Here is a 112,677-nt window from a genome sequence, read left to right on the forward strand (position 1 = left end):
CTATGTAGGAATCTCTCGATCCGACAAAGATTATTATATACAGGTTTTACTCATTTGTAAAGGCTATATTAAAAAAATTTTATTTCATTTTTCATAACGTATTTCTTTTAACAGATGATGTTGATGTTACCAGTCAAAACGGCTTCAATTCAACGATTAACAGCTGTATTTCTCTTCTCTATATTCTCTCTAAAAACGAGTAAATCCTTTAAAAATATCAGCAGCCTTTCAATTTTTATACTTTAATGATATAGATATTTCTTTATTTCAACTGTTAAACGCAATGAATGTTTTGACTTCAATAAAATAGACTTATACAACTCCATTTAAATGAATGAATTTGTATCAGGCATCTATACACCTGCTATTCTTTCTATCTATTACTTTTCTCCATACTTAAAAGTGAACATGCTTCACAGACTTTCACGTTGATTTAGAGCATCTCCACGCTTATAGTGAATTAAAACAACCTGATTTATACCACATATGTATCAAGGTGATCTTCTTTCAAACAGCACAAAAAAGACCAGTTCCATACATATCACACATGCGTTGCTACACGATGTAGCGAACTTAGCATGTGATCATTTCCTGCCTCATCAGTCTGACTGACTACCTATGATGTATCATAGGATTTTTTATAAAAACTCGAATTAACAGGTGCGTTTTGTCTTGTTTAGTTTTCAAAGATCATTTTCGTTATCGCTCAGAAGCGACTTTATTAATATAACATTCTATCAAGATGAAGTCAACAACTTTTTTCTTGAATGTTATTTCTCAACCGCGCTGTTTCAGCGGCGAATACAAATATAACATCTTTTAAAAGAAGAAACAAGTATTTTTTCTAAATAATTTATTTTCCCTGATCTCTTCCTATACATTCGTACAAAAAGGGCTTAACTCCATAATTCACTATTGTTGATCCTGTAGGTCTTTAGTATATTTATAATAGATTGAAATTTAATAACCGCAGGGGGAGCCTCGTGCTGAGAGTGAACAATTCGTTGTTCTGACCCTTTGAACCTGTCAGTTAATACTGAAGTAGGAATGTGGAATCACTTGCATACATGCATGTATGCAAGCCGATATGTTTTTCTATGAATCACATACTCATCCTGACATGGTCTCTCCTTGCACAATTCGTGAAAAGGGGATTTTTTTATGCAGCAATCAAATCAATTAGTACGACTGATGGAGATCGCCATCATGACTTCTCTTGCACTTGTTTTAGATTATTTATCAGGTCTCTTTTTAAGAATGCCAAACGGCGGGTCAATTGCACTGATCATGATTCCTGTCATTCTCATGTCCATTAGATGGGGCGTGTCTGCTGGATTTATCATCGGTGTGTTAATCGCAGGACTGCAGCTGATGAACAATCCTATTATTGCTACACCTGTACAAGGATTTCTCGATTACTTTGTCGCATCTGTTGTGATTTGTTTAAGCGGGCTATTCTCAGGATCAATTAAAAAAGCCATTCAGGATAAAAAGCGAAAGAAACAATTCTTCTATATTATCCTAGCTGTATTTGTCGCCAGTTTCTTCAGACTGCTGACGTTCTTTATTTCAGGTGTAGTCTTCTTTTCTCATTATGCACCAAAAGGAACACCAGGTTGGGTGTATTCATTAGTTTATAACAGCACATATATGATTCCTTCATTTATCATTTGTAGTATTGTTCTTTGTTTACTCATCCCTAGTGCGTCTCGTTTGGTTTTTCCTCGACAAAAATAACCCAGCTGTTTCAGCGGGTTATTTTTTTATGCATAATTTGCTGCTCTATTGAATCTATTAATAGTAGAAGATTTCATGCTGGAGGTACGACAATGAATCCTTACTCCATTATGCTGTGCTGTTACATCCTCAGTCTCGCCTACTTTTTGGCCAGTTTCTATGAGGCATTAAAAATAGCAGGTGTGAAAGGAAAAGTAGAGGCTTCTCCTTTTATATCTTATATTTTACTCGCCACCCTTTTTACTTTTTTCTCTCATTATTACTGGAAGCTGACGATATAATCTGTTGAACATGAGCACTTAGTACAGATAGTTCCCATCCATACCCTATTTCTTCATGGTTCTCACCAGCCAGCTCGAACTGGCTGGTGACGGCAAAACTAGGTTGAAGTTTTTGATAAAATTGCTTAGCTGAATTTTGCTCAAATACCCAGAGCAGCATATTCTGATAGCCTTTCTCTATTAAATAATCCACACCTTTTGCAATCAAAGCCATACCCGCTCCTGATTTCTGTTTTCTCTGCAACAAATAGATGGCATAAAGCTCACCATCATATATTGAATATCTCTCATCACGCTGTTTTCCGAAGGAAGCAAAACCAAATACTCCGTCAGCATCCTCTGCGACAAACGTGCCTTCAAGCGACCTGCTTCTCCAGCTCTCTTCCCGCTCCCCTACATTCAAAGCATCTAAATACTCTTGTGAAATAATGCCGTGATAAGTCGTTTGCCAGCTCTTCACATGAATTTCGGCAATTTTAGGAATATCATTATGTACTGCATGTCTAACCTTCATCTGCACACCCCTTTTAGCCATTTCTTACTCTATGTTTCATATGATAAGTTTCTATTTTATAAAATTCAATCCCTAATGGATATTCGTTGACATTTTGTCAACACCCCTATATATTGGGTACGACTTCTTCTATTGAAGAGTTGAACTTTATGAAAAGGGGAAAGAAGAGATGGAATTTAAAACAACTGAGCTTCGGCAGTTTTTAAAAGAACAACTGCAAATACGTTCTCTTTCATTAAGAGAACTCAGTACACAAACAGAAATTGATAAAGCGACACTGTCTAGAATCATGAACGGAAAAAGAAAACCGACTTTGAACCATTTACAGCGGCTATCAGATGCTCTACACATTTCTTTAGATCATCTATTGGCCACGGCCGGATTTTCAATTAAAAACGAAAGAGTTCACGGTAATACGTTCATTCAAGCAGTAGAAGAGATTGAGCGAACGCTGAAAGATCATGATGTCTATGACGGGACGTTCAACGAGAATGAATTGAAACAGAAGTTAAATGAATATGAAACCTATAGTCAATCAGATGAGGGAAAAGAAACAATCTCAGCAAATTTTGAAAAAAAGATAGATACGATAAGCGGTGTTGGACCATTTCTTGATCAATTGAAAAGCATGTACTACTCGTTCATGAGCGGACGGGGGACTTCTCGAGAATTGATGTTGATGGGAGGCGCATTACTTTACTTCATTATGCCCGTTGATTTAATACCAGATTATATTTTTCCGATCGGCTATATTGATGACGCTGCAGCGGTGCAGGTCGTATTAAACCAGCTGACAAATAGGTCATAGCAGGTGACGGAGACATGAAAAAACAGAACAGCATTGACTTCGCATTATTATTCACTGTCATTTGCTTCTTTGTGATCAGCCTACTGGCTGTGTATAGCGGATCGGGACAGTATGAAACGCAAGATATGTTTTATTTCGTCAAAAGGCAAGTTTTCTGGTATATTGTCGGCTTTGGCCTTATGGCGGCAGTTGCTTACTTTGATTATGAACTGCTTGAGCGGTTATCTTTTCGATTATTTGCAGGTGGTCTCTTTCTCATCATTCTCGTTCATTTTTTTGGCACGAATCAAAATGGCTCTCAAAGGTGGATCAGCTTGGGACCCATGAAAGTACAACCATCAGAATTTATGAAAATTTTTGTCATTCTTCTGTTAGCGGCTATTTTAAATCGATACAAACATCAGCGCTTTGCATTTAAAGAAAGCATGATTCCCACAATGAAAATTATATGCTGGACCGCTGTTCCTTTTTTCCTGATTTTAATTCAGCCAGATTTGGGGACGGCACTTGTGATCTTGTCTATCGCTTTTACACTGATGCTTGTGTCAGGCATTTCAAGTAAAATGATCGCTGCATTAATCGCTTCTTTTCTCGCGCTTCTTGCATTTTTGACCTACTTGCACAATGAACATTTTGAGCACTTTACAAAAGTGATTAAACCTCATCAGCTTGATCGCATTTATGGATGGCTCTCTCCTGATGAATTTGATTCGACATATGGGTATCAACTGAAACAAGCAATGCTTGGCATTGGGTCAGGGCAATTATCAGGAAGCGGGTATACAAAAGGAAATCAAGTACAAGGGGGAAATATCCCTGAAGCCCATACAGATTTTATATTTGCAGTCATTGGCGAGGAGTTTGGTTTTATCGGCGCCTCCCTATTGATCTGTTTATATCTTATGATGGTCTATCGAATGATTCATGTGGCTATGCATGCGAATACCCTTTATGGGCTTTATATATGTGCTGGGGTGGTTGGGCTGATCGTCTTTCAAGTCTTCCAAAACGTTGGGATGACAGTAGGGCTAATGCCTGTGACTGGTCTTGCCCTTCCTTTTATCAGCTATGGGGGCAGTGCGCTTTTAACCAATATGATCGCCATTGGCCTTGTCTTTAGTGTCAATTTGAGGTCCTCATCCTACATGTTTGGACGTAACTGGGATTGAAGGTGATGTCATTGATTCTTTCTCACCTAAAAAAAATCGACTACATTCTTGCTGGGACGATTGTTTGTCTTTGTTTCTTTGGATTGCTGATGGTGTACAGTGCGAGTTATCCTTTAGGCGAAATAAAATATGGACAGGGCAGCTACTTCTTCATGAAACAGTGGCAATGGCTTTTGATTGGGTTCTTCTTTTTCATCGCTGCAGCTCTGGTTCCATATCAAGCTTACCGTAAATGGATTCGGTGGCTTGTGATGCTGTCACTGCTATGTCTTCTCCTTGTCCTGCTTCCAGGAATCGGTGTTGTCAAAAACAATTCACAGCGATGGATTCATTTGGGCTCTCTGATCATCCAGCCGTCTGAGGCTGTGAAATTAGTGATGATCATCTATTTTGCCTATGTATATGCAAGGAAACAAGCGTATATTACATCCTTTAAAAAAGGAGTACTGCCTCCACTTCTTCTTCTAAGTCTAGCTTTTTTATTGATTTTAAAACAGCCAGATTTAGGTACAGCAGTTTCTATTTTATTGAGTTGCGGTATCGTCTTATTATGTGCTGGACTTAAAACACGCCACCTCATTCTACTAGGTTCGACGGCTGCGGCAGGGATCACTTTTTTTGCTGTGACCGCTCCTTATCGCTTGAAACGAATCACTTCTTTTCGTGATCCTTTCATGTATGAGGATGGAGATGGTTATCAGCTGATCCATTCTTATCTCGCCATGAATTCAGGAGGGCTTACCGGGAATGGTTTAGGTGGAAGCATTCAAAAACTAGGATTTCTTCCTGAAGCCCATACAGATTTTATTATGGCCATCATTAGTGAAGAGCTGGGAATCATGGGGCTGTTGTTTGTGATGGGTGCCTACCTACTCATCATGTATCGCGCCGTTCGAATCGTTCAAGGTTTACAAGATCCATTTGGAAAGCTATTAACGATCGGGTTTACTTTTCAAATTATGATTCAAGCAGCCTTTAATCTAGGAGCTGTCTTTGGGCTTCTCCCCATTACAGGCATTCCTCTTCCCTTTATTAGCTACGGCGGATCTTCATTGGTGTTCATGATGATATCTGCAGGCATTCTTGTGAATCTTTCTTCATCTATCAAAAGACACCGGCATGTGCCCCAAGTAAAATAGACACCCTCTATCAGAAGGTGTCTTTTGATTTTTATTCTTCTATTTGACGATCAGCGATTTCTTTTTTTCTTGGCTGTTTGATTTCATTCGTCAGTTCTTGGATGCTTTGTTTCACATTGCCTTTGCCAGAGAAATTCTCAATAATTTCTTTGACATCAATTCCAGAGGAAGCTTTCAGACTTTCTTGAAGACTGGACATAAGGTTTGTCGCATAGCCGGTCACTTTGTTGGCGCCGCTGCCTTCCCCGTTACCACCTGTATCAACAACTGTAATTTTATCAATGTTAGAAAGTGGAGCAGATACTTGTTTCGCATATTCAGGTAGCATTTTCACAATCATATCAAGAATCGCCGCTTGACCATACTGTTCGAATGCTTCTGCAATTTTCTCTTTCGCTTCTGCTTCCGCAAGTCCTTTCAACCTAATGACTTCTGCTTCTGTTTCCCCTTTTGCACGATCGGCTTCTGCTTTGGCAAGCCCGTCAATCCGAACTTTCTCTGCTTCTGCTTTTGCCATTGCTTCAATGCTGTATTTCTTCGCATCTGCTTCTGCAAGACGCTTCGCTTTTTCCGCCGCAGCCGACTGCTCAACAGCATAACGGTCCGCATCTGCTTTCTTTTTCACTTCAGAATCGTATTGACGCTCACGACGCTGGATCTCTTTTTCTTCTAATTCAATTTGCTTCTGACGTTCAATGATTTTGACTTGCATTTCTTGTTCAGTTACGTGCTGACGATTACGAGCTGTTTCAAGATCGTACGCTTGGTCAGCGCTTGCTTTTGCTGTATCTTGTTCACGTCTGAATTCTGCTCTTTTCAACTCATTGATTTTTTCTGCTTCAGCGATTTCAGTGGCACGCTCAAGCTCAGATTTCTTCGCATCTTTATCTGCTTCTGCACGTTTGATACGTGTTTCTTTATCTGCTTCTGCTGTCGCAATATCTGCATCGCGTTTCACTTGAGCAATTCTAGGTTTACCTAGTGATTCTAAATAGCCATTTTTATCACGGACATCTTTGATTGTAAACGATACAATGACAAGACCCATTTTCGCTAGATCTTGAGAAGCGACACGCTGTACTTCTTGAGAAAATTTCTCTCTGTTTTTATAAATCTCTTCAACTGTCATTGACCCTAAAATGGAGCGAAGGTGTCCTTCTAGTACTTCTCTTGCTTCATTTTCACGATCTTCTTTTGTTTTCCCTAAAAATTGCTCTGCCGCAGTGGCGATTTCTTCAATTGATCCGCCGATTTTAATGATGGCCGTTCCATCCGCCATGACCGGTACACCTTGTTCAGTATAGACTTCAGGCGTTGAAACATCTAGCTTGCTAGATAGTAAGCTGAGCGGCTCTGCTTGTTGAAAAACAGGGAGTACAAAGGTACCTCCACCTCTTACAATCTTAATCTTGTTTCCACCTTCATCCACGTGGACATTTTTACTTCCGAGGTAACTTCCTGTGACGATTAATGCTTCATCTGGACCAGCTGTCCGGTATTTCGAAACAAATACACCAATAAGTGCAATGAGAATCACAAGCACAATTCCAATAATAATTAATATGGTTGTTCCTGGCATAGCATTCCCTCCTAGATTTCTTCATTTGGTATAACAGATAACACGCCTTTGTTCACTTCGACGACCAGCACCCGGGTTCCATATGGAATCTCCTCTTCGTCGAAACTGACGGCAGGCTTTGAGATTTTCCCGCTGTTACTAATTAACAGCACTTCTCCAAACCCATCTTTTGGTACAGATACAATGATCTCCCCAGTTCTTCCTTTTAGGTCGGCCTCCGTATATGAAAGGGATTCTTCAGCAGAGGAAAGCGGGACTAAGACAAATACATGTAAACAAGTAACTAGAACCACTGCGAGGATGGCAGATAATACGGCGCCAAGTCCACTTCCTACAATTGCTGTTTTTTCAGAGATAAATCCTCCAGCCGAGAAAAAGGTAAGAAATGCGAGGATCAATGTTGGTTGAAGGAACGGGACAGGAATCGCTTCAAACAATCCATCAAATACATCGCCAAAAAAGACGAAAACAAGCGTCAGGATTCCTGATACCATCAATATGTATAAGTACAGCGTCTGAAGAGGCAGCCCAAACACATCCATCTTCCTCACCCTTTCTTTATGAAATGAGCAGCCTTTCATTCATTTAGACCATGCTCACATCCAAGTGTATTCCTTCTAACAGGTAATACGAACCACTTTTGTAAAGGTTTCATTTTTCATCACAATTCATTAAAGGATTTCTCGGATAGCTAAAGAATGATTGTCTTGTACCAGTATGATAAAATTTGATCTTGAGGTGAGAGAAATGAGTTTATTACATGAAGCAAGACAAGAATTATGGCAAGAGCTGCAAGGATTAAGTGAAGAACAATTAAACAAAAAATTATCTGATGATACTTGGAGCATTCAAGAGGTTGCAGATCATTTAAAGAAAATGGACCTAATTTCAGCAAAACATCTAGCTGCCGAGGGTAAAAAAGCACCAATCAAAGAATATAAGCCAAAACCAGTTGAAATGGCAGAGGATCGTTCAAAAAAAGCCACCGCGCCTAGTATTGTTGAACCAGAGCGCAAGCATGTGACACCTACACATTTAAAAGATGAGCTTGATACAGCTCGTGAGAAATTAAATCAAATTTTATCAACGTTTACAGAGGAAGATTTCAAACGCGTGATTCCACATCCTGTGTTTGAAGAGCTTTCATTAAAGCAATACCTTGATTTTATCGGCGCACACGAAAAACGCCATATTTATCAAATTAAAGAAATTAAAGAACAGCTATAAGATGTAAAAAAGACTCCCTTCTGGGAGCCTTTTTTCATTGTTACACTGTTTTAGGTGTTAAATCAAAGCAGCGAGCGTAAATCCAGTTGTATGCTTTTTCGTTCAGGTCTCTTGGATTTCCAACTGTTTGCGGATCTTTCATTGCTTCTTTAGATAAGCGATCGATCATATCTTTTGGTACACCTTGTTCTTCTAATGAAGGAACTTCTAGGTCTTCCACTAAATCATACATCCAATTCACTGCTGCTTTTGCAGCTTCCTCTGTTGTCATTCTGCTTGTATCAATACCGAATGCTTGCGCAATTCGAGCGAATTTCTCTGGGTACCCTTTCCAGTTATATTCCATGACAGGTCCCATCATTGCCGCTACACATTGACCATGTGCGACTGGAATAATGCCCCCAAGCGTTTGGCTCATCGCATGGGCTGCGCCAGCTGATTCACTGCCATAGGAAAGTCCGGCAAGCATCGCAGCTTGTGCCATGCCATATCTTGCTTCCAAATCCTCTCCATCGGCAAAGGCACGGCGAATATAATGAGCAGCATATTCAATGGCCATGAGCGCTACCGCATCTGTAATTGGCTGAGCAAACTTCATCGTATAGCATTCGATCGCGTGCGCAAGCGCATCAATCCCCGTCATTGCCGTCACATGCGGCGGCATAGATACATGAAGCTCTGGGTCAATCACTGTTAGGTGAGCTGCAATAAGTGGTCCACCTGTGTTGAATTTGAATTCCCTTTCTTCGTCAGTGATCACTGCCCACTGCGTGACCTCTGAACCTGTACCAGCCGTTGTCGGAATTGTGGTTAACGGAGGGATTCTATTTTCAAGCGGTTTTTTCCCCTCAGCCGCTTCGTAATCAAGAACTGATCCTTCATGAGTCGCTTCCACACCGATAGCCTTCGCTGTATCCATTGAGCTTCCGCCGCCTACTGCGACTAAACCATTACAGCCTTCTTTTTCATATAACGCAGATCCTTCATTCACTAAACGGACTGGCGGATTTGGTTCTACTTTATTAAATAGAACCACATCAACTTGCGCTTCTTTTAATGAAGCAATCACTGGATCTACAACACCTGCTTGATAAATACCAGGATCTGTGACAAGCAATACCTTTGAAACGCCGTATGCTTTCACTTCTTCCCCAACATGTTTCACTGCCCCAATGCCATGCTTGATGACAGTCGGAATTTCAAACGTATGGAATTTTTGCATACTTTCAATTTTCATATTTAAAGTCATATAGAATCTCCTCCAGATAAGTGATATTTATTTAAACCAATGAACCGCTTCTGGTTTTGTATTTCGATATAAATGTTTTAGTTCCGTATATTCTTCAAGGCCCGTACGTCCTAATTCACGTCCAAGACCTGATTGTTTATATCCGCCCCACGGTGCTTGAGCAAAATAAGGGTGGAAGTCGTTGATCCATACCGTGCCTAATCTTAATTGACGAGCCACTCGTTCGGCTTTGCCGATATCAGAAGACCACACCGCTCCTGCTAAACCATAAATCGTGTCATTTGCCAGCTCGATGACTTCTTCCTCTGATCGGAAGGATTCGACAGTGAGAACTGGTCCAAACACTTCTTCCTGTACAATTCGCATCTCTGATGTACAGCCTGAGAAAATCGTCGGCAAGTAGAAGAAGCCTTTTTGAAGCTCCTCTGCATCAGGTCGTTTCCCACCTGTTTCTAAGGTTGCTCCTTCTTCTAGACCGATGCTGACGTATTTTTCTACTTTTTCTCGATGCTCAGCTGAGATGAGCGGTCCGCTCTGGGTTCCTTCATCAAAGCCGTTGCCTAGCTTGATTTTTTTCGTACGCTTCACCAGTTCTTCTAAAAATTCATCATGAATAGATTCTTCCACTAACAAGCGTGAACCTGCTGAACACACTTGCCCTGCATGGAAAAACACAGCATTCATTGCCTGGTCAACCGCTACGTCTAAATCAGCATCTTGAAAGACGATATTCGGGTTTTTCCCGCCGAGCTCAAGGGCGATTTTCTTCACATTCCCGCTGGCTCCCTGCATGATTTTCTTACCTGTTTCAATACCACCTGTGAATGAAATTAAATCGACTTGGTCATTGACAGCCAGCTCATCTCCAACAGTTGCTCCAGGTCCAAGCACTAAGTTGGCAACGCCTGCTGGAACACCCGCTTCTTCCATAAGTTTGAAAACTTTGATCGTGGTTAATGGTGTAATTTCACTTGGCTTTAGTACGATTGTATTTCCAGCTGCAAGGGCAGGAGCGATTTTCCAGCTCGCTTGAAGCAATGGATAGTTCCAAGGAGTGATTTGACCGCATACACCGACAGGTTCTCGGACTAATTCGCTTTTTGAGTTTGGAATAGGCGATGCAATGATTTCCCCGCCATCCTTATCAGCAAGCCCCGCATAATATTGGAATACGTTCGCAATATCGTCCATATCAGCTTTGCTTTCTTCTAATGTTTTGCCCGTATCAAGTGATTCTAATTTGGCTAATTCATCAAGGTCTCGTCTAATCAATTCCGCAATTTTAAACACAATATTTCCTCTTTCAAGTCCAGGCATGTTTGCCCAATCACCTTGATCAAAGGTTTTTCTTGCTGCCTTAATGGCTAACTGCGCGTCATTTCTTGATCCTTCACTGACTGTCGCGATCACTTCTTGATTAAATGGATTGATGATATCTCTTGTGTCGCCACTCTTAGCGCCAACCCATTGTCCATCGATAAATAGAGTTTGACTCATAGAAGGAACCTCCTCTGATTCTCTTTGGTAAGTTTGTTAAATAAAAATTTAACGTTTTGAACATAATTAACTTAACATGTTCAAATTTTTCTGTCAAAGGGGGATATGCTTATTTTATTTTGACATTTTGCATTCTTTCGTTAACATATAGTCCATAAAGATTTTTTTGAACGTATTGAATTCACTTAATAGAAAGCAGGGACAAGATGAAAAAGCAGGAACAGCCACAAGCAGAAGAACGCATTTTAGCTGCTAAAGATCTCGTCATTGATTCCATCGCTGAAACAATGGATCTCTATGGCATTACTAGAAGTGCGGGTATTTTATATGGAACGATGTATTTAAATGAGGAAATGACGCTGGATGAAATGCGTGAAGAGCTACAAATGAGTAAGCCTAGTATGAGTACGGGTGTGAAAAAACTGCAAGACATGAATATTGTCAAAAAGACCTTTCACCGTGGCCGAAGAAAACACAGCTTTGTTGCTGAGAAAGACTTTTTTAAGTTTTTCATGAACTTCTTCCCGCAAAAATGGGAACGAGAGGTTGAGGTCAATCTAGCAGCGATAGAAGAAGCGCAAGAACGCCTTCAAGATGTAGCTCGTGATGATCAGGCAGAGGAACATGAAAGAGAAGAAGCGAAACAGCTCATTGAACAGCTTGAAAGCTCAAAAGCCTATTATGACTGGCTTAGACGATTAGCCCACTCGGTTCATTCGGGAGACATCTTTGACTATATTCCGATTGATCAGAAAGAAAAATAGCCGGGGTGTTTGTGTTTTACAGCTTGAATTTTACAGGAGGATTGATTATAATAAGTTATGTCGTAATACTTCGGGGCATTAGCTCAGCTGGGAGAGCGCTACGCTGGCAGCGTAGAGGTCAGCGGTTCGATCCCGCTATGCTCCATTATCAAAAGCCTATCCAATGATGGATAGGCTTTTTCATTTGATTTTACTCATAAAAGATTATTTGTCTGGTTCTTGAATTTGATAACCAAAGACTCCTTTTATCTCAACATCCCCACAGCCTTCTTTTTTGGTCAGTTTAATACCATGGGGTCTATAAATGTAGCGCCCACTTGATAAAATTCGGTCTGTTGCACTTAGATCATATTGGTTACCTGTATACTCTTTGACTGATGACGGAAAATCCGTTCCTGATAAGGATGTTCTGTAGAGTGTCACCTCTAAAGTACAACCCTCTGCATTTAGTATTGAAAATTGGTAGCCGTGAGTAGATGGATATTGTTCAGGATTATTTTGACCTCCTGGTACCCACAGATATTTTTCCTGTTCCGTCATGATGAAATCAACTTCTACTTCTCGATAAATGGTCTTAGCTGCAACCTTTTCCATATTAAAATGGAACATGACAATGAAACAAAGAGACATCATTACACTTATCCGCTTCATACAACCCCTCCATTCATTTTTACCATTATACAACAAATAACACCAAAAATGGTTTTATTTTACTTTTTTTATAATAAATAAGGGTTGATCCATTCCATATGTGTTAACTTTCTATGACCTTTCTTAATGTTTCTTTGGTCTTTGGACCATATATGCCATCTGGGGTTAACCCATGCATCATTTGAAATCGAGACACTGCATTCGCAGTCTTGGGTCCGTAGTACCCATCGATTCCATTGTTGATCGCTCCCTTATCAGGATAAAAATAAATCGATGCTAGGGCTTGTTGTACGGCTTTTACAGCTGACCCTTTTGTAAGAGGCTTCGTCACTTTTAAAATACCTGCGGGCAAACTGTATGTTTTTTTGACCTTGTTGATTTTAGATGTTGATCTCGTTGATATGGTTTTGATAGATGTTTCTTTCACAGGTTTAGCTGTTGTCATTTGACTTGATGCTGATGCAATACCAGCCTTGAAGCCATCCCAACGATTTAACAGCTTACGCGGACACTCTTTCCCGCTCCAATGCTTATGTGGCACCACGTTTGATAAAGGAATTCCTAAATCCCCCATCAGTTTCCGAATAAGCCATTGGGCGTTTTTAACGGCTTGTTCAAAGTCACCGCCTGCATTTTCACAAATTTCAATTCCAATTGATTTCATATTGCCGGTTCCCCTGCCATCTCCTGCGTGCCAGCCATTTTCGTTTAAAGGTAAATGCTGATAAATGACCTGATCATCGACCGTGTAGTGCCAGCTAACCCCGGTACTTGCCCGAGCAACAAATGCTGCATGATTTGCCGCATCAGCCCCCCGTCCAGTGTTCGATGTATTATGCACCGTAATATAGAGCGGCTTCATCCTGTTTCCTGGTCTGTTGCGATTTTGTTTTGGGATGAGTGCTTGAATGATCTTCACCATATTGTTTCTCCTTCAAAAATTATTTTGTTAACCCTCTTTGTTTCAGGGCATCTTTTTGCAATTGACCTTTATAGGTCACATAATTATTTTTAAACCAAGTGATCACGGCAGTGACCATAGTGAAAATTGTGGAACCTGCCACATATAGTGCCTCTCCTACGGTTTGCACTTGCTCCTCGCTAATCGGCAGCACTGTTTGTCCAAACATGACAAGCGTTTGGTTGATAAGCGCAATAAAAAGAAGCACTGTGCGAATCACAGTGCCTTTGTCGAATGTTTTCATGATGTTTTCCTCCTATTTTAAATTCCGTTCAATTTTATCGAGCTTGTCGATCACGACGTCATACTTCTCACTAAACTTTGCTAACACATCATTTTGCGCCTCGATTTGCTCATTGAGTTTGTTTTCTCGTTCTTTTGTTGTATTGAGAACATAAAACAGAATCCAGCAAAAGAGAACAGCAAACGGACCTTGTGTCATTAAGTTTTGAACGACATCAACTTCCATTGGAATCACCTACTTTCCGGCAAAAAAATAAAGCCATTAGGCTTTGTATATTTCTCCAGTTATATTTTGATAGTCTTCTTCCGAGATCCAGCCAATGCTTACATAAAATGCAATGTCCTCTGGGCCGTAACACTGCCAGTCCCAGAATTGTTTGATATCCGCTACAGTTGGAAACATCAATCTGAAGCACCTACTTTTTGCATAGCTAATAGCTGCGTTAGTTGTTTTGATAACAAAGCATTTTGTTTCTTTAAAAGTTCTATATCACTTGGCGGGAGAGGGGCCGGTTTTAAGCTGTCTATATACTCTTGGGTCGCTGATTCATACCATTGTTGTTTTTTCACATCAAATGCAGCCTTATAAAAAGAAGGATTATTGGGTGGTGCAATTGTTGTGCATTGCTCTGGAATAATATAATTTCCTTCATCATCCCTTTCGAACACTTCGATAGGTCTGATCAATTCATTTTGCTGATTGTATTCATAGGCTTGTATCATTTGTATCACTTCCTTAATTTAATGGAACAGCCATGTCTAAATAGTAGCCAGTTACTGCACTGTTATTCACTGCATGTAAACCAGTTAGTTTTAGCTCTCCTGTATTATAGATATATAATTTACTATGACCCGTTGTACCTGATACCGGAACTGATACTACTATTCCTTTATCTGGTAAACGATCAGCTGGAATCCATCCAAAAATAACTTCTCTATTTGCTTTTAGGTGGCCTCTCATCAATAACAAATTTCCCCATTTCACATATTCAACTGGTCTATCCCCTATAGAAGAGCTTTTGTCTAAGGTTACATTTAGCCACTTAACATTTTCAAAATCAGCATCAGTCACTAGTTTTTTCCACCCTTTAAAAACACCATCAGTATGGACCGTTCCGAACCAATGAGTGTTGTCGTAACTTCTGCAGACATGAATGGTCTTTCTACCATTTACAGTTTCTAAGATATCGATATTAAACCAAGAAGAATCATTATCGACAGGCATATTTACAATATTAGATCCTACAGCAAAGTAAAAGCCGGATGGCAGCGTTAAAATATCAGTTCCTATTGACATTGAAAGTCTTAATCCCTTTGAATTTAATAGGTTATGGTCATTGAGACGTTTCCAACCGCTCCACTCTTGTTGTGTACCCGTTACATCAGTTGTTGAACGGTTAATATAGACATCTCCTGTATTGTTTGCACCAATGACCCATCCATAGGTATTTTCACTAAAAACAGACAAAGCCCTCATGGAACTTCTTGTCGGAAGATCTGGATGTGCTTCATGAATGTACCATGAATGAACTCCCGGCAATTTTATCAGCTTATCTAAAATACTAGGATCATCCGCATTAATTCTTTCAAAAGCTTTTCCATCGTCAGCAGTAATTTTAGATAATTGTCCTGCATCCCATTTCTTTTTTTCGTTTTGAGTAGGCATTTGCAGCCAATTGATCGCAATGTCATTCACATGATAGTAAAAACAAAATGCATTGCCTGAAGTGTCGATTGCGATTCCTACACCGATATTATTTTGACCTACTAGCTGAAAACCTCTTAATGCAGCATTGCCTATAGCTGGAGAATCGACTACTCCAGAACCACCTGGCGCATAAAATGAGCAAGCCCCTAGCGCTTTAATTCCCTCGTAGATACTGCCACCAGCAGGGATATTAATCAATTGGGACCCGTTATCATTTGTCAGTTTATATAGCTGTGATTCATTCCATTTTTTCTTTTCTGAACCAGATACGTGAGGAATTGGATCTCCCTTATGAAGGTCGAATTGTTCTAGTAGTTCCTGATCATTTTCAATCAAAATTTTCACTAAATCGTTAAAGAGATCTGCATGAGCTTTATCACTCGTCTTAAAAGGTTGAGGTGTTTTTATGATTGTTTCTCCTTTCAAAAAAACTATATTATTTAAGACAGATATTATGGTAAAAGCAGCTAGTTCACTTCGTTCTAAATCGGAAACCAAACGTGATAAATTCATTAGGATTCAGATCATTAGAACAATATTGGACACAAACTTTCCCATCTGTCCCGATTGATGTCCTATGAATTTGTGGTGTACTACTCTTACCTATGCTTGACGCTACTCCAATAAAGTGAGTCGATTGCATTGGTCTAAATCCTTCTTTTAAGGTAAAAGCAACAGAGTCAAAACCAACCTTACCACCGGTAATTGACCCAATAATTTCAACCACACCTAATGCATCTTTACTATATTGCACGGTGTGGGGAATACCATCGACAGAATTATATATTTTCCAACCATTATCGAGCTGCGGAAGTTCTACCTTGTTCCACTTCACCTCATCATCCGCATCAGACAGTAATCTACGCCAGCCCTGCCAGCCTAAATTTAAATCAAGATAATTCGTAAAGACGTTATTGCGATAATCTACAGCAATCACCCATCCAAACGTCCCCTTGTTATTACTGTCCGCAGATGTAAAGTGATAAAAACCGCGTGCAGATAAAGCTGAAGGATTGTCCTGTACACCAGCTGGAGAATAAAATGTGCCAAATGTTTTTCCCGCCTGTGTAATTTTATCGAGTAAACTCTCTGCAGTTCCTACAGATACACGTACGCCACCCGTGTCATTTGTAATTTTAATTAATTGGCTGCCATTCCATTTATCTTTATCAACTGTTCTCGGCAGCTGCGTCCAAGTGATAGATACATGGGTAGAATTATAGAAGAAGTAATATGCATAACCCGACGTGTCTACCGCAAATCCAGTACCAATGTTATTTTGTCCAACAGTCTGTATTCCTCTTAAATAAGCATTGCTGGGTGCTGGGGAATCTTCTACCCCTGGGGATGCAATGAAAGTACAGGTCCCCTTATCTTTTATCTCATCATAAATATTTTTGTCAGCTGAAACAGAGATCAAGTGTTTGCCGTCATCACCTGTGATCTTATATAACTGCGATTCATTCCATTTCTTCTTCTCTTCTTCAGATGCATGTGGCTTGGTGTCATCAATATGGCCAATGAGTTGTTCTAACAGTCCCTGATCATTCTCAAGTAAAACCTTTACCATGTCATTGAATAAATCAGCATGGGCTTTGTCGCTAACTTCAAATGACTTTGGTTTTTTTATTTCCATTTCGATCTACTCCTTCTTTCAGAAAGTTTGGGTCAATTTCTTTTAATTGCTCTAAAGTCAGTATGTGCTGGTGATATCCCTCTTTCATCTCTTCCATTGAACAATCCCCTAATTCAATGGCTTGTTTGACCAACCCAGGTGTGACCCATTGAAAATATGATGCCATGACCCAATAATTCATGTTTCACTCCCTCCTTTAATGAAGAGGATCTCATTTTTTAGCGCCTTTAGTTCGTTTGTTAGAAGATCACATTGGTGTTCAAGTTGTTTTCTCATCAGCTTTTCTTTGGCTACTTCTTGTGCTAGATAATCAAGTGGAAGAGGTGGTTGATACCTCGGGTTGGCTTTGGATTCCTCCCACCATTTTTTTAATTCTTCTGTCGTTGGCTTTTTCACATCTAAATGCCACTCGTTTATATACGAACCGTCACCATCATTTCTTAGTTCAAAATCCTTTTGCGGGTCCGCAGCGGGGTATTTATACTTAATGGCTTCATATAAAATCATCTGAATCCTCCTACACTCTTGGGAAATTTCGTCCCCCTATTTCCATAATATCGAAATAGTTGAACCAACCTGATTTATCTGATACATAACGACTAACGTCTCCCTCATAATTTGCATAAATATAGATTTCTAAATAATCCCCTTTATTAGCCGGTACATTCGCAGCACCATAAAGACCCGTATTTAAAATCCCTGTATCAGAGGGGCTTTCAGGTCGTTGTCTGTGATGTGCAATGTTTTTATACCTTATTCCATTCAAATAGATCGATAATTCAAAGTTCGCGTATCGTTGAAAGCTTTCAATATAAACACCTGCATTCACTGAATACATTCCGTTTTCAGGGCAGATGAACCGATTATTTTTGATATCAAAATTGTTATGACTGTCTTTAATTTTTCGATTAAAAAGGACTTTTTGATACTCTGCTTTGGTTAATAACTGCTTTCCAGTTGTACCAATATTGGTATGAAGGAACCCAGAGAGTTTATGCCAGTCGGTCCAACCCGAACCAGTCCACCAGTGACGGCACCATGTACCTGTACTATCAAAATAGCTGCCTGCTTCGTTTCCAGTGCCATAATAGTATTGTACAAATCGAAAATTACTGATCTTCTCATTCTTCACAAAGCCATATCTCGTCGGATATCCCGTATCATTGGCTTGGCCAATATCCATAAACGTAATGCCAATTGGATATTCCTCACCACTGACTGATGCATCTTGAATGGCTTGATCACCTTTTAAAATGAACAAGGTTTCATTCGTGATCCCTGCTATTTGTTGACTGAGCGCATTGTCATTCTCCACAAGTGTATCGACCATCCGGTTAAATAAATTGGCATGGGCTTTGTCAGAGGTTTCAAACGGTAAAGGTGATTTTATGTCCACTTCTTTTCCCCTCCATTAATAAATATCATCAATCTCAAAAACAAATTCGATGTCGCCGTCTTTTTGTTTGTCTGTCATGGTGCGGATGGCGGTGAATTTGCCGGCTTCGTCGACAAGGGCTAGTTCATTGATGACTTCGCCTGCGAGTTCTCCTTCAGCGATGGTGCAGGTGTAGCGGATTTTTGCCGGTTCCATGATGGTAAATGAATCAATATTTTTTTGAACCAGTTCTTTTTTGAGTGCTTGTTCGGTTCCGTCAAGAGAGATCGGTTTTCCATCCTTTGTTCCTCCATTTCCGAATGCCATTTTGACGACTTTTGTGAGTTTTGTTCCTTCTGCTCGTGCCTTTGCCATTTGTTGACGTGCATATAGTGTGGTTACGGTTAATTGATCAGCCATTGTGATCCTCCTTATAGGTCTATTTTTTTAGAAGTTGCTGCTAGCATTTTTGATCCATCAAGTGGAACGGATCCATCGAGAATCCAGTAATGTTCCTTGATCAGTAAACTGCCGCCTTGTTCATTTTGAACATGTACCGGTAAGCGGAACGTCATCCTCTTTTTTGTTTGATGTAAAAGCTGGTTCTTTGCGCGCAAAGTCAGCGTAGCTGCTTGCTTCGTTTCATGCGATGCTCCAGTCATGACATAATTCATACGATATGCTGTTTCTTTCTCTTGTTGAAGCGGCATTCTCATCTTTAATGAATGCCGAAAACGAGCAGGGACTTCTGTAGTACCTCGTATCCCGCTGAGATAGAACGTTCCATTTAATACGAATTCACCATTGAGTAAAATTGGAATATGATCGAAAAAGCCCACTCTGCTTCGCAGTGTGAGCCGCTGGTGATGATCATTTGTTTCATGAACATCAGTATGATGACTGGCGGTGAACGTATACGCCAAATGTGCTGGCTTTAACGTTTCGAGTATTTCGACGATATATCTTGTGTTTTGCAGGTCATCTAGGTTGACACGCAATGCAAAATGATAACGGTTGACTGTAAGACGGATGATCGCACTTGGATTTTTAAGAAATCGATTCACAGATTTCTCTAATGACAGATACGTAATTGGTGGAATGTTCGACATCATATTGATTAATCGTGCCCTGCGCAGCTCAATCGAATCATCTGACTCTCGCTGCACCTTGAGCATTCTTTCCCACCGATTCAATCCCCACGTCGCTGTTAAAGGGAAAAACTGTTCCGTTAGATCAAAAATGGATTCGTCCAATTGTTCAAACTCTGGTGCCTCTGTTTTTAGTAAATGATCCACATCATAAATCTCTGTGAAATAAGGCGGCAAGTAGTTTTTCATTTCATTAAGTTTGCTCAATAACCTTCACCTGCCTCAGACGTGGTATCTCAATGTCTTGTAATACTAAGTTTTTTGACTCCCCATTCAATAAGACGTTTGCATAATCGGACACACTCTCTGAATGGTACAAAATATCATTTAAGGCGGACATTCGAATCGTACTTTTTTCAAATGCGATTGATTTTAACAGTGCTTTGACCTTTTCTTCTATTTCTTTTTGCGCACCTTCAAGTGTCCAGTCCATCTGAAGTTCGACGGACACTTCTACGTCAATATCCAGCCACTTGGCGCTTTCCACGGTTGCTTTTGAACCAATAGGAGCTTGCCCTTCTCCTTCTCCCGGTACAGGATCGATATACTCCTGGACCCTTTTGACAAGAAGCTCAGAGGCTACATCTAGATTGCCATCGGTGATGACAATTTTGACCGTTCCCTCTCCATTCCATAGCGGGAATACTTTCGCTCTGCCGACACCAACCACTTCCTCGGCCCACTTTTTGTAATGTGCTCTGTTGGCACTGACAGCCTCTCGCCTTGCGCGTATTAAATACCGATCGTATAATGACGCATCATCTTCTTCCTCTTGCCCTGGTATCACCAATTCCTTCATGATCATCGACTCTAGACCCGGAATGGTATCAAGCGATAGCAGCGGCTGACCTGTTAATTGCCCATTGCCGGCTGTACCTGTTGTCTCGCATTCTAGTGTACCGTCCTTTGAAAATTGAAAATAAACGTCTTCAATAAAGAATCTTGATCCTGCTGGAATGTTTACGTTCTCTGGTTGAATGGTTACGGACCAGACCGCTTTGGTGGCTGGCTTTCGTTCAATCCCCACTTCTGCTGCTCGTCTATCTAAAAATTCCCCCTGTGCTGTATCAGCAAAGACAAGCTCAAATACTTGATCAAGCCAAATATACGACTGAGCCAGTTCAGCAGCAGCAGGTGCCAAGGCATTCCAAATGACGCTATTTTCTCTTTTGTCTATATCATCTGGCAGCCTGTCCAGCATTCTTTCCATCAACGCCTCATACGTTTGCTCCTCAAACATCTCCCTCCATCACCTCCTCTATTTCTAATGTGCCTTCATCTGTGACAATGGCTAGTTTGACTTGAAAGGCATCATTTTGTTTCGTGACTTCTATCTCTTCAATATGATCAATCCGCTCATCAACGACCAATGCTTCTTCTAGCAATCTTGGAATCTCCATTTCTTTGTATTCATCTGTTGCTTCTGTATCGGTCAATAGCTCCTGAATTTCAGTGCCAATGTCGTGACTGTAAATGGGATGTGCATAGCGCTCTGTTCGCAATGTCATATAAATAAATTGTCGGATCGCTTCAATGCCTGTAATGGCTTCATTTGTCAGCCTACCATTTTCAAAATCTATGCGATACGTCGTCGAGGTTTCTACCTCTTCGTCTTCTTCTGTTTCCTCGATTTCTTCCTCTGGTGAAAGTGCCACATTCATCACCTCCCTTACAATTTGTCGATGATGTAAAAGGACTGCCCTCCTGCCATTGCAAGTACCATAATGCTGTCTCCCCTTTTCAACTCATCATCCTCACCCTTATTTAAGCGTTTAGGCCAAATAAGCAGTTCTTCTGGAATGATCAGCTTACTGTTTTCATTTAATCGGATGTGAAGAGGAGAAACCATTGTGACCTCTCCAATCACCAGATCAATTGGAGAAGCTGCATCTACTGCATTGACAGCGAGTCGTTTAATTGCTTCACTTAATCTCATGCTTGATCACCCTTTGGCATGGAATTTTTCTCAACGACGTCAATTGTCATGGTGTGCTTCACTCCATTGAATTCATGCTTGTCTTGATCGATCCAGTAGGTTTTTTTGATGTTGATTTCAGGGATTTTCAAATAGATTGGCAGACCGCTTTGCAGTTCAGGGATTCCGAGTGCTTGTATGCTTTTCACTTCTTGTTTGACGCCTTTTTTTTCAGCTAGGCGTACTTTCGCTCTTTTTTGAAGCTGCGGCTGGTTGATTTGACCTGTGACCGTCTCTACATGCTGTAAAATGCCGTACTGACTCTGACCCGCTTTGTCCTGTTCGATCACCACAATATCTGATTTGCTACCTTTTTTCTTATTCTTCCCCTGTTCGTCTACAGACGTGCGCATCTTCACACGTGTTGCTGTCTCTTCAATGGAGGTGCTGTACTGATAACCGATGAGGTTGACGCCTGATTCAATGACCCACACGTCCTCTGGATCGGGCCAAGCTCTCAGCCCCATCTTGCCTTTAGCAGAATAAATTTGATAATTTCTACCGGTTTGCCGCTTCGTTTCCTTCAATGCTTTTAAAATGATGTCATATAAACTCGTGTCATTTTTAAAGACGAGAGACTTCATGACATGTCCTGTATTTGCGATGGATGTCATAGGAATTTGAAAGTCTGCCCCGATCCGCCTCAAAATTTGATCTGCCCGTTGATTTGAAAAAACATATACATCTTGGTTTTTCACTAAATATTGGAGCATATCGTATGCGGTAAAGGTCAGCTTTCCTTCAACAGGCGTCCTAGAAAACACGATGCCTCTGAACAGCTCTTTTCCTTTCCATTTAAAAAGAACCGTGTCTCCTTCTGAGACACGGTAATATGTTTGACTGCCTTGCTTTGTGATAATGTTCGCCTGAATAGAGCGAGGGGCCTGATACCTTTGCCCCTGAAGTGTCACACTCTCTGTGACAAGCTCATACATCGTGCCGCTTCTGATGGCAAAAAGCTCAATCAATGTCAGCCCCCCCTATTGTGGTATTTTCAATTTTTGCCCTGGAAAAATCCAATGTCCCGGCTGTTTAATATTCCGTTTACTTCGTTTGATCATCGCTGCTTTATTGGCATTCCAAATACGCCGCCATTTTGTACTATCGCCATAAAAACGGCCTGAAATGGCCCACAGAGTATCTCCTTTTTTGACAGTGTACAATTTTGGTGGTGTTTTTGAGGGTCTTTTCTTTTTCGTTTGTTTCGCTTTTTTCTTTCGTTTGATTTTCCTAGGCGATGCGGTTTTATATTCCTTTAGTGCGATCGTAAATTCACGATCGCCTATGTCATAAGACCCTTCCTTGTGTGTGAAGCTCTCAATGCTGCACGTCATATTGATTTTAGTCCCTGTCACAATCAGTCGCACAGACTTCTTTGAACGCATCATTCGTTCAATTTTCGCTATTGCATTCTCTGGTGATGGAATGCTTTTATATTCTGCAATTGGCGAATATTTCTTAGGAAATAATGAGGTGAATGATACTTGTTTAGCTGATGGTACATCAATAAAAGTCAGTTCTCCAAAGGAGGAGACCTTCACTGTTTCATTTTGTACATTATTTGTGATCTCAAGTTCGGATGGAAGCACAGGGAATCGCAGCTTCTCCTTGCCTTGGGAAATCCACAATTGATACACTGATTTACCCATCGATCACGACCCCTTTCGTTCCTGTCTGAAGCTCTACTTCCAGTTCGTCTATAAGCATTTGTCTAATTTTTTCGACAAGCGATTGCTGATCCTGTCCATTATGGAAATGCTGATCACCATTGAACTGGATGGTGATTTGTTTATTACCAGACGTTGTTGTATTCCCAACTGACTGTGCTGAGGTGACTTGCTGCATCTGTGATTCTGGTAAAGGAGCAGATGCATTTGATGGATCATAGACTTGCATCCCAAGTGCCTTGGCTGCCTGCGTCAATAAATACCTCCCGCGAATGCCTCTTTCTTCTGGAATAATCCATTCGCGTTTGTTTCCTTCACCGACTCTAGCTACCTGCTCCTGAGTGATCAGTCCGCCATTGGCGTAGCCTTTATAAGGACCGCCTCTTCTCATACTCCGTAATCCCGGTGTATTGAAGACTGTTCCATATCTGCCCTTAATGTAGTTAATGGCTGCTACGGCATTATGAATTGGGTTCCAAATATCATTCATGCCCTTGCCTTTATTGGAATGGAAGGTCGGACCAATGGTTTGCATTAACCCTTTAGAAGGCGTTCCCTTCTTGGCGTTGGAATCCCACAAGTTGATGGCTTTCGGGTTACCATTTGATTCGTGCTGAGCGATTGTCATAAGACCTGGAAGCCAGCTCATCGATGTGCCAGTCGCCATCAGAGCTGCCATAAGCCATTGCTGAACACTAAGACCTGAAGCACCCATACCGCTGAACGCTCCGATTAATGAACCCGCTTGATTTTCAGCAAACTTTTTCACATCAACTGAATCGAGCCCTTTGACGACACCAATCGATGCGAATTTCCCTAGACTCATCATGACACGTGAAGGAGAATGAATGTCTAGTTCTTCTCTAAACGCCTGTTCCACTTTCTTCGCCATTTCTTTGGCAGCTTGTGTGACTTCACTTGCTTTTGAACGCATGCCGCTATTGAAGGCGTCGATCATTCCTGAACCCCATCCTGGTGATTCTTGTTTGGCTTGCAGGAATGGTTGTTTGACGTGTTGGTCTACATATTGGCTTGTGCCAATTGATGTGGCATTTTGACCTGTTGCAAAGCCACTAACAGTTCCAGAACCCCAAGTTGGTGATGCTGTCATCACTTGTTGGTATGGTGCTTTTATACGACTTTGCAAAAAGCTATCAGTTCCTGTTGGTGTCATTTGCTGGCTAGTAGCAAATGCCGATACCGTTTGTTGTCCGTACTTTCCTGAATCTGATGTCATTTGATTAAATGGCTGCTGAATGTTTTTTTGCTTCCATTGATCAAGTGAAACCACCTTTTGATTCAGCCCTTGTTCAAAATCATGATTAAATTGCTCGCCTATGCTGGCAGCTTGGATGTTTCCATTCATTGAAACCGCTCCACCAATCGAACCGGCAGAAGCATTTGGAGCTGCTGGAGCATTTGGCGTTATTGGAGCTGGAGAGCTAGAAACTGGACTTGCTGCTCCGCTGCTGCTTGACACAACAGACATTCCAAGATGAGAAGCAGCCTGTGCAAGCAGCATCTTCCCACGTCCCCGGTTATTTTGAGTTGGAATGACAAATTCGTTACCTGCTTCACCAATCCATGATAAGGTAGGTTGGGTGATATAGCCGCCTGTTGCATTATTATCAGGTTTTTTCTTTCCAACGATCCAATTTATTACAACATCTACAATACCGCCTGCTTTTTCAAAAATCTTTTGAACCCAACCAAATGCTGCAGAAAAACCATCACTTATGGCACCAGCCACTTTTACGATCGGTGTCTGAATATTATCTTTAAACCATTTGGATAATCCATTCCATATATCTGTCACCACTTTATACGCTTCTTCAAACTTCTTACCAATGCTATCTTTGATGGTTCCAACCGTTTCTACAAGCGGATTCCATACATTGTTCATAAACCAAGAGGATACTGCTCCAAAAATTGATTGAATGGTTTTCCACGCATTTGATAATGCTGTCCAAATCCCAGTAGCGACTGTAACAACTGTGCTGCTTAGCGGTGTCCACACATTCTCAATAAACCAGCCTGCTACTGCACTGAATGTTTCTTGTATCCACGTCCAGGCATTGACTAGACTTGACCAGATCGTGGTTGCTACTGTAACGACTGTGTCGCTTAGCGGTGTCCAGACGTTTTCGATAAACCAGCCTGCTACTGCACTGAATGTTTCTTGTATCCATGTCCAGGCATTGACTAGACTTGTCCAAATCGTGGTTGCTACTGTAACGACTGTACCACTTAGTGGTGTCCAGACGTTTTCGATAAACCAGCCTGCTACTGCACTGAATGTTTCTTGTATCCATGTCCAGGCATTGACTAGACTTGTCCAGATCGTGGTTGCTACGGTTCCAACCGTGCTGCTTAATGGTGTCCACACATTTTGGATAAACCAGTCTGCGACTGTAGACCACACTTCAACAATTTGATCTTTGATTTCAATGGCTTTTTGGCCAATCTTCTCAAATCCGCCGCCATCAAACCATTTTCCAATTGTTTCACCGATAGATTCTCCGCCCATACTGCCAGCGATGCCGCCTACTAGGCCGCCGATGGCTGTGCCTACTCCTGGTACTACACTTCCAATAGCTGCACCTGCTGCTGCACCTGCCATCCCTCCGGCGATGCCGCCTCCAGTCGCACCGATCTTTTCACCAGCATTCTCTTTTTTCATACCAATTAGGTTTGTTGCACTAAGTACACTGCCTAGAATAGGTACTTTTTTTAATAATTTGCCGCTCCCTTTACCGATATTTTTCAACGCATCCCCTAATTTACTTGGAGGTCTTCTATTCATTTCGGTTCTTGTTGTGGCATTTGGATTTCTAGGTTGTCTTGGTGATTGACCATTTCTATTTTTGGTTTTAGTAGATCCTCCCCTGCTTAAACCTCTTGCACAACAGGAACAACAACTATTGCGAAACAAACCTTTACCACCTCGCGGCTTAGATTTCTTATTGGGAGCTGAATTTGATGGTGTGGATGTTGGTGCTGTTGTTGGTGCCGTTGTTGGCGCCGTTGTTGGCGCTGTTGTCGGCGCTGTTGTCGGCGCTGTTGTTGGCGCTGTTGTTGGTGTTGGAGTGCTACTTCCATTCGATTGATCACCTGCACCAAAGAGACGATCTAATACATTGGTCACCAATTCATCTAGTTTTTTTTCAGGATTAAATTTAATCTTCTCTTTTATTCTTCCAATTACATCTTGCTTGTACTCTTCCATTTTATTTTCAACCCAAGGAAGTGCCTTTTCGTCCCAAAACTTTCTAGGACTTAATTTTTCTTTCACCTTGTCTGCAACATCACCTGCATATTTTTCAATTTCACTTAATCCTTTATTAGCAAGACTCTGGAGCCAACCCTGCTTAGGTTCATCCGTTTTAACCGACGGACTAACAGCCTCAGGTTCTTTTTTTATGTTTTGTTCTTTCACAACTGACTCTGCCTGATCTCGTTTTTTCAACTTACTCTTTGCATTGTCTTGAACAGATACTCTGATTTCGTGTTTAGCCATTGTCAAGCTTTTGAGTGTCTTTTTGATTCGTTGAATGGCAGCGGTAGCTTGGTCAACCATGTTTAATCTCATATAGTATGTTCTGTTCATGAGTTGAAGGATTGATTTTTTGATTGAAGACATTTTTCCTGACAACTGATCATTCAGTTTGAACGTCAGCAGGATTGGACTTGATTGTGATTGTTTCAGCCGATCTATACTTGATTTAATGACATCTAGTCCTTTTGCTTGAATTGATATGATCATCTGTTTCGGTATCATGTTCAGCTGGTTTGTTAATGATTTGAGATCACGATAGATTCCTTGATCTAGCTTCATGGATAATACAGAAAACCTTCTCATCGATAAATTGAGGTTCCTTAGCTTCTTTTCATCCATTTCCAGGCTTATTTTCACCGGTTTTCTAAATGGTTTGAGCTGCTTCTCAAACGTTTGAAAACGTTTTTGAATGCGCAACAGCTTCTTTGATACTTTGTCTTCTAATTCAAATCGTGCAGTGAGCTTCGCCAGTTTATTTCCCTCCTTTCTTTGCTTCTTTTTCTAGCATGTCGAGTTTGTAACTGATGAGTCCGAATAAGAATGCCTTAAATTGTCTTGGTGCTTCGTATAAATCGAGAAGTTCTGATGGGGAATAGTGAAGCTCATGCATGGCGTAATATAAAAACACCGCTTCCTTATCCCCATCTTTTATTAGTTTTTTGCTGCGTCTTCTAAATCTTCAATTTCGTCTTCAAATCCGTTGATTTCAATGGCTTTGTTTAACCAGTTTGCGTATTCACCGCCGACAGATAAAACACGTTTTGCAACTTCAACTGGATCTTGTGTGCTGTAGGCTTCTCTTAATTCCTTTGAGCGGAAATCTGGATAAATCGTCGATTCAATGGCAATTCGTGCGTAGAAGCGCTGGCTGTCTAAGTCTTTCACACGGCCTCTGCCTTTGACATTTTTGAACGTGGTGTTTTCTTTTTCCAGTTCATCAATACGTTCCGTAGTAATCGCTTTGAAGACAAAAGGAATGACATTCCCTTTTTTATCAACAAAACGCTTAGAAATTGGTACTTTGACCTCTTCTGCTTCTACTGTTTGTCCTGGCATAAAAAATGAAAGATCAAATGTTTGTTTTTCGCTCATGTTTAAAAACTCCCTTTTGTTTGTTTTTTGAATGCAAAAAAGCACATCCATTTTTTGAATGTGCTTTCCAATCTTTTCATGTATAATATAACTCGTACAATTGAACGGCTTGCTCAAGGGTGTCTGGCTCATCCCCGATAGGAAGGGGGTGATGCTCATGTCAACGTTCCAAGCGATTTCCCTAATGCTTTTATTCGGGATGTTTATCCTTGCTTTGTTGACGTATATAAACAAAAAATAGACTCCCCTTGAGCTTTGGTAGGTGAAAGGGAAAGTCTATCCTTAAAACTATCTAATTGATAAGCCAGCCCCTTGAAGGGCCTCATTGTACATTGCCGGGATGTTAGCGCATCCTGGCTTCTTTTTATTGTATGCAAATCGCTTTGCATGTAAACATAATTTTGTGTGTTATTGAATGCAATGTGCATTACAAATGCATTCACTTTTCATTACATTTGCATTATAGCATATTTGGTTTTTATTTAGCTAATTTCCTCCACATTTCTTAGAAAGAATTCTTCAGCTTTTCAGGCAGATCAAAGTCTTCAAATGTAAATGGAACTTCTTCTTCAAGTGCCTCTGAATCGACATCTAGTCCAGCAATTTTAGCTGAATCAAAGTTGACATCGAATAATGTCACACGCTCTGTGCCTCGGCCTGATGATTTATCATCAATTACCGCTTGAAGAGTGAAATAAGGATCTTCCCCTTTTTTCACATAGTTGAGCATGAGTTGAACGAAACGTGACGTAACTTTATAGAATGTTGCCGTTCCTGTTCCATTTGCCCCAGTTGTTTTATGGCCAGTCATTCGGCGGCCCATTACGTTCACTTCTGATTTATTTTTCTCCACGTTTGCTTCAAACGTTTTGATAAAGGCAAGTTCCTCACCTTCTAAGAAAAGACGACCTTCTTTACCTGAGATTGTATTTTGCGCTTTAAAAGCCATCTTACTTCACCTCCACATTGAAATAGAATTTTTCTGCTGCGTCTACTGGCTGTACTGCTAAATCGATGATAAATCCATCACGATCTTCATTGAGGCCAATGACGATGTCTGTTTCTGAGTTAAAGCCTGTAATGCCGCTTCCATCTTGAAGTTGTGTGAGATACTGTGTAATCAGTGTTTTCACAAGCTGCACACCATCATCAGATGCTGGAATGTCATTGCCATTGGCTTTGCGTAATTTAATCAAATTTTTCAGTTCAAATGTTAAATCATTGTTGATTGCATCTAGCACACGGATGATTTTGTTTTTCGCCATTTGCTGGTTCTTTTCAACCGTGAAGCTTGTCAAAGAGTTAATATCTTTTTCAACGCTCACCGTGCGGTCTCTTGCATCGAAAGTGAAAAGAAACTCTCCTTGTGATAAACGGTATTCTACTTGATCATTATCAAGACGCTCTAATGTATCGACTGCGCCTTCGTATTCAACAAAGGTCAGTGACTGATTAAAATTCGCTCCTGCACTTGCTCCTGCGACCCAAGCTGTTGTTTGAGCAGGCGTGAGTTCTGTTCCGTCTTCTAACACAACACCGCTTGTGACATTGATGATACCTTCTTGATCAGCTGCATAGTTAGCCACAACACCTTGTACCTTACGTCCTTGCTTATCACGTAAACGCTCAATAAATGACGCGAATGTTGCTTTTAATTGCTCACTATTATCGACTGGCAGTGCAATGACATCAAAGTATTCCGTTTCAGCTGCTTCTAGGAAAGCTGTATAATCTGCGACACTTGCCACACCGTTTTTCCCGCCGCTTAAAGCCGCTCCAGCAGTAATGACCGCTTCGCCTTCACCAGAAAATTGAACGTATTTGTTTTTCACAAGATCTTTGACATCTTTGACCACCTGTTTATCGACAATATCTGTTCCAAGATAGGTGATGACGTCACGTTTTGTGCTGTCGAGTACATTTTCTGCCACTTGAATGGTGATCTCATTTCCTTTTTGACCACCATAATTGGCTGTGACCACAAAGTTTTCTGCGATTTCCGCTTTGGCTGGCTCTCCTTCATTTAAACGATAAAGCAAGACCGTTTGCGCTTTTTTCTTCGCTTCACGGAAAAGAAGAAGTGACTTATCATCAATGTTGAGCCCGACCTTTTTATTTAAGTCTTCCATATCGGAAACGGAAATAAAAGTTTTTGGTTCTCCCCAGCTCATGACAAGAGGAAGTGCAACTGTTCCTCGCTCGCCTAAAGTAATTCGCTGCTCTGCTGTTGTTTTAAAATTAAAGTAAATGCCAGGACGCTTTTTCTCTGTACCTGGTGTAAAAGTGCCTCCGTTCATCCTTTAAACCTCCTTAGACAAAAAAGCATCGATGTGCTTCTTTGCTTCTGTTTTTGTAATTGGTTGATGTTTGATATAAAAAAGAGCACCTTCAAGGATTTCTGGTTTTACCCCAAAAAGATCCTTGCTGTGCTCTTTTAAGGCTTCAAATGAAAAGCCAAATTCTTTTTCTTCGCCCGCTGTTTGATCGAGCTGTGTTTTTTTAGTCTTGCTCACGTTTGATCACCCCATCTGAAAAATTGATATCTTCTAGGCTTGGCTGTTTATCTCGGTTGTACCAATAGCTGCTATCCCACGTCAGGACAATCGCTGCTACACCTTGATCTATGATTCTTGTTTCCACTCTTTTTATGCGGACATAATCATCAAGCACCTCTCCATCTTCACTAATCATCTGAATGATTTGACGATCAGCAAGCAATGCATCGACGATTGTTTCCGCCGCATCATGCGCTTTTTCTGTATCCATATGAAACACTTTCACTTGCAGCGAATAAGATTTCATAAAAGTAGACACTGTATCTGGACCACTAATGACAGTCACTGGCGGCACATAAACAGATGGCACTTGGAAACGCTCTGGCAGAAGACGATCATACATTTTCACAGGAAAGTGTGTGTATATATAATGCATGATTGCCCCGACTTCTTGATTCATTCCATCACCTCCCAAAATGTCGATCGATCCAGCTTTGAAGCTTTCGATCCAGCGAGTGTTCAAACATTTGTTCATACAGCATGACGGCATGATCCCAGTACCCATTTCCTTCAATCCATTGAGATGAAAGCATCATGCCAGTACTGGCATTCGGATCATATTCAAAGTGGCTGCCGTTCCATCTGCCAGGCACCCATCTTCGTTCTCCATTTGAAGAAATGGCATGTCCATCATTCACGTAAGAGGCATAATCAAGCTGTGTCCCTACTTCTAGCGTGAGCCCGCCTCGGGAAGTGAGAAAGTGATTCTCCTTGTCACCTTTTTGAAAGGAATTGAGGAGACGGCCTGTATCAACAGCCTTTTCTTTGATGATTTCATCTTGAATGATGTCTAAAAACTGTAAGCCCATTTCCTGTAACCACTCTTGATATTGCGCCGTTAAGCCGCCACTATTTGCCTGTTGGAGCTGGGATAGCAGCCGGTCAAGTCCATCAATTTTCATAAGTTTTCCTTTCTGACGGCCATCACTTCCATGTGATGATTTTTCACTCTTTTTGGCTGCTGCAACTTGAGTGAGATGCCGTTCCACACCATTTTGTCATGCAAACGAATGTCGCTTGCTAAAGGGAAATGGACGAGATAGGACTGATAGATGACTGTATTCGGTTCTTCTTGCACGAGTGACTGGCTTTTTTCTACAACATAGCAAGCCACATCTCTCATACTTGGTGTATCAGGATAAGTGAGATCCGTCTGCAGATCTCCTGCTGGTATACCAAATTTGCCGCGGACTGCCTCCTCATTCTCCAAGTGAAAAAGATCACAGCGATCCGTTAATAGAGAATCATAGCTCATAATGATCTCACCTTTAAATTGGCGCTGCCGCCAGTTAATGAAGGTTCAATATAATCAACAAGAAGGGCATACACATAAGGTCTGCCTTTCACTTTGTCCGCTGCCTTTGCATATGAATAATCACCCATTTTTTCTGAAGTCAAGCCTTTCATCATGGATTCATCATCATTCAGCATGGCAAAATACTGGGCCATTTTTAATAAGGCGATCCTTGCTTTTTCAGGAATGGGCTGATATTTTTCATGTGTAAAATCGTGCCCGACCATTTGAAATACCGCTGCTTCTGCTTCAATAATATCTGCCGCTAGTCTCTCTACAGAACGATTTTTCACGCGATCAAATACAGAATAGGCTTGTAGTTCCTCAGCAGAAATGATCATAGCCTGCTGTCACCTACTCTTTCACTTTCATTACTTTGGCTACAGCATCCTCTTCCTCAAATTTGCTGTCGAGCTTCGCTGTCAGAACAATGATAAACTTACGGCTGCGAATATCTTTTTCTACTTCAATACGAATATTGCGAGAAAACCCTACGATAATGTTTTTCGGGTGTGTCAGTAAAATATCTGATACGTCTGTTCCTTCTTCATCATATGGCTGCATATTGGCAAGACCTTTGACCGGAACACCGAATGCAGAAGAAAGTCCGCCTTGAATCGCCGCATCTCCGAGACCTGTCTGACGGTTTGCTACTTGGTCTTTCCACTCGACCTCTAAACTTGGGGATGTATAAAAACGGAAATCCTGAGGTACACGTAAATATTTTGATGGCATCGCTTTATAGGCTTGTTTGAACATTTGACGGCTAATTTCCGCTCCATTCGCATCGACAATATGAGAAACTGCCTGTTTTCGTACGCCATCCATTTGAGCTAAAAATGGATCTTGTGATGTTGTATCACCGTTGACGATCAGTTCTTCAATATCGACTGCCGCTCGTTCCGCCAGCATTTGCATAATAGTTTGCTGAATCCCGTCTTTTTCAATGTTGTTTTCAATGCTGTCGTACGTCATATGGATCTCAGCAATGACTTCTTTTGCATTGAGCTGGACAGTGCTTGTCGCTGGGACAACACGGTCTTTTGCATCAAGCGCTTTGCCTTCTTCTGCTGGGCGTAAAATGCGCTGACCGAAGCCGATTTTTTCGATTTTTTGTGAATCACTTTCCATTGGAATGATACGTGCATCATTTAAAACGGTTGGTGTATTTTGCATCATTCTAATGAATGTGTTGGATTGGGCTGCGTTCATGAGACCGCCTGTTTTTAAGCTGGCAAGTGTCATTTCAGCCTTGCGAATCAACTCTTGATTTCTCACACTTTTTCCTCCTTATTTAGGCTTATAGTAAGCCATCCCATATGGGCTTTGTCATATCATTTTGTGTATCGTGATTTGTTTGTTTAGAAATGCCCCGCGCTTTTTCAAGCATGTGTATCCGCTCTGAAATAGGCAGTAGCTGTTGCTGAAGCACTTCCTGAATCGCTGCTTTTTCTCTACCTGCTGATTTCTCTAAGGAAGAGAGCTGATGACGAATTGGCGCAACCACTTGCTCCAGCACTTTTTGTACAGGTTCTTCTTCACCTGCTTGATCTGTCCCTTGTTTATCCGCTTGTTGTAAAACGTTGTCGATGGCCATTTTTGCTTTTTCTAGTTCGCGTACTTGATCAGTCGTTAATCCGGCATCTTGCTTTTGAACGGATGCTGGTCTTTCGCCAATCGTTTGGAGGACATCATTTGTTTTCAACACATCCTGCACAATTGGAATCAATTGTTCAAGTGCCGCTCTTACGCTAGACTCATCACCATCACTTGACTGCAACGTTTCCAGCAGATGATCTAAAACGCTCCAAAATTGTTGTGGCATATTTGCACCTTCCTCTTTCAAAAAGAAATTTTTCAGCAAAGAAAAAAGCCCTCTCTCGTTCGTTTCTTGAGACAGGAGCTGATCGTGTTCCTCTATTGCGATGATGTCTGCTGTTCCAGCCATTGAGTAGCCTGTAATATGGCCTTGCTGAATTTGGTCCCAAATATCTTGTGATGCCTTTGTCACAAGTACCCAAGATCCTTTTTGAATCAGCTCCCCGCCTACTTCAAAATCCGCTGGGGCAATGTATGATTCGACGACTTCGCCAACACCGTCTTGAAAATCATGCTGTTTATCAATGTGACGGGCATCTTTCATAAAACCGTGTGCTGCTCTTTCAATTTCTTTGGCCGACATAAAGTCTTGATGTGCATCAGGTGTATTGGGTTCATACACGACGCCATATACGAGGCGATGGGCATCCTCTGCCTTCGTCAGGACACTGACTTCTTTTTGAAAGTCAGGCTGCTTTTTCTTTGCTTTCATCAAGAAAAATTTCTTTTGGTTGGCGGCCTTGTCCACATAGGAAACATGTGTAATTTTTGCGTTTTTTAATTCCCTTGGCATATGTTCACCCCCTTTCAAAAAAGCTCACGTCCTTTTATTTCTCCAGCTGGTTTGACTCAGATGGAGACAGCCCATCAGCTATTTTTATGCGGCTTTCTAAAGGTCGGTGGTAGAATTCTTCCGGCCATTCCTCTAACGTCTTGCCAAGAATACGCCCCGCAAGATCTCGTAAATCATTTGGCGATACTGCCCCAGCCTGAATAAATGGTGTCAGAACCTTTGCTATCTCTAATGGATCTCTAAAGTCAGGACCATTTAATAGAAAGCGGACATGCCATATATCTAAATCCGGGAGAAAAAGAGTATTGAGCTTCCCTGTAATAAGATGCCGCTCTGGCTGAAACACTTGCTCCTCCGTTGTTTTTCGTGCGGTATCTGCTGTAGCCTTGTTATAATCTTGTGACTCTCCTGTGTAAATAGGCGGCAGACGAAAAGCGGAGCGAATTTTGTTTCTCGTCTTTTCATCGTATTCTAAAAAGAGCGCATCCTCTTGCAGGATTTCCGCCAAGGATTTAAAGTTCACTTTGACATTTGATACATCTTCTTCACCTGTTAATCCTTTTTCTGTCGGAAGCCCTTCTACTTCAAGCAATAAAAACTTATGCGCATGGTCAGACCCTTCAATATCATCCATATAATCTTGTAGCTGCTGATAAGAAGTCTCTGACAGCATGCCGTTTTCGACAATGATGGCACCAGGTACATGCCGTCCTTGCTTAAAATAAAGATAATTCAGCTCTTCTGCTTTTCGTGCGCCATACATATTGACGATGTTGCCAATCCAGCGGGGAATCCCATACGTCCCACTGCCAATTTTAAAATGAATGACTTCTGTTGCTTGAAGCGGTTCTGGTGTAGCATCATCGTACTTGCCTGTTTCACAATTTAATATGCGCGGGTCACCATACTCCTTGAAAAAGACTTTCTTCTCATTGATGACCTGCACATATTTTCGGAATCGTTTCTTGCGATTCATCGTCTTTAATTCGCCGTTTTCTGTGTAGCGGAATTCGACGTCGACTGGCTCACTCAGCTTGCAAATGCGAATATGGAGTGCATCCAAATACTCGATTCCTGCCGGCTTTCCTTGTCCATCCCGCAACACCTCTAAAAAGCCATTTCCTGTTTTCTCCCGGTCTTCTAGGACATAACCAAGAATTACGTCAGCAGACTCATCATAGTTCATGTATTTCGTAAACTCTTCGAGTCTTGTCCATTCCTTCTCGGCTGTCTTCTTTTTGACCGGTTTCACATCTTCCGCATTAAAATCAAAGGCGTATTCCACCCCAAAGCCAAAGCCTAAAATGTTTGTTCGATACGCATCTATACATTGCTGAAGAATCGTTGAGTATTCTGCCATGCTTTTTAATTCATTGATATGGTAGGGCGGGGGGACAATGTCGTCTTTTTCGTATGAAAATTCATCCTCATACATTTGTTTTGTATGATCAGACATGTTGGCCTTCATAATCGTTGCTTTTAATTGTTTCATTGTATGGACCTCCTCTCTCGGTTTGGACGGACCCGCTCTGAAGCAGTCTGTTTCAAATCGGTCACTTCATAATCATCTAGCGCATACCAAATGGCGGATAATGTGTGGGGATCGATTTGAAATTCATCTTCCTCTAAGCGGCCGTTCTTATCTGCCTTATAGGTTAGTGATTGAAGTTCATAGATGGTATAAGGGCAAGCATCAGAACAAATGATTTTCTTAAATCGTTTGATTTTCTTTGTATATTGCAAACGTGACCCTTGGAACTTATGCGCAGCGACCATTTGAAATCCGCGCTGCCGAAAATAGTGAATCGTTTTAGGCTCTGCTGCATCTGCCTTAATGAGTTCCTTTGATTCAACAAATTCTTTCAAATCAACAGCTGTTTCATCATCCGTTTTCCCGCGATCGTAATATTCCCAATAAATATATAAGTACTTTTTTTCATGATCGACAGCTAACCGAATGAGCGCATTGTAGGATTCGACAAATCCAAAATCCATCCCCGCTCGTTTCAGCGGTCTTTTAATTTGCCCGATCGCTTCTAATACGTCGGCATGCTGTCTGACCTCAAATTGTGGAAACACTTTTGTGCCATTGATACCGAAGTATCCTTTCCTTGCAATTCGATAAAGATCTGGATCGTATTCTTTTAGCTCATCCAGCTGCTTGACATAGCTTTTAGGAAGAAATAGATTGTCTTCTGCTGTTGAGTGGTGATAGTACGTATCTTTTATCACGATGGTTCGCTGTTTGTATAAGGTTTCGTCATCAAGGACAAAACGTTTCAGCTGTTCATCTCGAAAGAAATGTCTGTACGTCCAATTATCCTGACCAACGGGATTCGTCGATAACATCATATAAAGAGGTAAAACCGGATGTCTCAGCCTTCCAAGCAGTTCTTTAAACCCTTCATAAGAAACCTCGGAACACTCCTCAATCCAAATAATTGAGATGTTGTTGATCGACTTCAATTTCTCAGGCTTGTCCAGTCCTTTAAATAAAATGCTGCTCCCATTGCGAAAAGTGAGTGCAAGCGGTGAACTGCGGCACTTTACTAGATGATCGATGCCAAGATCGCTGACGATTTCTTGTAAAAGAGAGTAGGTCGACTCCCGGTGCGTATCATACACTTCTCGAATGACAAGTGCTGTCCGTTTTTCCTCAAGCAGTTTTAAAATCAGCTTTAAAGCAATGTGATAGCTTTTGGAGGAGCCATAACCGCCTACTAAAAACTGAAACTTTTGGTTCCAATCGAACAAAAAGTGTTCAAAGTGAGGATTGACTTCTTTTTCAATCAACGGCGTCATGAATCGTCCTCTTTTCTTTTGATCATGATATGAAGATCTTCTTCTTTTTCCTCACGAACTGCTTTTTTTGTTTTTTCGATTGTCAGCTCAATTTGCTTCAGCTTTAATCTTCGTTCATCTTTTGCGTGAGCGAGCTCTTCAAACTGTTTAATCAGCCGTCTTAGCTCTCCCATTGCACGAGATTGGGCATTTAAAAAAGTAGCATGCCGATCCCATGAAAATTGAAACGAAAATTCCTCTGCCGTGATCTCTGGCTCTGGATGAATGCCTTCGCCTGTTTCTTCCTCTAATGAAGAAGGCAAGTACGTCGCCTTTTTCAGTTCTTTGATCATGTCATCTTGATCTGCTACATGCATGATGCGCTGCGCTCGAATAATGGCTGCGTATTGAATTTGAATTTGATCCCAGATGATATCAAGAGATGTGCGCCCATCCATTTTTTCCATGATTTCAATCGTTTCATCTGAAAGAAATTGATGAAAGATCGAGTGCGCCTGCTTTGACGGTGTTTTTTGTCTTTGCCAGCCGTATCGTCTTTTCCATGATTTGACGGTATGGATGGAGACGTTGTATTGATCCGCTAGCTGCTGGTACGTCATCCCTTTCATATAATCCTGCTTAGCCTCTATCCGTTTATCTTTCATTTACATTCACCTGCCGCCTCCTTTTAGTTCGAATGATTCCCTGAAGAGAAATCATTTGTGCCGGGCTAGCAAACATTCGTTTGGTCTTTCTAACTATAGGTGGCAACTGTAAGACAAGCTTTTGAAGATTGATGTGATGAAAGAAAAAACGCCTATTCAGCTGCTTTGAATAGGCGTTCTTGTACTTTTTTGGACATTTTGGTCCGAGCTCTTTCCATATGTTTTTGGACTGTTCCTTTTTTTACATCTAGCATGATCGCAATCTCGCTAAATGACAGACCCTGCGTTGTGTGCATAAAAAATACGTCTTTCTCTCGATCTGTCAAAACGGATAAGGCTTCGTCAATTCGCCTTTTGTCCCGCTCACTTACCTCTCTTTCTTTCTCTTGAATGAGGGTGTATTCATGTGATAAAGCCTCTAACACCTCTTGATTAGCAAGAATGGTGCGCTGGTACACAGACCGTCTATCTAATCCTCTGCGTGCGCCTGGCTCTCTACCGATTTGAAGCCATTCCACCACATATTCTAAATCACTGACCATACTGGCGATCATTTTTTGATCATGTTTGTCCTGATCTGACATCTGTTTCTCTTCTTTGTCTTTCAATTGTTCATATCGTTTTCTGGCATCTTTTAAACTTCTTTTATATTCGATCAGTAAATCTTGCATCTGTGCTCTCTCCCTTTTTTAAGAAAATAAAAAACGGACACCAATCAGCCCCTTTTTATAGGGTCTTGATCAGTGTCCGCAGGCTTTCCGTCTTGGACTTATTCAGTTGTTCTTGTTCATCAGACTAGCTGATTTTAAAACCAATCTCATGATCGACTCTTGCAAAATGCCCTTTTGCTGTTTGAATAATCGTTTTTCCATGCTCAGGTACATCCATCATATAAGCCGTTCCTACGTTTCCATCTAACACAATGACTTGAATCTTTCCTTTTTCCATTTCACCGACAAATGTCTGGTTTTCTTGAATCATGAGTTGTTTTGGCTCGTTCATATGCTTGTCTCCTTATTTGATGGTGAGGATCTCATATCGTCACCCATCGTATTTAAAATGATTTCCATTCGAGGACGCATGCTATAAAACTGTGAAACTCTTAATTCTACAATCTGTAAAGAGGCGTCATCGGTAAAGGCATGAAGTGCTTCTTTTATATACTGCAAATTTGGTTGAAGAATGCTGATGTGTACCGGGCGTATCAAGCCTTTTTCAGCAGATGTACGCGTGTCTTGGCTGTTCGCTAGATCAATGGGCATATTGTAAAATGAGCGAATGTCGAGTGATAATGCGCCTTTTATTTTGCTTTTGCATTGCGCTTTAGCGGCTGTTTGAATTCTGTTTATCAATGTCTCTTTTGTGCATAAATGTTCTTTTTCAATGATAAAATGAAGGACCATGCTACGATCTCCCGTCATCCTTCGCCCACTGCCGAATGTCTTGTTCGTTTTGACCCGCATTGAGCAAACATTTCAGGAATGTCATGATTTGCTTCAATCGATTCATGTCGCATTCTTCCTTTCCTTCTTCTTGTCATCAACGGCTTTTTCTGCCATGAGGGTCATGTATGTGCGTTTTTCTTCTGCTGTGGGGAAAGCAAAAATCGGCTCTTTTTGATGAAAAGTGATCCAGCCGCCAGCTTGTACTAGGCAATGCTGTGCTTCTTTTCGGGCATCAAATGTCATCTGATGTCTCATCATTATCAAATCCTTTCTCACGGTCCTCGTCCTCTAATCGATAACCACTTCGGGACATTTCATATGGCCAGTAACGTTTTGGATAGCCGAAATCATTCATTTGCGTCACCATCGGATGTTCGATATTCATTCTGTTTGTCTCCCCTTTTTAAGAACGGTCTTCCTCAAGACTATTACTCTTTTTGTGTAACTTTTGACCAAAAAAAAGCTCTTGAACACCGATATTTAGCAAATCTGCAATATGCTTGGCTATTTCTAAGCTGGGCTTTGTTCGGCCCATTTCTATATTTGCATAGCCACTCGTGTACTTATATCCAAGTTTTTTCGCCATATACGTTTGTGTTTTTCCTTGTAATATTCGTTCTTCTCGTAAATTTTCAAGTTTCATGTTTCCACCTCTTACTCATTATGTGTAAGTTATATTCATTATGATAATATACACAAAACGAGTAAGTCAATCATATTTTTATTCTTTTTGTGTATTTATTTATCTTTTCCGTGTAATTCATGATAAAATTTACACATAATATGAAAAAAGGTGTTTCCGATGGATAATTTGACTGGAAAGATTCTAACTGAATTAAGAGAGAAGCATGGATGGAGTAAGTCTACCGTTGCCAAAAAACTCGGATTAAAGGCGATGTCAACCTATGCTAACTGGGAATATGGATTGAGAAAGCCAGATGGTGAAATGATTGTGAAAATCGCCGAGTTATACGGGGTCTCAACAGATTATCTTCTCACAGGTAAAGACAAAAACGCCTCTGATGACGATCTTGCAGATGATCCTGATTTGCAAATTGCGTTTAAAGCTGCCTCCGATTTTTCTGAAGAAGCACGAAGACAAACCATCGACTTTATTAACTACATTAGAGAGAAAGAGAAACAAAAAGGCCGTCAGCCAAAACAGACAGACGACAAATAAAAGATCTCTTTTCATAAAGCATCACATAGCTGGGTAGATACCCAGCTTTTTTTATGTCTCTTTTTCCCCCTAAAAAAGAATGACATATGAATAAAAAATCATGTTTTTTGGGATAAAATCGTCTTCCTCTACATAATATGTGACAATTTTCACCAAAAATACTCATTTTTCCACTTATTTTGATTGACATATAATTCTATTATTATTAATATATGTATATACCAAAAAAAGGAGTGTTACCGATGAAAAAATTAATGAAAGCTTGTACATTGTCTTTAGCTGCTTTAGGTGCTCTTACGTTCTTCCAAACAGAAGGTGCTCATGCAGCTGCACAGCCTAAAGAACCAGTTATAGCAAAAGCTCCTATTATGAATAAAGTGATTACAGTGAACCGCACACTTACTGTAGGTTCTTCAATCGCTGTTTCACTTCCAGCAAGTCAAATTTCTGTCTCAGGCGCAACGTATGCCATTCAATTAGACCAAACTGCTCCAAACTTCACTTGGATCCGTGCTGTACAACGCGGTTCTGTTACAGTGTCTTACTATAATTCACTAGGTGAGCTTGTTATTAACTATATTACTGTTCGTTAAGCGATTTTTTTCATATGAAAAGGCGATGACTACATGTTCATCGCCTTTTTGTGTTTTTACTTTTAAGCTGCTTACCAGTGCTTGCCAATCTCTATCTATTATGTTAACTTTTAATAAAAATAAGTTTACATATTGAGAGGGGCTTATGATGGGAAAAATAACGTCTTTGTCTTGGGAAACGATCGTGAAGAAAGCCATCAATGATGAACCAATTACGATGGAAGAAGGTCTAAAAATTCTTGGAGCAGACGACGCAGAGTTGCTGCCTATTATGCATGCAGCTTATCAGGTGAGATTTCATTTTTTTCAAAAAAAGGTGAAGTTAAATATGATCTTTAACGCCAAAAGCGGATATTGTCCTGAAAACTGCGGGTATTGTTCACAATCGGTGATTTCAACAGCTCTGCTTGAGAAATATACAATGCTTGACCAAAAAACCATTGTGGCCGGTGCGCGTGAGGCGTTAAAAAGAAAAGCAGGGACTTATTGTATTGTAGCAAGCGGGAGAGCACCTTCGCACCGTGAATTAGATGAAGTCACCGCAGCAGTAAAGGAAATTACCGAGACGATGCCTTTGAAGGTGTGTGCATGCCTTGGGTTATTAAATGAAGAAAAAGCAAAGCGGCTGAAGGAAGCGGGTGTTCATCGGTATAATCATAATCTCAATACACATCAAGATCATCATGCTCAAATTACAACGACCCATACGTATGATGACCGCGTATCGACCCTTGAGAAGGTCAAACAGTCAGGGATGTCACCATGTTCAGGAGTTATTATTGGGATGGGCGAAACCAATCAGCAAATTGTCGAAATGGCTTTTGCGCTTAGAGCCCTTGATGCGGATTCGATTCCCGTCAACTTTCTCCATGCAATTGAAGGAACGCCTCTTGAACATCAAGAACGCACACATCCGATCAAAGCGTTGAAGGTTTTGGCACTGATGCGATTTATCAACCCGGCTAAGGAAATTCGAGTATCTGGGGGAAGAGAGTTTAATTTACGAACGCTTCAGCCTCTAGCATTATATGCAGCGAACTCTATTTTTGTAGGCGATTATTTAACGACAAAAGGACAGCAAGTTCAAACCGATCATCACATCATTGAAGATTTAGGTTTTGAAATAGAAGAATGTGCGCTTTAAAAAAGTCTGCCGATGAATCGGCAGACTTTTGACGTTGAGATTAGAATCTTTTATGGAAATCGACAGTACCGCTTCCTTCTTCGCGGTCAAAGCTGCCAACAAAAGTCCAGTTAATATAGCCGCCGTCACCATTGTTGACAAACGTACCATCTTCAAATACCCAAATACCAAACGTAATGCCGTCATATTCAACACTATCATAATAGACAACATTGTTCAGTCCGCTAAAATCATGATCTTGGCTTAAGTTTTGAACAACTACGTTGTAATTTTGACCTGCTTCATAAAATGCACTGTATGCCGCATTTTTTACAAATCCATCACGATTTTGAGATGATTTTACTGCTTGTTCAATTTTATCGGCAATGGCTACTGGATCAATCGAGACACTTCCATCGACACCTGTTGTCGTAGCAGCTTCAGCCTTTTGACCAAAAGTCGTAAGAGATAAAGGGACAGCAACCATTGACGTAGCAATCATAGAGCTAACAAAAAATTTACTTGTTTTCCTCATTATTTCTAACTCCTCCTTTAATTGGTATGTTTATGTACTACCCTTTTCTTTGTCACTTAAACACTAATTTAAGAAAAAACTTCTTTTTCTACCAATTAAGAGGCTGTTTTTACTGTTTAAAAGGGCAAAAAAAACAAAAAAACTACTCTTTTAAAAGAGTAGTTTTCCATCATTACATAAACAGGATAAATAAAATCAGACCGAGGATGATTCGGTAGATCGCAAAAGGCACAAGTTTGATTTTATTAATCAGTTTTAGGAAGAATCGAACAACAAAGAGAGCCACAATAAACGCACTCACAAAGCCGACAATAAAGAATGGAAGCATGTCTGTTGTTAAATATTCGGCATTTTTAACAAGTGTTAAGAGGCTTGCTCCCGCCATAATCGGCATGGCCATAATAAACGTAAAGTCAGCCGCCGCTCGGTGATTCAGTCCAAGAATAACACCACCTGCTATTGTAGAACCTGAACGCGAGAAGCCTGGCCATAGTGCTAAACATTGAAATAGCCCGATATACAGCGCTTGTCTGTACGTCATATTATCCACAGAGCTTGTTTCTGTTTTACGTTTATTGATCCAATCAGCGACAAGCATCAGCACAGCCCCTAAAATCAAACCGACAGCGACCGTTCTCACATCAAACAAATATTTATCAATATAATCTTCAAATAAGAATCCTAAAATGACGGCTGGGACGAGTCCAACAGCAATTTGAGCAATGGTCAGCTTATGTCCGCTGCGTTTTTGTTCTTCTGTGATATTTTTCTTTAAGCCTAACAAGTTCAAAATACGATCTTTAAACACGATCATGACAGCTAAAATTGAACCTAACTGAATCACGACTTTAAATGTGTTTGCAGCCTCTGGCGTAATGATGTCTTTTGATTTTAGCCAAAGATCATCAACAATGATCATATGCCCTGTAGACGAGACAGGTGCATACTCTGTTAATCCCTCGACAATTCCTAAAACCAGTGCCACGAATAAATCCCATAGATTCATGATTTTCTTTCCTTTCAATTCTGATCTTTTGAAGGCAAACATCTATGTCCACATAAAGACAAGCTTTCTTTTTCGAAAGCTCGTCTTTATGATACTATATTTTTTTCTAAAAAAGATTATGACATCAAACCTTTTCTTCTTTATACAAATTGGATCGCATTTTGAACCAATCAAACAGGTGGGTCGTGATCACTTTCAGAACGGCATACGTCGGAATCGCAACAATGATGCCAACGACGCTGAACAATTTACCTGCTGTTAATAGAACAAAAATAATCGTAATCGGATGGATATGAAGGTTTTTCCCCATGACCTGAGGAGAAATGAATTTCCCTTCAATAAGTTGAACCACTGTCCAGACAATGATGAGTTTTAAAAGCATCACTGGTGATGTCACAAGCGCAATCACAATCGCTGGTGTAATCGCAATGGTTGGACCAAGGTATGGCACTACACTTGTACATGCCGCAATAATCGCCAGCAGCAGCGCATAGTCAAGTCCAATAATCATATAGCCAATTAAAAGAAGAATACCGATACAGAAGCTGACAATGATCTGCCCGCGTATATAAGAACTTAGACGATGGTTCATTTCGTGAAGCACGATATGAGTATGGTCTCTAAACTTATTCGGGATAAATTTCAAGAAATAGTCAGGCAGTTTTTTGCCGTCTTTTAATAGATAAAACAGAATGAACGGAACCGTCACGATCGAGATGATAATTTCAGTAAGCGCCCCTAAGAAAGTGCCGACTCCAGTAAAAGTACTTTCCAAAATCTTCGTCGCTTGACTTGACGCTTTACTCACCAATTCAGAGACGTTAAAGTTCATCGTTTTCTGCACTTGACTAATAAAGTTGCTTCCAGTTAATTGTCTAATCTGTTCTTCTACCGTATCAACGTATTTTGGCAGATTATGAAACAGACTCATCGTTTGTGCTTGTAAAAAAGGAATAATAGATACAATGGTCACTGTAATGATCCCAATAATGACGATATATAAAAGCAAAATCGAAAAGATCCGTTTGACCTTAAATCTCTCTAATAAATTCACAATTGGATTTAATAAATAATACACAACCCCCGTTAAAATAATCGGCAAGGCAATGGTTTTGATGAGTACAATGAGCGGTGTGAAAATAAAAGATGCTTTCATGAAAACAAGGATATTCAACCCTATTAATAGCAGGATGAGTAAAAAGAGAACAAACTTGTTATCAAGAAAAAATTTTCTAAATCGACTGCTCCACATTTGCATAGAATTCATATCTTTCCTCCAAACACGGGCTATTTTATTAGTAAATTGTACACTACTTGATCATCATTTTGTGATCATTGTTTTAGCTTTTTTTCACGTTTCGCAATGGACATGGCCCATCCAATCAAAATCGGTTGTCCGATTAACCTCATCCATAACAAGGCTTGTTCTGTGCTCTCTTGCCCTGGAAATGGAATCCCTTCTCTCGCAGCAAATAGGTTCGCAGGGAAAATGAGCACCAGATAGACAGCGATCATTTTTGCTGCCACAATCCTTACGTTTGGAAGAAGTAGTAATACGGCCAGCAGCCATTCCAAGCATGCGGTGGCATAAATGATGCCATAGGGAAATGGCCATCCAGACATCATGCGGGCAAAGCCGCTTGGCTCTATCACATGAAAAACACCGGCTGCTATAAATAAAAGCGCGAATGCGTATGTACTTCCTATATGTAGGATGCGCTTCATGTTCGTTTCCTCCTCCCTCCTTCTCAAGTATTACCCGAATGAAGGAGGAAACTATCCACTTTTCGTACATTTATATTCTTTATGTAAGACGCATCAGCTAAGGTAAAGGTTTCATCCGCTTTTCAATAAAAAAGAAGATTCTTTCATACAAACGCTTTCAAAGCATGTATAATCAGAGAAAAGCAGAAGGAGGGAATGTGATGATTCGATTTGCTGTCATCGGAACGAATTGGATTACAGATCGATTCTTACAGGCTGGTGAAGGAGTGGCGGATTTTACATGTACGGCCGTCTATTCTCGGTCTGCTGAAAAAGGACAGGCATTTGCAGACAAGTATGGCATTGATACCGTCTTTACTAATTTACAACAAATGGCGGCAAGTGATGCGTTTGATGCTGTGTATATCGCAAGTCCAAACGCCCTTCACAAAGAGCAAGCGATGCTGATGATGGCGCATCAAAAACATGTATTATGTGAAAAACCATTGGCCTCTCACCGGAAAGAGGCTGAAGAAATGATTGCTGCTGCGAAAAAATATCAGGTGTGCTTAATGGAAGCGATGAAGACCACCTTTCTGCCGAATTTTCTTCAAATCAAACAGCATCTTGATCAACTAGGCCCCATTCGGCAAGTGATCGCTCATTACTGTAAATATTCCTCAAGATACGATGCCTACCGAAACGGTGAGATTCCAAATGCTTTTAAGCCGGAATTATCCAATGGCTCCTTAATGGACATCGGCGTGTATCTTGTCTTTCCCATCATTTATTTATTCGGGCTGCCACATCAAATCACCGCGAGAGGCTATACACTTTCTTCTGGAGTAGATGGGAGCGGTTCATTACTTTTACAATATGAAGGACATCAAGCACTTCTTTTCCATTCAAAAATCTCAACATCTCATGTATCTGCTGAAATTCAAGGGGAGGATGCCACGATGGTGATTGATCAATTCCATCGCCCTTCTCGTATCATCATCCATGATCGGAATGGACAGCAAACCGATATTTCTATCAAAGATGATCAACCCGCTATGTATTATGAAATCGATCATTTCATTCAATGCATCAAGCAAAAAAAGGGACAGTCGCCAGTCAATACATTTGCCTTATCCGTTCAAACCATGTCCGTCATGGACGAGGCGAGAAGACAAATGGGCATTATCTATCCAGCCGACAGACAAATGTAATGAGGCATTAATGAACAAAGGGCGTTTTACAGCCCTTTGTTTGTTCGTGTGAAACTAGTTTGCCGCTAATACATCGGCAAATGCTTTCACATATGGCGGAAGGTCCGGCGGGCGTCTGCTTGATACAATATGACCATCTGTCACAACGGCTTCATCAAACCATTCCGCTCCAGCATTTGTCATATCATCTTTAATACCAGGTGTACTCGTTACTTTTTTACCTTTCAGGATACCAGCTGAAATGAGCACCCAGCCGGCATGACAGATTTGTCCGATCGGTTTGCCCTTTGCATCAAACGTACGAACGATGTCTAATACTTCTGGATATCGGCGAAGTTTATCGGGCGCCCATCCCCCAGGAACGAGAACCGCATCATAATCATCTGCTTGAATGGAATAGAAGTCTGCATCTGATACAGCTGGCACTCCGTACTTCCCGATATATTCATGATCTGCTTTTTCGCCTACGAGATGGACAGTTGCCCCCTCTTCTCTTAATCGCAAAACGGGATACCATAGCTCTAAATCTTCAAAATCATCACTGACTAACGCAATGACCTTCTTATTTGATAAACGCATAACATCTCTCCTTTTCTTCGGATTTCCTCTATTGTACGAGATCATCTCTTAAAAAGAAAAGCGGTTCCCCTTGAGGAGAACCACTTTCCATTATTCACTGATCTTGAATTTTTTAATTAAGTCACGCAATTCTTCCGCCATTTGGGAAAGCGTCGTCGAAGAAGAACTAATCTCTTCCATTGATGCCAGCTGTTCTTCTGCCGATGCTGCGATATCTTGAATACTTGCTGAACTCTCTCTCGATACATCTGCAATTTCATTCACTGCTTTAGAAATTTGCTCAGATCCTTTTGAAAGCTCACGAACTGTCGTATTCATTTCATTGATTATTGTCGCAATTTCTGCCGTTTGCTGATTGATTTGTGAGAAGCTTTCTTTTGTTTGGTCTGTAATTGATAGACCATTTTTTACTTCTTCATTCACAGATTTGAACATATTTTGAGACGTTTCAATTTCAGAGACAATTTCTTTGACGAGTTTTTCAATCTCTTTTGCAGAATCTGATGATTGAACTGCCAGTTTACGGACTTCTTCTGCTACAACCGAGAAGCCTCTGCCTGACTCACCCGCACGTGCTGCTTCAATGGCTGCATTCAGAGCCAGTAAATTCGTTTGATCTGCTATACCGTTAATGACACCTAAAATGTTGGTGATATCTTTTGATTTATGCTCTAATCCGTTGATCACACTTTCAGCTTCTTTCACTGAATGATCAATCGTTTTCATTTGGCCAACTGTCTGTTCAACAAGCTGTCCGCCTGTTTCTGCGACTGTTTTTGATTGAACCGATGATTCTGTAATGACATCAGATGTTTGTGCAACTTCATTTAGCCCTTCGTTCATTTGTTTCAAGTGGGCTGCACTTTGTTCCACCATTTCGCTTTGATTTTCGTTTCCATTCGAGAATGTTTCAATGGATGATGTAATATGTTCGGTTGCTTTTGTCGTTTGACCTGCACTTGCCGTCAGTTCTTCAGACGATGACGCCACGTTTTCAACAGATGTCTGTACAGCTTGGATGACGCCTCTGAGTGACTCACTCATTTCATTAAAACTTGTACCGAGCTGACCAATTTCATCCTTTGATTTAACATCAATTTTTTCTGTTAAATCTCCTTCGCTAATCTTCTTAGAAGAGGAGACAAGCATGGAAAGCGGTTTTGTAATAGAACGGATGATAAAGAAGATGAGAATCCCGCCAATGATGAGCGCACCAGCTAATATAATGGCCGCCATGTTGAAGACTGGCTGCGCCGCTTCTTCTACTTCATTGACAAACATTGTACCGGCAATTTTCCAACCAGTCGCTTTGTTTGTTGTGAACTCCATTTGCTTTTCTTTTCCTTCAAACATATAACTCATTGAACCTTTGTCTTGTGTATAAAGCTTGTCTACCCAATCACCTGTTAATTTTGTTCCTGCTTTTTTCGTTGGATGTGCCACGTATGTCCGATCTGGGCTTCCGATAAAAGCATGACCTTCTTTACCAATATTGATACTATTAGACTCTTTTACTAGATTCGCAATGTCCAGGTTCATCGCAATAACACCAGAACCATCCTCTAGTTTTTTAGAAATCGTCACAACAAGTGTACCAGTTGATGCGGTTGGATATGGAGCGGAAACAGACAGCTCACCGTTTTTCGCCCAGCCATCTTTGTACCAATCCCGCTCAGTTGCGACATAATCAGCAGGCATTTTTTGATTTGGATATCTTGAGAATACTTTTCCATCACTTGAAGCAACAAAGATGCCTTCTGTGTCATCATTCATGCTCATGAATTGCTCAAAGCGCCCTTGAATATCAGTCGTTCCTTTTTGCCCCAACTTTTTCTTCGTAATCCATTTGCTAAAGAAATCGGCTGCGTCTGTTTTTACTTTCACAACCTTCGTAATGTTTTTGTCCAGCTGTTCTACATTTTCCTTTGCACTTTGCATGATTTGATCATTTAAAGAGGTGCTCGCCGTATGATATGAAGAGAATGCCAATACGATAATTGGGCATAAAAGAATAAATAAGAAAGAGAAAACGAGCTTTTTTGATATCGATGGTTTTTTGAAATACTGTATGAAATTCATAAAAAAGAAAACTCCTTTTAGTAAGATAGTATATATATCGGAAGTACTACTAGGTTCTTTACTTTTTTAATTTATTAAAGTCTAGATAAGTCCAAAATACCCAAATTATGTGCAAAGAACGGAAAAACACCTGGCGTCAAAACGTCAGGTGTTCCAAATTATTGACAAAGGGCTAAAATGAATTTTATTTTAGCCTTTTGTCTTCTTTTCAGCGTGATAGAAAACCTTTGCAGTCTAGGAAGGACGAGCATCGGCGCGGAGCGAATTTGACATTCGTGAGCACCGAAGCGCAGGACTGACACCGAATGCGAGGGTTTGTCTACACGCTGAAACACCTGACGTCAAAACGTCAGGTGTTACACTATGACTCTTATATTTTAAATTGTTTGATGAGCTCTCTCAGTTCTTCTGCCATTTGAGATAAAGTGGCGGAAGATGAGCTGATCTCTTCCATTGATGCCAGCTGTTCTTCTGCTGAAGCCGCAATATCTTGGAACCCTGCGGAACTTTCACGTGAAAGCTCTTTGATTTGATTGACTGCTTGTGAAATATCGTTTGAGCCATGAGAAAGTTCTTGGGCTGATCCGTTCATTTGTTTCATTTGTTCTGTCATTTCTGATGTCTTATGGGTGATTTTCTCAAAACTCACTTTCGTTTCATCTGTAATGTTTAATCCAGATTGAACCTCACCTGCTACTTGTCTAAACATCTTCTGCGACTTTTCAATTTCATCTACGATTTCGTTCGTTAGGCTTTCAATTTCTTTTGAAGAGCTGCCTGATTGCTCTGCCAATTTGCGGACTTCTTCAGCGACCACAGAGAAGCCTCTTCCTGCCTCACCTGCACGTGCTGCTTCTATCGCTGCATTTAAAGCAAGGAGGTTCGTCTGATCTGCAATGCCGTTGATAACTCCAAGAATGCTTGTAATGTCCTTAGATTTCTGTTCTAGCCCTGCAATCACAAGCTCTGCTTCTTTCACTGCTTGTTCAATCGTTTGCATTTGACCTGCTGTTTTTTGAACGAGCTCTCCACCAGCCTGAGCGGTTTTGCTAGACTCAATAGATGATTCCATCATATGAGAAGTCGTGTTGACCATATGTGATAAGCTTCGATCCATGTCGTTTAACTGGACAGAGCTTTTTTCGATCATCTCATTTTGATGTTCATTGCTGTTTGAGAACTGTTCAATAGATGAGGTAATATGCTCAGTCGCTTGGGCTGTCTGTCCTGCACTAGCCGTTAATTCTTCAGATGAAGCAGCAACATTTTCAATTGAATTCTGGACGGCTTGAATGACTTGTTTCAGCTTTGCCGACATATCGTTAAAGCTCTGTGCAAGCTTTCCGATTTCATCGTGTGTGCGCACCTCGATATGCTGGGTGAGATCCCCCTGACTGATTTTCTCAGCCGATTCAGAGAGCTCTATGAGTGGTTTTCGGATCGATTTAATAATAAAATAAATCGCGATTCCACCGATGACAATCGCAGCAGCTAGGATAATCATGGTTAAGTCAAGCACTGGCTGTGCGGCTTCCTTCACTTCGTTGACATACATTGTTCCCGCAAGCTTCCAGCCTGTCGCTTCATTTGTGTCATAAAACATTTGCTTCGGCTGTCCGTTGAATTCATATTCGAAACTGCCTTTTTTATTGCTATACAACTTCTGAATAAAATCTCCTGTCAATTTTGTCCCGGCCTTTTCCGTTTTATGAGCAATGTAACGTTGGTCTGAGGTAGCGACAAACGCATAACCTTCTTGACCAATTTTGATGCTGTTTGTATCTTTCACAATCGTGTTCAATCGTACATTTATACCAATGACACCTGAACCATCTGCTAATTGTTCTGATATTGTGATGAGCAGGTCATCTGATGACTTGTCTGTAAAAGGATCTGAAATGATGAGTTTGTCATCTCCCATTGATTGTTGAAACCATGGTTCATTTTTTGCGCTTTTGGCACTACCTTTATGAATCTCGGAATATTCAGTTAGTTTACCATTCTGATCTGCAACAAATACTTCTACAACATCGTCGTCTGTTTCCGATAGTTGCTCTAATTTCACCTTAAGTAAATCCTTATTTTTAGAGGCCAGTTCCTTTTTTTTCACCGATTTAGATAAATATGAAACAATATCAATTTTAGGCTGTACATCTTTATTGATCAATTCATTTAATTGATTCACACCATTTGCAGCGCTAGACATAATCTCATCATTGAGAGACTTAGACGCCACTTCATAGGAAAATGCGGCCAACACAAGAATGGGCACTAGGAGAATCGCTAAGAATGCAGTAATTAATTTCTTTGACATCGTAAAGTGCTTAAAAAAGTTGATTTTTTTCATGACTCTACTCCTTTTGGTTTATGATTTGGGATCATCCCCCTCTATTCTTGGGTAATACGGATTATTTTTCAAGGTGTAATGTTCAAAAAACCACCAAAATAAGCATATTTACCTATTTCTTTCGGTTTATTCACTTCAAAAAAGAACCCCCTAGCTGGAGGTTCTTTTCATTTGGTTTATTCGACTTTAAATTTGCTAATCAAATCACGTAATTCTTCTGCCATTGAAGAAAGGGTGGCAGAGGATGAGCTGATCTCTTCCATTGATGCCAGCTGTTCTTCTGCTGAAGCGGCAATGTCTTGGATATTGGCGGAGCTTTCACGTGATACGTCTGCAATCTCACGGACAGCCTCAGAAACATGTGCAGATCCTTTTGACAACTGGACAACTGTTCGATTCATTGTTTGGAGCTGATCTGAGATTTCTTTGGTCATGTCGAAAATATTGTGGAAGCTGACTTTCGTTTGTTCAGTAAAGCTTAAGCCTGATTGAACTTCTTGATTTACTGCTGTGAATACTTCTTGTGATACATCAATATCTTGAACGATTTCTTTGATTAAGTTTTCAATTTCTTTCGCTGAGTTGGCAGATTGAACAGCAAGTTTTCTTACTTCTTCTGCTACAACGGAGAAACCTCGACCAGATTCTCCAGCTCTTGCTGCCTCAATCGCTGCATTCAGCGCAAGTAAATTCGTTTGATCTGCGATGCCATTAATGACACCAAGAATCTGGGTAATATCTTTTGATTTGCTTTCCAGCGCACTGATGACATTCTCTGCTTTTTTCACTGATTGATCAATCACGTTCATTTGAGAAGCGGTTTTTTCTACTAGCTGTCCGCCTTCTCCTGCAATCTCTGTTGATTTGATGGATGAAGCGGTAATCGATTCAGCCGACTCGTTCATGTGCTGAAGGCCTCTGTTCATTTCTTCTAATTCTTCTGAGCTTGATTCCACTTTATCATTCTGGCTTTCGTTACCAGTAGAGAATTGTTCAATGGCTAATGTAATATGCTCTGTTGCTTTACTTGTTTGTCCTGCGCTTGCGGTCAGTTCTTCTGATGAAGAAGCGACATTTTCAACGGAGGTTTGGACGGCACCAATGAGGGATCTTAATGAGTCAATCATCGTATTAAAGCCTTTACCAACTTGTCCTATTTCATCATCTGATTGAATCTGAAGTTTATCACGTAAATCACCTTCGCTGACCTTTTTCGAGAAACGGGCAAGATTGGATAATCTACTTGAAATAGAGCGGACAATAAAGAAGATGAGGGTTCCTGCTACGATCAGTGTCACACTGAACACAATAATGGCTGTATTGAAAACGGGTTTAGCTGCATCCTCTACTTCTGATACAAGCATCGTGCCGCCGATTTTCCAGCCGGTTAGTTCATTTGTGACATACGCCACTTTTTTATCTGTTCCATTGAGTGTATAGCTGCCGTTTCCTTGTTTGTTTTTAAAAATAATGTTCGCCAAATTCTCATTGACTTTGCTTCCTGGCTTTTGGGTTGGATCTGCTAACACAGTTTTATCCTTCTCCATGATGAAAGCATATCCTTTTTGACCTATTTTGATTTCTTTTAGCTTTTGAATGAGGCTGTCAATTTCCATATCAAGACCAATCACCCCTGAGCCATCTTTCGTTTTTTGGGCAATGGTGATGACCATTTTACCTGTAGATGCTGCGACATATGGCTTCGTGATGACTTGTTTACCATCAGCACTCATGGCCTCTTGATACCACGGACGCTCTCGCGGGTCATAGCCATCAGGCATTTTTTGAACTGGGTATTGCATGAACAAGCCCTTTTCTGAACCTGCATAAATGGCTGAGACATCTTTTTCATTAATTTTTCCGTATTGCTGCAATTCTTTAATGGTAGCTTTTCTATTTTTTTCTTGAAGATTAGACGCCTTGAGATCATCTGTAAACAGGGTTACAGCCTCTGCCTTGTTCCCAATATTCTCATCGATTAAGGTATCAAATGCATTGACCTGACTCATCGCACTGCCCATAATCTGTTTGTCTAACTCTGTTTTTGATGTAAAAAATGCACTGATTGTGAGTGCGACGGTTGGCAGTATGAGGACTACCAAAAAGGCAATAACTAATTTTTTAGAAATGGATGGTTTTTTGAACGATTGGATCATTTTTCCCATTTTCTCTTTCCCCCTTTACTTCTCTAAAGTTATTATCGGATGAAAGGTTTATTTTTAGAGGGATGGAAATGATGTTTAAAAATAAAAAAAATACCCAGACAATTCTGGATATTTTTTCATCGTTTTTTAATCAATTTTAAATTGACTTGTCAGTTCTTTTAGTTCCTCAGCCATATTGGCAAGTGTTACAGAAGAGGACGAAATTTCTTCCATAGATGCCAATTGTTCTTCAGCAGATGCCGCAATATCTTGAATGTTCGCCGCACTTTCTCTTGAAACTTGACGCATCTCCTGCATGGCTTGTGACACAATTTTTGAACCGCTTGATAGGTCAACCGCTGTATCATTTAATTGAGTCAGCTTTTTAGACATACCTTCTGCCGCTTCATAAATGTTCTGGAAGCTTTCTTTTGCTTCTTCTGTCATCCCAAGTCCTGCATTTACTTCTCGGTTAACAGCTTTGAACATCTCTTGAGATTTGGAAATTTCTAACACAATTTCTTGGATCAGCTTTTCAATTTCTTTCGCTGAATCTGCGGATTGGACCGCTAGTTTTCTGACTTCCTCTGCTACGACAGAGAAGCCGCGCCCTGATTCACCTGCTCTTGCTGCTTCAATGGCTGCATTGAGTGCAAGTAAATTCGTTTGATCTGCAATGCCATTAATGACATTTAAAATGCTCGTAATATCTTTAGATTTGTATTCTAATTCTTTCATGACTTGTTCTGCTTCTTGTACAGATGTGTCGATATGTTTCATTTGATTGGCTGTGCTTTCAACGATACGTCCGCCTTGTCCGGCCGCTTCTGTCGATTGAATGGAGACAGCAGTCACTTCTGATGAAGTTTGTGACATACCTTGTAATCCTTCATTCATCGCAACAAGCTGATTCGTGCTAGATTCGACTTTCTCATTTTGTGCTTCATTCCCATTTGAGAATTGTTCAATCGACATTGTGATATGCTCTGTCGCCTGACTCGTTTGGCTGGCACTAGCGGTCAGCTCTTCTGAAGCTGAAGCCACATTATCAACAGAATGCTGGACCGCTCGAATGACTTCACGTAAAGATTCACTCATCTTGCTAAAGCTTCTTGTGAGGTCTCCTATTTCATCCTTCGATTTGGTTTCAAGGGTTTCCGTTAGATCCCCTTCACTCACCTTTTCGGAGAAATCAACAAGCCTTCTAAGTCCAATTGTGATGGAGCGAACGATAAAGAAGATCGCAATACCGCCAAGGATAAAAGAAGAAATTAAAAGAATAATGGCAGAATTCCAAACTGGCTGTGCTGCTTCTTCTGTTTCTGATACAAACATCGTTCCAGCAATTTTCCAACCTGTTAAATCATTTGTCACAAAAACGAGACGTTTATGCTCTCCTTTATTCTCATAAGTTGATGTTCCTTCTTTGCCGCTGTAAAGGATTGATGAAATATTTTCAGTCACTGCAGATCCTGATTTTTCTTCTGGATGAGCGACAATCTGTTTGTTTTTATTTGCAATAATTGGATATCCTTCTCGTCCAATTTTAATGTCTTTGATTTTATCGACAATGTCTTGAACTTCAATGTCGATTCCTATTGCTCCAGACCCGTCCTTCAAGCGTTGGGCAATTGTGACAACCATGCTGTCTGTTGTGGCTGAGACGTATGGATTGGTGACAACAGGTTCACCTGTCTCGTCCTGCATCGCCGCTTTGTACCAGTCACGAGTTGTTGGGTCATAGTCCTTTGGCATATCCACTTTAGGATACTGAATAAAGTCACGATTTTTACTTGCTGCATAAAACCCAACCACATCATCTTCATTGATTTTACTGTATATCTCAAAATGCTCATACAGTTCGTCCTGGTTTTTCTTTTTAAAGTCTGCAGCACTGGATGTTTCGGTAAACAGTTTGACTGCGTTCTCCTTATTCAAAAGCTTTTGCTCGATCATGTCATTCAGTTCATTGACTCTTGCGTTGGCTCCGTACATGATTTCATGATCTAATTCTTCTTTGGCAATCTGATATGAAATCGTACTGAGTGTAATGATAGGCAAGACGAGAACAAGTGTGAATGAAATAATCAGCCTTTTAGAAATCGATGGTTTTTTCAACCATTTTATGATACTTTTCATGTTTTTCCTCCTTTTAAACGTTATGTTTTATATCGGACAGCTTCATATTATTTTCATGTTTTTCAAATAAAAAGGATGTCTTTTTGTTTATTTTCACAAATTGATTCCTTGCCCAAGCATCCCGCATACGCTAATACAAAAGGGGGCGCTTTTCATATGATTATCCTTTCAGGACAGCCAGTGACAAATGAGCAGCTGGCATCGTTTCAGCTAGAAGGACAAAAGCGGATCATTTTGATGCAGTTACAAGCCTCAAATGATACGTTCCGTTATAGGCAGGCATCTGATTTGTTATTTGAGGTGACTTTACGATCGAATATCATGAATGCGGCAAGAGATTTGAACAAGAGCGGTGCCTCATTTGCTATCTTTCAAAGGTCCCGTGCGAATGACGCCTATTGGCGTGTATCAGAGGCCGGAGCGTTAGAACTGCGCTATCAAGTCGAGCCATCTACGGGGATTAAAGACATCTTTGAAAATGGCTCAAAATATGCTTTTGAATGTGCCACAGCAATTGTCATTGTGTTTTATATGGGAGTCTTGCAAACGGTAGGAGACGAGAAGTTCAATCGAAGACTTAGAAGTTTAACACTGTATGACTGGCACTATGATACATTGTCTATTTATACAGAGCGCGGAAATGATTTTATTTATGGGGATTGCCTATATTTCGAGAATCCAGAGTTTAGCTATCAACAGTCTCAATGGCGCGGAGAAAATGTGATTTACTTAGGGGAAGATCAATATTATGGGCATGGGCTTGGGATCTTAACAGCTGCAGAGATTATCGATAAATTAAATGCCAGAAGACGGCCAGGGGCGGTTCAGTCCGCTTATTTACTGCCGCAGACTACTAGGATGGATGTTATTTATCTGAGGCAAATGTTTGGCAGCTAAAAAAGGCCTCTTGTCTATAGGTTATGACAAGGGGCCTTTGTATGCCTTGCGTTTGCGGTAATCGTGGAGCGTGCCAAGCATTGTGTTTGCTAGGATTTCCATTTCTTCTAGGTCGTTTCTTGTGACTGGAGGGTCGTGCTGATTCCATTTCACATAACGGACGAAATAGTAATGACGAATGGGGGTAAGGACGGCAGGGGAGTGCGGAAAATCATCAAATAGAAATTCAATTTGTCCTTTTTTCCGATATGAATGTTTTAAGATTTCCATCCTGTCACACCACCCATCATCAAATTATATCTGCGTGAGTTCATGCATGATCTCTTCAACGGTTAAAATCGAGAGAATGCGGCCAACCCCCTGACCTGCCCAAAGAGCCATTTGTTCTCGGTTTCCTGCAGCAGCTGCCACTTTTCGCATCGGTGTTGTCCATACATGCTGTATAGGATAGGGAAGAACCCGGTCTTCATTTCGTCTTTCTTCCTCCATCCACTGATTGACAATACCTCTGGCTTTTTTTCCAGAGAAAAGCCGTGTCATCGCTGTTTCACTGCCTTCTGCCTGTAACAGCGCCTTTTTGTACACATCTGCCGCAGCACTTTCTTGACTCGCTAAAAATCGTGTCCCTATTTGAACCGCATCTGCTCCAAGTGCTAGTGCTGCTTTCATAGTGGTCCTGTCTGTGATACCTCCAGCGGCAATCAATGGGATATGACAGACAGACCTGACATCACTGATCAGGCAGAAAAGTCCCTGCAGAGCATCTCCCTTTGAATGTAAAAAGGTGCCTCGGTGCCCTCCTGCTTCGCTTCCTTGCAGAACAATGGCATCCATTCCTTTTTCTTCTAAAAGCAGTGCTTCTTCTTTTGTTGTAGCTGTTCCAATGAGAAAGATCCCCTTTTGTTTCAGGTGATGAATTGTTTGTTCGTTTGGACAGGCAAATGTAAACGACACAGCTGGGACTTCTTCTTCTTGAAGAATGTTGATTTTTTGTTCATAGTCCTTCCATAATTCTTCCTCGCTAGGAATCATCTGTGCTTCTGGTATGACAGGCAGCCGATCTGTCCAAAATGATACATCTTCTGTTTTCGTTTCTGAAATGGGTTCAGGGACAAACACATTCACTTGAAATGGACGAGATGTCAGCTGTTTGACCTGTCTGATTTGCTGCCTCATCTTTTCAGGCTGTACATAACCACTTGCTAAACTGCCGAGACCGCCATATTGTGAAACAGCGGCGACAAGCTGCGGCGTCACCGCTCCTCCTGCCATTGGTGCTTGAATGATGCCATGTTCAATTTGAAGTAACGCTGTGAATTCTCCCATCTTCTCCCCCGCCCTTACTCGTTAGATGACACCTGTACATAAAAGTGACGATGTCTCGGTCCGTCAAACTCACAAAAATAGATTCCCTGCCACGTTCCAAGCACAAGATCACCATGATGGACAAGAACGTGCTGAGATGCTCCCATATAACTGGCTTTCATATGCGCTGCTGTATTGCCTTCCATATGACGATCTTTTGAATGTTCCCACGGAAAGACTTCATCAAGCCGGCGCAGCATATCTCGTTTGACGTCTGGGTCGGCATTTTCATTAATGGTGATTCCAGCCGTCGTATGTGGACAATAGACCATAACCGTTCCGTTTTGAATCCCAGTTTCCCGGACATATTGCTGAACTTCATGGGTAATGTCTATCATGTCATCGTGTTTGTCTGTTTGTACGTTGATTTTTTTCATTTCACTGGCTCCTTTTGATCATGTCTATAAAACCATACCCTTTTTATGTGAAATCAATCACTGCCGGTTGGCAGAAACAAATCTTCTTACATAAAGTTTACCAAGCAAAAAAACCTCGTCAATAGCTCGGAGGTTTTTAGGAAAAGTGAACCTTTTTTACTTCTATGGTTCGAATATGATGATCTTCTGCATCGACAATTTTAAATTCACAGCCTTCTGCTTCAATGATATCTCCAATGTCAAAATCAATTTTATGCGTCATCATCCACCCTGCAATTGTATCAACATCATCATTTTCAATCGCTAAATCCAATAAATCATTTACTTCATCGATCAAGGCTTTCCCATCCATCACATAATGAAAGTCACCTTTTTTCACAATATGAGGGGTCTCATCTTGATCATATTCATCTCGAATCTCGCCCACAATTTCTTCTAATATGTCTTCAACTGTGACGAGACCTGCTGTTCCGCCGTATTCATCTACAAGCACCGACATATGAATCCGTTCCTTTTGCATCAAAATCAGCAGTTCTTGAACCGGTGTACTTTCAATGACTCGAATAACAGGGCGCATTAAGTCTTCAATGGACACCTCTTGATTGAGAAAACTTGCTTTAAATACGTCTTTGCTATTGATCACACCAATGACATGATCTTTGTCTTCTTTAATGACAGGATAACGTGTATACCTTTCGTTCAGCATATAATGCGTCACGTCTTCCAGGCTCTGTTCAATTTCAATGGCTGAGATTTCTGTGCGCGGGATCATGATCTCTCTCGCCACTCGGTTATCAAATTCAAATATTTTATTGACATATTTGTATTCAGATTGGTTGATCTCGCCCTTCTCGTAGCTTTCAGACAGAATGAGACGCAATTCTTCCTCACTAATCGCCACTTCATGTTCTTTGACAGAATGAAAACCAAATAATTTCACAATGCCTCGTGCAGCCCCATTTAATGCTTTAATAAACGGATACATGACTTTATAGAAAAAAATAAGAGGTTTTGCCGTCACAAGACTGACGGCTTCTGCCTTTTGAATGGCAATCGTTTTGGGAGCAAGTTCCCCAACGACAACATGCAAAAACGTAATGATCACAAAGGCAATGATAAACGATATGATGTCTGTCAAAGCGGAATGAAGCCCTGCCTTTTCAAAAAGCGGATGCAGGAAATGTTCCACTGTCGGCTCCCCTAACCACCCTAAGCCTAATGCCGTGATGGTAATGCCAAGCTGACAGGCAGATAAATATTCATCAAGGTTGGTTGTCAGTTTCTGAACATGAATGGCTCTCTTATCACCGCTTTCAATCAGCTGATTGATTTTTGAGCCTCTAATTTTCACAATCGCAAATTCAGTGACAACAAAAAATGCTGTCGCAGCAATGAGTAATAGGACTAAAAATACGTTTAAAATATACAAAAAAACCCTTACCTAACACGGGTAAGGGCTCACCTCCTCTGGCGTCAATTAATCATTACGGCCATTTAGGAAGATCATTACAAAACGGAGCAATTCAAACAGGGAGACAAGGGCCGCTGCTACGTACGTAAGAGCTGCGGCATTTAACACCTTGTTCACGCCTCTTTCTTCACTGCTTCTAATGATTCCTTCTGAAACAATGATATTCTTTGCACGAGAACTTGCGTTAAACTCAACAGGCAATGTCACTAGCTGAAAGAACACAGCAGCTGAGAACAGAACGATCCCAAGCCCGATTAAGTTAAGGCTGCCGAGCAATAATCCACCTAGGAAAAGAAGCGGGGCAACACCAGATGCAAAGTTCACGACAGGGAAGATCTTATGTCTCAAGACAAGCGCACCATAGGATTCCTGATGCTGCAAGGCATGTCCAACCTCGTGTGATGCGACTGAAATGGCCGAAATGGAATGGCCATAATACACTGGTTCAGATAAACGAACCACACGCTGCGTCGGGTCGTAATGATCAGTCAAAGTTCCTCTTACCGGTTCAACGGGTACATCATATAACCCGTTGCGATCTAAAATATATCGAGCGGTTTCAGCACCTGTTTTCATACTGGCAGCTTCAACCTTTGAATACTTTTCAAAATTATTCTTTACTTTAAATTGTGCCCAAAAAGACAATCCCAATGCGGCAAATGTTAAAAAATAAAAAAACAGCATGCTCATCAGCTTCCTTTTTATTTTATATATTTATTTACAATTTTAATGACTTTTATGTAACGTGTACAGAAAAAAGCACTAGGTCTTTTTAAGGGGAATCACTACACCAATGAAAAAGAAGAACATTCCGATGCATGCTGTATAAAATGTCACCGTTCCATATAGGTCTTGAAAAAAACGAAGCCACGAGAAATCATTCATAAAATGGTTCACCGCATTTAAATCAAACACGAGTAAAATCACCGCAGATGATAAAAAGTGTGCGCCGATAAAAAGAAGTACGGTCTTTTGAACAAACGACATTCGCATTCCCTCCTTCTTCTCTCTTATTTTAAGATATGGGTTCTATTTCAATACATGACGATGATGAAAAATTGTTTCCTAATCGGGCATACTGACATTAGCAGTCTCCCTGAAAGGACGAGTTCGATGAAATCAAACCGTATCTTCATTGCCTGGCTAAGATGGCCTCTTTATGTTCGCATTGCGATCATCATCTGTTTCTTGCTTCTCTTTTTTGGACAATTAATCGTCATACTTGAACCAAAGCAGTATCATACGATCTTTGATGGGATCTGGTGGGCTCTCATTACAGTCGCGACGGTAGGCTATGGTGATTTTGTGCCGCAAACCATGCCCGGACAAATCGCAGGTATGGCGCTGATTCTGATCGGGGCAAGCTTTGTAACGGCTTATTTTGCCACGCTTGCTGCCGCTGTATTTAGCAAACAGCACCATTATGTAGAGGGGAAGGTGGCTTTCAAGGGGAAGGGACATCTCATCATTGTCGGCTGGAATGAGAAAACGAACAAACTGCTTCAATCGTTTCAAACCATTGATCCCGCCATGCCGATTGTACTCATTGATGATTCCTTAAAGGAAGGACCTCTTTTAGAGAATGTCCATTTTATTAAAGGCCATGGTACAGAGGATGCCACACTTCGCAGAGCAAATATTATGAGTGCTCATACATTAATGATTACCGCCGACCAGCATGAAAATGAAGTGACAGCTGATATGCAGAGTGTCTTAACCTTGCTTGCGGCAAAAGGATTAAATCCTTCGTTATATTGTTTAATTGAAATTTTAACCGATCGCTATGTGAAAAATGCTGAGCGGGCTGGAGCCAATCAAGTCATCCATACTTCTGATGCCGTGAATCATTTAATGGTGGAGCATTTTCTTTTAAAAGAACAGCTCATGGCGTTAAAAATAAAAAGAAACATGACCCTCCATAAACAGATCACTATCATTCCAGTACCAGCTTCATTAGCTGGAGAGACATTCTTAACGGCACTTCATCACTTTTTAGAGCATCATGTGATCATTGTAGGCGTACAAAAAAAAGAAGGACCCATGATGAATCCTCCTTTTGGATATGAGCTTCATCCAGAGGATGAGCTGATCAGCTTTTAAAGCAGTACATCTTCTAATTCTTTGACGAGTGAAAAGCCAATTTCGGCATAAGCCTTTGACACATCTCCGTCTTTCTCTTTCGGTTCTTGGAATTGGTTAAAAGATGCCCCTACATTTCCAACCATCGCATGGTCATCTAATTTATCTTGATAGACATGCTTTAAGAGAAATGGATGTCCCATTTTCACCACAACGCCTGGCTGATCCAGCTGTCCTTTCTCGGCTGTAAACGGAACTCTGAGAAAGGTATAGCCGTCACGGTTGTCAATTTTATAATCAAAATATCCATGATCATAATCCCAATTCCCATTAATGACATATCCGAGCGGCTTCATGTTTTCTTCTAAATGGTACAGTGAAAAGCTTTCACCAGTTAGCCTAGATGGTACATGAATCATACAGAACCCTCCTTTTTGTATAGGGTTCGTTAAAGAGAGGAATTCATACATTTGCCTTTCGTGATTTGCACATTGTTTGTAAAAGCAGCATCAAATAAGCTTTGGCTGGATGATGCATTTGTCTCGTTCGCACTGCCCGCTCCTGATGTTTCTTTCGTAGCACTCATTGGACAAATCCGCCCAACATTCCCAAAATTAACGATGGCCTGCCCGGAAATGTCATGGATATAAATATGATTTGTTCTCATCGCTTCATCAACCTCCTCCATTGATTATTCTATGTACAGAGCTTGGGGAGGCTTGCACTGACACCATGAGAACATAAAAAAAGGCACATCTTATGAAAAGATGTGCCTTTTATTCTTATGATTGTTTGAGACGGCTCTCAAGTTCTGCCTTTTTCTCTTCGAAGCCCGGTTTTCCTAATAAAGCAAACATGTTCACTTTATACGCTTCTACTCCAGGCTGATCGAATGGATTGACGCCTAGTAAATACCCAGACATCGCACATGCTTTTTCGAAGAAGTACACGAGATATCCGAATGTATAAGCATCCATTTCAGGAATCGTCACAATCAGGTTCGGTACTTTTCCATCCGTATGAGCAAGCATTGTGCCTTCAAATGCTTTTTTATTGACGAAATCAACCGTTTTTCCTGCAAGATAGTTTAACCCATCAAGGTCTTGTTCTTCTGCTTCGATGACAAGTTCATGTCGTGGCTTGTCTACATTCACGATGGTTTCAAACAAGTCTCTTCTTCCTTCTTGTACATATTGACCAAGTGAATGAAGATCCGTTGAGAAGTTGGCAGATGAAGGATAGATTCCTTTTTCATCTTTCCCTTCACTTTCGCCGAATAACTGCTTCCACCACTCCGCAAAGTACTGTAAGCCTGGCTCATAGTTAATCAGCATTTCAATTGTCCGTCCTTTATTGTAAAGAACATTACGGACAACCGCATATTGATAAGCCGCATTTTCTGAGAGCTCAGATGAAGCGAAGTCTTCACTTGCTTTGGCAGCACCTTCCATCATTTGATCAATGTCTGCACCGCTTACAGCGATTGGCAATAGACCAACTGCTGTTAAGACGGAATAGCGTCCGCCGACGTCATCAGGGATGATAAATGATTCATAGCCTTCTTCAGTTGCTAATGTTTTGAGTGCCCCGCGTGCCTTGTCAGTTGTCGCATAGATGCGTTTTTTCGCTTCTTCAGCACCATATTTTTCGATAAGGAGCTTTTTAAAGATACGGAACGCAATGGCTGGCTCTGTAGTTGTACCAGATTTTGAAATCACATTAATGGAGAAATCGGCATCTTCTAGCAGATCCATTACATCTGTTAAATAAGAAGAACTGATGTTGTTTCCAATAAAGATGATTTGCGGTGTTTTGCGTTTGCCTTTTGGCAAACTATTATAGAAAGAATGGTTTAAAAACTCAATGGCCGCACGTGCGCCAAGATAAGAACCACCAATTCCAACAACGAGTAATACATCAGAATCAGATTTAATCTTTTCTGCACTTTTTTTAATGCGCGCAAATTCTTCGCGATCATATTGCTTCGGTAAGTCAACCCAACCTAAATAATCACTGCCAGTACCCGTTTGTTCATGAATATTATGATGGGCCACCTTCACAAAATCTTTTAAATATGTAAGCTCATGTTCTTGAAAGAAAGGTAACGCTTTCGAGTAGTCAAATTGAATATGTGTCATCGCTTGTAAGCCCTCCATTACGTTAGTTCTGTCCCTTTCACTTTAGCGGAACTAGCTATTGAAATCAAGTGATCGTCATTGGTACAGCAAAAAGCCGCTCCTCATGAAGAGAAGCGGCCATCCAAATTATAGAGAAGCTTTCAAAATCGCTAAAATGTCATCACGGCCAAGTTTCATAAAGTTACCAAAACCGCCATATTCCATTTCTTTTGCTGCGATGTCAGCAATTTTGTCCAGTTGATCTTCACCAATATCATAATCCGCTAAACGGCTCGGTGCACCTAGGCTTGTCCAGAAGGCTGACAGCTTGTCGATTCCTTCTAATGCGATGTCACGATCCGATTTTCCTTCTGTCTCAATGTCAAACATGTTCAACATGAGGTTTTTAAAACGTTCGACATTATGATCAAGTGTATGACGCATCCAGTTTGGGAAGAGGATCGCAAGTCCACCTGCATGCGGAATGTCATAGACTGCTGATACTGCATGCTCAATCGTATGTGATGCCCAGTCGCCAAAATAGCCCATTTGCAGCGTGCCATTTAAAGCAATCGTTCCTGCATAAAGGATGGTTTCACGGTGCTCATAGTTTTGTAAGTCTTCAAGTAGCTTTGGCGCTGTCTCGATGACTGTTTGAAGAACAGCAAAACACATCCGATCTTGTAGAGGCGTGTTTTTGACATTATGGAAATATTGTTCAAATACATGGCTCATCATATCAACCATGCCATACACCGTTTGATTCTCTGGCACAGAATATGTGTGCTCAGGATCTAAAATTGAAAAAGCAGGGTGCGTGACTGAACTGCCCCACACATACTTTTCATTTGTTTCCCAGTTCGTGATCACAGAATCCGGGTTCATTTCTGAGCCTGTCGCTGCAAGTGTCAATACTGTGCCAAATGGCAGTGCTTTTTGAGCGGTCGTTTTCTTTGAGATAATGTCCCATACATCCCCGTCATATTCTGCTCCAGCTGCAATGGCTTTTGTACAGTCGATGACACTTCCCCCACCAACTGCTAATAAGAAATCAATGTTCTCATTTTGGCAAATGTCGATCCCTTTTTGCACTGTAGTGAGACGAGGGTTCGGTTCAACTCCTGATAGTTCAAATATGTTAGCCTCTGCTTCATTTAAAGCGCTGATGACCTTATCATAAAGACCATTTTTCTTAATACTGCCTCCACCATATACAAGAAGCACTCGCTTTCCATAACGAGCGAGTTCGCTTTTTAGTCCGTCTAGTTGTCCTTTTCCAAACATCAATTTCGTTGGATTATAGTAAATAAAGTTCTCCATCTGTTCTACATCTCCTTAAAACATTTATATCCAAAAACATGAAAGACTACTGTAACATATGTACATGCAGAACTCAAAAAAGATAACTGCATAAAAGCAGCTATCTTTTCCATGTTCGATTATAAAGAAGCGTTTAAAATAGCTAGAACATCTTCTTTGTTCAGCTTTTTAAATTGGCCAAATTCACCACGTGCCATTGCACGGTCTGCAATCAGATCAATTTTCTCATCGTTGATGTCATAGTCAGCTAAACGGTTTGGTGCGCCTAGACTTGTCCAGAAAGCAGAAAGTTTTTCGATTCCTTCTAAGCCAACTTCTTCGTCTGTTTTGCCCGCAGGGTCTACATCGAATACACGCACTGCTAATTGCTTGAAGCGACCTGGGTTTTCTTGAATGACATGTTTCATCCAGTTCGGGAACAAGATCGCAAGTCCGCCTGCATGAGGGATGTCATACACCGCGGATACCGCATGCTCAATATTGTGAGATGCCCAGTCTCCGCGTGCGCCCATTGAAAGCATTCCATTCAGTGCAATGGTGCCTGTGAATAAAATCGTTTCACGAAGCTCATAGTTTTCCAAATCATTGATCAGCTTTGGTGCTGTTTCAATGACCGTACGAAGAAGTCCTTCACACATACGATCTTGGTAAGGTGTATTCTCCGTGTGATGGAAATATTGTTCAAACACGTGAGACATCATGTCGACCATGCCATAAATCGTATGGTTTTTTGGCACAGTAAATGTATTGACTGGATCAAGAATAGAGAATTTAGGGAAGACAGCTGGACTGCCCCATCCGTATTTCTCATTTGTTTCCCAGTTTGTGATGACGGAGCCAGAGTTCATTTCAGAACCTGTCGCGGCAAGTGTTAATACTGTACCAAATGGGATGGCTTCCATTGGGACATGCTTACGAGTGACGATATCCCAAGCATCTCCATCGTATTTCGCACCAGCTGCGATCGCTTTGGTTGCGTCAATGACGCTACCACCGCCGACTGCCAAAATAAAATCAATTTGGTTCTCTTTGCAAAGCTCAACCCCTTTTCTAACCGTTGTTAAGCGCGGGTTTGGCTCAACACCAGCAAGCTCAGTAATTGTAGCTCCTGATTCTTTTAAGATGCTGACAACTTGGTCATAAAGGCCATTTCGTTTAATGCTGCCTCCACCATATACAAGCAATACGTTTTTTCCGTAGTGTTTTAGTTCATCTGAAAGGGCTGATACTTCTCCCTTTCCAAAGATTAATTTCGTTGGATTCCAATAAGTAAATCGATCCATGTGATCTCCTCCTCGCGCTACATTATGCGCTTCTTTCATTCCAAAAGTAAAGTAATTTGCTTTCATCCATTTTCTTACGCATAGTTTGGCTAAAAATCTGCAAAATATAAATGTATTGATACTGTAGCGAAAGGAGGAATCACGATGAGTGCTATTCAACGTATTGCCCTCGTGCTCACGATTATCGGTGCTATTAACTGGGGACTAATCGGCTTTTTTCAATTTGACTTAGTAGCAGCGATCTTTGGCGGTCAAGGTGCTGCATTATCACGTATTATTTATGGTCTTGTTGGAATTGCAGGTCTTGTTAACCTTGGTCTATTATTCAAGCCAAGCGAAGAAGCTGTCCGCCGTGACGAGCCGAATCCAGAGGTTCGCTAACAAAAAGACATAAAAAAGGCTGCCTATATGAGGCAGCCTAAGGCACCGTTTGAAGCGGTGCTTTTTTTATTTCTTGATAAGGTCTTTACGGTTTGATTGCTCAATCCACTCTTCAAGTTTATCTTTCAGTGTATTGAAACCTTGTGGTGCAGCAGCTTCTTCTTTCACTTGCTGTGGTCTTTGTTTCTTTGCTTTGCTTTCTTTTCTTTCAGGTGCTTCTTGCGTTGCACGGATAGAAAGGCTGATTTTACCAGCATTTTCATCAACAGAAAGAACTTTTACTTGTACTTCGTCACCAATTGAAAGGTGCTCGTTGATGTCTTTTACAAAACCATGAGTTACTTCAGAAATGTGCACAAGTCCTTGAGTTTCTTCATCTAATGCAACAAACGCACCATACGCTTGTAATCCTGTTACTTTACCAGTGTAAACACTGCCTACTTCAAACTTTGTCGCCATGATAACAACTCCTAAATAAATGTTTTAATATTCGTTTATACGCAATTAAAAACTATATCACAGAACGGTCTTTTACGCAAAATATTTTTTAATTGGGTTTAGATCCGTTCAAAAGGGGGAATACCTGAAAACAAGAATGCTTTCTAGTATTCCCCCCTAATTTGAGAGGCATGAGTCCAGATGGATTGATGCCTTTTTTTATTTTAAGATAGCAGGTGCCTCTTCTTGCACTTGTCTATTCTGCAAAAAACGCTGGATTCTTGAAAGTGATTCCTGCAAGTGATCGAGTGATGACGCATATGAACAACGAATATGTCCTTCACCACTTGGGCCGAATACATTTCCAGGGACAACCGCTACTTTCTCGCTAAGCAGCAGCTCCTCGGCAAATTGTTCTGAAGTCATGCCTGTGCTTTTAATGGATGGGAAAGCGTAAAACGCTCCGTTTGGCTGGTGGCAAGTGAGTCCAAGTTCATTGAGAGAGCCGACAAACAAATTACGTCGTCTTCTGTAGCTTTTCTTCATTTTCTCCACATCTTCAAGTCCATTTTTTAATGCTTCTTCTGCAGCATATTGTGCCATAGCTGGTGCACACATCATAGAATATTGATGTATTTTCAGCATGGCATCACGGAGGACTGGCGGTGCTGCCACATAGCCTAAGCGCCAGCCTGTCATAGCAAACCCTTTGGAAAAACCTGAAATCAAAATCGTTCTTTCCTTCATATCTTGAATCGCCGCTACGCTCGTAAAAGCTTCATCGTACGTCAGCTCTGCATAAATCTCATCTGTGATGATTAAAAGATCATGCTCCTTTGCAAACTGAGCAATATCTTCAAGCTCTTCTTTCGAGTAAACAGACCCTGTTGGGTTTGATGGAGAGCATAGCAAGATGGCTTTTGTTTTCGGCGTCAGCTTCGTACGAAGATCAGCAGAATCGGCTTTAAAATCTTTTTCTGCCGATGTACTTAAATAAACCGGTACACCGCCCGCAAGTGTCGTCAGAGCCCCATATGCGACGAAACAAGGCTCTGGGATGATTACTTCGTCCCCGTTGTTTAAAATGGCGCGAAAGGCCAAATCAAGCGCCTGGCTGCCGCCAACAGTAATAATGAGTTCTTCTTCAGGGCTGTATTCAATTTGAAACCGCTTATATAAATAATGGCTCAATTCTTTTCGCAAAGAGAGCAGCCCAGCATTTGCTGTATAAGAGGTCAGTCCTTGCTCTAAAGACATAATACTAGCTTCTCTCACATTCCAAGCTGTCACGAAATCCGGTTCGCCGACCCCAAGGGAGATAACCCCTTCCATTGTGGCTGCCAAATCAAAGAATTTCCGAATACCTGACGGCTGAATGCTTTGTACCGTTTCAGATAAATAAGACTTTTTCATTTAAGGAGACACCACGATTCTTTTGTCATCGTCCCCTGTTTCAAAGACTTTCCCATCATGCTTATATCTTTTCAAAATAAAGTGGGTAGTGGTTGAAACAACAGAATCAAGTGTCGATAATTTTTCAGATACGAAGCGGGCGATATCAGACATGGATCTTCCTCTGATCACAACAGATAAATCATACACGCCTGACATTAAATACACGGACTCCACTTCTTGGAACCTGTAAATGCGTTCAGCAATTTCATCAAAACCGACGCCTCTTTTTGGGGTCACTTTCACATCAATCATCGCTGTAACGCCTTCGTGTCCGTCTACTTTTCGCCAGTCAATCATGGTCGAATAATCAATAATGACTTTTTGATCTTCGAGCTTTTGAATAATGGCTTCTGCTTCTTCTGATGTCACACCTGCCATTTTTGCAATTGTATTTAAATCGGCGCGGCTGTTTTCATCTAAAATCTCTAATATTTCAGTTTCTTTTTCGGTTAGTTTCATTGATTTCACACCTCTGATTGTAAAAAGCTAGTTTTAAAAAATCTTCTGAACATTATAGCACGTTTTTCCCATTATGCTAAGCAGGGAAAAGATTCTAATCGTAGCTTAAAATCCACTTTTTAGGGTACAATACAGTCACCTAACAGAGAGTGAGTATCAAATATCGGAGTTGATGAGTGTGGACATTGTACAGCCATCCTATATGAAAAGTAAATTCGGTTTAGATATCTATTACGAACACTATCCAAATGAAGGTAAGAAGACATTGATTTTGATTCACGGCCTTTTCTCATCTACCTTCAGCTATCGAAAGCTCATCCCGCTTCTGAAACAAGACTTCAATTTAATTGCGATTGATCTGCCTCCATTCGGGCAGTCCGAAAAATCGAATACGTTCATTTACAGCTATCGCAACATGGCAAAAATTATCATTGAACTAGCTGGTTATTTGCAGATTCAGCATGCGATCCTCGTGGGTCATTCCATGGGGGGACAAATTGCTTTATATGCTGCCTTTGAGCGTCCCGACCTATTTGAAAAAGCTGTTCTTTTATGCAGTTCAGGGTATATGAATAAGTCCAAAAAGTCGCTTGTTTACAGCACATATATTCCTTATTTTTATCTCTATTTAAAAAGAAAGTTGTTCAAGCAAGGTATTATGAAAAATTTAACCGCTGTTGTGCATGATCATTCGATTATTGATCAAGAGATGGTGGACGGATATTTAAAGCCTTTTTCAGATGACCAAATTTTCAGAGGTATTTTTCGTTTGATTCGGCATAGGGAAGGCGATTTAGCGTCAGATGTCTTAAAGAAAATGGAGACACCTGTCCTGCTGATTTGGGGGGAGGAAGACCGGATCGTTCCTATTCAAATTGGCGAAAGACTGCACAAGGATCTGCCGCATTCAACCTTTCACGCATTAAAAAAAACCGGTCACCTCATCCCTGAGGAAAATCCGGTCTTTGTGTCTGATCAAATTGGTCATTTCAGCCTGTCTTAAAACGAGCAGGAGCTACTTTCTCTTATGATAAAAAGCTGATTTGCGATATGCTGGCAGCTTTCCATCGGAAGAAGCTGATCAAATGAGTGATGGTAAATGGCTTGAATGTCTTTCGCAAAAGATAACGGGTCTTCTGCGTCGTATAAGGCACTGATGACGTCAGCAGGCTCCGTTTCGTAAAAGTCCTCTCCATACTGAAAAGGGTCCCATGCCTTAATGATTTGAATCATCTCTTCTACAGCTTGACTATCTTTCATGGGGATCACCGCTTATAATAAATTTTGTGATGTTTATTTTAGCACAACCAAGAATGGTTGAAAAACGGCTAGAGGTGGGTTTCATGAATTTCGACGAACAGATCATACGTAAAGGTTCAAAATCAGTCAAATGGGATCAAGCAGAGTCTTTGTTCCTGACAACAGATGCGCTGCCAATGTGGGTAGCAGATATGGATTTTAAAGCGCCCCAAGTCGTGCTTGATGCTTTAAAAGAACGATTAGATCACGGCGTATTCGGCTATGCATTTCAGGATCAGGATACGCAGCAAGCAGTAGCTGACTGGGTCAAAAGAAGACACGGTTGGACGATACAAACAGATGCCGTCACCTTCACACCAGGTATCGTGACAGCACTTAGTTTTGCGGTACAAGCCTTTACAGCTCCGAATGATGAAGTGGTCATTCAGTCACCGGTGTATACGCCCTTCTATCAAATGATTGAAAGAAACGGACGTATCGTCTCAACCAACCCTTTAAAAATAGAAAACAACCGTTACATGATGGATTTTGATGATTTAGAGAAGAAATTAAGAAGGCCAGAAGCAAAGCTGATGTTTCTTTGTCATCCGCATAATCCTTCAGGGAGAGCTTGGTCAAAAGAGGAATTAAAGCGTGTAGGAGATTTATGTGTACAGTACGGTGTCACCGTCGTGTCAGATGAAATTCATTCCGATCTGATGCTTTTCGGACAGCCGCATGTGCCTTTTGCCAGCCTTTCTGATGACATAGCTAACATCACGGTAACGTGTATTGCACCGAGTAAAACATTTAATTTAGCTGGTCTTCAGGCATCTGCCATTATCATTTCTGATGAAGAAAAAAGAACCCTTTTCACCAATGAAGTGCAAAGAAATGGATTGTCTAAACTGAATGCCTTTGCGATTCCTGCCATGGAGGCGGCCTATCGCCACGGTGATGAGTGGCTTGATTCACTTGTTCTTTATCTCGAAAATAATATGAAGATCGCAATGGATTATATTGATGAATATCTGCCGAGCATGCGTTATATGAAACCAGATGCTTCTTATCTATTGTGGCTGGATATTCGTGATTATGAGCTCACTCAAGCAGAATTGAAACGTAATCTGCTGAAAAAGGGCAAGGTCATACTAGAGCTCGGAAACGTATATGGGCACGAAGGAGACGGCTTTATTCGAATGAATCTAGGCTGTCCTGCCGGAACAGTAAAAGAAGGTCTGAAGCGCCTTCACCAAGCATTCACTCAATCATCCGAATAAAACCATTTCTATCAAAAGAACATCCTAACGGGTGTTCTTTTTAAAGAAAAAAACCCTCCTATTATCATATCTACTTTGTACATGAAATGATATAATGAGAGGAATTACAATTATTTACGAGGAGAGCATTTAAATGGAAATGTTCAAGGATTTTCTGCTCCATGTATCTTTTATTCTATTTCCAATCTTTTTATATCATGCACTATGGCTAAGCCGGACCCCTGCTCATTTCCCTAAAACGAATAAACTGCTCATCACCATATTTGCATCCATTTCATCAGCACTATGTATTATGTATCCAGTTGGTTCGATTTTAGATTTGCAGACTGGGCTTCAATCGATTCCCCTTGTACTGGCTATTTTATACGGGGGATATACCGCCGGAATCGTTGCTATCTTAGTTAGTTCAACCGTAAAGTTCGTGATGTATGGCTCTTTTTTATGGGTTGGATTGATTGTTGTACCGATTTACTTTTTCATTCCTTTCCTGCTTTACCGGAAATGGCGCCAATATTCTAAGCAGAGAAAGCTGTTATACGGAGTCCTAATTGCGTTATCAAAAGGGATGTTTATTTACATTGGACTGCTTGTTGTCAGCTTAATAGAGTACAGCCCTGCATTCATTATGCAACAAAAGCTGCTCGAATTATTTTTCTCAACTCTTTACTACATATTCTTTCTTGTGCTGAGTATTTATTCCATTGAGTTTGTGAAAGAGAATGCGCAAATGAGAACACAGCTTGTCCAATCAGAGAAACTGACGATTGTGAGTGAACTGGCAGCAAGTGTCGCCCATGAAGTCCGCAATCCGCTGACGGTGGTGAGAGGATTTATCCAACTGCTCTTTTCAAGTGACAATACGAAAGAGCCGTCAACCAATAAAGATTATAAAAATCTCGTTTTATCTGAACTTGACCGTGCGCAGGATATTATTACGAGCTATCTTGATATTGCGAAACAAAATTATTATCAAATTGAATCTCTCAATTTATCTAAATTACTTGAAGAGTGTGCATCGCTGATGACATCCTATGCGAATTTTAAGTCGGTCACGATTCATCAATCGATAGAACCAGACTTATACATCCAAGGGGATGAAACGAAAATCAAACAAGTCATGATTAATTTAATCAAAAATGCAATCGAAGCAGCGCCCGAACACGAAGGTAAAATCGAACTGTTTGCTTCAAAAGAAAATCATCGAATCTGCCTTTATTTCGTTGATAACGGTGTAGGCATGTCAGAAAGCCAAATGAAAAAGCTTGGTGAACCCTATTACACATTGAAAAATAAAGGAACAGGGCTTGGGTTGACAGTGACATTTTCCATCATTGAAAATCATCATGGAACGATTCGTTTCAAAAGCTCATTGCAGTCTGGTACAACAGTCACCGTGAAGTTTCCTGAAGATACAAGAAGAAAATGATCAATCCATTTTTTTTGTCCTTTTTTCATCGATCTGCTCCTGCTTTTTAGAAGCACGAACGATCAGACGAAAGCAAATAAATGCAGCAGCAAAGAAAAGCACCGTCGTGATTGCCGCAGGGATATACTCCCTTTTATCTTCAGGAAAATACAGTAGAAAGAATATGATGAACGACATGTTCCGCTCTTCCCCCTTTTGCTCGTTTACTTCACTATATTGGCTAAAAGAAAGGAAATACCTTCTTATGCGAAGGAAATGGAGGAATTTCATATGACAGACATTCAGATTGGACAAATCGTGAAAGGTTTTTACAAAACAGGTGTTTACATTGGGGAAGTGACAGCCGTTAAACCATCTACTTATCTCGTTCAAGTAAAAGCGGTTTTAACACACCCCACTCAAGGAGACCTGCATCATCCAAAAGAAGCGGACGTACCTTTTTTTCAGGAAAGACGAGCTTTGGCCTTTAGGGAACAGACGAACATCCCTCATCATATGGTCAAGCCTTATGATGGCGACATACCTGATTATCAAGTATCACTGAAAGACGCCGTAGACAAATTGAAAAAAGGGCTCAGTGCGGATGATTCCAATTGGGCTGAAAAATCAAGAGCGTGCCTCTCTTCTCTTGAAAAAGATTATTTCCCAGAAGACGCCCGCTAATCTGCCGAATCAAAAAAGTGAGAGAAGTCAATGAGTTCACCAATTTTGGTTGTTTGCGGATTTTCCACATAGGATCGATCTTTTTCAAAAAGGGTGAACAGCTGATAAGTGGTCATGGCATCATCGAGTGCTTTATGATGCTTACCAGCTCCTTCACTACCGTACTCCTTAGCTGCTTTCCGAAGTCCTGTGAGTGTTCTATCCCCAAAAAAGGTTTTATATTCAAAAGCCAGATCCCTTTGATTCCCCTTAAAAGGAAAACCAATATGATTGAGCATACAGTTTTGCTTCAGTACCTTCATGTCCATATTTCCCCATGTGATAATCTCACAGTCTTCTCCCCCATCGAGTGACACGAGCTTCTCGATAAACGTCTCAAAAGAAATCCCGCTTTCTACATCCTGCTGCGTAATGCCAAGAAACGATTTACAGCGCTTTGTCAGCTTCGGGAACTTTTTCGGTTTGACATAGCTTGAGAATGTGTCTATGATCGTTTCATTTGATGCTTTGACGACACCGGCCTCAATGATTTCCGGGAAAAAATTTTGCGGATGATATTTCCCATCAGGCATCGTAAATTCAAAATCGACCACAAGCAGCGTCTTCTGTTCCATCAGTCTCACCCCACTTTCTCGTCTGTTTTCCATCCTGCTACTATTATATTAAGACGGACTTTGAAATCACTTCATTTTCGTGAAAATAATGCAGATTCACTATGCCCAACCTATTCATCAGATGAAAGATCGTTTATTTTCCTTTATAATTATTAAGGAACACGAAATAAATAAAGAAGGTGGTCTTTATCACAAACAGGAAGAAAAACTTGTACATCATGTGGTTTGTGAACTTTTTTGTATCTGCCAGCATTACAATGATCGTCCCTTTTTTATCACTTTACATAGAGTCTCTTGATAGCAGTTATTCGAATGAATTTGTTCAAAGATGGAGCGGCTATGTCTTTGGGGTTACGTTTTTAACAGCCTTTCTCATTTCTCCAATTTGGGGACGGATTGGTGACCGGCATGGCTATAAAAAGATTTTGCTCATTAACGGCATTGGGATTGCAACAAGCATTTTATTAATGGGGCTTGTTCAAACCGTTTATCAACTATTTGCGTTAAGGCTTTTCATGGGGCTTGTGACAGGCTTTATTTCGACTTCGATGGCACTGATTTCTGCACAGACCGAAAAGGCAACAGCCGGTAAGACCCTTGGTACGATGCAGATGAGTAATGTTGCCGGAGGCTTATTCGGTCCATTAATGGGTGGATTTATGGCAGACAGTGTCGGATTCATTTATACATTTTTCTTAACAGCTGCTGTCATATATGTGTCAGCGATTGTCATTATCTTCGGTGTGAAAGAACAGCCGATCCGTTCAAAAGAAGCAAAACGGGTTTCTTACTCACGGAAGGACGTCCTTGTCCATATTTTCAAACAGCCTTTACTTGTCGTCACCATGCTTCTCACATTTATTACGCAAGTCGGGAACTTTAGTATTCAGCCGCTTTTAGCCTTGTACATTCATGATTTACACGGCCCCGTCAACCTTGCCTTTTATGCAGGACTGGCGTTTTCTGCAACGGGGCTTGGCAATTTGCTGTTTACACGGAAATGGGGAGACCTTGGAGATCGAATTGGTCACGATAAGGTGCTGCTTGCCCTTCTCATCCTCTCCTCCATTTTATTCATCCCGCAAGCGATGGCAGATTCCTACGGGATGTTAGTGATCTTCCGTTTCTTATACGGGATGGCACTAGGCGGCATCATTCCTTGTACGACGGCCTATATTCGCATCAAAGCGCCTGCCTCTATGCAAGGGGAAGTGCTTGGTTACAATGTCAGCTTCCGCTTTCTTGGAAATGTCGTCGGACCCGTCATAGGCGGTATTGTGGCGAGTCATTACGGAATTCCAGCTGTCTTTTATGTCACCGCCGGCATTTTCCTTTTCGGGGCATTATTTTTATGGGCGGTCCGCTCACAATCAAAGACAAAAGAGAGGAGTGTCTGATCCATTATCAGATACTCTTTTCTTCTGTCTAAATGCCTTGTTTACTAGACTTCACGTCTATTCTTTTCTAAAAATAACCTTCTCGTAATCGCAAAAGAATGGTACGATATGGCTAGAAATCCGAAGAAAGTGAGTGACCTCATGTTTCGTGCAATCATTGGTTGGTTATTACTTGCTGCCCTCATCCCATTATTTGTTCTGACTTTTTATCTATCAAAGGAAGAAGCCGCAAGTGTAAAACCTGTTAACGAAGTGCTTGATCAAAAAATCAAGCTGGAAAAGGTAGACTTTTCCCAAAACAGTTATATGTATGATCGAGATGGTTCTCTTATCTCTGAGATCGTATCAAACGATGAGAACCGTGTTTTCGTGAAGTACGATAAAATTCCTGATTCCGTCAAGGAGCTGTTCCTCCGATCAGAGGACCGCAACTTTTATGACCATAAAGGCATTGACTTTATGGGCGTGATTCGTGCCCTTGCTGCAAATGTGAAAAACCATGGCATTAGCCAAGGCGCCAGCACCATCACACAACAGTTATCCCGTAATTTATATTTAAGTCATGAACGTTCATTCAGCCGAAAGTTTACAGAACTGCTCTATTCCTATGAGCTCGAGCGAAAATTTACAAAAGAGGAAATTCTCGAAAGCTATTTAAATACGATTTATTTCAGTAACGGGGTTTACGGTGTCGGTTCTGCGGCTAATTACTATTTTGATAAGCCGCTTAGTTCTTTGACACTTGCACAGATGGCATTTATTTCTGCGATTCCTAACAACCCTACGCTGTATGACCCATTGAAACAATTCAAACATACAAAGAAACGCCAGGAACGGCTGCTTGGTATTTTACAAAAAGATGGTGTCATTACTAAGAAGCAATACAAAAAAGCAGTGAAAGAAAAAATCAGCTTGTCCTTAAGTGAAAAGAAAAATCTTTATCCTGACTATGTGACATATGCCAATGAAGAATTTACCGATCTGGTGTCTGATCAGGAAGGCTTTACAAAACGATTGAAAAAAGCCAAAACAGCTGGCGCAAAAAAAGCAATTCAAAAAGAATTATCAGAAAAGGTTAGTGCATTGCTTCAAGATGGTGTGAAGATTTATACAGCACTAGACCCTTCCTTACAGCAAAGAGCGGTTTATCAGCTCAATGCACAATTGCCTTATCAAGGTGTGGAAGGCGGTTCAGCAGTCATTAACCACCAAACCCACCAAATCGTCGCACTTGCTGGCGGGAAGAATTATAAAAAGTTTGATTTCAACTACGCCTATCAAGCGCAAAGACAACCAGGTTCCGCAATTAAGCCGCTGTTAGATTATGGCCCTTATATTGATCAAACCGGTGCCACGGCATCAAGCAAAATCAGTGCCGGCAAGTTTTGCAGTAGCGGATATTGCCCGCAAAACTATAGTCATAAAACATATGGAACTGTGACACTTGAAACAGCCTTTAAGAACTCTTACAATACACCAGCGATTCGTATGCTTGATACAGTCGGTGTCAAAAAAGGCTTCAGCTATTTAGAAAAGTTTTCATTCGAACATATTGTCGCAGATGATTACCGTCTCCCTTCTGCACTTGGAGGATTTACAAAAGGCTTCTCGCCGCTAGAAATAACCGATGCCTATACCGTGTTTGGCAATCAAGGTGCCTATACGCGAAATCACTCCATTACAAAGGTCACAGACTTAAACGGCAAAACCCTTTACAAGTGGAAAGAGTCGCCGAAGCAAATCTACTCTCAGCGTACAAATGAAACAATGCGCAAGCTGCTTGCCTCTGTTGTGAAAAGTGGAACAGGGAAAAAGGCGAATTTCAATTCTCCTTACATTGGGGGGAAAACAGGGACATCCAATGACTACAAAGACATTTGGTTTGTTGGCCTGACAGATCAATACACAATGGGTGTATGGGTCGGAAGAGATAGAGGAACCGTTGAATCGATTTATAGTTCAAGCCCGCACTTACGTATTTGGAAACAAACTATGCAATACGCTAGATAAACAGGAGGTTTGATTGCAATGCATTCAACACAACCCTCTCACTTCATTTTATTTGACGGTGTCTGCAACGTGTGCAGTGGTGCTGTTCAGTTTATCATCAAGCGCGACCCGAATGAGCGGATGATGTTTGCTTCTTTACAATCAGATACAGGGCAGCGTGTTTTAAAAGAAAACGGCTTGCCTTTAGATGAGTTCAATTCATTCATTTATATTGAAAATGGGACCCTTTATATGAAGTCAACAGGCATCTTAAAAGCCGCACGGCATTTAAAAGGGATATACAGATGGAGCTATTTACTCCTCGCGATCCCTCGTCCAATCCGTGACTGGTTTTATCAGCTCATTGCAAAGAATCGCTACAAATGGTTTGGTCAAAAAACATCCTGTATGATGCCTACACCTGAAATTCAGAAGCGGTTTCTTCCATAAAAAAAGCATCCTCCATCATCGGAGGATGCTTTCTTTCGTCTGATTAAGCTGGCAGACTCGCCATCACACTGTTATAAAGCTTAATAAATAAGTACAAAATGCCGATCAAAAACGTGGCCCAAAACAGCAGAATAAACATCATAAACCCAATTAAATTCAGCATGGAAAGTGATTGATAAATGCGTACCACAACCCAGATAAAATAGACGAGACTTGCTAAAACAAAAAGTCCAACAAGCAGAATGAGCTGCTGCGTCAATAGAAATGCAAGTAAGCTGGCAAACAAATAGACAACCGATGCAATCCGAATTTTCTTTAAGTTCTCCCCTTCAGGGTCCTTTGCAAAAAAGAGCAGCGCCAACTCTAACACCGTATCTGCAATGAGTTTTAAAGCAGATAAAATCATAAAATAAACAAGTGCAAATGCGGCAAACAAAGCAAGACGAATGCCCTGTTCAGAGAAAAATTCCAGCATTCCTTTTAAAATCCCTGCTTGGGTCAAGAAGTCAGTCGTGATACCTACTGTAAAAATAGAAAAGGCAGAGCTGAATAGCAAAATCGAAATCAGCGGAAAATATCCAGTCAAATATGTATTTTTCATAAATAGATCCTTTCTCATAAGCTCATTTTTATTATGGCTCACTTAAAACGGATTGACAAGATGCTTTCCAAGTAAACTGGAATCTAAATCAAATTTGTGATTTTGCACGTACATTCCTTCACAAACTTACATTTTCCCGTTAAAGTATTACTATTACGAAAAAATTGCACGTTAGGGGTATACTCGTGAAAAAAACTTTAAGACTGCAAACACGGCTGACGATCTTTGTCTGTATTGTTGTCCTGATCTCCCTCTGTATCACATTCTTTACGATCTGGTCAGAAACAGCCAAAAATATTCATCAGCAGGAACGTGACATTGCCCTCTCTACTGCCAAAATGGTCGCAGAGGCTCCGATCACAGCGAAATCATTAGAAAAAGATCAATCATATACAGCACTACGGAAATATACAACCAATGTGCAGCGTATCACCAAAACCGAATTCGTTGTCGTCATGGATATGAACGGTATCCGCAAAACACATCCGAATCCGCAAAAGATTGGGAAGCGGTTTGCTGGCGGTGATGAAAAACCGGCTTTACAGGGTAAAGAACATATTAGTACCGCATCTGGAACACTTGGCAAGTCCATGCGTGCCTTTGTTCCTGTTTATAACCAAGATGGCAAGCAGCTCGGGGCTGTGGCAGTTGGGATTACATTAAAGGAAATTGATTTAATTATTCATCAAAGCCTGCTCCCGCTCTACTTTGTCACATCGCTTAGCCTTTTATCTGGCATTATCGGCGCACTCATTGTGGCACGTAAAGTAAAGAAGATTATGTTTGGACTAGAACCAGATGAAATTGCCACTTTATTAAAAGAACGAAGCGCTATGCTAGAGTCAACAAAAGAAGGCATTCTTGCCGTCGATCAGCACGGTAAAATCAAGCTGGCAAATGCAGAAGCTAAACGTCTTTTTCATAATATGGGCATTATGGTTGACCCTAGAGAACAAGATGTACAGGCCCTTCTTCCTTCAAGCGGCTTAAAGCAAGTAATCGAAACACGGAAACCGCTGCTTGATCGCGATGTCAGAATGAACGGTTTGGAGCTGGTCTTTAATGAGGTACCGATTACGGTAAAAGGAGAAATTGTCGGAGCGATCGCAACCTTCCGTGACAAAACAGAAGTCAAACATCTGGCTGAGCAGCTGAGCGGGGTGAAGATGTATGCCAATGCACTTCGTGCCCAGTCACACGAATTTATGAACAAGCTCCATGTCATTTTAGGATTGGTCCAGCTGAAGAACTATGATGACCTTGGCACCTATATTAAAGATATTGCGATTTATCAGCAGACAGAAACAAATGAAATCATCAACCATGTGAAAAACTCTGTCTTAGCCGGGTTTTTACTAGGAAAACAAAGCTACATCAGAGAACAAGGCGCAGCTTTAGAAGTCAATTGCAGTACACAGGTACCAAACTCGGAGGATCCAGCAGTCACACATGACCTTATTACGGTCATCGGTAATCTGTTAAATAACGCACTCGATGCCGTTTCCCATACAGAGAACAAAAATATCTCCATCTCATTCAGATATGTCCAAGAGCAGCTTCATATTGAAATTACAGACACAGGTGTCGGTCTGACAAAAGAAGAACAGGACATTATGTTTGATCAAGGCTTTTCAACAAAAGGAGAAGACAGAGGATTTGGCCTTTACTTTGTTGACCAAAGCATCAAAAAACTGAACGGACATATGATCGTCATAAGCGAAAAAGGAGAAGGAACGACCTTTAGTCTCCGTATTCCATATAAACAAAAGGAGGATTCACATGATTAATGTGTTGATCGTAGAAGATGATCCAATGGTCGGGGAGCTGAATAAACGCTACTTGACCCAAATAGAAGGATTTGAATTAAAAGGGATTGCCACCTCATTTCAAAAGGCACTAGACATCTTAAAATCAGAAATCATTCACCTTGTATTGCTTGATATTTATATGCCTGGACAAAATGGGCTCGCCCTATTATCAGAAATTCGTCAGCAAAATCATTCCGTTGACGTCATCGTCATTTCAGCTGCAAATGAAGTGGATGTCGTACAGCAAACGATGCGAAACGGAGCTGTCGACTATTTAATCAAACCTTTTGAGTTTGAACGCTTCCAATCAGCACTGGCAGAATATAAAAGAAAACATGCCCTATACCAAACGATGAACAGCATCTCGCAAAATGATTTAGACGCGAAGCTTTTTCATAAAAAAGCAGAGGCGGAAAAAGTCCTGCTGCCAAAAGGCCTGACGAAGAGCACACTCAAACTCATCTGGACAAGCATTCAATCATTCGGTCAGCAGGCTTTCACGACCGAAGACCTAGCGAATCATACAGAAATCTCCCAAGTTTCGATTAGAAAATACTTGAAATTTCTTGAGGATATCGAAGTGGTTGATGTGGAGATGGCATACGGGACAATCGGCCGCCCTGTTTTCCAATATAAACTGAATACAAGCAACATGAATTTGATACAGCAATATCTTTAATTTGACACATCTGACCTTTCTCAAAGGCCAGATGTTTTTTTATGGCATACGATGTCACAAACCCCTTGATATCAGTGGTTCCACTGTAGTAGAGCACATCATAAAAGCGGCATTATATCATATTTCAGCGCATAAAAAGACATCGAATTTAGCCTTTTAACATTTTTTTAAAAATAAAACAAATTTCTATTTATTTATTCGATGGGAAATGATAAATTATGATTGATTAGTTCAACGAGATATAAGTCTGATGTCTTACATCTTCTCTCCTGTTTCCATCAATTTTAAAAGAATGCAGGATAAAATACCCTTTTCACAAGGATAAGAGAAGTCAAGAGTCGGTCTTTTTTCGCGAGACTTTTCTGAAACTTTTAAATTTTATAGGGGGTTATGTTTTGAAGAAGCGCAAAATTGGACTTGCATTGTCCTTAGTCGTAGCAGCAGGAACCATCCTTGGAGCATGCGGCAACTCTGGCTCAAACAGCGGTGAAAACAAAAAAGATAAAGATCAATTCACTGTTGCAATGGTAACTGATGTCGGTGGTGTCGATGACAAATCGTTTAACCAATCAGCTTGGGAAGGTTTACAAGCATTTGGGAAAGACAACAATTTAACAAAAGGTAAAAATGGCTTTGATTACTTACAATCCAAAACGGATGCAGATTATCCAACAAATTTAAATACACTTGTTAGACAAAAATTTAACCTGATTTATGGTATCGGCTATAAAATGGAGAGTGCCATTTCTAAAATAGCTGATCAGCGAAAAGATTCCAAATTTGCAATTGTGGATGCAGTTGTTGATAAGAAGAACGTAGCTAGTATTACATTTAACGAAAACGAAGGGTCCTTCCTTGTAGGTGTTGCAGCGGCTCTTTCTACAAAATCAAACAAAATTGGTTTTGTTGGCGGCGTTGATTCTGAATTAATCAGAAAATTCGAAGTTGGTTTCCGTGCAGGCGTTGAAGCAGCTAATCCAAAAGCAAAAGTTGAAGTGAAATATGCTGGTGCATTTGATAAAGCAGACATCGGTAAAGCAACAGCTGAAAGTATGTACAAATCTGGCGTTGACATTATTTATCATGCAGCTGGAGGTACTGGAACTGGTGTATTTACAGAAGCAACCAATTTAAAAAAGGCAGATCCAAATCGAAATGTTTGGGTTATCGGTGTTGATAAAGACCAGTATGACGAAGGTAAAGTACCTGGAACAAAACAAAGTGTCACTCTTACTTCTATGATTAAGAAAGTAGACACAGCGGTACAAGACTTAACAACAAAAGCAAAAGAAGGTAAATTCCCTGGTGGCGAAGTCATCACGTACGGTCTGAAAGAAGGCGGCGTTGACATCTCTCCATCTCAAGAGAATCTTAATAAAGATGTATTGAAGAAAGTCGAAGAATGGAAACAAAAAATCATCAAGGGTGAAGTGAAAATCCCTGCAACACGTGATGAACTAAAAGATTTTAAAGCTTAATTTGTGCATCGGGATAAGCGCGTCTTATCCCCTTGCCTCTCCTTTACCTCCTCTTTATTCGTAAAAGGTGGTAAAAGAAAAGCTGCAGCCTTGTTTTGCAGCTTTTCTTTTGCTAGTTTTTATCTTCATCAGCACCCTAAAAAAGGAGCGGTTAAACCTGTGGATTATGTCATTGAAATGTTGAATATACGCAAAGAATTCCCTGGCATTGTAGCAAATGATAACATTACGCTGCAGCTAAAAAAGGGCGAAATTCATGCGCTGCTTGGTGAAAACGGCGCTGGAAAATCAACGCTCATGAACGTGCTTTTCGGACTGTATCAGCCTGAAAAAGGTGAAATTAAGGTACACGGAAAACCGGTTACAATCTCAAGCCCAAATGATGCAAGTGATTTAGGCATTGGAATGGTCCATCAGCATTTTATGCTAGTTGATACATTTACTGTGGCTGAAAACATCATTTTAGGAAAAGAGCCAAAGAAATTTGGAAAGATTGACAAAGAACAAGCCATTCAGCAAGTGCAGGAACTTTCTGACCGTTATGGACTGAAAATAGACCCTGCCGCTAAAGTATCTGACATCTCAGTCGGTATGCAGCAGCGAGCAGAAATCTTAAAAACACTATACCGCGGCGCTGACATCTTGATCTTCGACGAACCAACAGCCGTCTTAACACCTCAAGAAATAAAAGAACTCATACAAATTATGAAAAACTTAATCAATGAAGGCAAATCGATTATTTTAATTACCCACAAGTTAAAAGAAATTATGGATGCCTGTCATCGCGTGACCATTATCCGAAAAGGGCAAGGTATTCGTACACTTGATGTGGAACACACAAACAAAGACGAGCTTGCCAGTTTAATGGTCGGCCGCGAAGTCTCATTTAAAACAGACAAAAAAGCAGCCTCCCCTGCTGAAGAAGTCTTGCAAATTCAAGATCTCACTGTCAAAGATACGCGAGGAATTGAAGCTGTGAAACAACTCAATTTATCAGTGAAAGCCGGTGAGATTGTCGGAATTGCGGGTGTAGACGGAAATGGTCAATCTGAATTAATTGAAGCCATTACAGGTCTGAAAAAATCCGAATCTGGCACGATCATGCTAAACGGGAAAGCCATTCAAAATCTCCCGCCTCGTAAAGTCACAGAATCTGGTATCGGACATATTCCTCAAGACCGTCATAAGCACGGACTTGTCCTTGATTTTTCAATTGGAGAAAATATTTCCTTACAAACGTATTATCAGCGTCCATATTCGAAGTTTGGCTTGATGAATATGAAAAATATTTATCAAAAAGCAAAACAAATCATTGCTGAATACGACGTACGGACACCTAGTGAATATACAGAAGCACGTGCGCTATCAGGTGGTAACCAGCAAAAAGCCATTATTGGCCGTGAAGTGGACCGAAATCCTGATTTATTAATTGCCGCACAGCCGACACGCGGACTTGACGTCGGAGCCATTGAGTTTGTTCATAAGCGTCTGATTGAACAAAGGGATGCAGGCAAAGCCGTTCTGCTCATCTCCTTTGAGCTTGATGAAATTATCAATGTCAGTGATAAGATTGCCGTTATTTTCGAAGGCAGCATTATTGCCATTGTTGATCCAAAAGAAACAACAGAGCAAGAACTTGGTCTGTTAATGGCTGGAAGTACGCAACAGGAAGTGGGGAAAGAAGCAAATGTCTAATCGCTTAACAAATCTGCTGATTCCGCTTATCGCCATTGTACTTGGTCTTTTCGTTGGGGCCATCATTATGGTGGCAAGCGGTTATAGTGTCATCGAAGGTTATAGCGCCCTTTGGAATGGCGTATTCGGTGAAACGTATTATATGGGAGAAACCATCCGACAAGTCACGCCTTATATTTTATCAGGACTTGCTGTTGCCTTTGCATTTCGGACAGGCCTCTTTAATATCGGAGTAGAAGGTCAACTTCTCATTGGCTGGATTGCATCTGTATGGATAGGAACAACCGTCCATGCACCTGCGTATATCCACCTGCCTCTTGCACTGATCACTGCAGCAGCTGCTGGTGCATTATGGGGCTTTATTCCTGGGTTTTTAAAAGCGCGTTTTTATGTTCATGAAGTGATTGTCACTATTATGATGAATTACATTGCACTTCATGTGACTAATTTTATTATTACAAATGTTCTTACAGATCATAAAGATAAAACAGATAATATCAATTCCACTGCCTCATTACACTCTGATTTTTTTGAAAAAATCACTGATTTTTCAAGCATGCATAACGGAATCATTGTAGCTGTCCTATCTGCCGTTATTATGTGGATTATTATCCAAAAAACCTCTAAAGGGTTTGAATTGCGTGCTGTTGGTATGAATCAGCACGCATCCCAATATGCTGGAATGAATGTGAGAAAAAACATTATATATTCCATGCTCATTTCTGGTGCCTTTGCAGGTCTTGCAGGTGCGATGGAAGGGCTCGGAACCTTTGAATATGCATCAATAAAAGATGCCTTCACTGGCGTTGGTTTTGACGGAATCGCTGTTGCCTTATTAGGCGGAAACACAGCTATTGGTGTCGTCTTAGCTGCATTATTGCTTGGTGGATTGAAAGTCGGGGCTTTAAACATGCCGCTTGAATCTGGCGTACCGACTGAGGTCGTTGATATTGTGATTGCGATCATTATTCTTTTCGTTGCCTCAAGCTATATCATCCGTCTTGTCATTCAACAATTGAAGAAAAAGGGGGGAAAATAAGTGGGATTTCTGCAAATTCTTGAAATCATCGTCCCTGCTACACTCGTTTATGCTGCACCACTTATTTTAACCGCTCTTGGAGGCGTCTTTTCAGAAAGATCAGGTGTCGTCAATATCGGTCTTGAAGGTTTGATGGTCGTCGGAGCATTTTCTAGTATTATTTTTAACTTAATGTTTGCTGATACGTTTGGGGCCTTGACCCCGTGGCTCGGTCTACTTGTTGGTATGGCCATTGGCGGCGTGTTCTCACTCATTCACGCTGTTGCCACGATTACGTTCAGAGCAGATCAAACGGTCAGTGGTGTTGCGATTAACATGCTTGCCCTTGGTGCTACGCTTTTTGTTGTCAAACTGATTTATGGCAAAGCACAAACGGATAAAATTACAGAACCTTTCTATAAAGGAGATATTCCCCTTTTAAGTGATATTCCGATCATTGGTGATATTTTCTTTAAAGATGTGTATTATACGTCCATTCTCGCATTAGTTCTTGCCGTTGTCGCTTGGTTTGTTTTATTTAAAATGCCGTTTGGCTTGCGACTTCGTGCAGTCGGAGAGCATCCAATGGCAGCTGATACAATGGGAATCAAGGTATACCGGATGCGCTATATCGGCGTCTTCATTAGTGGTCTTTTTGGCGGTCTTGGCGGAGCTGTGTATGCATCGACCATCGCTCTTGACTTTTCACACGCCACCATTACAGGACAAGGCTTCATTGCGTTAGCCGCCCTTGTTTTCGGGAAATGGCACCCATTTGGCGCTATGGGCGCTGCTTTATTCTTTGGATTTGCACAAAGCTTAAGCATCATTGGCTCTCTGCTTCCGCTATTTCAAGATATCCCGAACGTGTACATGCTCATTGCACCATATGTGCTGACGATCCTAGCTCTTACTGGCTTCATTGGACGAGCAGACGCACCAAAAGCACTTGGTACTCCTTATTTAAAAGGAAAACGATAAATAAATACCATGTATGATCAATCCCCTGAAGGACAAACTATCTTCAGGGGATTTTTGTATGATAAAAACGACAAAACCCCCGTTTATTTTACTTTTATTACACTTAATTTAGTTTAATAAATAGATGAGTGTCACAGAATCTTCTACAATTGAGACAAATAGCATTTGGGGGTGTTTATGTGGCTAATACACAACAATTGAAATCGATTACAAACGATTCTGACAATAATAAAAGCGTTTTCCGGAAAATTCTTTCTTGGAAAATTGGTGTTATTGATCTACCTGTGTATATAGTACTTGCAGCGATTATTTTAACTGCCGCTTATTTTAATAAAATTCCAGCAAATATGCTTGGTGGTTTCGCTGTTATTATGATTTTAGGGATTTTCCTAGGAGATGTAGGACAACGTATTCCAATCTTAAAAGATATTGGTGGACCGGCGATTCTTTCTTTATTCGTACCATCGTTCCTGGTCTTTTTTCATGTTCTGAATCCAAACTCGTTGGAAGCGGTTACGTCTCTGATGAAAACGTCGAACTTCCTATACTTCTATATATCTGCTCTTGTAGTAGGTAGTATTCTTGGGATGCAACGAACTGTTTTAGTACAAGGCCTTATTCGTATGTTTGTTCCTCTTGTTGCAGGTACAATTACAGCTGTAGCTGCTGGAATTCTAGTGGGTCTTCTAGTTGGTTACACACCGCATCATTCGTTCTTCTTTATCATTGTACCGATTATTGCCGGTGGTGTCGGTGAAGGGATATTGCCATTATCGATTGCTTATTCACAAATTCTTGGTGTATCAGCAGAGTCATTAATTTCTCAATTGATTCCGGCTGCTGTCATTGGGAACGTCATTGCCATCATTTGTGCTGGCGCAATGAAAAAGCTTGGTGAAAAACGCCCTGAACTAAACGGGAACGGAAGACTTGTTAAATCAAAAGAAGCAAATGAAATCTTCGAACAGCCTGACATGGATACTAAAGTTGACTTCAGCTTAATGGGTGCAGGTGTACTTGTTGCTTGTACAACCTTTATCTTTGGCGGCTTATTAGAAAGTTTTGTTCATATTCCAGGTCCAATCTTAATGATTGTTCTTGCTGCATTAATCAAATACTTAAACGTGATGCCTCAGCATTTGCAAAACGGCTCACAGCAGTTCTACAAGTTTGTATCGAAAAGCTTTACATGGCCTCTAATGGTTGGTTTAGGAATTCTATACATTCCACTTGATGATGTGGCCACTGTTATTTCGATTCCTTTCGTATGTGTATGTATTGCTGTTGTTCTAGGCATGGTTGGTTCTGGTTACTTTGTTGGTAAATTCATGAACATGTATCCAGTTGAATCTGCAATTGTGACTGGCTGTCACAGTGGATTAGGCGGTACTGGTGACGTTGCGATTCTTTCAGCTTCTGGAAGAATGGGCCTTATGCCTTTCGCTCAAGTCTCTACACGTCTTGGCGGAGCAGCAACCGTTATTTGCGCAACAATCTTACTTAGAATGTTTACTTAAAAAAAGAAACAAAAAGCATGTCCCTTACGAAAAAAAAGGACATGCTTTTTTTATATTTCTTTTCTCCCATACATCCTCATTCATCAGCTAATACAATTCGTATATACTCCCGTGGCTGAAAAGGATACTGTTTCGCCTGCGGATAGGTCATATGGAGGAGTTGTTCAGAAAATAGCGGCCATTCACTCCCGGCCTGCCACCTTTTTTGATCATTTCGTTCAATCAAGAATGCTCCTCCTAAAATCGTGCAGAATATGCTTAAGCTGATGGCGATCTTTCGTTTCATTTGATCAGCTCCTTTAAGAAAAGCATGTACGAAAAACAAAACAATATACAACGAGTTTCATTTTTGATAAAATATTTTTTGTGGTCAAAAGAACTCAAAACAATTTCGATTTGCCGTAAATCAGTTCAAACCAATGCACTATGTCTGTATTTACGCTATAATTTTAGTTACCAGTTCTTTAGAACGTGAATTTATATTGATCAAAGGAGGTTCATTTTCTTGCAGCTTATTCACTTCGCCATCCTATCACCTTTTTTACTTGCCTTTGTCGTCCCTTTTCTCTTTAAATACGTAAGGCGTATACATACAGGATGGTTTGTTCTCATCTTGCCTATTCTTTTATTTACCTATTTCATCCAAATGCTCCAGATCACCTCGAATGGACGAACGTTGTTCTCACAAGCTGAATGGATTCCCTCTCTAGGGATGAATTTCACTGTGTATGTAGATGGTCTCAGCCTGTTATTTGCTTTACTCATCACAGGTATTGGTGCACTTGTGGTACTGTACAGTATTTTCTACTTATCAAAGGAAAAAGAACAGCTTGGCTCTTTCTATACGTATTTATTAATGTTTATGACCGCTATGCTCGGTGTTGTCCTCTCTGACAACATGGTCGTACTTTATTTGTTCTGGGAGCTAACAAGTATCTCTTCCTTCCTCTTAATTGGGTATTGGTATAAGCGTGAGCGTTCTCGTTACGGAGCAACCAAATCACTGCTTATTACGGTGTTTGGCGGATTAGCTATGCTTGGCGGCTTCATCCTCATTTACCTGATCACTGATTCATTCAGTATTCGCGAAGCAGTCAATCAGCTTCAGCTCATTATGGCATCACCTTATTTCATCCCTGCGATGGTGCTCATTTTACTAGGGGCCTTCACGAAATCAGCGCAGTTCCCATTTTATATTTGGCTGCCTGATGCTATGGAAGCACCAACCCCTGTAAGCAGTTATCTGCATTCTGCTACTATGGTCAAAGCCGGTATTTATCTGGTTGCCCGCTTTAGTCCGATTTTTGCTATATCAGAGGTGTGGTTTTGGACCATTTCGATTGTCGGACTTATCACACTATTCTGGGGATCTTTCCACGCCGTTCGGCAAAATGATTTGAAAGCCATTCTGGCCTTCTCGACAGTGAGTCAACTCGGGATGATTATGCTCATGCTAGGAGTAGGCGCAGCTGCCATTCATGAAAACAACCCTGCCTTTTTTGGCGCAGCCGTTCTTGCTGCTATTTTTCATCTCATTAACCACGCGACCTTTAAAGGTAGTCTCTTTATGGCAGCAGGGATTATCGATCACGAAACAGGTACACGTGATATTCGCAAATTAGGTGGATTAATGACCATCATGCCAATTACCTTTACAATTACGTTAATTGGTACATTCTCGATGGCTGGACTCCCGCCTTTTAATGGATTTTTAAGTAAAGAGCTATTTTTTACAAGTATGATCCGGATTTCTGAGATCAGCTTTACGGATGTGTCAACATGGGGGGCTATCTTCCCTGCTATCGCATGGCTCGCTAGTGTGTTTACGTTCATCTATAGTATGATGATCGTCTTCAAAACATTTAGAGGTCGTCTGAATGTCGATCAATTGGAGAAAAAACCGCATGAAGCACCAATTGGTATGCTGATCCCGCCAATTATTTTAGCTGCACTTGTGGTCACGTTCTTCTTTTTCCCTAATATTCTGGCCTATTCAGTCATTGAACCTGCCATGCAAGCTATCATTCCTGAGGCCATTCAAACAGGAAGCCGCTTTGCCGTAAAAATTGAAGCGTGGCATGGATTCAAGCCAGAGCTTTACATGACAATTGGTGTAGTTGCGCTCGGTACCATTGGCTATTTAACGCTGTCAAAATGGCGCCCAATGTACAACATATTTAAAGAAAAATGGTCATTTAACGCTTTATATGATCGTTCGCTTATAGGTGTAGAAAAAGGGGCTTACCGCCTAACAAACAGTTATATGACAGGATTCCTTCGTGACTATCTTGTCTATGTATTTGGGTTTATGATTATCGTGCTTGGCAGCGTGATGTTCTACAAGCAAGCCTTCTCTTTTCAAACTGAGCATGCTGCATCAATCGGCACGTACGAAGTCATCCTTTCACTTGTGATGGTCGCAGCGACAGTCACGACTGTATTTGCTCGTTCACGCTTAACAGCTATTATTGCGCTAGGTGTTATGGGCTACACGCTGTCACTATTCTTCGTGATTTTCAGAGCACCTGACCTTGCGCTGACACAGCTCATTATTGAAACCATTTCAGTCGCACTGTTTTTACTTTGCTTCTATCATTTGCCAAAGCTGAGCCTGAAGCAAAAAACACGAAGATTTAAATTAACAAATTTGATCATCTCATTAGGTGTTGGAGTCGTTGTCACCTGTCTTGCTTTCGCTTCAACAAGCCAGCAGTCTCTTGACACGATTTCAACGTACTTCATTGAAAACAGCTACAAACTAGCTGGCGGAGACAATATTGTCAATGTCATTCTTGTCGATTTCAGGGGCTTTGATACACTCTTTGAGATTACAGTGCTGGCTATTGCGGCACTTGGTATTTATGGATTATTAAAAGTAAAAACACAAGGAAAACGGAAGAGAGGCGTACGGCGATGAGAAAGATTGATACGAATGATATGCTCTTACAAGTCACAACAAAAATTACAGCATTCATCATCTTTCTTTTCTCACTTCACCTATTCCTTGCAGGACATAACAATCCTGGCGGAGGATTCATTGGCGGTTTGATGAGTGCTGGCGCTGTCGTCCTTCTGCTTTTAGCCTATGACCTTAAAACAGTGAGACGCATTTTACCATTTGACTTTATTTATGTGGCTGGTGTCGGTTTGCTCATTGCCATCCTAACAGGTATGGGGTCTTTTCTGTTCGGAGCACCTTTCCTATCCCATGCATTTGGTTATTTCCAACTGCCGTTTCTAGGGAAAACAGAATTGGCGACAGCGGTCCTGTTTGATATCGGTGTGTATTTAGTTGTTGTTGGTGTCACCATGACCATTATTCAAACGATTGGAGAGAAGGAATAATGGAATTTCTAATGTCTATTATCGTCGGAATTATTTTTATGGCAGCGACCTATTTAATGCTTTCAAAAAGCCTTCTACGGGTCATCGTCGGTACTGCCGTTTTAAGTCACGGCGTCCATTTGCTTCTATTAACAATGGGCGGCTTAAAAAAGGGAGCACCTCCTATTTTGAAAGAGGGGCTCACATCCTATGTAGATCCATTGCCACAAGCATTAATTTTAACAGCCATTGTCATTGCTTTTGGTGTAACATCCTTTTTGCTCGTGATGGCCTTCCGTGCCTTCCAAGAGCTGAGAACAGATGACATGGATCAAATGAGAGGAAATGATCAGCATGAATAATCTCGTGATCCTGCCTATATTAATTCCATTACTAGCTGCTACATTATTAATTTTTATGAATAAAAACACCATGCTGTCGAGAGGCTTTAGTGTGTTTGCATCTCTTTTAGCCATTATCTGTAATGTCTATTTGGTCCAAACGATTTTCACAAACGGCATACAAACTCTTTATTTGGGCGGCTGGAAAGCACCGTTTGGCATTGCCCTTGTGGCTGATCAGTTTGCTGCGCTTCTTGTGCTGACCGCTTCCATTGTTGGACTTGTCACAGTTCTTTTTTCCTTTCAAACGATTGGGAAAGAAAGAGAGAGGCTGTTCTATTATTCTGGTGTCCAATTCTTGTTAGCTGGCGTCAGTGGTGCCTTTTTAACGGGAGATATTTTCAACCTGTTTGTCTTCTTTGAATTGTTGCTGATGGCATCTTATATGCTCATTGTTCTGGGTGGTTCAAAGCCTCAGCTTCGTGAATCACTGAAATACATTGTGTTTAATATTATCTCATCGGCATTATTTATTGTTGGCGTAGCGTGTTTATATGCAGTCACAGGCACACTGAACATGGCTGATTTAAGTGTGAAAATAGCTGAATCTGGGCAAACAGGGTTAATCACCGTGATTGCCATTCTGTTCCTGATTGTATTTGGCTTAAAAGCTGGGGTCTTCCCGCTTTATTTCTGGTTGCCAGGGTCTTATCATGCACCGCCGGCAGCGATTTCAGCTTTGTTTGGTGCACTGCTGACAAAGGTCGGGCTATATGCGATTGCCAGAGTCTTTACGCTCATCTTTATACATGATACAGGTTTTACACATACAATTATGGCCTGGCTTGCCGCTCTAACGGTTATATTCGGTGTCATTGGCTCTATCGCCTATTCTGATGTGCAAAAAATTGTGATTTATAACATTGTCACAGCTGTTGGTGTCATTTTGTTTGGGATTGCGGCCAATACACCGGCATCACTTCAAGGCGCCATTTATTACCTCATTCACGATATGGTGATCAAAGGAGCTCTATTTATGCTCGCAGGGGCACTGTTTGTGTATGCTGGAACCAATCATCTGAAAAAAATGGGTGGGCTGATTCAATCCCAGCCTCTACTCGGCTGGATGTTCTTCATATCGGCTTTATCACTTGCGGGTATTCCTCCGCTAAGTGGATTTGTTGGCAAGCTGAAAATTGTTGAAGGTGGGTTTTCTGCTGGGTACATGACGTTCTCTATCCTTGTTTTACTGTCCAGTCTTCTTGTCCTTTATTCTGTTATGAGAATTTTCATGCTCGCGTTTTGGGGAGAGGAACAGGATATGCGAAGAAGAAAGCCATCCATTAGAGGAATGGTGTATCCTGGGGTACTGCTTGTTATCTTATCGCTTGCGATTGGATTAGGCACAGAATTCATTGCACCTTATATCAATCAAGCTGCGGAAATGCTTTCAACACCAGAAAAATATATTCAAGCTGTGCTGAAGGAGTAGATGAACATGGCCTTTCAAATATTATTAAACGCTCTCCTCGCCTTTACATGGATGTTTATGAATGATACATACAGAGCTGCAGACTTTGTATCAGGCTTTGCACTAGGGATGATCGCCATTTTTATGCTACGGCGATTCTTCCCGCAACGTTTTTACGGCTATGCCCTTTATGCAATTTTCAAGCTCGTCATCATTTTTATCAGAGAGCTGCTTCTTGCCAATTTGAGTGTACTCAAGACGGTGTTATCTCCAAAGCTTAAGATCAAGCCTGGTATTTTCGCCTTTCGTACAGATTTAAAAACAGATTGGGAAATCACCATACTGGCTAATATGATTACATTAACACCTGGTACACTGGTCATTGATATTTCGGATGATCGTTCGATTTTATATATTCATGCGATGGATATTGAAGATGCTGAAAAAGCCATCCACGATATTCGGGTATCATTTGAAAAAGCGATTCAGGAGGTGAGCGGTAAGTAATGGAACTGATCTTGCAAATGTCACTTGGGATTCTTGCGCTGTCTACTTTGCTTTTTGTGATACGGGTTATCAAAGGACCTTCTATTCCTGATCGCGTTAGTGCGCTTGATGCGATAGGAATCAACTTAATTGGGATGACAGCCATCGTGTCTATCTTACTGAAAACCACTACGTTCTTTGAAATTATTTTACTGCTCGGTATTCTTGCCTTTATCGGCACTGTCGCTTTTTCCAAATTCCTTGAGAAAGGGGAAGTGATTGAAAATGATCGTCATCGCTAAAGCGATCGTGATTTTCTTTATTCTGCTTGGCGCCATTCTTTGTCTGGTCTCAGCCATTGGTGTCCTTCGCCTACCGGATGTTTACACACGTATGCATGCTGCATCAAAAGCATCGACACTTGGTGTTGTTCTCATTTTAGTTGGTGTATTCTTTCATGAATGGTTTCTTGCAGGGATCATCTCTGCGAAAATCCTGCTTGGGATTGTCTTTATCTTTCTGACCGCACCAGTCGGCGCTCATTTGATCGGAAGAGCCGCTTACAACACTGGTGTGAAAATGGACAAACGAAGTGTCCAAGATGATTATGGCGGTTTCCGTAACTTTGTCATTAAACGAAAAGAAGACTCTTATTTATAAATGAAGAACCTGACATTCAGGTCTTGTTCACTTTACTAAAAGGGTATTAAAAAAAGCTTCCGCTGCACCGGGAGCTTTTTTATATGCGATCAATGACAGCGAGTGTACATCTTGACGTACAGATATGACGGTCTCGATCATCTTTTATATCGATTTGGAATACCATTGTACGCCGTCCTACATGTACAGGAACAGCTGTAGCTGTCACCACTCCATCACGTACAGATTTTAAATGATTGGCATTGATTTCAATACCTGAACAAACCTGCTGAGTTAAGTCCAAATGAGCAGCAGCACCCATGCTTGCCACTGTTTCTGCTAGAGCAGCTGATGCTCCTCCGTGCAGTAATCCAAATGGCTGTTTTGTTCGGTGATCGACTGGCATTGTCGCCACGCATCGTGACGTATTGCATTCCACAATCTCAATCCCCAGTGCCTCAAGCAGTGTATTTGAACCACTCACATCCATCAAGGCCCTCTCCCTTCACACGTTTACAGCACACTTTCCGATTTTGCAATTAACACCGCTTCTGTTCGAGATCCAACATTCAGCTTATTAAAGATGGAGGTCAAACTGTATTCAATCGAGCGTTTGCTCAAATGAAGCACATCGGCGATCTCTTGGTTTGTGTACCCTTTTTCCACTTCTCTTAAGATTAAACATTCACGCTCTGTTAACAGCTCATGATCCGTCTGCTGCGCCTGTTCTGGCTTCTCTTGCTGCTGTGAAATTAATTTCTTTAAATAGGATAGCTGAATGACAACTTCTCCTTGCAATGTGCGGTGTATGTATTCAATAATTTTGTCTTTTGTCTCTGTTTTACTTATTGCACCATGCAATCCAGCTCGAATGGCCTCTTCGAAATAATCATCTACTTCATATCCTGTATAAATGATAATTTTCACTTGTTGATTCGTTTCTAGAATTTGTTTGGCAATGTCCATTCCATTGATATCCCCGAGATTTAAATCCATCAAGATCACATCATAGATGGAAAAGTCATGCGTCTTTAAAAAGGCGCCTTCTGCATCAGGACTTAAACAATCGACTGATAGCTGCTGATCTGATTCTAATATGCTTTTTGTCCCTTCCATGACAGCCGGATGATCATCAATGACCAATATCTTCTTCATGTCTTCCTCCCTTTAAATCACTCACTTCCATTTTATATAAAAGACTTGGCAGATGCCAAGTCTTATTCCTTAAGAAATCGTTACAATTCCATTTCAATTTTCACCTTGAGCCCTTTTTCAGGTGCTGTGTGAATTTGAAGCTTTCCATTTAGAGCTTTGACTCGTTCCCTTATGCCAGAAAGACCCATGCTCATCGTGTGCTGATCAAGCTGGCTTGCATCAAATCCGACTCCATCGTCCTCATAATGGAGAACAACTTGATCTTTAATACAAATGAGCATCACTAAGACTTGGCTGGCCTTAGAATGCTTCAACGCATTGGATAACAGCTCCTGCACAATCCGGTAAATATTCAGCTGTGAGTCAATATCAATGTCCAATTCTTTATCAAAGCGGGTTGTATTCAGCCTAATATGAAATGGCGCTTCCTCTTGAATTTGCGAAGTCAGCTTCGAAATTGCCTTCACTAACCCCAAATCATAGAGGAGCTGCGGCCGAAGTTCATGACATGTTTCTCTCGTGGTTTGAATCACCTTAGACATTTGTTCATTCCAAGAGATCAGCGAATTTTCAATAGATGTTGGGCATTGGTTGTTTTGGAAATTGGTTAAGAACATCTCGGACTGTCTCTTCAGTGAAATCAAATCCTGCAGCACAGAATCATGAAGATCCCTCGCTAAATCTGAGCGCTGCTTTTCTTCCATGGCGAACATGACTTTCTTCAGCCAGGCGGGATTGGCTTCCCGCTGTTTCAAATCCTCAAGATGCTCCATCAATTCTTCAATCTTGACGACATTTTCTAAACTGACACTTGTGTAAAATGCCAATGTTTTCAGCCATGAAATTTCATCGCGGGTCAGCTTAGGTGTCCGTAAATTAGATAAACAGCAAATCACAAACGAGTGACCGCCCCGCTCACCAATTTTCATCATAAACCCTTTATCAAGCCCGATGATTTTACCAACTTCACCTAAAATATCTTGAAATTGATCCACATACTCTTTCCATAGCTGGCTTTCTTCTATTGATTCATCAATTTCAACAATTTGTCCATCTGCCTTCACTTCAAGCACAAAGGCTTTGTTCACAACAAGTACTTCTAAGATGGTGTATTTTAAATGATACAATACTTGATGAAGTGATGACGCCTCACGAATAAGCTGTGTAAATTTAAATACACTATCCTGATAATTATGCTTCTCTGAAAACCGCTTCAATCGAAAACGGAAATCGATAATTTCTTTAAAGTAGAAGACGGTAAGCATAAGAATGTACGTGATAATTGTAAATTTCACTGTATAGAAATTTGCATTTGGCTTTTGAATAAAATCAAAAAGAACAACCACAAGTATTGTTGGTGTAATTGCTAAAAAACCGTAGTATTTAATCCTTCCCATAAAGAAATCAACATTATATAGCTTATTTGACATAAATTGATAGACTAAGAAAAAAGGAATTAAAAGAACAAACGATGCAACAACATACGGTGAAATAAAATATATACCAAAAAAATAAGGAATGATAAAAAATAGCATGAATGGACTGAATGCTGAGATTAAAATGAGTGCAAATGCTCGAAGTACATTGCTGACTTCATTGTCTTTCAATTTTTTAGCAGCCCTTATAGTGATAATAATCGAAAGGAAAGCCAGAACAAAAAATGAAAGTAAATTGACATATGCTAATAGATCTACTGGTCCTGCTTTATTTTTATAGAATAAAACTAATAAAACGTTAGTCACTGGAACTAGATACAAATAAAAAAGAACTCGACGACGAATAATTTCTGTTCCTAATTCTTTTAAATATTGATACATAAAGTGCATATATAGTGGAGGTACAATATTCATTGTAACGATTACAAGAATACGACTGATAGCCTCACCTTTTCCAGAACCACCAGAACTTACATAACCTATAGACACCGCCAAAAGAAATAAAGCTAAAATATAAGCTGACTCTTTTTGGTTTGCTTTATTCATTTTTAAAATCATAAATATACAAAATAGACAGATGGAATAAAGAATGACTGGTATTAGATAAATAAACAGATTCGCTTGACTCAATAACCTTACATTCTCTAAATCAATTTTATCACCATGTCTATCAACGACTAAACTTTTAACATTAGCTAAAAAACCTCTTTTAACTTCTTCAACTGGTTTTTTATTCCCATTCACTTCAAGTATGATATCGCCTTTCCTAACTCCAGCTAGATAGCTATCTGTAAAATTATCGACATCCACTACCTCAAGTTGACCCTGACTATTTTCCTTAACAGCTGCTCCAACAAAAATATTAAATACGTTGATATAAGAGATGTAAATCACATAGATGAAGCTAAGGATAACTAATATAACTGTTAACTTAGAGTAAAACTTTCTCATAATATTTATCTACTCAAGCAGTTGCCCATATGATTGCTTTAATAACGTCTTCTTTCTGGAATCCGTCAACAATAATACTTGCAGTTTCTTGATCAACGTGAAGCAATGATGCGTTCCCATTAGCAATTTGATTTAATGTTGAAGGATTCTCCACTAAATAACTAACCAATTCCTGAATTTTCATCTTCTCCATCTCCATTTAAAAAAAGTATCAGTTTTTTCTTTTTTGAAGCCTCTAAATGTAGTTTCTTGAATGCTTCTTTAAACTTATTTCTGAGAAGGTTTCTCATAATAAATACATATTGTTGAGCACCAGATTTTTTTAATTTATCCTTTAATTCTTCAGAGCCGGCACTCTTATCCTTTGATTGAAAATAACTGAGCAAGTCTGAACTAGATGGATTAAATTCATTTTTCAAGTAAACTAGCGGTAATGTTTGCATTCTTTTAAAGTCAATATTATCTTTATTAAAAAGACCTAGATAGTCATTTTCAAGCTGTTCCGCCATTCCTAGGTAATAAGCATATTCTTCTACCTTCTTTTCAAAAGAACCTGTTGCCAAAACAACACCTAACACACAAGGTAATACAAACAGTGACCCTGCTTTTAACTTCATGATATTTAAACAATCCTGCTCATTCTCTGGCTCCAGTGTCATATCTATATGCTGCCCTTGCATTGACTGAATGGAATAAGAATATACATTGTTTAAAAGCTTCGCTCCATGATCAAGCTTTGAAAACACATCAAAACTCAATGCAAAGAGAACATTCGCCGCATTAATCGCAATTCCGCTCTGACATTTCATCCAAGGATACGAATCATTATCCTGATCTTCAATATCATCTAATATATCGGCAGATAAGATGAGAAGTTCAATCCCTGCTGCCAGTTTTGTAATCGCTTGCTTGTCTTGTCCGCCAAATGCCTCATAATGTTGGTAAGCCAATTGCCCAAAAGGAAATTCATTCTTTATATCTGTAAATTCGAGAAGCAGCTTTTGTAAATCATTTTGCCTGACTGCATGTTGAATAAAATCAGACATTTTCTGCTTGATTTTTGTATTCTCTAGATAGTTTAGCATACTCGATCTTGATCCTCACCCTCTCGCCTCTTATTTTACTAAAAAGAAATAAGCAAATGTCCACTGACATCACTATTTAACAATTATATAATAATATATCCTTTTTTTGTATGTATTTGGATAAAAAAAAGACTTGATGGTTATCAAGTCTTTACGAAATTTTCACATATTCATATTTGTCGTATTGATCAATGCTTTTGTTAATGTTATGAAGAGAAGCCGTTGTTTCTCTAATTTCGTTTTCAAGTTTCCATAATAGTTGTTTAAGTTCTTCGATTTCATACTTTTCCATCGATTCCACTCTCCTTTTTTGGAAGATCAATGTATTTGTGTATGTTGATTGGGTCATAAGTATTTGATCTGTTACTAACAGTGTAAATGCTATTGAGTATTTTTTCACCGAAAAGTATGCACAAAACGTGTGCGTGATACCGCAAAATTCAATAGGTCTTTTTTCATCATTTTCAGACTTTTCAAATGATACTTTTATCTCAATTTCAAAGGAAATACGTCATTTTTGCGACATGAACAGGCATCATTCGTCACAATTCTCACGATACAGAACATACGATCCCCCCTGTTTCCTCGGTTTTTCATGTTATAGGTCAGACGACAGGCTCTACTGTAGACACCGCAATTTTTTGGCGACATTCACCGAAATTGACCGCAAAAGTACCTATTTTTATGATGAATATGCAAAGGTAGAAAGATCATTTTGATTCTTTATTCGGATTTTCTTCATACATTTAGAACAGATATCCGTCCAAATTCACTTCAATGAGAGAAGAGGTGACCATGTGTTTTACTATGTTCCTTATCCGCCTTTGCAGGTTCCCGCAATGGGGAACGCATACCCGCGAACACCTATGACTTTTCCTCCAGTAGATGCTCATGCGTTTCAAAAGGCTGCAAAGGAATCAACCCGTCTCGTGGCTGATGCATCCCTCATTACACAGCAGATTTCCGGTTCGCTTTCGTTTGGACAGCGAATCATGGAAGCTGCTGAACGTGCTGACACCGCAAGTGTGATTCGAATGCTGAAGCAGATTGGGGTGAAAAGCAATATCGATATCCGCTTTAGTCCAGAAGGCATCCGCATCTACTTATCCCTCTCTTCCAGTAGGCTTTTTCTACTTTTACAGTGGGGATAACAAAGAAAAAGGCCGCTCTAGTGGGAGCGGCTTTTCTTAAGATTCAAACATTTTATGACACCATTCAATGGCTTCTATATAACAGCCGTAGGCTTCCTGCTTAGGGAGACTTCCACCTAACATCTCATCATCCCATTCATTTCGTTCAATACGTTTGGCAACGTCTAACACAAGGAAATAGTCATTTTCATAGCCAAGCAGTGCCTCACCTACTTCATCCGAAAGAGGCAGTTCTTTCACAAGTTCAGTAATGTCCGCCCTGACAAGCGTATCAATGAGTGAAAACATACCTGTTAGCATATAAGAAGCGGGATGCTCTCGTTCAGTCCGACTAGCAATGAGTTCACACGTTTTGGCACGAATGAACGACATTTTGATGATTTCCTTTTGGCTTGAGTTGGCTTGGACATTCAGTTCTTTAAATGAAAGGATAAAGATCCATCGCCGTATTTCATTAAATCCAAGCAGGATAATCGCCTGACGAATACTCTTGATTTGATAAAGACGTCTCATGCCGCCAGAATTCAGCATTTTTAATAATTGATATGAAAGGGAAAGATCACTTTCTATAAAGTGCGTCACGGTCTGAATATTCGGCTGCTCCTTGCTCAGCTCATTCAATAGCTGATGGTATGCGTGGAAGCTAGTCGATAAGGCTCGTCCCGAAATGACGTGCGGCTCACTAAAGAAATATCCTTGAAACAAATGGAAGCCAGCTTCTAACGCTTCTTCATATTCTTTTCGCGTTTCTACCTTTTCAGCAAGGAATCGAAGTCGATACTTTTTATATGTATGTAAAATGTCTCTTCGTTCTTCACATGTTGTTTTCAGAAAATCAATTTTTAAAATATCAATGCAATAGAGGAGTTCATCGAGTAACTTGTCATGAAAATGTGTTCCGCTGAGAAAGAAATCATCGAGCGCAATCGTGTATCCCCACTTTTTTAATTGCTTACATCTCATAATAAGTGCCGGGGTAATCGGTACATTTTCTAATATTTCGATCACAAGCTGATGTGGATCAAAATAAGTGAGCAGATCAGACGAAAGCAAGCTTTCGGTGAAATTGATGTAGCATCGTTTTCCTTCTGTCAGTGTTTCGATGCCAATGTTTAAAAAACTATTGATAATGAGGTCCGTTGTCGCTTGATCACCATCTTCAGCGCTATATGTATTGGTTTCACTATCTCTATAAAGCAGCTCGTATGATACGACTTGTTCTTTTCTGTTAAAAATAGGCTGCCTTGCAACAAACACCCTCAACTGCTCCATTCCTCCTTTATGCAATGACAAACAAGATGTGCCTTCAGTATACCAAATGATTGCCCATAAGGTTCATTTTGAATCGTCCAACATGAAAAAAAAGAGACCATCTGGCTTGATGATCTCCTTTCCCGGGGTAATCAGCTTTCATAAAGCTCTTTTTTGATTTTATTTTTCACATCATGGATAAACTGCATCTTATTATCCCAGCATTTTTGACTCAAATCGACTGGGTACTCTTCTGGTTTGCTGATTCGTTTGTATTCCTCCCAGAAGAGTCCGAGACTGTCCTGCACATATGCTTGAATCGTTTGGATATCTGGATTATCATACACCAGCTTCCCTTGTTCAAAAATTGGGACATGAAGGTCCTTTGCCACAAAATTTGTCACAAATTTGCTGATAAATGTATGAACTGGATGGAACATTTTCAGCTTATCTTCACTTTGAACATCTTCTTCTTCAAGGGCAATGTAGTCTCCCTCAGAGTGATGATTCAATTGATTGATAATGCGATACACTCGTTTACGGCCTGGTGTTGTCACTTTCTCTGGGTTAGAAGAAATTTTGATCGTGTCATTCATCTGACCGTTTTCTTCAATCGATACAAGCTTATATACAGCACCAAGAGCTGGCTGATCGAACGCGGTAATCAGTTTCGTTCCAACACCCCATACATCAATTTTTGCACCTTGTGCTTTTAAGTTCATAATGGTGTGTTCATCAAGATCGCTTGATGCAATGACTTTGGCGTCATGGAATCCAGCTTCATCCAGCATCGTTCTCGCCTTTTTAGACAAGTAGGCAAGGTCTCCGCTATCAAGTCTGACTCCAATAAAGTTGATTTTGTCTCCGAATTCTTTCGCTACCTTAATCGCATTTGGAATGCCTGATCTGACCGTATCATATGTATCCACTAAAAAGACACAGTCTGTATGTGTTTCGGCATATTTTCTAAATGCAGTATATTCGTCGCGATATGCTTGTACAAGTGCATGGGCATGTGTGCCTGATACGGGAATATTGAAGCGTTTCCCTGCACGGACATTACTTGTTGCCTGAAATCCGCCGATCAGTGCTGCTCTTGCTCCCCACATGGCTGCATCCATTTCATGCGCACGTCTTGTTCCGAATTCTAATGCTGTCTCATCTTCAATGATTCCTTTAATACGAGCCGCCTTTGTTGCAATTAGCGTCTGGAAGTTCACGATGTTGAGCAGTGCCGTTTCAATTAGCTGCGCTTCAACAAGTGTTGCCTCGATGCGCATAATAGGTTCATTCGCAAAGACAATTTCTCCTTCTCTCATTGAATGAAGTGTCCCTGTAAATGACAATCCGCTTAAGTATTCAATGAAATCGCTTTTATAACCGAGTTCATCTTTTAAATATGCAAGGTCGCTCTCGGTGAAGGAGAAGTCCGATAAATATTCAATCGCTTTCTCTAAACCAGCAAATACAGCGAAGCCGTTGTCAAATGGAAGCTTTCTAAAGAAGAGTTCAAAGACTGCCTTCTTCTCATGAATGCCGTCTCTCCAATACGTTTCTGCCATGTTAATTTGATAAAGATCTGTATGTAGTGATAAACTGTCGTCAATAAACCGATGCTCCAACTTCCATTCTCCTTCCCTTACTTAACCACTTTCGCACCAAGCGTATGCTCAAAGTGAGAAAGTGCCCACTCGTGCCCCGCTTCATTAAAACTCGCTACGGCATTCTCATGAATCACAAGTTCAAAGCCTTTATTGTACGCATCAACAGCTGTATGAAGTACACAAATATCGGTACACACTCCGGCTAGGTGAAGTTCAGTGATGCCACGCTCGCGCAGTTTCATTTCTAATTGAGTGCCTGCAAAAGCAGAGTATCTTGTTTTTTCCATATAATAGACATGATTTAAATGTGTTGACGTGTGAAATAGTGAACTTAGTTTTCCGTAAAGTTCAATTCCTTCTGTCCCGCGAATATTATGGGGCGGAAATAACTTTGTCTCTGGATGATATGGATCTTGCTCTTCATGATGATCGACGGCAAAAACAACAAAGTGTCCTTCATCAATAAATGAAGAAGTGATCTCTGTGATCTTCGACTCAATCGCCTGTCCAGGCTTTCCGCACGTCAGTTTTCCATCGTCTGCAACAAAATCAACTGTATAATCAATACAAATCAATGCTTTGCCCATCCGCATCTCTCCCATATGCTCTTTTGAATCATTATAGCTTATTCATTTCACTAGGGAAACCTATTCAACAGATTCACGAGAAAAAGCTTTTTGAAAAAGCTCATCTTCTATATAGATGTGCTCTTGATTGATCGCATGCGGCACCTCTATCACAAGCCCAAAAGGTGAATGTGACTCGTGATGGTTGACCACTTTAAAAGAACAACCAGCGGCATTTGCCATTTTGACATATGGAGAATAAGAAGCATATGATAATTCACCATTTAAAAGAACAGTGGCCTCTCGGTTTGCCTTCAATACTTGCTCTACCTCTTGATACGATTTATGTCTCGATACTTGCCCTTTTGTCAGAGCGAGAAGAGCACGTTCTCTTAATGAGCCGAGAAACATTCTTCGTTCATCTGGTTTTGTTTCAGCATGTCCAAATATCCCTTGCTGCAAATAAAAGTCTACGGATTCTTCTTTCATTGCTGTGTTCACTCCTGGTTTCTGAATTTACATTTCTGTGACCCAGTGCACAATTTTTTGTGCAAGTTCACGGGCTTCGTCTATTTCTACTCTTTTGTTTAAAGATTGTTCTAGTGCTTGCTCAAGATGCGTTTTTTCGTCTTCATACGCGATAGAAATACTCCATTCCATATCAGGTACAGCGACAAGCGTTTTATATTCTTTTTTATTTTCATGTAAATATACATTGTAGGTTGTTGGTTGCCCGCTTGTCAGATGCGCTTTTCTTATTTTCATTTGATGTGTTTTCCCCCCTTTTTCTTCTTCCTTCTTCTATCCATTGTACCATAAAAAAAGACAGCTTCTGAAAAGGAGACCCTTTCAAAGCTGGCTATGCGTTAAAGCTCTTTTGCTGGCTGATCAGGTTTGAATCCCAAACAAATGTGACGTTCGGATTGTTGAAGAATTGAACAAAGTCTCCTGCATTATAGGTGCCTGAACCACCAGCGGAATGATCCACACTTTTTGGCGAAATAGCAAACACATCGCCGAAATGTGCAGAACCGTTTCCTATGACACGGTCAATATGAATGGGTCCAACAATTGCTGGCATCTTTCCACCACCTTTACTACCCTCATCATATGCCTAGCGGAACAATACGTGTCTATCCAACATAAAAAAGACAGCTGATATGTCATATGATCAGCTGTCTTTTATGCATTAAATGATTGAGGCTGGCCAAACAGTGTAAAGTCCCAAAGCATAGTGGCATTCGGATCGCTTGTCAGGGACATATAATCACCTGAATTAAAAGCTCCCGCTCCACCGGTCGAGTGATCTACAGCCAAAGGGGCAATGGCGAGAACGTCACCAAAAGTAGCCGAGCCGTTTCCGCCTAAAGACTCAATATGGATGGGTCCAACAATCGCAGGCATCTTCCTTCTCCTCCCTATTCGCTTATGTGAGTTATGTTATGCAAAAAGGGAAAAGTTGTGCATCTGCCCTAAACGTTTAAATGCTGTTCTTTTCGAGAGCGCTGACGCAGCTGAACCAATCTGACAATATTGAGTGTGATGGCTTTCAGCAACGCATAGACAGGAACGGCAAAAATCATGCCAAGGATTCCGCCAAAACTTCCTGCCCCAATTAATAGCAAGATAATTGTTAACGGATGTGTGTTGAGACGTTTTCCAATGATCAATGGAGAAATGACGTTTCCATCGATCTGCTGAACAACAAGAATGACAATAACAGTCACAACCGCTTTTCCAGGCGAATCAAGAAAAGCAATGAGCACAGCTGGCGCCGCACCAAGATATGGCCCAAGATATGGAATGACATTTGTCACCGCAATAATGATGCCGAGAATGAGCGCATATTTCACACCAATTAATAAGTATCCGATAAAACAAGCAACTCCGACAAATAAACAAACAACGATTTGCCCTTGTATGTAAGCAGCAAGCGTATCGTTTAATTCTTTAAAAATCTTCAATCCTTCCTTACGGTAAGGCATTGGCAAAAATTGAACGAGCTTGTCCGGAAACTTATGCCCGTCTTTTAGCATGTAAAATAAAATGAATGGAACGGTAATGACAGCGAGGGCAATATTCGCAATCACGCCAAACACCGCCGACATACTGGAAGCAATATTTTCCGGTAAATCTTTTAATGTCGAAACGATCGACTGTTCAAACTTCGAAACAGACACATAATCTTGGTTCATCATCCATGTAAATGTTTTAGAATGCGAGAAGTCGTTGATAAATTTCTGCATGTCCGTGACATACCCCGGGAAGCTTTTGACAAGTCCACCCACCTGCGTGACAATGACAGGTCCAGCAGCATTGACAACAAACGTGATAAGCCCGATGAATAGGAGATAAATAATCAGAATGGCGAGCGTCCTAGGTATCTTCTTCGACAAAAATCGAACAATCGGATTAAAGATGAAAAAGAGAATACCTGCCAGTAAAATAGGAACAAACAACGTTGAAGCAAATAAAATGATCGGCTGAAATAAAAATGAAACTTTTGTTGATACATACACAATCAGTAAAACCAGTAATATTTGGAATGTCCAAAAATGAACTTTAGATTTTAACAAAGATGCTCCTCCTGTTACGTATTGACCTTATTAAAAAACTACTATTCAACCCACCTTCTGTCAACTGCTTCTTGTTTTAGAACCATATTTATTGAAAAAAAAAGAACAATTGGTATATCATGCACTTTTTCCAGATATACATTCTGTAAGCATTGAAAAAAGCAGACACCTGTGCGTCTGCTTGCTACACTCTTTCACTGTGATCAGGCATCACCGACACGATTTGCTGGATCCGCACATAAAACACTGATTTTGCCCCCGCCTCAATCACAATATGATCCGGCATCACTTCCTTCAACTTTCCACGTACTGTATCTTTCACTGTTTGAACAATCAATCTCATACCGACTACTTTCTGCAATGTTTGATAAACATATGGATCAACTAATGAAACAAGCTGTGGACTTCCTTGTTGTGCCATGCTACCTGCCCCTTTACTTGTGTATTTACCCACAGCGTATGCAATGACCCATGTGAGTGTCACTCAGCAAACCTACAACATTATTACCGTATTTTTACATTTCATATTTTTTTACAATTTTTAGAAGTATAATAGATTGGTGCTGCCAACATCTTAAATTATTTGAAGAGGTGAATGATCTTGAAAAAATTAATCTGTATCGTTGCTGTCATGCTCTTACTATCCTCTGCAAGTTATGCGCACGCAGGCACAATTGGAGATGCACCTGGTACACCAGGGAAGTGGTTTAAAGGAGAAGAACCGGTACAAAAAGACCTGTCAAAACCGCCACTTGTTTTTGTTCATGGCATAAACAGTTCTTCCTCCACATGGTCTGATCGAAACGATATGGCAAAACAAGCTGTTCTGAACGGATACGAAAGCGCGTTCATAGATTTATATCCAGATCAGGACATGAAAAAGAATGGAAAACTATTAGCAGAAAAGTTAAAAGAAATCTATGAATTTTTCGGCAGAAAACTGATCATAATCGGTCATAGTAAAGGTGGAGTGGATACGCAGGCTGCACTCGTGTATTACAACGCTCATCCATATGTAGAGAAAGTCATCACACTTGGCTCTCCACATTATGGGACGCCGCTTGCGGATTTAGCCTATAGCAAAGGCGGAAGCTGGCTTGCGCAAATCCTTGGACAAAAGAGCGACGCGCTCTATTCTCTGCAAACCGGGATGATGGCAGCTTTTCGAAGTGAAACCGACCAGCTGGAGACGTTCCCTCATAAATATGTAACCTATTCTGGTTCAGATTGGGGAACCTTTGGCGGAGTGCTTTATTTAGGCGGCATGTATTTAAAAAGCTTTGGTGCAAACGATGGCGCTGTGACGGTCAGCAGCACAAAGCTAGCATATGCAAACAATATTTTAACAGGAAAGTGGGATCACTTTTCGATCAAAAACGGCACAAGCATGTTCCCCGTATTTCAGGCACAGCTGCGTGCAAGTACCGCAAGCGCTGAAAGTGAAGACGAACAAGAGCAAGAACCAGTCTCTTCGGAGCTAAATACAAATGTTTATGTGAAAGGTGGAGAAAGTGAAAAGGATAAAACAGAAGCGTTCTATGTAGAGGAAGGAACGAATGGCCTATCGATTCAGTGGTTAAATGAAAGACAGGAAGCCAATCCGGAAATCGTTGCGCCAAATGGAGATGTCTTAACCAATTTGACGACATCCGAAGCATCATTCCCATATGAAGGCGCCTATTCACACCATGTGCAAATCAATAAACCCGTTCCAGGAAAATGGACGATTCGATCAAATTCAGGAAAAAAGGATCCTTATTTGCTACTTGTATCCTTTGATTCACCATTGAATGAAGAAATCAAAATCGCTGCAGCGAAATCAGGAGATGCATCGACACATTCGAGCAAGCTGATTAAACGATTAAGCAAAACTGTAGAGACCACTTATTTTAAAGATGCCGAGAAGGATCATCCACTGAAAACGAGCTCTTCATCTGCCGTTCAATTGAAAAAAGAAGGTGCTTATTCCGTCACGGTTCATTACACAGGTCTCACTGCGTCAGGAACGTCGGCATTTAACCGTACTGTGATCCGCACATTGTATGTGGATCAGCACGGAACGATTCATGGAGATATTCCATATTAAACAGAGCGTTTCATGGGCTGAAGCGCCTGCTGCACCTTCTCATCCAAATCAGCAATTTTTTTGAGCGCAAGTGATTCATCTATTTGTCTGTAATGATGGTGTCCACCAGGCTCTTCGTCCATTTCATCTGCTTTCTTCACAATTTGCTGGAGTGTGTCCTTATGCAGGTCGCCCTCTGGCAAATATGAATCTGTGTGAAGCAAAATCGCAAGGGCAATCTCTTTGGCTGCTTTTGGTTCCTCGCCGAGCCGTATGAGCAGTTTATGTGCCCGCTCTGCCCCTTTAATGGCATGAATATCATTTCGTCTATATGTCTCGTAATCCCATTCTCCGCCTGCTGTATACCATTCATAGTGGCCGATGTCATGCAAGAGTGCTGCTTTCACAGCAAGATCCGGGCTAATCCCCGCCTGCATCGCCAGTTTGAATGCGTGATAAGCACAAGCAATGGCGTGGGCTTTTCCTGAACGATTTAAATATTTTTGAGCGACTGGATGGGTGTAAACATCCATTAATGTAACCTTTCTCATGGAAACCCCTCCTTATCTATATTTTTAGCATCCTAACATATTCTGAAAAGAAACTCAAATGTTCTGTCATATTTCCGATGAGTCTCAAAATTAGCTTATGCTCAATAAGCTGTCTTTGCTTGTACAATACGAAAAAAGCAGTCGTTATGACTGCTTTTTTCCATACTCACGGGCATCGTATACACAACCGCCAGCTGGGTCATCTGCCAGAAGGTCGAGTAATATACCGGCCACTTCATCTGGGCTCTTTAGCATGCCTGTTTCATGTAATTGCTGAAACCGTTCAATTTGTTCAAAGTCCTGTTTGGAGGATTTCCGAATCTCTCCCTGCATATCCGTATCAATCGTACCGGGTGAAAAGGAAAACGTGGTGACAGGATATGCTTCGTCCTGCTGTTCCTCATGTAAAGTCCTCATAAACATATCAAGCCCTGCTTTTGAGCTGCAATAGGCACTCCATCCTTTGTACGGATTTTTAGCTGCTCCAGAAGAAAGATGCACGATGGTTTTCTTCCCCTCAAAGGATTGTGTCTCTCTCACAAACACATGACTGAGCAAAACAGGGATGACAAGGTTCAGCGTATAATGCTGATGAAGCGTATCCTCTCCGCCTTGCCCTGCACGCTTGATAGGAGTCACCATTCCTGCATTATTGACAAGCAAGACGTCATCAACGTCTGCGAGAGTTTGCGAGGACAAGATGCCCTGAAGCCACTTTGCAGCCGATTCCTCATCAGTGAGATCGACCTGTGAATGCGTGAGGTGTGGATGGGATATTGGCGACTTACTTCTTGCAGCGGTGTACACGTTATCCCCGCGTGAAAGCAGCTGTTTGACAAGTGCTAAACCAAATCCTTTTGATCCGCCTGTGACGATTGAAATTCGAATGACAATCTCCTCCCTTGATAACACTATTTTAAATAGTGAATCGGTATCACATCAAGCAATCTGCATAAAGAAAAGCCTGCCCTTTTCAAAAGGCAGGTTATTTCTTTTCCGTCTTCACATTCACCTTTGGAATCAGAATGATCATGACAATGATGCCAAAGGCGATCAAGATGCCAAAAATGATTGGCAGAAGCGCCGATCTCTGCTTTTCATGATCATCGCCAGAAGGAGTTGATACAGCCGAATCGCTGAAAGAGATATTCATCTCTTTCATCATACGAGCTGGCGTTTTAGGCGGATTGTCTTTCAGATCACTAAAAATTTGTGGCGAAAGTTGACCACCAGAGGTCTTAGGCGGGTCAGTAAAGTGAATGTCCGTTTTGACTTTAGATGTTGTTTTGCTTTGTTCGTATTTCGTTTGATCCCTCAATATACTCGAATTAATATTGAGGTTCTTTTCTTGATATTCATTCGGCTTGACATTCGTATCCGTATCTTCACCTGTAGCAGCAAAAGCAGCAGGACTGAGGAGAAAAAGGGATATGACACCAAGTGCCATCCCTTTGACGAATAGATTAAGCCTCATGAGTGACATCACGTTCCTCTGTTTTGTCTTTCCATAGCTTCTTCACTAGTGGAATGACCATGAACAATATCGTTAAAATCAGTAGCCCTGTGATGCCCATACCGAAGTTGTCTCCATTTCCATATTGGATGGACAGATACACGTCTGTCACTGGATTTGTAAAATGGAAGTTTGGCATGACCAAATCAATTAACGGTGCAACAAAGAAGAAAATAAGCGCCGTTGCTGCCATCCATCCGGCAATTGAACCGAAAAGGAAAGCTGTGCGAATAAAGGCAGAGCATGCCACTAGCAGCAAAATCGTAAAGATCGACCATTGAATGGCTTGGTCATCAGCTAGTTTGTAAATGTTGAGTCCAAACAGGCTGATCATGAGCCCGACTAGCAGATTTAAAATACCAAACAGTGCACCTTTGACCAGCATTGGCGCTGACGCATAGTACGAGCTAAAAAAGCCAATCAACAAACTGCTGATCATGACAATAACCAAAATGACTACTGGCGGTACAGTCTGCGTTTTTTCTTCTGGCACATCGCCGCTAATTTTCAGCGGATTGGCTAAATGGTTATACACATAGTTGCTGTTGCCTTGATCGTCTAAAGTGTTGCCTAAAATACCCTTTAAATCTTGTTGAACAAGCTTTGTAGAATTGACATTCTTACTCCAGTTTTCGTTCAACGTATCTGCTTTTTCTTGAACGGTTGTGACACTTTCTTCAATATTATTCGTATAATCCGCCACCCCTTTTTGGCGGTCAGTTAACGAACTCATATTTTCAGAAAGACGAAGCACTTCCTGACCAATTGAATCCTGTGCACTCACAACAATCGAACTGCCCGCAAGGTCTGCCGTATACACCGCATCTCCTTGATCAGCCATTTGTTCAGCTACTGTGTCCGCACTTTCAGAAATGGCATTTAACTCCTGTTCCATGCTTGCCTGCTGAGTCGAGATGTATTCTGCGTAGCCATCTGAGAACTTTTGCATCTCATCAATAAAGGTAGACACATCATCATTTGACGTCAGCATTTGATTTTTGAGTGTATCCCAGTTTTCCGTTTCTTCTTTTTTGATGGAAAGGATGGACTGGATTTCATCTCCTTTTGTGTCTAGTAGGGATGAGTTGTTTGTTGGTTGATATAGATTCCCAAGCATCATCTCTAGCTGAGACAGTTGATTGGAGTATTCCATTAACTTTTTGGTGCTTGTTGAATTTGTTTTAAACTCTTGATCAAATATTTTCGTATTCACAGTGTTGCCAATCGGCGAGTTTACTCGTTTCAGCTCTTGCACTTTGTTTAAAATAGAGGATTCCTGATTTTTGATTTCATTCGGAATGACGTTATATCGATCTTGTAACCTTAGAATCATCTTTTCGAGCTTCTCTACTTTTTTCGTGAGGCTTTCAAGCTCCTTACTCATTTGACTTACTTTGTCTTTCAATTGGTCGTTATGAGCGGCCGCTTTTTCTTGAATCTTCTTTTTCACTTCTTCTAAACGATTAGACAGTGCTTTTAGGTCATCTTTTGATTGATTCGTGCCGCTGTTATCTGGCTGAACAGCATCCTGACCATTTTCACTCTCTTTATCATCTTCATTAGTAGGAGGTGCAGTCTGATCTTCTAATTGATCAGCTAGATTGTTCATTTCCGATGAAATTTGCGAGAGTTCATTTGTTTCATCATCTAAGTTAATGCCAATCTCTTCTGGGTTCTCATTATCTTGATCTGATTGCCCGTCATCATCAGGATCAGCTGGCTGCTCGGGCGCGTTGATTAGCTCTTGCCTTTTTGTCTCTAGCTTATTCTGCAAGGCGATGATCTTACTTTTATAGGCCTCTAAGTATTGACCTTCATAATTCTTCAATAGTTCTTCTTGAGACGCCTTCACAAGGTCCGTTAATCCCGACGATTGCTTAGGAATTACGTCTTCTCTTGCCCTTTGAACAGATTGAATTGCGCTGTCCGTTGTTTTAAGCTGACTTTGGACCCCATTGATATCGGTTTTGAGTCCGCCCATTTGATCGCTAAAGCTGCGGGCATTTTGGTTTTGAATCTCCGCAAGCTGTTTGAGTCCTTGCTGGATTTGTTTTTTGCTTGTCGATTGCGCTTTGATCAAGAGATCCTTTTGTTTGTCTTGATACTGCTGATATTGATCGACTACTTTTACGAAATCCTTTAGCTGGCTTTTCGCTTCTTCTGTTGTACTTAAACCGTCTTTATACTGTTTTTGTGAATCGGCCATCGCATTTTTTAGTTCTTCTATTTGTTTCTTCTGCTGCTGGACGGCATCAGATAGTTTGTTTGAATTTGGCTTATAGAAGTT

At 40.8% G+C, this 112,677-nt stretch carries 128 protein-coding genes, 1 tRNA gene, 4 pseudogenes and 1 riboswitch (1 of these 134 only partly in view); of the genes and pseudogenes, 38 read left to right on the top strand and 95 right to left on the bottom strand.

Annotated features, from left to right (window positions below; translation table 11 throughout):
* Window positions 1-962: 962 nt before the first annotated feature.
* Window positions 963-1,065, top strand: a riboswitch (TPP riboswitch).
* Window positions 1,066-1,161: 96 nt separating this feature from the next.
* The gene (thiT, locus tag ACNO7B_RS14070; RefSeq protein ID WP_007500615.1) at window positions 1,162-1,737 is read left to right on the top strand and encodes an energy-coupled thiamine transporter ThiT; all 576 of its coding nucleotides are present in this window, start codon (window positions 1,162-1,164) and stop codon (window positions 1,735-1,737) included.
* A 240-nt stretch (window positions 1,738-1,977) separates the two neighbouring features.
* Here the strand turns inward: thiT and ACNO7B_RS14075 are convergent, their stop codons facing one another.
* Window positions 1,978-2,532 carry a GNAT family N-acetyltransferase gene (locus ACNO7B_RS14075; protein WP_017367915.1) on the bottom strand — a complete coding sequence of 185 codons (555 nt, stop codon included), beginning with the start codon at window positions 2,530-2,532 and terminating at the stop codon, window positions 1,978-1,980.
* A 169-nt stretch (window positions 2,533-2,701) separates the two neighbouring features.
* Between ACNO7B_RS14075 and ACNO7B_RS14080 the strand changes: the two genes are divergently transcribed.
* The 3 genes from ACNO7B_RS14080 to ftsW are packed head-to-tail and all read left to right on the top strand — an operon-like array spanning window position 2,702 to window position 5,648.
* On the top strand, window positions 2,702-3,340 hold the full coding sequence (locus ACNO7B_RS14080; RefSeq protein WP_410685447.1) for a DUF1232 domain-containing protein: 639 nt from the start codon (window positions 2,702-2,704) through the stop codon (window positions 3,338-3,340).
* A 14-nt stretch (window positions 3,341-3,354) separates the two neighbouring features.
* Entirely contained in the window at window positions 3,355-4,509 is a 1,155-nt protein-coding gene (gene rodA / locus ACNO7B_RS14085) for a rod shape-determining protein RodA (RefSeq protein WP_060781333.1), read from the top strand.
* A 5-nt stretch (window positions 4,510-4,514) separates the two neighbouring features.
* Window positions 4,515-5,648 (top strand): putative lipid II flippase FtsW, encoded by a 1,134-nt coding sequence (ftsW, locus tag ACNO7B_RS14090; protein WP_410685448.1) that lies wholly within the window; start codon window positions 4,515-4,517, stop codon window positions 5,646-5,648.
* A gap of 31 nt (window positions 5,649-5,679) precedes the next feature.
* Here the strand turns inward: ftsW and ACNO7B_RS14095 are convergent, their stop codons facing one another.
* Together ACNO7B_RS14095 and ACNO7B_RS14100 are read right to left on the bottom strand one after the other, a co-directional pair.
* Window positions 5,680-7,227, bottom strand: a complete 1,548-nt coding sequence (locus tag ACNO7B_RS14095; protein WP_008344044.1) for a flotillin family protein — start codon at window positions 7,225-7,227, stop codon at window positions 5,680-5,682.
* 11 nt (window positions 7,228-7,238) lie between these two features.
* Window positions 7,239-7,769 carry a hypothetical protein gene (locus tag ACNO7B_RS14100; RefSeq protein ID WP_017367919.1) on the bottom strand — a complete coding sequence of 177 codons (531 nt, stop codon included), beginning with the start codon at window positions 7,767-7,769 and terminating at the stop codon, window positions 7,239-7,241.
* Between the two features lie 205 nt (window positions 7,770-7,974).
* On the opposite strand from ACNO7B_RS14100, the gene ACNO7B_RS14105 reads away from it, so the two are divergent.
* The gene (locus tag ACNO7B_RS14105; protein ID WP_410685450.1) at window positions 7,975-8,454 is read left to right on the top strand and encodes a DinB family protein; all 480 of its coding nucleotides are present in this window, start codon (window positions 7,975-7,977) and stop codon (window positions 8,452-8,454) included.
* 40 nt (window positions 8,455-8,494) lie between these two features.
* Here the strand turns inward: ACNO7B_RS14105 and ACNO7B_RS14110 are convergent, their stop codons facing one another.
* Window positions 8,495-9,703 (bottom strand): iron-containing alcohol dehydrogenase, encoded by a 1,209-nt coding sequence (locus tag ACNO7B_RS14110; protein WP_008344050.1) that lies wholly within the window; start codon window positions 9,701-9,703, stop codon window positions 8,495-8,497.
* 27 nt (window positions 9,704-9,730) lie between these two features.
* Window positions 9,731-11,200 (bottom strand): betaine-aldehyde dehydrogenase, encoded by a 1,470-nt coding sequence (gene betB / locus ACNO7B_RS14115; RefSeq protein ID WP_045035274.1) that lies wholly within the window; start codon window positions 11,198-11,200, stop codon window positions 9,731-9,733.
* 206 nt (window positions 11,201-11,406) lie between these two features.
* On the opposite strand from betB, the gene cudC reads away from it, so the two are divergent.
* Window positions 11,407-11,964, top strand: a complete 558-nt coding sequence (cudC, locus tag ACNO7B_RS14120) for a choline uptake/conversion transcriptional regulator CudC (RefSeq protein ID WP_035389194.1) — start codon at window positions 11,407-11,409, stop codon at window positions 11,962-11,964.
* 72 nt (window positions 11,965-12,036) lie between these two features.
* Window positions 12,037-12,109 (top strand) — tRNA-Ala (locus tag ACNO7B_RS14125).
* 59 nt (window positions 12,110-12,168) lie between these two features.
* Here ACNO7B_RS14125 and ACNO7B_RS14130 read toward each other — a convergent pair.
* The 21 genes from ACNO7B_RS14130 to ACNO7B_RS14230 form a co-directional block, all read right to left on the bottom strand.
* Window positions 12,169-12,615 (bottom strand): hypothetical protein, encoded by a 447-nt coding sequence (locus ACNO7B_RS14130; protein ID WP_039169955.1) that lies wholly within the window; start codon window positions 12,613-12,615, stop codon window positions 12,169-12,171.
* A 103-nt stretch (window positions 12,616-12,718) separates the two neighbouring features.
* The gene (locus ACNO7B_RS14135) at window positions 12,719-13,537 is read right to left on the bottom strand and encodes an N-acetylmuramoyl-L-alanine amidase (protein ID WP_410685486.1); all 819 of its coding nucleotides are present in this window, start codon (window positions 13,535-13,537) and stop codon (window positions 12,719-12,721) included.
* A gap of 19 nt (window positions 13,538-13,556) precedes the next feature.
* Complete coding sequence (locus ACNO7B_RS14140; RefSeq protein WP_410685487.1) at window positions 13,557-13,820, bottom strand: phage holin; 264 nt, start codon at window positions 13,818-13,820, stop codon at window positions 13,557-13,559.
* 12 nt (window positions 13,821-13,832) lie between these two features.
* Window positions 13,833-14,045, bottom strand: a complete 213-nt coding sequence (locus ACNO7B_RS14145) for a BhlA/UviB family holin-like peptide (protein WP_017367922.1) — start codon at window positions 14,043-14,045, stop codon at window positions 13,833-13,835.
* Window positions 14,046-14,081: 36 nt separating this feature from the next.
* Window positions 14,082-14,222 (bottom strand): XkdX family protein, encoded by a 141-nt coding sequence (locus ACNO7B_RS14150; protein ID WP_072368324.1) that lies wholly within the window; start codon window positions 14,220-14,222, stop codon window positions 14,082-14,084.
* Entirely contained in the window at window positions 14,222-14,542 is a 321-nt protein-coding gene (locus tag ACNO7B_RS14155) for a hypothetical protein (RefSeq protein ID WP_041507667.1), read from the bottom strand. The genes ACNO7B_RS14150 and ACNO7B_RS14155 overlap by 1 nt, the downstream gene beginning before the upstream one ends.
* 13 nt (window positions 14,543-14,555) lie before the next feature.
* Window positions 14,556-15,872 carry a hypothetical protein gene (locus tag ACNO7B_RS14160; protein ID WP_417901860.1) on the bottom strand — a complete coding sequence of 439 codons (1,317 nt, stop codon included), beginning with the start codon at window positions 15,870-15,872 and terminating at the stop codon, window positions 14,556-14,558.
* Between the two features lie 127 nt (window positions 15,873-15,999).
* The gene (locus ACNO7B_RS14165) at window positions 16,000-17,163 is read right to left on the bottom strand and encodes a hypothetical protein (protein ID WP_410685489.1); all 1,164 of its coding nucleotides are present in this window, start codon (window positions 17,161-17,163) and stop codon (window positions 16,000-16,002) included.
* Window positions 17,135-17,344, bottom strand: coding sequence for an XkdX family protein (locus tag ACNO7B_RS14170; RefSeq protein WP_410685490.1), 210 nt, complete (start codon window positions 17,342-17,344; stop codon window positions 17,135-17,137). Before ACNO7B_RS14170 ends, ACNO7B_RS14165 begins: the two co-directional genes overlap by 29 nt.
* Window positions 17,341-17,670, bottom strand: a complete 330-nt coding sequence (locus tag ACNO7B_RS14175; protein WP_410685491.1) for an XkdW family protein — start codon at window positions 17,668-17,670, stop codon at window positions 17,341-17,343. Before ACNO7B_RS14175 ends, ACNO7B_RS14170 begins: the two co-directional genes overlap by 4 nt.
* Before the next feature lie 10 nt (window positions 17,671-17,680).
* Entirely contained in the window at window positions 17,681-18,559 is an 879-nt protein-coding gene (locus ACNO7B_RS14180; RefSeq protein WP_410685492.1) for a hypothetical protein, read from the bottom strand.
* Between the two features lie 15 nt (window positions 18,560-18,574).
* Window positions 18,575-18,958 carry a phage tail protein gene (locus ACNO7B_RS14185; RefSeq protein ID WP_410685493.1) on the bottom strand — a complete coding sequence of 128 codons (384 nt, stop codon included), beginning with the start codon at window positions 18,956-18,958 and terminating at the stop codon, window positions 18,575-18,577.
* 11 nt (window positions 18,959-18,969) lie between these two features.
* Window positions 18,970-19,893, bottom strand: coding sequence for a YmfQ family protein (locus ACNO7B_RS14190; RefSeq protein WP_417901632.1), 924 nt, complete (start codon window positions 19,891-19,893; stop codon window positions 18,970-18,972).
* Window positions 19,880-20,926 carry a baseplate J/gp47 family protein gene (locus tag ACNO7B_RS14195; protein WP_008344084.1) on the bottom strand — a complete coding sequence of 349 codons (1,047 nt, stop codon included), beginning with the start codon at window positions 20,924-20,926 and terminating at the stop codon, window positions 19,880-19,882. The genes ACNO7B_RS14190 and ACNO7B_RS14195 overlap by 14 nt, the downstream gene beginning before the upstream one ends.
* The gene (locus ACNO7B_RS14200; protein ID WP_024719684.1) at window positions 20,919-21,341 is read right to left on the bottom strand and encodes a DUF2634 domain-containing protein; all 423 of its coding nucleotides are present in this window, start codon (window positions 21,339-21,341) and stop codon (window positions 20,919-20,921) included. The genes ACNO7B_RS14195 and ACNO7B_RS14200 overlap by 8 nt, the downstream gene beginning before the upstream one ends.
* A 14-nt stretch (window positions 21,342-21,355) precedes the next feature.
* Window positions 21,356-21,622, bottom strand: a complete 267-nt coding sequence (locus ACNO7B_RS14205) for a DUF2577 family protein (protein ID WP_410685495.1) — start codon at window positions 21,620-21,622, stop codon at window positions 21,356-21,358.
* On the bottom strand, window positions 21,619-22,629 hold the full coding sequence (locus ACNO7B_RS14210) for an XkdQ/YqbQ family protein (RefSeq protein ID WP_017367933.1): 1,011 nt from the start codon (window positions 22,627-22,629) through the stop codon (window positions 21,619-21,621). The genes ACNO7B_RS14205 and ACNO7B_RS14210 overlap by 4 nt, the downstream gene beginning before the upstream one ends.
* Window positions 22,630-22,641: 12 nt before the next feature.
* The gene (locus tag ACNO7B_RS14215) at window positions 22,642-23,310 is read right to left on the bottom strand and encodes a LysM peptidoglycan-binding domain-containing protein (protein ID WP_025207870.1); all 669 of its coding nucleotides are present in this window, start codon (window positions 23,308-23,310) and stop codon (window positions 22,642-22,644) included.
* A complete protein-coding gene (locus ACNO7B_RS14220) occupies window positions 23,303-27,355 on the bottom strand; it encodes a transglycosylase SLT domain-containing protein (protein WP_417901861.1) in 4,053 nt (1,350 codons plus the stop codon). The genes ACNO7B_RS14215 and ACNO7B_RS14220 overlap by 8 nt, the downstream gene beginning before the upstream one ends.
* Before the next feature lies 1 nt (window position 27,356).
* Window positions 27,357-27,494 carry a hypothetical protein gene (locus ACNO7B_RS14225; RefSeq protein WP_008344097.1) on the bottom strand — a complete coding sequence of 46 codons (138 nt, stop codon included), beginning with the start codon at window positions 27,492-27,494 and terminating at the stop codon, window positions 27,357-27,359.
* A 41-nt stretch (window positions 27,495-27,535) separates the two neighbouring features.
* Entirely contained in the window at window positions 27,536-27,976 is a 441-nt protein-coding gene (locus ACNO7B_RS14230; RefSeq protein ID WP_008344099.1) for a phage tail assembly chaperone, read from the bottom strand.
* A gap of 184 nt (window positions 27,977-28,160) precedes the next feature.
* On the opposite strand from ACNO7B_RS14230, the gene ACNO7B_RS14235 reads away from it, so the two are divergent.
* Window positions 28,161-28,217 (top strand): putative holin-like toxin, encoded by a 57-nt coding sequence (locus ACNO7B_RS14235; protein WP_229200408.1) that lies wholly within the window; start codon window positions 28,161-28,163, stop codon window positions 28,215-28,217.
* A 264-nt stretch (window positions 28,218-28,481) separates the two neighbouring features.
* On the opposite strand, the gene ACNO7B_RS14240 is transcribed toward ACNO7B_RS14235, so the two are convergent.
* The 18 genes from ACNO7B_RS14240 to ACNO7B_RS14325 all read right to left on the bottom strand — a co-directional run bounded on the left by ACNO7B_RS14240 (window position 28,482) and on the right by ACNO7B_RS14325 (window position 39,751).
* A complete protein-coding gene (locus tag ACNO7B_RS14240; protein ID WP_003213309.1) occupies window positions 28,482-28,925 on the bottom strand; it encodes a phage tail tube protein in 444 nt (147 codons plus the stop codon).
* Window position 28,926: 1 nt separating this feature from the next.
* Window positions 28,927-30,273: a phage tail sheath family protein gene (locus tag ACNO7B_RS14245; protein ID WP_017367936.1), complete on the bottom strand. Its 1,347-nt coding sequence runs from the start codon at window positions 30,271-30,273 to the stop codon at window positions 28,927-28,929.
* A gap of 3 nt (window positions 30,274-30,276) precedes the next feature.
* On the bottom strand, window positions 30,277-30,489 hold the full coding sequence (locus ACNO7B_RS14250; RefSeq protein ID WP_008344108.1) for a hypothetical protein: 213 nt from the start codon (window positions 30,487-30,489) through the stop codon (window positions 30,277-30,279).
* A complete protein-coding gene (locus ACNO7B_RS14255; protein ID WP_046526564.1) occupies window positions 30,476-30,931 on the bottom strand; it encodes a phage tail terminator family protein in 456 nt (151 codons plus the stop codon). The genes ACNO7B_RS14250 and ACNO7B_RS14255 overlap by 14 nt, the downstream gene beginning before the upstream one ends.
* Window positions 30,932-30,935: 4 nt before the next feature.
* On the bottom strand, window positions 30,936-31,433 hold the full coding sequence (locus ACNO7B_RS14260; RefSeq protein ID WP_417901633.1) for an HK97 gp10 family phage protein: 498 nt from the start codon (window positions 31,431-31,433) through the stop codon (window positions 30,936-30,938).
* Window positions 31,430-31,786: a YqbH/XkdH family protein gene (locus ACNO7B_RS14265; RefSeq protein WP_017367938.1), complete on the bottom strand. Its 357-nt coding sequence runs from the start codon at window positions 31,784-31,786 to the stop codon at window positions 31,430-31,432. The genes ACNO7B_RS14260 and ACNO7B_RS14265 overlap by 4 nt, the downstream gene beginning before the upstream one ends.
* The gene (locus ACNO7B_RS14270) at window positions 31,783-32,166 is read right to left on the bottom strand and encodes a DUF3199 family protein (protein ID WP_007500574.1); all 384 of its coding nucleotides are present in this window, start codon (window positions 32,164-32,166) and stop codon (window positions 31,783-31,785) included. The genes ACNO7B_RS14265 and ACNO7B_RS14270 overlap by 4 nt, the downstream gene beginning before the upstream one ends.
* Window positions 32,167-32,179: 13 nt before the next feature.
* Window positions 32,180-33,103 (bottom strand): phage major capsid protein, encoded by a 924-nt coding sequence (locus tag ACNO7B_RS14275; protein ID WP_008344119.1) that lies wholly within the window; start codon window positions 33,101-33,103, stop codon window positions 32,180-32,182.
* A gap of 22 nt (window positions 33,104-33,125) precedes the next feature.
* Entirely contained in the window at window positions 33,126-34,217 is a 1,092-nt protein-coding gene (locus ACNO7B_RS14280; protein WP_224558657.1) for an XkdF-like putative serine protease domain-containing protein, read from the bottom strand.
* Window positions 34,218-34,251: 34 nt separating this feature from the next.
* Window positions 34,252-35,709 carry a phage portal protein gene (locus ACNO7B_RS14285; protein ID WP_410685500.1) on the bottom strand — a complete coding sequence of 486 codons (1,458 nt, stop codon included), beginning with the start codon at window positions 35,707-35,709 and terminating at the stop codon, window positions 34,252-34,254.
* Window positions 35,706-37,007: a PBSX family phage terminase large subunit gene (locus ACNO7B_RS14290; protein WP_417901862.1), complete on the bottom strand. Its 1,302-nt coding sequence runs from the start codon at window positions 37,005-37,007 to the stop codon at window positions 35,706-35,708. Before ACNO7B_RS14290 ends, ACNO7B_RS14285 begins: the two co-directional genes overlap by 4 nt.
* Window positions 37,008-37,015: 8 nt before the next feature.
* On the bottom strand, window positions 37,016-37,663 hold the full coding sequence (gene terS / locus ACNO7B_RS14295; protein WP_035701158.1) for a phage terminase small subunit: 648 nt from the start codon (window positions 37,661-37,663) through the stop codon (window positions 37,016-37,018).
* Window positions 37,664-37,815: 152 nt separating this feature from the next.
* Entirely contained in the window at window positions 37,816-38,334 is a 519-nt protein-coding gene (locus ACNO7B_RS14300) for a sigma-70 family RNA polymerase sigma factor (RefSeq protein WP_017358981.1), read from the bottom strand.
* Window positions 38,335-38,458: 124 nt separating this feature from the next.
* Window positions 38,459-38,644, bottom strand: a complete 186-nt coding sequence (locus tag ACNO7B_RS14305; RefSeq protein ID WP_370648332.1) for an XtrA/YqaO family protein — start codon at window positions 38,642-38,644, stop codon at window positions 38,459-38,461.
* Window positions 38,645-38,661: 17 nt separating this feature from the next.
* Window positions 38,662-39,066, bottom strand: a complete 405-nt coding sequence (locus ACNO7B_RS14310) for a Holliday junction resolvase (protein ID WP_050826552.1) — start codon at window positions 39,064-39,066, stop codon at window positions 38,662-38,664.
* A 102-nt stretch (window positions 39,067-39,168) separates the two neighbouring features.
* Window positions 39,169-39,363, bottom strand: a complete 195-nt coding sequence (locus tag ACNO7B_RS14315) for a hypothetical protein (RefSeq protein ID WP_234717158.1) — start codon at window positions 39,361-39,363, stop codon at window positions 39,169-39,171.
* Window positions 39,341-39,493 carry a hypothetical protein gene (locus ACNO7B_RS14320; RefSeq protein WP_164704276.1) on the bottom strand — a complete coding sequence of 51 codons (153 nt, stop codon included), beginning with the start codon at window positions 39,491-39,493 and terminating at the stop codon, window positions 39,341-39,343. Before ACNO7B_RS14320 ends, ACNO7B_RS14315 begins: the two co-directional genes overlap by 23 nt.
* Before the next feature lie 18 nt (window positions 39,494-39,511).
* Window positions 39,512-39,751, bottom strand: coding sequence for a helix-turn-helix transcriptional regulator (locus ACNO7B_RS14325; protein ID WP_017358976.1), 240 nt, complete (start codon window positions 39,749-39,751; stop codon window positions 39,512-39,514).
* A 159-nt stretch (window positions 39,752-39,910) separates the two neighbouring features.
* Between ACNO7B_RS14325 and ACNO7B_RS14330 the strand changes: the two genes are divergently transcribed.
* The 3 genes from ACNO7B_RS14330 (at window position 39,911) to bioB (ending at window position 42,025) form a co-directional block, all read left to right on the top strand.
* On the top strand, window positions 39,911-40,288 hold the full coding sequence (locus tag ACNO7B_RS14330; RefSeq protein WP_007500560.1) for a helix-turn-helix domain-containing protein: 378 nt from the start codon (window positions 39,911-39,913) through the stop codon (window positions 40,286-40,288).
* Between the two features lie 242 nt (window positions 40,289-40,530).
* A complete protein-coding gene (locus tag ACNO7B_RS14335; protein ID WP_003213146.1) occupies window positions 40,531-40,881 on the top strand; it encodes a hypothetical protein in 351 nt (116 codons plus the stop codon).
* 148 nt (window positions 40,882-41,029) lie between these two features.
* Window positions 41,030-42,025 (top strand): biotin synthase BioB, encoded by a 996-nt coding sequence (bioB, locus tag ACNO7B_RS14340; RefSeq protein ID WP_255234203.1) that lies wholly within the window; start codon window positions 41,030-41,032, stop codon window positions 42,023-42,025.
* A gap of 40 nt (window positions 42,026-42,065) precedes the next feature.
* Here bioB and ACNO7B_RS14345 read toward each other — a convergent pair whose 3' ends face one another.
* The 4 genes from ACNO7B_RS14345 to ACNO7B_RS14360 all read right to left on the bottom strand — a co-directional run bounded on the left by ACNO7B_RS14345 (window position 42,066) and on the right by ACNO7B_RS14360 (window position 45,270).
* The gene (locus ACNO7B_RS14345) at window positions 42,066-42,539 is read right to left on the bottom strand and encodes a hypothetical protein (protein WP_007500557.1); all 474 of its coding nucleotides are present in this window, start codon (window positions 42,537-42,539) and stop codon (window positions 42,066-42,068) included.
* Between the two features lie 172 nt (window positions 42,540-42,711).
* Complete coding sequence (locus ACNO7B_RS14350; protein ID WP_024719699.1) at window positions 42,712-43,545, bottom strand: undecaprenyl-diphosphate phosphatase; 834 nt, start codon at window positions 43,543-43,545, stop codon at window positions 42,712-42,714.
* 124 nt (window positions 43,546-43,669) lie between these two features.
* Window positions 43,670-44,812, bottom strand: a complete 1,143-nt coding sequence (locus ACNO7B_RS14355) for an AI-2E family transporter (RefSeq protein ID WP_007500555.1) — start codon at window positions 44,810-44,812, stop codon at window positions 43,670-43,672.
* Window positions 44,813-44,877: 65 nt separating this feature from the next.
* The gene (locus tag ACNO7B_RS14360; RefSeq protein WP_008344160.1) at window positions 44,878-45,270 is read right to left on the bottom strand and encodes a DoxX family protein; all 393 of its coding nucleotides are present in this window, start codon (window positions 45,268-45,270) and stop codon (window positions 44,878-44,880) included.
* A gap of 200 nt (window positions 45,271-45,470) precedes the next feature.
* Here ACNO7B_RS14360 and ACNO7B_RS14365 point away from each other — a divergent pair, with 200 nt between their 5' ends.
* Complete coding sequence (locus ACNO7B_RS14365) at window positions 45,471-46,460, top strand: Gfo/Idh/MocA family protein (protein ID WP_375831057.1); 990 nt, start codon at window positions 45,471-45,473, stop codon at window positions 46,458-46,460.
* Window positions 46,461-46,514: 54 nt separating this feature from the next.
* On the opposite strand, the gene ACNO7B_RS14370 is transcribed toward ACNO7B_RS14365, so the two are convergent.
* The 9 genes and pseudogenes from ACNO7B_RS14370 to ACNO7B_RS14410 all read right to left on the bottom strand — a co-directional run.
* Complete coding sequence (locus ACNO7B_RS14370; protein WP_008344162.1) at window positions 46,515-47,039, bottom strand: type 1 glutamine amidotransferase domain-containing protein; 525 nt, start codon at window positions 47,037-47,039, stop codon at window positions 46,515-46,517.
* A 90-nt stretch (window positions 47,040-47,129) separates the two neighbouring features.
* The gene (locus ACNO7B_RS14375) at window positions 47,130-48,083 is read right to left on the bottom strand and encodes a methyl-accepting chemotaxis protein (protein WP_417901863.1); all 954 of its coding nucleotides are present in this window, start codon (window positions 48,081-48,083) and stop codon (window positions 47,130-47,132) included.
* Window positions 48,078-49,118 (bottom strand): annotated as a pseudogene (locus tag ACNO7B_RS14380) (cache domain-containing protein); the annotation flags it as partial. The gene ACNO7B_RS14375 and the pseudogene ACNO7B_RS14380, both read right to left, overlap by 6 nt.
* Window positions 49,119-49,488: 370 nt before the next feature.
* On the bottom strand, window positions 49,489-50,436 hold the full coding sequence (locus tag ACNO7B_RS14385) for a methyl-accepting chemotaxis protein (protein WP_370539194.1): 948 nt from the start codon (window positions 50,434-50,436) through the stop codon (window positions 49,489-49,491).
* Window positions 50,428-51,465, bottom strand: a pseudogene (locus ACNO7B_RS14390) (HAMP domain-containing protein); the annotation flags it as partial. The gene ACNO7B_RS14385 and the pseudogene ACNO7B_RS14390, both read right to left, overlap by 9 nt.
* A gap of 176 nt (window positions 51,466-51,641) precedes the next feature.
* Complete coding sequence (locus tag ACNO7B_RS14395; RefSeq protein ID WP_370529239.1) at window positions 51,642-52,592, bottom strand: methyl-accepting chemotaxis protein; 951 nt, start codon at window positions 52,590-52,592, stop codon at window positions 51,642-51,644.
* Window positions 52,587-53,630: pseudogene (locus tag ACNO7B_RS14400) on the bottom strand (cache domain-containing protein); the annotation flags it as partial. The gene ACNO7B_RS14395 and the pseudogene ACNO7B_RS14400, both read right to left, overlap by 6 nt.
* 126 nt (window positions 53,631-53,756) lie before the next feature.
* Window positions 53,757-54,707 (bottom strand): methyl-accepting chemotaxis protein, encoded by a 951-nt coding sequence (locus ACNO7B_RS14405; RefSeq protein ID WP_410685518.1) that lies wholly within the window; start codon window positions 54,705-54,707, stop codon window positions 53,757-53,759.
* Window positions 54,699-55,748, bottom strand: a pseudogene (locus ACNO7B_RS14410) (cache domain-containing protein); the annotation flags it as partial. The gene ACNO7B_RS14405 and the pseudogene ACNO7B_RS14410, both read right to left, overlap by 9 nt.
* A gap of 156 nt (window positions 55,749-55,904) precedes the next feature.
* Here ACNO7B_RS14410 and ACNO7B_RS14415 point away from each other — a divergent pair.
* On the top strand, window positions 55,905-56,645 hold the full coding sequence (locus tag ACNO7B_RS14415) for a protein-glutamine gamma-glutamyltransferase (protein ID WP_008345763.1): 741 nt from the start codon (window positions 55,905-55,907) through the stop codon (window positions 56,643-56,645).
* Between the two features lie 21 nt (window positions 56,646-56,666).
* Here ACNO7B_RS14415 and ACNO7B_RS14420 read toward each other — a convergent pair whose 3' ends face one another.
* The 6 genes from ACNO7B_RS14420 to ACNO7B_RS14445 all read right to left on the bottom strand — a co-directional run bounded on the left by ACNO7B_RS14420 (window position 56,667) and on the right by ACNO7B_RS14445 (window position 60,845).
* Entirely contained in the window at window positions 56,667-56,915 is a 249-nt protein-coding gene (locus tag ACNO7B_RS14420; protein ID WP_017358966.1) for a hypothetical protein, read from the bottom strand.
* Between the two features lie 24 nt (window positions 56,916-56,939).
* Window positions 56,940-57,971, bottom strand: coding sequence for a nitronate monooxygenase (locus tag ACNO7B_RS14425; protein ID WP_410685506.1), 1,032 nt, complete (start codon window positions 57,969-57,971; stop codon window positions 56,940-56,942).
* A gap of 14 nt (window positions 57,972-57,985) precedes the next feature.
* Window positions 57,986-58,387, bottom strand: a complete 402-nt coding sequence (locus ACNO7B_RS14430) for a secondary thiamine-phosphate synthase enzyme YjbQ (protein WP_025207889.1) — start codon at window positions 58,385-58,387, stop codon at window positions 57,986-57,988.
* A gap of 136 nt (window positions 58,388-58,523) precedes the next feature.
* On the bottom strand, window positions 58,524-59,816 hold the full coding sequence (locus ACNO7B_RS14435) for a hemolysin family protein (RefSeq protein WP_007500537.1): 1,293 nt from the start codon (window positions 59,814-59,816) through the stop codon (window positions 58,524-58,526).
* Between the two features lie 48 nt (window positions 59,817-59,864).
* A complete protein-coding gene (locus ACNO7B_RS14440) occupies window positions 59,865-60,539 on the bottom strand; it encodes a zinc metallopeptidase (protein WP_024719711.1) in 675 nt (224 codons plus the stop codon).
* A gap of 81 nt (window positions 60,540-60,620) precedes the next feature.
* The gene (locus ACNO7B_RS14445) at window positions 60,621-60,845 is read right to left on the bottom strand and encodes a hypothetical protein (RefSeq protein ID WP_008345775.1); all 225 of its coding nucleotides are present in this window, start codon (window positions 60,843-60,845) and stop codon (window positions 60,621-60,623) included.
* 126 nt (window positions 60,846-60,971) lie between these two features.
* Between ACNO7B_RS14445 and ACNO7B_RS14450 the strand changes: the two genes are divergently transcribed.
* On the top strand, window positions 60,972-61,958 hold the full coding sequence (locus tag ACNO7B_RS14450) for a potassium channel family protein (RefSeq protein ID WP_417901634.1): 987 nt from the start codon (window positions 60,972-60,974) through the stop codon (window positions 61,956-61,958).
* Here the strand turns inward: ACNO7B_RS14450 and ACNO7B_RS14455 are convergent.
* The 5 genes from ACNO7B_RS14455 to ACNO7B_RS14475 form a co-directional block, all read right to left on the bottom strand.
* Window positions 61,955-62,356, bottom strand: a complete 402-nt coding sequence (locus ACNO7B_RS14455; protein WP_024719713.1) for a YugN-like family protein — start codon at window positions 62,354-62,356, stop codon at window positions 61,955-61,957. The genes ACNO7B_RS14450 and ACNO7B_RS14455 overlap by 4 nt on opposite strands.
* A 29-nt stretch (window positions 62,357-62,385) precedes the next feature.
* Window positions 62,386-62,604 carry a spore germination protein gene (locus ACNO7B_RS14460; protein WP_025207892.1) on the bottom strand — a complete coding sequence of 73 codons (219 nt, stop codon included), beginning with the start codon at window positions 62,602-62,604 and terminating at the stop codon, window positions 62,386-62,388.
* A 115-nt stretch (window positions 62,605-62,719) separates the two neighbouring features.
* Entirely contained in the window at window positions 62,720-64,075 is a 1,356-nt protein-coding gene (locus ACNO7B_RS14465; RefSeq protein WP_024719715.1) for a glucose-6-phosphate isomerase, read from the bottom strand.
* Between the two features lie 126 nt (window positions 64,076-64,201).
* A complete protein-coding gene (locus ACNO7B_RS14470; RefSeq protein ID WP_268448371.1) occupies window positions 64,202-65,374 on the bottom strand; it encodes an iron-containing alcohol dehydrogenase in 1,173 nt (390 codons plus the stop codon).
* A 119-nt stretch (window positions 65,375-65,493) separates the two neighbouring features.
* Window positions 65,494-66,657, bottom strand: coding sequence for an iron-containing alcohol dehydrogenase (locus tag ACNO7B_RS14475; protein ID WP_008345790.1), 1,164 nt, complete (start codon window positions 66,655-66,657; stop codon window positions 65,494-65,496).
* A 144-nt stretch (window positions 66,658-66,801) separates the two neighbouring features.
* Between ACNO7B_RS14475 and ACNO7B_RS14480 the strand changes: the two genes are divergently transcribed.
* Entirely contained in the window at window positions 66,802-67,038 is a 237-nt protein-coding gene (locus ACNO7B_RS14480; protein WP_008345792.1) for a DUF378 domain-containing protein, read from the top strand.
* 66 nt (window positions 67,039-67,104) lie between these two features.
* Here the strand turns inward: ACNO7B_RS14480 and yugI are convergent, their stop codons facing one another.
* From yugI to ACNO7B_RS14495, 3 genes are all read right to left on the bottom strand, one after another.
* A complete protein-coding gene (gene yugI / locus ACNO7B_RS14485) occupies window positions 67,105-67,497 on the bottom strand; it encodes a S1 domain-containing post-transcriptional regulator GSP13 (protein WP_181891741.1) in 393 nt (130 codons plus the stop codon).
* Window positions 67,498-67,695: 198 nt separating this feature from the next.
* Window positions 67,696-68,889: an aminotransferase gene (locus ACNO7B_RS14490; protein ID WP_098680584.1), complete on the bottom strand. Its 1,194-nt coding sequence runs from the start codon at window positions 68,887-68,889 to the stop codon at window positions 67,696-67,698.
* A complete protein-coding gene (locus ACNO7B_RS14495) occupies window positions 68,890-69,390 on the bottom strand; it encodes an Lrp/AsnC family transcriptional regulator (RefSeq protein WP_007500517.1) in 501 nt (166 codons plus the stop codon).
* A gap of 178 nt (window positions 69,391-69,568) precedes the next feature.
* Here ACNO7B_RS14495 and ACNO7B_RS14500 point away from each other — a divergent pair, with 178 nt between their 5' ends.
* The gene (locus ACNO7B_RS14500; protein WP_417901635.1) at window positions 69,569-70,393 is read left to right on the top strand and encodes an alpha/beta fold hydrolase; all 825 of its coding nucleotides are present in this window, start codon (window positions 69,569-69,571) and stop codon (window positions 70,391-70,393) included.
* Here the strand turns inward: ACNO7B_RS14500 and ACNO7B_RS14505 are convergent.
* Window positions 70,390-70,650 carry a DUF1871 family protein gene (locus ACNO7B_RS14505; protein ID WP_025207895.1) on the bottom strand — a complete coding sequence of 87 codons (261 nt, stop codon included), beginning with the start codon at window positions 70,648-70,650 and terminating at the stop codon, window positions 70,390-70,392. The genes ACNO7B_RS14500 and ACNO7B_RS14505 overlap by 4 nt on opposite strands.
* A gap of 83 nt (window positions 70,651-70,733) precedes the next feature.
* Here ACNO7B_RS14505 and ACNO7B_RS14510 point away from each other — a divergent pair, with 83 nt between their 5' ends.
* Window positions 70,734-71,909, top strand: a complete 1,176-nt coding sequence (locus ACNO7B_RS14510; protein WP_417901636.1) for a MalY/PatB family protein — start codon at window positions 70,734-70,736, stop codon at window positions 71,907-71,909.
* A 133-nt stretch (window positions 71,910-72,042) separates the two neighbouring features.
* Window positions 72,043-73,335 carry a sensor histidine kinase gene (locus ACNO7B_RS14515; protein ID WP_008345807.1) on the top strand — a complete coding sequence of 431 codons (1,293 nt, stop codon included), beginning with the start codon at window positions 72,043-72,045 and terminating at the stop codon, window positions 73,333-73,335.
* Here ACNO7B_RS14515 and ACNO7B_RS14520 read toward each other — a convergent pair whose 3' ends face one another.
* Window positions 73,336-73,512, bottom strand: coding sequence for a hypothetical protein (locus ACNO7B_RS14520; RefSeq protein WP_008345810.1), 177 nt, complete (start codon window positions 73,510-73,512; stop codon window positions 73,336-73,338).
* A 93-nt stretch (window positions 73,513-73,605) separates the two neighbouring features.
* Between ACNO7B_RS14520 and ACNO7B_RS14525 the strand changes: the two genes are divergently transcribed.
* Complete coding sequence (locus ACNO7B_RS14525; RefSeq protein ID WP_410685508.1) at window positions 73,606-73,998, top strand: kinase-associated lipoprotein B; 393 nt, start codon at window positions 73,606-73,608, stop codon at window positions 73,996-73,998.
* Here ACNO7B_RS14525 and kapD read toward each other — a convergent pair.
* Window positions 73,995-74,612, bottom strand: coding sequence for a 3'-5' exonuclease KapD (kapD, locus tag ACNO7B_RS14530; protein ID WP_025207898.1), 618 nt, complete (start codon window positions 74,610-74,612; stop codon window positions 73,995-73,997). The genes ACNO7B_RS14525 and kapD overlap by 4 nt on opposite strands.
* A 218-nt stretch (window positions 74,613-74,830) precedes the next feature.
* Between kapD and ACNO7B_RS14535 the strand changes: the two genes are divergently transcribed.
* The 3 genes from ACNO7B_RS14535 (at window position 74,831) to ACNO7B_RS14545 (ending at window position 78,448) form a co-directional block, all read left to right on the top strand.
* The gene (locus tag ACNO7B_RS14535; protein ID WP_220482436.1) at window positions 74,831-76,009 is read left to right on the top strand and encodes an MFS transporter; all 1,179 of its coding nucleotides are present in this window, start codon (window positions 74,831-74,833) and stop codon (window positions 76,007-76,009) included.
* 108 nt (window positions 76,010-76,117) lie between these two features.
* Window positions 76,118-78,019 carry a transglycosylase domain-containing protein gene (locus ACNO7B_RS14540; protein ID WP_410685509.1) on the top strand — a complete coding sequence of 634 codons (1,902 nt, stop codon included), beginning with the start codon at window positions 76,118-76,120 and terminating at the stop codon, window positions 78,017-78,019.
* Between the two features lie 18 nt (window positions 78,020-78,037).
* A complete protein-coding gene (locus ACNO7B_RS14545; protein ID WP_035389247.1) occupies window positions 78,038-78,448 on the top strand; it encodes a thiol-disulfide oxidoreductase DCC family protein in 411 nt (136 codons plus the stop codon).
* Window positions 78,449-78,491: 43 nt separating this feature from the next.
* On the opposite strand, the gene ACNO7B_RS14550 is transcribed toward ACNO7B_RS14545, so the two are convergent.
* Window positions 78,492-79,049 carry a YufK family protein gene (locus ACNO7B_RS14550; RefSeq protein ID WP_008345822.1) on the bottom strand — a complete coding sequence of 186 codons (558 nt, stop codon included), beginning with the start codon at window positions 79,047-79,049 and terminating at the stop codon, window positions 78,492-78,494.
* Window positions 79,050-79,234: 185 nt separating this feature from the next.
* Between ACNO7B_RS14550 and malK the strand changes: the two genes are divergently transcribed.
* The 7 genes from malK to ACNO7B_RS14585 all read left to right on the top strand — a co-directional run bounded on the left by malK (window position 79,235) and on the right by ACNO7B_RS14585 (window position 88,225).
* Window positions 79,235-80,836, top strand: coding sequence for a malate sensor histidine kinase MalK (gene malK, locus ACNO7B_RS14555; RefSeq protein ID WP_417901637.1), 1,602 nt, complete (start codon window positions 79,235-79,237; stop codon window positions 80,834-80,836).
* The gene (locus ACNO7B_RS14560) at window positions 80,829-81,536 is read left to right on the top strand and encodes a response regulator (RefSeq protein ID WP_050826562.1); all 708 of its coding nucleotides are present in this window, start codon (window positions 80,829-80,831) and stop codon (window positions 81,534-81,536) included. Before malK ends, ACNO7B_RS14560 begins: the two co-directional genes overlap by 8 nt.
* Before the next feature lie 395 nt (window positions 81,537-81,931).
* Window positions 81,932-83,014, top strand: coding sequence for a BMP family lipoprotein (locus tag ACNO7B_RS14565; protein WP_417901638.1), 1,083 nt, complete (start codon window positions 81,932-81,934; stop codon window positions 83,012-83,014).
* A gap of 159 nt (window positions 83,015-83,173) precedes the next feature.
* Window positions 83,174-84,709 (top strand): ABC transporter ATP-binding protein, encoded by a 1,536-nt coding sequence (locus tag ACNO7B_RS14570; RefSeq protein WP_017358950.1) that lies wholly within the window; start codon window positions 83,174-83,176, stop codon window positions 84,707-84,709.
* The gene (locus ACNO7B_RS14575; RefSeq protein ID WP_410685511.1) at window positions 84,702-85,748 is read left to right on the top strand and encodes an ABC transporter permease; all 1,047 of its coding nucleotides are present in this window, start codon (window positions 84,702-84,704) and stop codon (window positions 85,746-85,748) included. Before ACNO7B_RS14570 ends, ACNO7B_RS14575 begins: the two co-directional genes overlap by 8 nt.
* Window positions 85,749-86,708, top strand: a complete 960-nt coding sequence (locus tag ACNO7B_RS14580; protein WP_008345835.1) for an ABC transporter permease — start codon at window positions 85,749-85,751, stop codon at window positions 86,706-86,708.
* Between the two features lie 179 nt (window positions 86,709-86,887).
* The gene (locus ACNO7B_RS14585) at window positions 86,888-88,225 is read left to right on the top strand and encodes a 2-hydroxycarboxylate transporter family protein (RefSeq protein WP_017367956.1); all 1,338 of its coding nucleotides are present in this window, start codon (window positions 86,888-86,890) and stop codon (window positions 88,223-88,225) included.
* 76 nt (window positions 88,226-88,301) lie between these two features.
* Here ACNO7B_RS14585 and ACNO7B_RS14590 read toward each other — a convergent pair whose 3' ends face one another.
* Complete coding sequence (locus ACNO7B_RS14590) at window positions 88,302-88,511, bottom strand: hypothetical protein (protein WP_019744044.1); 210 nt, start codon at window positions 88,509-88,511, stop codon at window positions 88,302-88,304.
* A gap of 219 nt (window positions 88,512-88,730) precedes the next feature.
* Between ACNO7B_RS14590 and ACNO7B_RS14595 the strand changes: the two genes are divergently transcribed.
* From ACNO7B_RS14595 to mnhG, 7 genes are read left to right on the top strand one after another with little or no spacing between them, the layout of a single operon-like run.
* Window positions 88,731-91,142: a Na+/H+ antiporter subunit A gene (locus tag ACNO7B_RS14595; protein ID WP_410685512.1), complete on the top strand. Its 2,412-nt coding sequence runs from the start codon at window positions 88,731-88,733 to the stop codon at window positions 91,140-91,142.
* A complete protein-coding gene (locus tag ACNO7B_RS14600; RefSeq protein WP_410685513.1) occupies window positions 91,139-91,570 on the top strand; it encodes a Na(+)/H(+) antiporter subunit B in 432 nt (143 codons plus the stop codon). Before ACNO7B_RS14595 ends, ACNO7B_RS14600 begins: the two co-directional genes overlap by 4 nt.
* Window positions 91,570-91,911, top strand: coding sequence for a Na(+)/H(+) antiporter subunit C (locus tag ACNO7B_RS14605; protein ID WP_003213576.1), 342 nt, complete (start codon window positions 91,570-91,572; stop codon window positions 91,909-91,911). Before ACNO7B_RS14600 ends, ACNO7B_RS14605 begins: the two co-directional genes overlap by 1 nt.
* Complete coding sequence (locus tag ACNO7B_RS14610; RefSeq protein WP_019744043.1) at window positions 91,904-93,382, top strand: Na+/H+ antiporter subunit D; 1,479 nt, start codon at window positions 91,904-91,906, stop codon at window positions 93,380-93,382. The genes ACNO7B_RS14605 and ACNO7B_RS14610 overlap by 8 nt, the downstream gene beginning before the upstream one ends.
* A gap of 6 nt (window positions 93,383-93,388) precedes the next feature.
* Entirely contained in the window at window positions 93,389-93,868 is a 480-nt protein-coding gene (locus ACNO7B_RS14615; protein ID WP_008345848.1) for a Na+/H+ antiporter subunit E, read from the top strand.
* Window positions 93,868-94,149 carry a Na(+)/H(+) antiporter subunit F1 gene (locus tag ACNO7B_RS14620; RefSeq protein ID WP_008345849.1) on the top strand — a complete coding sequence of 94 codons (282 nt, stop codon included), beginning with the start codon at window positions 93,868-93,870 and terminating at the stop codon, window positions 94,147-94,149. Before ACNO7B_RS14615 ends, ACNO7B_RS14620 begins: the two co-directional genes overlap by 1 nt.
* A complete protein-coding gene (mnhG, locus tag ACNO7B_RS14625) occupies window positions 94,133-94,507 on the top strand; it encodes a monovalent cation/H(+) antiporter subunit G (protein WP_035701201.1) in 375 nt (124 codons plus the stop codon). The genes ACNO7B_RS14620 and mnhG overlap by 17 nt, the downstream gene beginning before the upstream one ends.
* Before the next feature lie 79 nt (window positions 94,508-94,586).
* Here the strand turns inward: mnhG and ACNO7B_RS14630 are convergent, their stop codons facing one another.
* The 6 genes from ACNO7B_RS14630 to degQ all read right to left on the bottom strand — a co-directional run bounded on the left by ACNO7B_RS14630 (window position 94,587) and on the right by degQ (window position 99,405).
* Complete coding sequence (locus ACNO7B_RS14630; protein WP_008345855.1) at window positions 94,587-94,976, bottom strand: hotdog fold thioesterase; 390 nt, start codon at window positions 94,974-94,976, stop codon at window positions 94,587-94,589.
* Between the two features lie 23 nt (window positions 94,977-94,999).
* Window positions 95,000-95,641: a response regulator transcription factor gene (locus ACNO7B_RS14635; RefSeq protein WP_007500477.1), complete on the bottom strand. Its 642-nt coding sequence runs from the start codon at window positions 95,639-95,641 to the stop codon at window positions 95,000-95,002.
* A gap of 80 nt (window positions 95,642-95,721) precedes the next feature.
* Complete coding sequence (locus ACNO7B_RS14640; protein ID WP_017367961.1) at window positions 95,722-98,028, bottom strand: ATP-binding protein; 2,307 nt, start codon at window positions 98,026-98,028, stop codon at window positions 95,722-95,724.
* Between the two features lie 13 nt (window positions 98,029-98,041).
* Window positions 98,042-98,212, bottom strand: a complete 171-nt coding sequence (gene comX / locus ACNO7B_RS14645) for a competence pheromone ComX (protein ID WP_017358941.1) — start codon at window positions 98,210-98,212, stop codon at window positions 98,042-98,044.
* The gene (locus ACNO7B_RS14650; protein WP_008345863.1) at window positions 98,190-99,113 is read right to left on the bottom strand and encodes a polyprenyl synthetase family protein; all 924 of its coding nucleotides are present in this window, start codon (window positions 99,111-99,113) and stop codon (window positions 98,190-98,192) included. The genes comX and ACNO7B_RS14650 overlap by 23 nt, the downstream gene beginning before the upstream one ends.
* Window positions 99,114-99,264: 151 nt before the next feature.
* The gene (gene degQ, locus ACNO7B_RS14655; RefSeq protein WP_003213123.1) at window positions 99,265-99,405 is read right to left on the bottom strand and encodes a degradation enzyme regulation protein DegQ; all 141 of its coding nucleotides are present in this window, start codon (window positions 99,403-99,405) and stop codon (window positions 99,265-99,267) included.
* A 505-nt stretch (window positions 99,406-99,910) separates the two neighbouring features.
* On the opposite strand from degQ, the gene ACNO7B_RS14660 reads away from it, so the two are divergent.
* Window positions 99,911-100,264, top strand: coding sequence for a hypothetical protein (locus ACNO7B_RS14660; RefSeq protein WP_019744042.1), 354 nt, complete (start codon window positions 99,911-99,913; stop codon window positions 100,262-100,264).
* Window positions 100,265-100,300: 36 nt separating this feature from the next.
* Here the strand turns inward: ACNO7B_RS14660 and ACNO7B_RS14665 are convergent, their stop codons facing one another.
* From ACNO7B_RS14665 to ACNO7B_RS14705, 9 genes are all read right to left on the bottom strand, one after another.
* Complete coding sequence (locus ACNO7B_RS14665; protein ID WP_035701209.1) at window positions 100,301-101,527, bottom strand: EAL and HDOD domain-containing protein; 1,227 nt, start codon at window positions 101,525-101,527, stop codon at window positions 100,301-100,303.
* A gap of 140 nt (window positions 101,528-101,667) precedes the next feature.
* A complete protein-coding gene (locus ACNO7B_RS14670; protein WP_007500472.1) occupies window positions 101,668-103,137 on the bottom strand; it encodes a nicotinate phosphoribosyltransferase in 1,470 nt (489 codons plus the stop codon).
* 17 nt (window positions 103,138-103,154) lie between these two features.
* Entirely contained in the window at window positions 103,155-103,706 is a 552-nt protein-coding gene (locus tag ACNO7B_RS14675) for a cysteine hydrolase family protein (RefSeq protein WP_008345872.1), read from the bottom strand.
* A gap of 60 nt (window positions 103,707-103,766) precedes the next feature.
* Window positions 103,767-104,174, bottom strand: a complete 408-nt coding sequence (locus ACNO7B_RS14680) for a YueI family protein (RefSeq protein WP_007500468.1) — start codon at window positions 104,172-104,174, stop codon at window positions 103,767-103,769.
* A 27-nt stretch (window positions 104,175-104,201) separates the two neighbouring features.
* Window positions 104,202-104,450 carry a YueH family protein gene (locus ACNO7B_RS14685; RefSeq protein ID WP_058213656.1) on the bottom strand — a complete coding sequence of 83 codons (249 nt, stop codon included), beginning with the start codon at window positions 104,448-104,450 and terminating at the stop codon, window positions 104,202-104,204.
* A gap of 94 nt (window positions 104,451-104,544) precedes the next feature.
* Window positions 104,545-104,766 (bottom strand): spore germination protein, encoded by a 222-nt coding sequence (locus tag ACNO7B_RS14690; RefSeq protein ID WP_008345878.1) that lies wholly within the window; start codon window positions 104,764-104,766, stop codon window positions 104,545-104,547.
* Window positions 104,767-104,867: 101 nt separating this feature from the next.
* A complete protein-coding gene (locus ACNO7B_RS14695) occupies window positions 104,868-105,089 on the bottom strand; it encodes a spore germination protein (protein WP_008345880.1) in 222 nt (73 codons plus the stop codon).
* Window positions 105,090-105,157: 68 nt separating this feature from the next.
* Window positions 105,158-106,261, bottom strand: coding sequence for an AI-2E family transporter (locus tag ACNO7B_RS14700; RefSeq protein WP_008345881.1), 1,104 nt, complete (start codon window positions 106,259-106,261; stop codon window positions 105,158-105,160).
* Between the two features lie 184 nt (window positions 106,262-106,445).
* The gene (locus ACNO7B_RS14705; protein ID WP_003213721.1) at window positions 106,446-106,682 is read right to left on the bottom strand and encodes a YuzF family protein; all 237 of its coding nucleotides are present in this window, start codon (window positions 106,680-106,682) and stop codon (window positions 106,446-106,448) included.
* Window positions 106,683-106,862: 180 nt separating this feature from the next.
* On the opposite strand from ACNO7B_RS14705, the gene ACNO7B_RS14710 reads away from it, so the two are divergent.
* Entirely contained in the window at window positions 106,863-108,347 is a 1,485-nt protein-coding gene (locus ACNO7B_RS14710; protein WP_039956281.1) for an esterase/lipase family protein, read from the top strand.
* On the opposite strand, the gene ACNO7B_RS14715 is transcribed toward ACNO7B_RS14710, so the two are convergent.
* The 4 genes from ACNO7B_RS14715 to esaA form a co-directional block, all read right to left on the bottom strand.
* Window positions 108,344-108,877, bottom strand: a complete 534-nt coding sequence (locus ACNO7B_RS14715; RefSeq protein ID WP_410684611.1) for an HD domain-containing protein — start codon at window positions 108,875-108,877, stop codon at window positions 108,344-108,346. The genes ACNO7B_RS14710 and ACNO7B_RS14715 overlap by 4 nt on opposite strands.
* 144 nt (window positions 108,878-109,021) lie before the next feature.
* The gene (locus tag ACNO7B_RS14720; protein ID WP_417901864.1) at window positions 109,022-109,765 is read right to left on the bottom strand and encodes a (S)-benzoin forming benzil reductase; all 744 of its coding nucleotides are present in this window, start codon (window positions 109,763-109,765) and stop codon (window positions 109,022-109,024) included.
* Window positions 109,766-109,862: 97 nt separating this feature from the next.
* A complete protein-coding gene (essA, locus tag ACNO7B_RS14725) occupies window positions 109,863-110,360 on the bottom strand; it encodes a type VII secretion protein EssA (protein WP_410684609.1) in 498 nt (165 codons plus the stop codon).
* A protein-coding gene (gene esaA, locus ACNO7B_RS14730) for a type VII secretion protein EsaA (RefSeq protein WP_417901639.1) crosses the window boundary here: on the bottom strand, window positions 110,341-112,677 show its 3' portion. 561 nt of this gene lie beyond the right edge of the window; only the last 2,337 of its 2,898 coding nucleotides appear in the window; the start codon falls outside the window, past its right edge; the stop codon is at window positions 110,341-110,343. Before esaA ends, essA begins: the two co-directional genes overlap by 20 nt.

Origin of the sequence: Bacillus sp. AK25, assembly GCF_048270685.1 — a bacterium.
Classification (GTDB): Bacteria; Bacillota; Bacilli; order Bacillales; family Bacillaceae; genus Bacillus; species Bacillus altitudinis.

What these genes read in the sequence shown, in the direction of transcription:
- thiT (WP_007500615.1), top strand. Translation starts at nt 1,162, where the DNA reads ATGCAGCAATCAAATCAATTAGTACGACTGATGGAGATCGCCATCATG.
- ACNO7B_RS14075 (WP_017367915.1), bottom strand. Translation starts at nt 2,532, where the DNA reads ATGAAGGTTAGACATGCAGTACATAATGATATTCCTAAAATTGCCGAA.
- ACNO7B_RS14080 (WP_410685447.1), top strand. Translation starts at nt 2,702, where the DNA reads ATGGAATTTAAAACAACTGAGCTTCGGCAGTTTTTAAAAGAACAACTG.
- rodA (WP_060781333.1), top strand. Translation starts at nt 3,355, where the DNA reads ATGAAAAAACAGAACAGCATTGACTTCGCATTATTATTCACTGTCATT.
- ftsW (WP_410685448.1), top strand. Translation starts at nt 4,515, where the DNA reads ATGTCATTGATTCTTTCTCACCTAAAAAAAATCGACTACATTCTTGCT.
- ACNO7B_RS14095 (WP_008344044.1), bottom strand. Translation starts at nt 7,227, where the DNA reads ATGCCAGGAACAACCATATTAATTATTATTGGAATTGTGCTTGTGATT.
- ACNO7B_RS14100 (WP_017367919.1), bottom strand. Translation starts at nt 7,769, where the DNA reads ATGGATGTGTTTGGGCTGCCTCTTCAGACGCTGTACTTATACATATTG.
- ACNO7B_RS14105 (WP_410685450.1), top strand. Translation starts at nt 7,975, where the DNA reads ATGAGTTTATTACATGAAGCAAGACAAGAATTATGGCAAGAGCTGCAA.
- ACNO7B_RS14110 (WP_008344050.1), bottom strand. Translation starts at nt 9,703, where the DNA reads ATGACTTTAAATATGAAAATTGAAAGTATGCAAAAATTCCATACGTTT.
- betB (WP_045035274.1), bottom strand. Translation starts at nt 11,200, where the DNA reads ATGAGTCAAACTCTATTTATCGATGGACAATGGGTTGGCGCTAAGAGT.
- cudC (WP_035389194.1), top strand. Translation starts at nt 11,407, where the DNA reads ATGAAAAAGCAGGAACAGCCACAAGCAGAAGAACGCATTTTAGCTGCT.
- ACNO7B_RS14130 (WP_039169955.1), bottom strand. Translation starts at nt 12,615, where the DNA reads ATGAAGCGGATAAGTGTAATGATGTCTCTTTGTTTCATTGTCATGTTC.
- ACNO7B_RS14135 (WP_410685486.1), bottom strand. Translation starts at nt 13,537, where the DNA reads ATGGTGAAGATCATTCAAGCACTCATCCCAAAACAAAATCGCAACAGA.
- ACNO7B_RS14140 (WP_410685487.1), bottom strand. Translation starts at nt 13,820, where the DNA reads ATGAAAACATTCGACAAAGGCACTGTGATTCGCACAGTGCTTCTTTTT.
- ACNO7B_RS14145 (WP_017367922.1), bottom strand. Translation starts at nt 14,045, where the DNA reads ATGGAAGTTGATGTCGTTCAAAACTTAATGACACAAGGTCCGTTTGCT.
- ACNO7B_RS14150 (WP_072368324.1), bottom strand. Translation starts at nt 14,222, where the DNA reads ATGTTTCCAACTGTAGCGGATATCAAACAATTCTGGGACTGGCAGTGT.
- ACNO7B_RS14155 (WP_041507667.1), bottom strand. Translation starts at nt 14,542, where the DNA reads ATGATACAAGCCTATGAATACAATCAGCAAAATGAATTGATCAGACCT.
- ACNO7B_RS14165 (WP_410685489.1), bottom strand. Translation starts at nt 17,163, where the DNA reads ATGGAAATAAAAAAACCAAAGTCATTTGAAGTTAGCGACAAAGCCCAT.
- ACNO7B_RS14170 (WP_410685490.1), bottom strand. Translation starts at nt 17,344, where the DNA reads ATGAATTATTGGGTCATGGCATCATATTTTCAATGGGTCACACCTGGG.
- ACNO7B_RS14175 (WP_410685491.1), bottom strand. Translation starts at nt 17,670, where the DNA reads ATGATTTTATATGAAGCCATTAAGTATAAATACCCCGCTGCGGACCCG.
- ACNO7B_RS14185 (WP_410685493.1), bottom strand. Translation starts at nt 18,958, where the DNA reads ATGGCTGATCAATTAACCGTAACCACACTATATGCACGTCAACAAATG.
- ACNO7B_RS14195 (WP_008344084.1), bottom strand. Translation starts at nt 20,926, where the DNA reads ATGTTTGAGGAGCAAACGTATGAGGCGTTGATGGAAAGAATGCTGGAC.
- ACNO7B_RS14205 (WP_410685495.1), bottom strand. Translation starts at nt 21,622, where the DNA reads ATGAGATTAAGTGAAGCAATTAAACGACTCGCTGTCAATGCAGTAGAT.
- ACNO7B_RS14215 (WP_025207870.1), bottom strand. Translation starts at nt 23,310, where the DNA reads ATGGGTAAATCAGTGTATCAATTGTGGATTTCCCAAGGCAAGGAGAAG.
- ACNO7B_RS14225 (WP_008344097.1), bottom strand. Translation starts at nt 27,494, where the DNA reads ATGCATGAGCTTCACTATTCCCCATCAGAACTTCTCGATTTATACGAA.
- ACNO7B_RS14230 (WP_008344099.1), bottom strand. Translation starts at nt 27,976, where the DNA reads ATGAGCGAAAAACAAACATTTGATCTTTCATTTTTTATGCCAGGACAA.
- ACNO7B_RS14240 (WP_003213309.1), bottom strand. Translation starts at nt 28,925, where the DNA reads ATGGCTTTTAAAGCGCAAAATACAATCTCAGGTAAAGAAGGTCGTCTT.
- ACNO7B_RS14245 (WP_017367936.1), bottom strand. Translation starts at nt 30,273, where the DNA reads ATGAACGGAGGCACTTTTACACCAGGTACAGAGAAAAAGCGTCCTGGC.
- ACNO7B_RS14255 (WP_046526564.1), bottom strand. Translation starts at nt 30,931, where the DNA reads ATGAATCAAGAAGTCGGGGCAATCATGCATTATATATACACACACTTT.
- ACNO7B_RS14260 (WP_417901633.1), bottom strand. Translation starts at nt 31,433, where the DNA reads ATGAAAATTGATGGACTTGACCGGCTGCTATCCCAGCTCCAACAGGCA.
- ACNO7B_RS14265 (WP_017367938.1), bottom strand. Translation starts at nt 31,786, where the DNA reads ATGAGCTATGATTCTCTATTAACGGATCGCTGTGATCTTTTTCACTTG.
- ACNO7B_RS14270 (WP_007500574.1), bottom strand. Translation starts at nt 32,166, where the DNA reads ATGATCATTTCTGCTGAGGAACTACAAGCCTATTCTGTATTTGATCGC.
- ACNO7B_RS14280 (WP_224558657.1), bottom strand. Translation starts at nt 34,217, where the DNA reads ATGCCAAGGGAATTAAAAAACGCAAAAATTACACATGTTTCCTATGTG.
- ACNO7B_RS14285 (WP_410685500.1), bottom strand. Translation starts at nt 35,709, where the DNA reads ATGAAACAATTAAAAGCAACGATTATGAAGGCCAACATGTCTGATCAT.
- terS (WP_035701158.1), bottom strand. Translation starts at nt 37,663, where the DNA reads ATGAAAGATAAACGGATAGAGGCTAAGCAGGATTATATGAAAGGGATG.
- ACNO7B_RS14300 (WP_017358981.1), bottom strand. Translation starts at nt 38,334, where the DNA reads ATGCAAGATTTACTGATCGAATATAAAAGAAGTTTAAAAGATGCCAGA.
- ACNO7B_RS14305 (WP_370648332.1), bottom strand. Translation starts at nt 38,644, where the DNA reads ATGATTCAAGAAAACCAGACATTTGTCGGTGAAATGGAAAAAGGAAAG.
- ACNO7B_RS14310 (WP_050826552.1), bottom strand. Translation starts at nt 39,066, where the DNA reads ATGGTCCTTCATTTTATCATTGAAAAAGAACATTTATGCACAAAAGAG.
- ACNO7B_RS14315 (WP_234717158.1), bottom strand. Translation starts at nt 39,363, where the DNA reads ATGAGACATCAGATGACATTTGATGCCCGAAAAGAAGCACAGCATTGC.
- ACNO7B_RS14320 (WP_164704276.1), bottom strand. Translation starts at nt 39,493, where the DNA reads ATGAATATCGAACATCCGATGGTGACGCAAATGAATGATTTCGGCTAT.
- ACNO7B_RS14325 (WP_017358976.1), bottom strand. Translation starts at nt 39,751, where the DNA reads ATGAAACTTGAAAATTTACGAGAAGAACGAATATTACAAGGAAAAACA.
- ACNO7B_RS14330 (WP_007500560.1), top strand. Translation starts at nt 39,911, where the DNA reads ATGGATAATTTGACTGGAAAGATTCTAACTGAATTAAGAGAGAAGCAT.
- ACNO7B_RS14335 (WP_003213146.1), top strand. Translation starts at nt 40,531, where the DNA reads ATGAAAAAATTAATGAAAGCTTGTACATTGTCTTTAGCTGCTTTAGGT.
- bioB (WP_255234203.1), top strand. Translation starts at nt 41,030, where the DNA reads ATGGGAAAAATAACGTCTTTGTCTTGGGAAACGATCGTGAAGAAAGCC.
- ACNO7B_RS14345 (WP_007500557.1), bottom strand. Translation starts at nt 42,539, where the DNA reads ATGAGGAAAACAAGTAAATTTTTTGTTAGCTCTATGATTGCTACGTCA.
- ACNO7B_RS14350 (WP_024719699.1), bottom strand. Translation starts at nt 43,545, where the DNA reads ATGAATCTATGGGATTTATTCGTGGCACTGGTTTTAGGAATTGTCGAG.
- ACNO7B_RS14355 (WP_007500555.1), bottom strand. Translation starts at nt 44,812, where the DNA reads ATGAATTCTATGCAAATGTGGAGCAGTCGATTTAGAAAATTTTTTCTT.
- ACNO7B_RS14360 (WP_008344160.1), bottom strand. Translation starts at nt 45,270, where the DNA reads ATGAAGCGCATCCTACATATAGGAAGTACATACGCATTCGCGCTTTTA.
- ACNO7B_RS14365 (WP_375831057.1), top strand. Translation starts at nt 45,471, where the DNA reads ATGATTCGATTTGCTGTCATCGGAACGAATTGGATTACAGATCGATTC.
- ACNO7B_RS14370 (WP_008344162.1), bottom strand. Translation starts at nt 47,039, where the DNA reads ATGCGTTTATCAAATAAGAAGGTCATTGCGTTAGTCAGTGATGATTTT.
- ACNO7B_RS14375 (WP_417901863.1), bottom strand. Translation starts at nt 48,083, where the DNA reads ATGAGTGAGTCACTCAGAGGCGTCATCCAAGCTGTACAGACATCTGTT.
- ACNO7B_RS14385 (WP_370539194.1), bottom strand. Translation starts at nt 50,436, where the DNA reads ATGTCGGCAAAGCTGAAACAAGTCATTCAAGCCGTCCAGAATTCAATT.
- ACNO7B_RS14395 (WP_370529239.1), bottom strand. Translation starts at nt 52,592, where the DNA reads ATGATTGACTCATTAAGATCCCTCATTGGTGCCGTCCAAACCTCCGTT.
- ACNO7B_RS14405 (WP_410685518.1), bottom strand. Translation starts at nt 54,707, where the DNA reads ATGAGTGAATCTTTACGTGAAGTCATTCGAGCGGTCCAGCATTCTGTT.
- ACNO7B_RS14415 (WP_008345763.1), top strand. Translation starts at nt 55,905, where the DNA reads ATGATTATCCTTTCAGGACAGCCAGTGACAAATGAGCAGCTGGCATCG.
- ACNO7B_RS14420 (WP_017358966.1), bottom strand. Translation starts at nt 56,915, where the DNA reads ATGGAAATCTTAAAACATTCATATCGGAAAAAAGGACAAATTGAATTT.
- ACNO7B_RS14425 (WP_410685506.1), bottom strand. Translation starts at nt 57,971, where the DNA reads ATGGGAGAATTCACAGCGTTACTTCAAATTGAACATGGCATCATTCAA.
- ACNO7B_RS14430 (WP_025207889.1), bottom strand. Translation starts at nt 58,387, where the DNA reads ATGAAAAAAATCAACGTACAAACAGACAAACACGATGACATGATAGAC.
- ACNO7B_RS14445 (WP_008345775.1), bottom strand. Translation starts at nt 60,845, where the DNA reads ATGTCGTTTGTTCAAAAGACCGTACTTCTTTTTATCGGCGCACACTTT.
- ACNO7B_RS14450 (WP_417901634.1), top strand. Translation starts at nt 60,972, where the DNA reads ATGAAATCAAACCGTATCTTCATTGCCTGGCTAAGATGGCCTCTTTAT.
- ACNO7B_RS14455 (WP_024719713.1), bottom strand. Translation starts at nt 62,356, where the DNA reads ATGATTCATGTACCATCTAGGCTAACTGGTGAAAGCTTTTCACTGTAC.
- ACNO7B_RS14460 (WP_025207892.1), bottom strand. Translation starts at nt 62,604, where the DNA reads ATGAGAACAAATCATATTTATATCCATGACATTTCCGGGCAGGCCATC.
- ACNO7B_RS14465 (WP_024719715.1), bottom strand. Translation starts at nt 64,075, where the DNA reads ATGACACATATTCAATTTGACTACTCGAAAGCGTTACCTTTCTTTCAA.
- ACNO7B_RS14470 (WP_268448371.1), bottom strand. Translation starts at nt 65,374, where the DNA reads ATGGAGAACTTTATTTACTATAATCCAACGAAATTGATGTTTGGAAAA.
- ACNO7B_RS14475 (WP_008345790.1), bottom strand. Translation starts at nt 66,657, where the DNA reads ATGGATCGATTTACTTATTGGAATCCAACGAAATTAATCTTTGGAAAG.
- ACNO7B_RS14480 (WP_008345792.1), top strand. Translation starts at nt 66,802, where the DNA reads ATGAGTGCTATTCAACGTATTGCCCTCGTGCTCACGATTATCGGTGCT.
- yugI (WP_181891741.1), bottom strand. Translation starts at nt 67,497, where the DNA reads ATGGCGACAAAGTTTGAAGTAGGCAGTGTTTACACTGGTAAAGTAACA.
- ACNO7B_RS14490 (WP_098680584.1), bottom strand. Translation starts at nt 68,889, where the DNA reads ATGAAAAAGTCTTATTTATCTGAAACGGTACAAAGCATTCAGCCGTCA.
- ACNO7B_RS14495 (WP_007500517.1), bottom strand. Translation starts at nt 69,390, where the DNA reads ATGAAACTAACCGAAAAAGAAACTGAAATATTAGAGATTTTAGATGAA.
- ACNO7B_RS14505 (WP_025207895.1), bottom strand. Translation starts at nt 70,650, where the DNA reads ATGAAAGATAGTCAAGCTGTAGAAGAGATGATTCAAATCATTAAGGCA.
- ACNO7B_RS14510 (WP_417901636.1), top strand. Translation starts at nt 70,734, where the DNA reads ATGAATTTCGACGAACAGATCATACGTAAAGGTTCAAAATCAGTCAAA.
- ACNO7B_RS14515 (WP_008345807.1), top strand. Translation starts at nt 72,043, where the DNA reads ATGGAAATGTTCAAGGATTTTCTGCTCCATGTATCTTTTATTCTATTT.
- ACNO7B_RS14520 (WP_008345810.1), bottom strand. Translation starts at nt 73,512, where the DNA reads ATGTCGTTCATCATATTCTTTCTACTGTATTTTCCTGAAGATAAAAGG.
- ACNO7B_RS14525 (WP_410685508.1), top strand. Translation starts at nt 73,606, where the DNA reads ATGACAGACATTCAGATTGGACAAATCGTGAAAGGTTTTTACAAAACA.
- kapD (WP_025207898.1), bottom strand. Translation starts at nt 74,612, where the DNA reads ATGGAACAGAAGACGCTGCTTGTGGTCGATTTTGAATTTACGATGCCT.
- ACNO7B_RS14535 (WP_220482436.1), top strand. Translation starts at nt 74,831, where the DNA reads ATGTGGTTTGTGAACTTTTTTGTATCTGCCAGCATTACAATGATCGTC.
- ACNO7B_RS14540 (WP_410685509.1), top strand. Translation starts at nt 76,118, where the DNA reads ATGGCTAGAAATCCGAAGAAAGTGAGTGACCTCATGTTTCGTGCAATC.
- ACNO7B_RS14545 (WP_035389247.1), top strand. Translation starts at nt 78,038, where the DNA reads ATGCATTCAACACAACCCTCTCACTTCATTTTATTTGACGGTGTCTGC.
- ACNO7B_RS14550 (WP_008345822.1), bottom strand. Translation starts at nt 79,049, where the DNA reads ATGAAAAATACATATTTGACTGGATATTTTCCGCTGATTTCGATTTTG.
- ACNO7B_RS14560 (WP_050826562.1), top strand. Translation starts at nt 80,829, where the DNA reads ATGATTAATGTGTTGATCGTAGAAGATGATCCAATGGTCGGGGAGCTG.
- ACNO7B_RS14575 (WP_410685511.1), top strand. Translation starts at nt 84,702, where the DNA reads ATGTCTAATCGCTTAACAAATCTGCTGATTCCGCTTATCGCCATTGTA.
- ACNO7B_RS14590 (WP_019744044.1), bottom strand. Translation starts at nt 88,511, where the DNA reads ATGAAACGAAAGATCGCCATCAGCTTAAGCATATTCTGCACGATTTTA.
- ACNO7B_RS14600 (WP_410685513.1), top strand. Translation starts at nt 91,139, where the DNA reads ATGAGAAAGATTGATACGAATGATATGCTCTTACAAGTCACAACAAAA.
- ACNO7B_RS14605 (WP_003213576.1), top strand. Translation starts at nt 91,570, where the DNA reads ATGGAATTTCTAATGTCTATTATCGTCGGAATTATTTTTATGGCAGCG.
- ACNO7B_RS14610 (WP_019744043.1), top strand. Translation starts at nt 91,904, where the DNA reads ATGAATAATCTCGTGATCCTGCCTATATTAATTCCATTACTAGCTGCT.
- ACNO7B_RS14615 (WP_008345848.1), top strand. Translation starts at nt 93,389, where the DNA reads ATGGCCTTTCAAATATTATTAAACGCTCTCCTCGCCTTTACATGGATG.
- ACNO7B_RS14620 (WP_008345849.1), top strand. Translation starts at nt 93,868, where the DNA reads ATGGAACTGATCTTGCAAATGTCACTTGGGATTCTTGCGCTGTCTACT.
- mnhG (WP_035701201.1), top strand. Translation starts at nt 94,133, where the DNA reads ATGATCGTCATCGCTAAAGCGATCGTGATTTTCTTTATTCTGCTTGGC.
- ACNO7B_RS14630 (WP_008345855.1), bottom strand. Translation starts at nt 94,976, where the DNA reads ATGGATGTGAGTGGTTCAAATACACTGCTTGAGGCACTGGGGATTGAG.
- ACNO7B_RS14635 (WP_007500477.1), bottom strand. Translation starts at nt 95,641, where the DNA reads ATGAAGAAGATATTGGTCATTGATGATCATCCGGCTGTCATGGAAGGG.
- ACNO7B_RS14640 (WP_017367961.1), bottom strand. Translation starts at nt 98,028, where the DNA reads ATGAGAAAGTTTTACTCTAAGTTAACAGTTATATTAGTTATCCTTAGC.
- comX (WP_017358941.1), bottom strand. Translation starts at nt 98,212, where the DNA reads ATGAAAATTCAGGAATTGGTTAGTTATTTAGTGGAGAATCCTTCAACA.
- ACNO7B_RS14650 (WP_008345863.1), bottom strand. Translation starts at nt 99,113, where the DNA reads ATGCTAAACTATCTAGAGAATACAAAAATCAAGCAGAAAATGTCTGAT.
- degQ (WP_003213123.1), bottom strand. Translation starts at nt 99,405, where the DNA reads ATGGAAAAGTATGAAATCGAAGAACTTAAACAACTATTATGGAAACTT.
- ACNO7B_RS14675 (WP_008345872.1), bottom strand. Translation starts at nt 103,706, where the DNA reads ATGGGCAAAGCATTGATTTGTATTGATTATACAGTTGATTTTGTTGCA.
- ACNO7B_RS14680 (WP_007500468.1), bottom strand. Translation starts at nt 104,174, where the DNA reads ATGAAAGAAGAATCCGTAGACTTTTATTTGCAGCAAGGGATATTTGGA.
- ACNO7B_RS14685 (WP_058213656.1), bottom strand. Translation starts at nt 104,450, where the DNA reads ATGAAAATAAGAAAAGCGCATCTGACAAGCGGGCAACCAACAACCTAC.
- ACNO7B_RS14690 (WP_008345878.1), bottom strand. Translation starts at nt 104,766, where the DNA reads ATGCCAGCAATTGTTGGACCCATTCATATTGACCGTGTCATAGGAAAC.
- ACNO7B_RS14695 (WP_008345880.1), bottom strand. Translation starts at nt 105,089, where the DNA reads ATGCCTGCGATTGTTGGACCCATCCATATTGAGTCTTTAGGCGGAAAC.
- ACNO7B_RS14705 (WP_003213721.1), bottom strand. Translation starts at nt 106,682, where the DNA reads ATGGCACAACAAGGAAGTCCACAGCTTGTTTCATTAGTTGATCCATAT.
- ACNO7B_RS14715 (WP_410684611.1), bottom strand. Translation starts at nt 108,877, where the DNA reads ATGAGAAAGGTTACATTAATGGATGTTTACACCCATCCAGTCGCTCAA.
- essA (WP_410684609.1), bottom strand. Translation starts at nt 110,360, where the DNA reads ATGTCACTCATGAGGCTTAATCTATTCGTCAAAGGGATGGCACTTGGT.